Origin of the sequence: Shewanella sp. SNU WT4, assembly GCF_006494715.1 — a bacterium.
Lineage (GTDB): Bacteria > Pseudomonadota > Gammaproteobacteria > Enterobacterales > Shewanellaceae > Shewanella.
In genome coordinates, this window is the sequence record NZ_CP041151.1 from 230,685 (window position 1) to 346,027 (window position 115,343).

Annotated in this window: 91 protein-coding genes, 2 tRNA genes, 11 rRNA genes and 2 pseudogenes (2 of these 106 cut by a window edge); 43 read left to right on the forward strand and 63 right to left on the reverse strand. The window is 46.3% G+C overall.

The genetic code is table 11. The features are described 5' to 3' along the window. The 6 genes from FJQ87_RS00950 to FJQ87_RS00975 all read right to left on the reverse strand — a co-directional run. Positions 1–2,072 carry the 5' portion of a molybdopterin-dependent oxidoreductase gene (locus tag FJQ87_RS00950; protein ID WP_140930098.1) on the reverse strand. Its footprint begins 775 nt before the window's first position, so 2,072 of the gene's 2,847 nt are visible here — the first part of the coding sequence; its start codon is at positions 2,070–2,072; the stop codon falls past the left edge of the window. A 63-nt stretch (positions 2,073–2,135) separates the two neighbouring features. Next, positions 2,136–2,327 carry a formate dehydrogenase gene (locus FJQ87_RS00955; protein ID WP_140930099.1) on the reverse strand — a complete coding sequence of 64 codons (192 nt, stop codon included), beginning with the start codon at positions 2,325–2,327 and terminating at the stop codon, positions 2,136–2,138. A gap of 124 nt (positions 2,328–2,451) precedes the next feature. Beyond that, a complete protein-coding gene (locus FJQ87_RS00960) occupies positions 2,452–3,117 on the reverse strand; it encodes a molecular chaperone TorD family protein (RefSeq protein WP_140930100.1) in 666 nt (221 codons plus the stop codon). A gap of 9 nt (positions 3,118–3,126) precedes the next feature. Further along, on the reverse strand, positions 3,127–4,740 hold the full coding sequence (locus FJQ87_RS00965; protein WP_140933928.1) for a 4Fe-4S binding protein: 1,614 nt from the start codon (positions 4,738–4,740) through the stop codon (positions 3,127–3,129). Positions 4,741–4,926: 186 nt separating this feature from the next. Next, complete coding sequence (locus FJQ87_RS00970; protein ID WP_140930101.1) at positions 4,927–5,589, reverse strand: DUF3306 domain-containing protein; 663 nt, start codon at positions 5,587–5,589, stop codon at positions 4,927–4,929. Further along, positions 5,586–6,041, reverse strand: a complete 456-nt coding sequence (locus tag FJQ87_RS00975) for a DUF3305 domain-containing protein (RefSeq protein ID WP_140930102.1) — start codon at positions 6,039–6,041, stop codon at positions 5,586–5,588. Before FJQ87_RS00975 ends, FJQ87_RS00970 begins: the two co-directional genes overlap by 4 nt. Before the next feature lie 305 nt (positions 6,042–6,346). On the opposite strand from FJQ87_RS00975, the gene FJQ87_RS00980 reads away from it, so the two are divergent. Both FJQ87_RS00980 and FJQ87_RS00985 read left to right on the forward strand, forming a co-directional pair. Further along, positions 6,347–7,189, forward strand: coding sequence for a formate dehydrogenase accessory sulfurtransferase FdhD (locus FJQ87_RS00980; protein WP_140930103.1), 843 nt, complete (start codon positions 6,347–6,349; stop codon positions 7,187–7,189). Next, the gene (locus FJQ87_RS00985; protein ID WP_140930104.1) at positions 7,186–8,091 is read left to right on the forward strand and encodes a helix-turn-helix transcriptional regulator; all 906 of its coding nucleotides are present in this window, start codon (positions 7,186–7,188) and stop codon (positions 8,089–8,091) included. The genes FJQ87_RS00980 and FJQ87_RS00985 overlap by 4 nt, the downstream gene beginning before the upstream one ends. Before the next feature lie 66 nt (positions 8,092–8,157). Here the strand turns inward: FJQ87_RS00985 and rlmF are convergent, their stop codons facing one another. Continuing rightward, on the reverse strand, positions 8,158–9,168 hold the full coding sequence (gene rlmF, locus FJQ87_RS00990; protein ID WP_140930105.1) for a 23S rRNA (adenine(1618)-N(6))-methyltransferase RlmF: 1,011 nt from the start codon (positions 9,166–9,168) through the stop codon (positions 8,158–8,160). 36 nt (positions 9,169–9,204) lie between these two features. Further along, positions 9,205–9,609 carry a flagellar basal body-associated protein FliL gene (locus FJQ87_RS00995; RefSeq protein WP_140933930.1) on the reverse strand — a complete coding sequence of 135 codons (405 nt, stop codon included), beginning with the start codon at positions 9,607–9,609 and terminating at the stop codon, positions 9,205–9,207. 106 nt (positions 9,610–9,715) lie between these two features. On the opposite strand from FJQ87_RS00995, the gene FJQ87_RS01000 reads away from it, so the two are divergent. Continuing rightward, the gene (locus tag FJQ87_RS01000; protein WP_140930106.1) at positions 9,716–10,264 is read left to right on the forward strand and encodes a chorismate lyase; all 549 of its coding nucleotides are present in this window, start codon (positions 9,716–9,718) and stop codon (positions 10,262–10,264) included. A gap of 27 nt (positions 10,265–10,291) precedes the next feature. Here FJQ87_RS01000 and FJQ87_RS01005 read toward each other — a convergent pair whose 3' ends face one another. After that, positions 10,292–10,885 carry a YhgN family NAAT transporter gene (locus FJQ87_RS01005; protein ID WP_140930107.1) on the reverse strand — a complete coding sequence of 198 codons (594 nt, stop codon included), beginning with the start codon at positions 10,883–10,885 and terminating at the stop codon, positions 10,292–10,294. 196 nt (positions 10,886–11,081) lie between these two features. Here FJQ87_RS01005 and FJQ87_RS01010 point away from each other — a divergent pair, with 196 nt between their 5' ends. Beyond that, positions 11,082–12,617 (forward strand): metal transporter, encoded by a 1,536-nt coding sequence (locus tag FJQ87_RS01010; protein ID WP_140930108.1) that lies wholly within the window; start codon positions 11,082–11,084, stop codon positions 12,615–12,617. 55 nt (positions 12,618–12,672) lie between these two features. Then, a complete protein-coding gene (locus FJQ87_RS01015) occupies positions 12,673–13,434 on the forward strand; it encodes an NRDE family protein (protein ID WP_140930109.1) in 762 nt (253 codons plus the stop codon). Here FJQ87_RS01015 and FJQ87_RS01020 read toward each other — a convergent pair. Beyond that, the gene (locus tag FJQ87_RS01020) at positions 13,409–13,831 is read right to left on the reverse strand and encodes an SgcJ/EcaC family oxidoreductase (RefSeq protein ID WP_140930110.1); all 423 of its coding nucleotides are present in this window, start codon (positions 13,829–13,831) and stop codon (positions 13,409–13,411) included. The two genes, FJQ87_RS01015 and FJQ87_RS01020, sit on opposite strands and share 26 nt — an antisense overlap. A 245-nt stretch (positions 13,832–14,076) precedes the next feature. Between FJQ87_RS01020 and FJQ87_RS01025 the strand changes: the two genes are divergently transcribed. From FJQ87_RS01025 to FJQ87_RS18785, 3 genes are all read left to right on the forward strand, one after another. Then, positions 14,077–14,628, forward strand: coding sequence for a lysophospholipid acyltransferase family protein (locus tag FJQ87_RS01025; protein WP_140930111.1), 552 nt, complete (start codon positions 14,077–14,079; stop codon positions 14,626–14,628). 80 nt (positions 14,629–14,708) lie between these two features. Further along, a complete protein-coding gene (locus FJQ87_RS01030; protein WP_140930112.1) occupies positions 14,709–15,092 on the forward strand; it encodes a RidA family protein in 384 nt (127 codons plus the stop codon). 201 nt (positions 15,093–15,293) lie between these two features. Then, positions 15,294–15,623 (forward strand): hypothetical protein, encoded by a 330-nt coding sequence (locus FJQ87_RS18785; protein ID WP_240778789.1) that lies wholly within the window; start codon positions 15,294–15,296, stop codon positions 15,621–15,623. 3 nt (positions 15,624–15,626) lie between these two features. Here the strand turns inward: FJQ87_RS18785 and FJQ87_RS01040 are convergent, their stop codons facing one another. Beyond that, positions 15,627–16,829 carry an IS256-like element ISSod4 family transposase gene (locus FJQ87_RS01040; RefSeq protein WP_140930113.1) on the reverse strand — a complete coding sequence of 401 codons (1,203 nt, stop codon included), beginning with the start codon at positions 16,827–16,829 and terminating at the stop codon, positions 15,627–15,629. Between the two features lie 181 nt (positions 16,830–17,010). Between FJQ87_RS01040 and tnpB (FJQ87_RS01050) the strand changes: the two genes are divergently transcribed. Both tnpB (FJQ87_RS01050) and FJQ87_RS01055 read left to right on the forward strand, forming a co-directional pair. After that, on the forward strand, positions 17,011–17,361 hold the full coding sequence (gene tnpB / locus FJQ87_RS01050; protein ID WP_140930114.1) for an IS66 family insertion sequence element accessory protein TnpB: 351 nt from the start codon (positions 17,011–17,013) through the stop codon (positions 17,359–17,361). 80 nt (positions 17,362–17,441) lie between these two features. Continuing rightward, complete coding sequence (locus FJQ87_RS01055; RefSeq protein WP_140930115.1) at positions 17,442–18,944, forward strand: IS66 family transposase; 1,503 nt, start codon at positions 17,442–17,444, stop codon at positions 18,942–18,944. A gap of 134 nt (positions 18,945–19,078) precedes the next feature. Here FJQ87_RS01055 and rrf (FJQ87_RS01060) read toward each other — a convergent pair. From rrf (FJQ87_RS01060) to FJQ87_RS01070, 3 genes are all read right to left on the reverse strand, one after another. After that, positions 19,079–19,194, reverse strand: a 5S ribosomal RNA gene (rrf, locus tag FJQ87_RS01060). Between the two features lie 102 nt (positions 19,195–19,296). Continuing rightward, a 23S ribosomal RNA gene (locus tag FJQ87_RS01065) occupies positions 19,297–22,188 on the reverse strand. 300 nt (positions 22,189–22,488) lie between these two features. Continuing rightward, positions 22,489–24,034: ribosomal RNA gene (locus FJQ87_RS01070) — 16S ribosomal RNA — on the reverse strand. Positions 24,035–24,889: 855 nt separating this feature from the next. Here FJQ87_RS01070 and FJQ87_RS01075 point away from each other — a divergent pair. From FJQ87_RS01075 to FJQ87_RS01095, 4 genes and pseudogenes are all read left to right on the forward strand, one after another. Then, positions 24,890–25,234, forward strand: a complete 345-nt coding sequence (locus tag FJQ87_RS01075; protein WP_168195117.1) for an IS66 family insertion sequence element accessory protein TnpB — start codon at positions 24,890–24,892, stop codon at positions 25,232–25,234. Positions 25,235–25,236: 2 nt separating this feature from the next. Beyond that, positions 25,237–25,581: pseudogene (tnpB, locus tag FJQ87_RS01080) on the forward strand (IS66 family insertion sequence element accessory protein TnpB). Positions 25,582–25,661: 80 nt separating this feature from the next. Next, on the forward strand, positions 25,662–27,143 hold the full coding sequence (locus FJQ87_RS01090; protein ID WP_140930119.1) for an IS66 family transposase: 1,482 nt from the start codon (positions 25,662–25,664) through the stop codon (positions 27,141–27,143). Between the two features lie 178 nt (positions 27,144–27,321). Further along, positions 27,322–28,300, forward strand: a protein-coding gene (locus FJQ87_RS01095; RefSeq protein ID WP_168195118.1) for an IS630 family transposase whose coding sequence is annotated in 2 segments (ribosomal slippage) — positions 27,322–27,735 and positions 27,737–28,300 — 978 coding nt in all. Because the reading frame shifts where the segments join, the coding sequence is not laid out codon by codon here. A 213-nt stretch (positions 28,301–28,513) separates the two neighbouring features. On the opposite strand, the gene FJQ87_RS01100 is transcribed toward FJQ87_RS01095, so the two are convergent. The 4 genes from FJQ87_RS01100 to FJQ87_RS01115 form a co-directional block, all read right to left on the reverse strand. Continuing rightward, a tRNA-Asp gene (locus tag FJQ87_RS01100) sits at positions 28,514–28,590 on the reverse strand. An 89-nt stretch (positions 28,591–28,679) separates the two neighbouring features. Next, positions 28,680–28,795: ribosomal RNA gene (gene rrf, locus FJQ87_RS01105) — 5S ribosomal RNA — on the reverse strand. Between the two features lie 102 nt (positions 28,796–28,897). Beyond that, positions 28,898–31,789, reverse strand: a 23S ribosomal RNA gene (locus FJQ87_RS01110). A 300-nt stretch (positions 31,790–32,089) separates the two neighbouring features. After that, a 16S ribosomal RNA gene (locus tag FJQ87_RS01115) occupies positions 32,090–33,636 on the reverse strand. An 855-nt stretch (positions 33,637–34,491) separates the two neighbouring features. Between FJQ87_RS01115 and FJQ87_RS01120 the strand changes: the two genes are divergently transcribed. From FJQ87_RS01120 to FJQ87_RS01140, 4 genes and pseudogenes are all read left to right on the forward strand, one after another. After that, positions 34,492–34,836 (forward strand): IS66 family insertion sequence element accessory protein TnpB, encoded by a 345-nt coding sequence (locus tag FJQ87_RS01120; protein ID WP_168195117.1) that lies wholly within the window; start codon positions 34,492–34,494, stop codon positions 34,834–34,836. A 2-nt stretch (positions 34,837–34,838) separates the two neighbouring features. Beyond that, positions 34,839–35,183: pseudogene (gene tnpB, locus FJQ87_RS01125) on the forward strand (IS66 family insertion sequence element accessory protein TnpB). 80 nt (positions 35,184–35,263) lie between these two features. After that, on the forward strand, positions 35,264–36,745 hold the full coding sequence (locus tag FJQ87_RS01135) for an IS66 family transposase (RefSeq protein WP_140930119.1): 1,482 nt from the start codon (positions 35,264–35,266) through the stop codon (positions 36,743–36,745). A gap of 178 nt (positions 36,746–36,923) precedes the next feature. Continuing rightward, positions 36,924–37,902, forward strand: a protein-coding gene (locus FJQ87_RS01140) for an IS630 family transposase (RefSeq protein ID WP_168195118.1) whose coding sequence is annotated in 2 segments (ribosomal slippage) — positions 36,924–37,337 and positions 37,339–37,902 — 978 coding nt in all. Because the reading frame shifts where the segments join, the coding sequence is not laid out codon by codon here. Positions 37,903–38,115: 213 nt separating this feature from the next. Here FJQ87_RS01140 and FJQ87_RS01145 read toward each other — a convergent pair. From FJQ87_RS01145 to ccoG, 5 genes are all read right to left on the reverse strand, one after another. Next, positions 38,116–38,192, reverse strand: a tRNA-Asp gene (locus FJQ87_RS01145). Between the two features lie 89 nt (positions 38,193–38,281). Beyond that, a 5S ribosomal RNA gene (gene rrf, locus FJQ87_RS01150) occupies positions 38,282–38,397 on the reverse strand. A 102-nt stretch (positions 38,398–38,499) separates the two neighbouring features. Continuing rightward, positions 38,500–41,392: ribosomal RNA gene (locus tag FJQ87_RS01155) — 23S ribosomal RNA — on the reverse strand. Positions 41,393–41,692: 300 nt separating this feature from the next. Continuing rightward, positions 41,693–43,239 (reverse strand): 16S ribosomal RNA (locus FJQ87_RS01160). A 524-nt stretch (positions 43,240–43,763) separates the two neighbouring features. Then, a complete protein-coding gene (gene ccoG, locus FJQ87_RS01165; protein ID WP_140930121.1) occupies positions 43,764–45,191 on the reverse strand; it encodes a cytochrome c oxidase accessory protein CcoG in 1,428 nt (475 codons plus the stop codon). Positions 45,192–45,281: 90 nt separating this feature from the next. Between ccoG and FJQ87_RS01170 the strand changes: the two genes are divergently transcribed. The 4 genes from FJQ87_RS01170 to FJQ87_RS01185 all read left to right on the forward strand — a co-directional run bounded on the left by FJQ87_RS01170 (position 45,282) and on the right by FJQ87_RS01185 (position 47,719). After that, entirely contained in the window at positions 45,282–45,632 is a 351-nt protein-coding gene (locus FJQ87_RS01170) for a hypothetical protein (protein ID WP_140930122.1), read from the forward strand. 112 nt (positions 45,633–45,744) lie between these two features. Further along, the gene (locus tag FJQ87_RS01175; RefSeq protein WP_140933932.1) at positions 45,745–46,659 is read left to right on the forward strand and encodes a 1,4-dihydroxy-2-naphthoyl-CoA synthase; all 915 of its coding nucleotides are present in this window, start codon (positions 45,745–45,747) and stop codon (positions 46,657–46,659) included. Positions 46,660–46,836: 177 nt separating this feature from the next. After that, positions 46,837–47,049, forward strand: coding sequence for a DUF2061 domain-containing protein (locus tag FJQ87_RS01180; protein WP_140930123.1), 213 nt, complete (start codon positions 46,837–46,839; stop codon positions 47,047–47,049). Between the two features lie 130 nt (positions 47,050–47,179). Continuing rightward, the gene (locus FJQ87_RS01185) at positions 47,180–47,719 is read left to right on the forward strand and encodes a protein tyrosine phosphatase family protein (RefSeq protein ID WP_140930124.1); all 540 of its coding nucleotides are present in this window, start codon (positions 47,180–47,182) and stop codon (positions 47,717–47,719) included. Positions 47,720–47,761: 42 nt separating this feature from the next. Here FJQ87_RS01185 and glmS read toward each other — a convergent pair whose 3' ends face one another. The 23 genes from glmS to rpmH form a co-directional block, all read right to left on the reverse strand. Then, entirely contained in the window at positions 47,762–49,591 is a 1,830-nt protein-coding gene (gene glmS, locus FJQ87_RS01190) for a glutamine--fructose-6-phosphate transaminase (isomerizing) (RefSeq protein WP_140930125.1), read from the reverse strand. Between the two features lie 47 nt (positions 49,592–49,638). Continuing rightward, positions 49,639–50,409, reverse strand: coding sequence for a DeoR family transcriptional regulator (locus tag FJQ87_RS01195; RefSeq protein ID WP_140930126.1), 771 nt, complete (start codon positions 50,407–50,409; stop codon positions 49,639–49,641). Positions 50,410–50,589: 180 nt separating this feature from the next. Continuing rightward, positions 50,590–52,707: a TonB-dependent receptor gene (locus FJQ87_RS01200; protein ID WP_140930127.1), complete on the reverse strand. Its 2,118-nt coding sequence runs from the start codon at positions 52,705–52,707 to the stop codon at positions 50,590–50,592. A 215-nt stretch (positions 52,708–52,922) separates the two neighbouring features. After that, positions 52,923–54,290 (reverse strand): bifunctional UDP-N-acetylglucosamine diphosphorylase/glucosamine-1-phosphate N-acetyltransferase GlmU, encoded by a 1,368-nt coding sequence (glmU, locus tag FJQ87_RS01205; protein WP_140930128.1) that lies wholly within the window; start codon positions 54,288–54,290, stop codon positions 52,923–52,925. Positions 54,291–54,451: 161 nt separating this feature from the next. Further along, positions 54,452–54,880 (reverse strand): F0F1 ATP synthase subunit epsilon, encoded by a 429-nt coding sequence (locus FJQ87_RS01210; RefSeq protein ID WP_140930129.1) that lies wholly within the window; start codon positions 54,878–54,880, stop codon positions 54,452–54,454. Between the two features lie 37 nt (positions 54,881–54,917). Continuing rightward, on the reverse strand, positions 54,918–56,306 hold the full coding sequence (gene atpD / locus FJQ87_RS01215) for a F0F1 ATP synthase subunit beta (protein ID WP_140930130.1): 1,389 nt from the start codon (positions 56,304–56,306) through the stop codon (positions 54,918–54,920). 35 nt (positions 56,307–56,341) lie between these two features. Continuing rightward, the gene (gene atpG / locus FJQ87_RS01220; RefSeq protein ID WP_140930131.1) at positions 56,342–57,202 is read right to left on the reverse strand and encodes a F0F1 ATP synthase subunit gamma; all 861 of its coding nucleotides are present in this window, start codon (positions 57,200–57,202) and stop codon (positions 56,342–56,344) included. A 50-nt stretch (positions 57,203–57,252) separates the two neighbouring features. After that, a complete protein-coding gene (atpA, locus tag FJQ87_RS01225; protein WP_140930132.1) occupies positions 57,253–58,794 on the reverse strand; it encodes a F0F1 ATP synthase subunit alpha in 1,542 nt (513 codons plus the stop codon). A gap of 14 nt (positions 58,795–58,808) precedes the next feature. Further along, positions 58,809–59,342: a F0F1 ATP synthase subunit delta gene (atpH, locus tag FJQ87_RS01230; protein ID WP_140930133.1), complete on the reverse strand. Its 534-nt coding sequence runs from the start codon at positions 59,340–59,342 to the stop codon at positions 58,809–58,811. A 15-nt stretch (positions 59,343–59,357) separates the two neighbouring features. Beyond that, positions 59,358–59,828, reverse strand: coding sequence for a F0F1 ATP synthase subunit B (atpF, locus tag FJQ87_RS01235; protein WP_140930134.1), 471 nt, complete (start codon positions 59,826–59,828; stop codon positions 59,358–59,360). Between the two features lie 38 nt (positions 59,829–59,866). Beyond that, on the reverse strand, positions 59,867–60,118 hold the full coding sequence (atpE, locus tag FJQ87_RS01240) for a F0F1 ATP synthase subunit C (RefSeq protein ID WP_011761755.1): 252 nt from the start codon (positions 60,116–60,118) through the stop codon (positions 59,867–59,869). A 65-nt stretch (positions 60,119–60,183) separates the two neighbouring features. Next, complete coding sequence (atpB, locus tag FJQ87_RS01245) at positions 60,184–61,020, reverse strand: F0F1 ATP synthase subunit A (RefSeq protein ID WP_140930135.1); 837 nt, start codon at positions 61,018–61,020, stop codon at positions 60,184–60,186. Positions 61,021–61,032: 12 nt separating this feature from the next. Then, the gene (locus FJQ87_RS01250) at positions 61,033–61,416 is read right to left on the reverse strand and encodes a F0F1 ATP synthase subunit I (RefSeq protein WP_140930136.1); all 384 of its coding nucleotides are present in this window, start codon (positions 61,414–61,416) and stop codon (positions 61,033–61,035) included. Between the two features lie 225 nt (positions 61,417–61,641). Beyond that, positions 61,642–62,544, reverse strand: coding sequence for a ParB/RepB/Spo0J family partition protein (locus FJQ87_RS01255; protein ID WP_140930137.1), 903 nt, complete (start codon positions 62,542–62,544; stop codon positions 61,642–61,644). Positions 62,545–62,553: 9 nt separating this feature from the next. Then, the gene (locus FJQ87_RS01260; RefSeq protein WP_140930138.1) at positions 62,554–63,336 is read right to left on the reverse strand and encodes a ParA family protein; all 783 of its coding nucleotides are present in this window, start codon (positions 63,334–63,336) and stop codon (positions 62,554–62,556) included. 136 nt (positions 63,337–63,472) lie between these two features. Further along, complete coding sequence (rsmG, locus tag FJQ87_RS01265) at positions 63,473–64,090, reverse strand: 16S rRNA (guanine(527)-N(7))-methyltransferase RsmG (protein ID WP_140930139.1); 618 nt, start codon at positions 64,088–64,090, stop codon at positions 63,473–63,475. Between the two features lie 106 nt (positions 64,091–64,196). Beyond that, positions 64,197–66,086 carry a tRNA uridine-5-carboxymethylaminomethyl(34) synthesis enzyme MnmG gene (gene mnmG / locus FJQ87_RS01270; protein WP_140930140.1) on the reverse strand — a complete coding sequence of 630 codons (1,890 nt, stop codon included), beginning with the start codon at positions 66,084–66,086 and terminating at the stop codon, positions 64,197–64,199. Between the two features lie 445 nt (positions 66,087–66,531). Further along, entirely contained in the window at positions 66,532–66,972 is a 441-nt protein-coding gene (gene mioC, locus FJQ87_RS01275) for an FMN-binding protein MioC (RefSeq protein ID WP_140930141.1), read from the reverse strand. A 214-nt stretch (positions 66,973–67,186) separates the two neighbouring features. After that, complete coding sequence (gene mnmE, locus FJQ87_RS01280; protein WP_140930142.1) at positions 67,187–68,548, reverse strand: tRNA uridine-5-carboxymethylaminomethyl(34) synthesis GTPase MnmE; 1,362 nt, start codon at positions 68,546–68,548, stop codon at positions 67,187–67,189. 74 nt (positions 68,549–68,622) lie between these two features. Continuing rightward, the gene (gene yidC / locus FJQ87_RS01285; protein ID WP_140930143.1) at positions 68,623–70,245 is read right to left on the reverse strand and encodes a membrane protein insertase YidC; all 1,623 of its coding nucleotides are present in this window, start codon (positions 70,243–70,245) and stop codon (positions 68,623–68,625) included. Positions 70,246–70,249: 4 nt separating this feature from the next. Continuing rightward, positions 70,250–70,504: a membrane protein insertion efficiency factor YidD gene (yidD, locus tag FJQ87_RS01290; protein WP_140930144.1), complete on the reverse strand. Its 255-nt coding sequence runs from the start codon at positions 70,502–70,504 to the stop codon at positions 70,250–70,252. Next, positions 70,471–70,827 (reverse strand): ribonuclease P protein component, encoded by a 357-nt coding sequence (rnpA, locus tag FJQ87_RS01295; protein WP_140930145.1) that lies wholly within the window; start codon positions 70,825–70,827, stop codon positions 70,471–70,473. Before rnpA ends, yidD begins: the two co-directional genes overlap by 34 nt. Before the next feature lie 15 nt (positions 70,828–70,842). Further along, on the reverse strand, positions 70,843–70,980 hold the full coding sequence (gene rpmH, locus FJQ87_RS01300) for a 50S ribosomal protein L34 (RefSeq protein ID WP_006083827.1): 138 nt from the start codon (positions 70,978–70,980) through the stop codon (positions 70,843–70,845). A 444-nt stretch (positions 70,981–71,424) separates the two neighbouring features. Between rpmH and dnaA the strand changes: the two genes are divergently transcribed. The 6 genes from dnaA (at position 71,425) to FJQ87_RS01330 (ending at position 80,136) form a co-directional block, all read left to right on the forward strand. Continuing rightward, positions 71,425–72,807: a chromosomal replication initiator protein DnaA gene (gene dnaA / locus FJQ87_RS01305; protein WP_140930146.1), complete on the forward strand. Its 1,383-nt coding sequence runs from the start codon at positions 71,425–71,427 to the stop codon at positions 72,805–72,807. A 20-nt stretch (positions 72,808–72,827) separates the two neighbouring features. Then, positions 72,828–73,928, forward strand: a complete 1,101-nt coding sequence (gene dnaN, locus FJQ87_RS01310) for a DNA polymerase III subunit beta (RefSeq protein ID WP_140930147.1) — start codon at positions 72,828–72,830, stop codon at positions 73,926–73,928. Between the two features lie 30 nt (positions 73,929–73,958). Beyond that, on the forward strand, positions 73,959–75,062 hold the full coding sequence (recF, locus tag FJQ87_RS01315) for a DNA replication/repair protein RecF (RefSeq protein WP_140933934.1): 1,104 nt from the start codon (positions 73,959–73,961) through the stop codon (positions 75,060–75,062). A gap of 1 nt (position 75,063) precedes the next feature. Next, on the forward strand, positions 75,064–77,481 hold the full coding sequence (gene gyrB, locus FJQ87_RS01320; RefSeq protein WP_140930148.1) for a DNA topoisomerase (ATP-hydrolyzing) subunit B: 2,418 nt from the start codon (positions 75,064–75,066) through the stop codon (positions 77,479–77,481). A gap of 125 nt (positions 77,482–77,606) precedes the next feature. After that, complete coding sequence (locus FJQ87_RS01325) at positions 77,607–78,680, forward strand: HDOD domain-containing protein (protein ID WP_240778790.1); 1,074 nt, start codon at positions 77,607–77,609, stop codon at positions 78,678–78,680. A gap of 136 nt (positions 78,681–78,816) precedes the next feature. Then, positions 78,817–80,136 (forward strand): IS4 family transposase, encoded by a 1,320-nt coding sequence (locus FJQ87_RS01330; protein ID WP_140930149.1) that lies wholly within the window; start codon positions 78,817–78,819, stop codon positions 80,134–80,136. An 87-nt stretch (positions 80,137–80,223) separates the two neighbouring features. Here the strand turns inward: FJQ87_RS01330 and glyS are convergent, their stop codons facing one another. Together glyS and glyQ are read right to left on the reverse strand one after the other, a co-directional pair. Next, positions 80,224–82,293 (reverse strand): glycine--tRNA ligase subunit beta, encoded by a 2,070-nt coding sequence (glyS, locus tag FJQ87_RS01335; protein WP_140930150.1) that lies wholly within the window; start codon positions 82,291–82,293, stop codon positions 80,224–80,226. A gap of 10 nt (positions 82,294–82,303) precedes the next feature. Beyond that, positions 82,304–83,209: a glycine--tRNA ligase subunit alpha gene (gene glyQ / locus FJQ87_RS01340; protein ID WP_140930151.1), complete on the reverse strand. Its 906-nt coding sequence runs from the start codon at positions 83,207–83,209 to the stop codon at positions 82,304–82,306. Positions 83,210–83,322: 113 nt separating this feature from the next. On the opposite strand from glyQ, the gene FJQ87_RS01345 reads away from it, so the two are divergent. Next, positions 83,323–83,907: a DNA-3-methyladenine glycosylase I gene (locus FJQ87_RS01345; RefSeq protein ID WP_140930152.1), complete on the forward strand. Its 585-nt coding sequence runs from the start codon at positions 83,323–83,325 to the stop codon at positions 83,905–83,907. Positions 83,908–83,957: 50 nt separating this feature from the next. Here FJQ87_RS01345 and FJQ87_RS01350 read toward each other — a convergent pair whose 3' ends face one another. The 6 genes from FJQ87_RS01350 to fadB form a co-directional block, all read right to left on the reverse strand. Continuing rightward, positions 83,958–87,125, reverse strand: a complete 3,168-nt coding sequence (locus FJQ87_RS01350) for an amidohydrolase family protein (protein WP_140930153.1) — start codon at positions 87,123–87,125, stop codon at positions 83,958–83,960. A gap of 128 nt (positions 87,126–87,253) precedes the next feature. After that, a complete protein-coding gene (locus tag FJQ87_RS01355) occupies positions 87,254–87,691 on the reverse strand; it encodes an MOSC domain-containing protein (RefSeq protein ID WP_140930154.1) in 438 nt (145 codons plus the stop codon). A 1-nt stretch (position 87,692) separates the two neighbouring features. Next, positions 87,693–87,938 (reverse strand): sulfurtransferase TusA, encoded by a 246-nt coding sequence (gene tusA / locus FJQ87_RS01360; protein WP_140930155.1) that lies wholly within the window; start codon positions 87,936–87,938, stop codon positions 87,693–87,695. A 424-nt stretch (positions 87,939–88,362) separates the two neighbouring features. Further along, on the reverse strand, positions 88,363–89,379 hold the full coding sequence (locus tag FJQ87_RS01365; RefSeq protein ID WP_140930156.1) for an IS110 family transposase: 1,017 nt from the start codon (positions 89,377–89,379) through the stop codon (positions 88,363–88,365). Between the two features lie 103 nt (positions 89,380–89,482). Then, positions 89,483–90,646 (reverse strand): acetyl-CoA C-acyltransferase FadA, encoded by a 1,164-nt coding sequence (gene fadA, locus FJQ87_RS01370; RefSeq protein WP_140930157.1) that lies wholly within the window; start codon positions 90,644–90,646, stop codon positions 89,483–89,485. A 22-nt stretch (positions 90,647–90,668) separates the two neighbouring features. Beyond that, entirely contained in the window at positions 90,669–92,819 is a 2,151-nt protein-coding gene (gene fadB, locus FJQ87_RS01375; RefSeq protein ID WP_140930158.1) for a fatty acid oxidation complex subunit alpha FadB, read from the reverse strand. A gap of 265 nt (positions 92,820–93,084) precedes the next feature. Between fadB and pepQ the strand changes: the two genes are divergently transcribed. The 3 genes from pepQ to FJQ87_RS01390 all read left to right on the forward strand — a co-directional run bounded on the left by pepQ (position 93,085) and on the right by FJQ87_RS01390 (position 96,561). Continuing rightward, positions 93,085–94,401: a Xaa-Pro dipeptidase gene (pepQ, locus tag FJQ87_RS01380; protein ID WP_140930159.1), complete on the forward strand. Its 1,317-nt coding sequence runs from the start codon at positions 93,085–93,087 to the stop codon at positions 94,399–94,401. Continuing rightward, a complete protein-coding gene (locus FJQ87_RS01385; protein WP_140930160.1) occupies positions 94,394–95,020 on the forward strand; it encodes a YigZ family protein in 627 nt (208 codons plus the stop codon). The genes pepQ and FJQ87_RS01385 overlap by 8 nt, the downstream gene beginning before the upstream one ends. 83 nt (positions 95,021–95,103) lie before the next feature. Beyond that, positions 95,104–96,561, forward strand: coding sequence for a TrkH family potassium uptake protein (locus FJQ87_RS01390; protein ID WP_140930161.1), 1,458 nt, complete (start codon positions 95,104–95,106; stop codon positions 96,559–96,561). A 24-nt stretch (positions 96,562–96,585) separates the two neighbouring features. Here the strand turns inward: FJQ87_RS01390 and FJQ87_RS01395 are convergent, their stop codons facing one another. Continuing rightward, positions 96,586–96,897 (reverse strand): metalloregulator ArsR/SmtB family transcription factor, encoded by a 312-nt coding sequence (locus tag FJQ87_RS01395; RefSeq protein ID WP_140930162.1) that lies wholly within the window; start codon positions 96,895–96,897, stop codon positions 96,586–96,588. A 160-nt stretch (positions 96,898–97,057) separates the two neighbouring features. On the opposite strand from FJQ87_RS01395, the gene hemG reads away from it, so the two are divergent. Continuing rightward, positions 97,058–97,597, forward strand: coding sequence for a menaquinone-dependent protoporphyrinogen IX dehydrogenase (gene hemG, locus FJQ87_RS01400; protein WP_140930163.1), 540 nt, complete (start codon positions 97,058–97,060; stop codon positions 97,595–97,597). 18 nt (positions 97,598–97,615) lie between these two features. On the opposite strand, the gene FJQ87_RS01405 is transcribed toward hemG, so the two are convergent. The 5 genes from FJQ87_RS01405 to def are packed head-to-tail and all read right to left on the reverse strand — an operon-like array spanning position 97,616 to position 103,264. Further along, positions 97,616–99,058 (reverse strand): TrkH family potassium uptake protein, encoded by a 1,443-nt coding sequence (locus FJQ87_RS01405; RefSeq protein ID WP_140930164.1) that lies wholly within the window; start codon positions 99,056–99,058, stop codon positions 97,616–97,618. 15 nt (positions 99,059–99,073) lie between these two features. Continuing rightward, complete coding sequence (trkA, locus tag FJQ87_RS01410) at positions 99,074–100,483, reverse strand: Trk system potassium transporter TrkA (RefSeq protein WP_140930165.1); 1,410 nt, start codon at positions 100,481–100,483, stop codon at positions 99,074–99,076. A 15-nt stretch (positions 100,484–100,498) separates the two neighbouring features. Then, a complete protein-coding gene (rsmB, locus tag FJQ87_RS01415) occupies positions 100,499–101,779 on the reverse strand; it encodes a 16S rRNA (cytosine(967)-C(5))-methyltransferase RsmB (RefSeq protein WP_140933938.1) in 1,281 nt (426 codons plus the stop codon). After that, a complete protein-coding gene (gene fmt / locus FJQ87_RS01420; RefSeq protein WP_140930166.1) occupies positions 101,779–102,738 on the reverse strand; it encodes a methionyl-tRNA formyltransferase in 960 nt (319 codons plus the stop codon). Before fmt ends, rsmB begins: the two co-directional genes overlap by 1 nt. Positions 102,739–102,754: 16 nt before the next feature. After that, a complete protein-coding gene (gene def, locus FJQ87_RS01425) occupies positions 102,755–103,264 on the reverse strand; it encodes a peptide deformylase (RefSeq protein WP_140930167.1) in 510 nt (169 codons plus the stop codon). 136 nt (positions 103,265–103,400) lie between these two features. Between def and FJQ87_RS01430 the strand changes: the two genes are divergently transcribed. The 6 genes from FJQ87_RS01430 (at position 103,401) to hemF (ending at position 108,564) form a co-directional block, all read left to right on the forward strand. Further along, positions 103,401–104,492: a LysM domain-containing protein gene (locus tag FJQ87_RS01430; RefSeq protein WP_140930168.1), complete on the forward strand. Its 1,092-nt coding sequence runs from the start codon at positions 103,401–103,403 to the stop codon at positions 104,490–104,492. An 86-nt stretch (positions 104,493–104,578) separates the two neighbouring features. After that, entirely contained in the window at positions 104,579–105,595 is a 1,017-nt protein-coding gene (gene dprA / locus FJQ87_RS01435; RefSeq protein ID WP_140933940.1) for a DNA-processing protein DprA, read from the forward strand. A gap of 2 nt (positions 105,596–105,597) precedes the next feature. Further along, positions 105,598–106,068: a DUF494 family protein gene (locus FJQ87_RS01440; RefSeq protein ID WP_140930169.1), complete on the forward strand. Its 471-nt coding sequence runs from the start codon at positions 105,598–105,600 to the stop codon at positions 106,066–106,068. 302 nt (positions 106,069–106,370) lie between these two features. After that, positions 106,371–106,934 (forward strand): topoisomerase DNA-binding C4 zinc finger domain-containing protein, encoded by a 564-nt coding sequence (locus tag FJQ87_RS01445; RefSeq protein WP_140930170.1) that lies wholly within the window; start codon positions 106,371–106,373, stop codon positions 106,932–106,934. A gap of 147 nt (positions 106,935–107,081) precedes the next feature. Continuing rightward, positions 107,082–107,645: an L-threonylcarbamoyladenylate synthase gene (locus FJQ87_RS01450; protein ID WP_140933942.1), complete on the forward strand. Its 564-nt coding sequence runs from the start codon at positions 107,082–107,084 to the stop codon at positions 107,643–107,645. 4 nt (positions 107,646–107,649) lie between these two features. Then, the gene (gene hemF / locus FJQ87_RS01455; RefSeq protein WP_140930171.1) at positions 107,650–108,564 is read left to right on the forward strand and encodes an oxygen-dependent coproporphyrinogen oxidase; all 915 of its coding nucleotides are present in this window, start codon (positions 107,650–107,652) and stop codon (positions 108,562–108,564) included. 52 nt (positions 108,565–108,616) lie between these two features. On the opposite strand, the gene FJQ87_RS01460 is transcribed toward hemF, so the two are convergent. Further along, the gene (locus tag FJQ87_RS01460) at positions 108,617–109,054 is read right to left on the reverse strand and encodes a group II truncated hemoglobin (RefSeq protein ID WP_140930172.1); all 438 of its coding nucleotides are present in this window, start codon (positions 109,052–109,054) and stop codon (positions 108,617–108,619) included. Positions 109,055–109,182: 128 nt separating this feature from the next. On the opposite strand from FJQ87_RS01460, the gene aroE reads away from it, so the two are divergent. After that, positions 109,183–110,016: a shikimate dehydrogenase gene (gene aroE / locus FJQ87_RS01465; RefSeq protein WP_140930173.1), complete on the forward strand. Its 834-nt coding sequence runs from the start codon at positions 109,183–109,185 to the stop codon at positions 110,014–110,016. After that, positions 110,013–110,273 (forward strand): DUF1488 family protein, encoded by a 261-nt coding sequence (locus FJQ87_RS01470; protein ID WP_168195119.1) that lies wholly within the window; start codon positions 110,013–110,015, stop codon positions 110,271–110,273. The genes aroE and FJQ87_RS01470 overlap by 4 nt, the downstream gene beginning before the upstream one ends. A 53-nt stretch (positions 110,274–110,326) precedes the next feature. On the opposite strand, the gene FJQ87_RS01475 is transcribed toward FJQ87_RS01470, so the two are convergent. Both FJQ87_RS01475 and FJQ87_RS01480 read right to left on the reverse strand, forming a co-directional pair. Continuing rightward, complete coding sequence (locus FJQ87_RS01475; protein ID WP_140930175.1) at positions 110,327–111,529, reverse strand: IS256-like element ISSod4 family transposase; 1,203 nt, start codon at positions 111,527–111,529, stop codon at positions 110,327–110,329. Between the two features lie 189 nt (positions 111,530–111,718). After that, on the reverse strand, positions 111,719–112,255 hold the full coding sequence (locus FJQ87_RS01480) for a gamma carbonic anhydrase family protein (protein WP_140930176.1): 537 nt from the start codon (positions 112,253–112,255) through the stop codon (positions 111,719–111,721). Between the two features lie 514 nt (positions 112,256–112,769). Here FJQ87_RS01480 and FJQ87_RS01485 point away from each other — a divergent pair. Both FJQ87_RS01485 and FJQ87_RS01490 read left to right on the forward strand, forming a co-directional pair. Next, positions 112,770–114,316 (forward strand): 16S ribosomal RNA (locus tag FJQ87_RS01485). 299 nt (positions 114,317–114,615) lie between these two features. Further along, positions 114,616–115,343 (forward strand): 23S ribosomal RNA (locus FJQ87_RS01490); it runs 2,164 nt beyond the window's last position.

The following is a 115,343-nucleotide window of genomic DNA, read 5'->3' on the forward strand; positions in this document are numbered from 1 at the left end:
CAAGAGTCAACCGCCAAGATACTTTTGCCCTCATGCTCAACCCCAAAGCGCGCCCTAAAGGTTCCGCCACCATTACGCACTTCTAGATCGGTGCGATATAAAATCTGGGTGCCTGGGTGCTTCATCTCAGGCGTGCCCCAACATGGCCAAGGCAAACCATAGGTTTCTCCAGCACATGGGCCACCAGCGGCTTGCAGACTATCCGCGCTAAATTCGCCCCAGTTTTCTTGATGTAACTTCAAACGTTCTGGGCTTTGGCCGGTATAGCCTATGGTCCACATGCCGCGGTTAAACTCGCGGGTAATGTCTTCAACTAACGGCTCGCTGCCATTGACCTTAATGTTTTTAAACATTTGGGCATCTATGCCCCAATGCTTGGCCAGCAAATAGATGATTTCATGATCGGGTTTACATTCAAACAAGGGCTCAATGACCTTAGAGCGCCATTGGATCGAGCGGTTAGTGGCTGAAACTGAGCCATAGGTTTCAAACTGAGTGGCCGCGGGCAACAAATACACGCCATCACTGCGCTCAGGCATGACCCCTGCCATAGTAGGAAATGGGTCAACTACGACCACCATATCCATAGCATCTAGTGCTTTACGGACGGTGGGCCCACGGGTTTCAGTATTTACTGACTGCCCCCAGAAAAATGCCATACGAATATTGTCGCGCTGGGCAATTTTATCTTTGGGTTCAAGCACCCCATCTTGCCAACGGGAACACGGAATACCGGTTGAGTGCATTGGCTCTTGGCCGAGATAAGTGCCTTGATCAAAGCGGCTCTTCATCCACGCATACTCAAGCCCCCATACGGCGCCCCAGTGCTCCCACGCACCTGAGGTTAAGCCGTAGTAGCCCGGTAAATTATCAAACAATAAGCCAAAATCGGTGGCGCCTTGCACATTGTCGTGGCCACGGAAAATATTAGTGCCACCGCCAGGCACCCCCATGTTACCTAAGGCCAACTGCAAGATGCAGTAAGCGCGGGTATTGGAGTTGCCCATATGATGCTGAGTCCCGCCCATACACCAGACTATGGTGCCGGGGCGATAATCGGCCAGAATTTTTGCCACTCTAAACATCTGCTCTTTAGTGACACCCGCGATATTTTCGACCACATCCGGCGGGAATTTTTTCACTTCGTCACGAATTAACTCCATGCCGTACACACGCTCTTCTACAAACTGCTTATCTTCCCAGCCATTTTCAAAAATGTGCCATAACAAGCCGTAAATAAAAGGAATATCAGTACCCGGGCGAATATGAACATATTCATCACTCTTGGCCGCGGTATGGGTAAAGCGAGGATCCACCACTATGATTTTGGCGCCGCGCTCTTTACCAATCAAAATATGCTGCATGGCCACAGGGTGCGCTTCACAAGGATTGGCGCCCACAAAGATCATGCTCTTAGCATTACGCATGTCATTGATTGAGTTGCTTTGCGCGCCATAGCCCCAAGTGTTGGCCACACCAGCCACTGTGGTTGAGTGACAAATTCGCGCTGAATGGTCGACGTTATTTGTGCCCCACAAGGCCGCTAATTTGCGATAGAGATAGGCTTGCTCATTAGAGAATTTGGCGCTGCCCATAAAGAAAATGGAATCTGGCCCGGATTGCTCACGAATTTCGAGGGCTTTATTGCCGACCTCATTAATCGCTTGCTCCCAGCTAATGCGCTTCCACTTACCACCTTCTTTTTTCATGGGGTATTTAAGACGACGATCGCCATGGCCAACTTCACGCACAGCAGCGCCTTTGGCACAATGACCACCGGAATTAAAGGGGTGATCGAAGGCGGGTTCTTGATCTGTCCACACGCCATTTTGCACATGAGCATAAATGCCACAGCCAACGGCGCAGTGAGTACAAATGGTTTTTTTAACTTCGATAGGGGTATCGTGGGGGATAAATTCGGCATGAGCTTTGCGCATCATGGCCGTGCCAAGCATGGAAGCGGCGGCTATGCCACCTGCGGATAATCCGGCAGTTTTAAGAAACTGACGGCGATTTAGGCCTAAGCCTGATTTGGGCAAGCTGACCTTATCTGATGTGCGTGTTAGTCGCATCACACATCCTCCTCTAATTGTTGACGCCTAAGCGCCTATCCGAAACCGTTTTATACTGCTGCGTTAACGCAAACTGGCATAGTAGGCACGAATATGGGGGGTTTCTCGGTAACCTTCACCTTTAACTACTGCAGGGGTGACGTCGTTTGATTCAGCTGCTACCGGTGCTATTACTATCACCGCTGCGCTCGCTACTGTGCCGACCGTTAAGGCTTTTAAGGCCTCCCGACGACTCATGGCTGCTTGCTGTTTCATGGCCTCTCCTATTAACACAAGGGCATATGCCCGGCTTACGGAGGCATCCTTGCCTCCTTAATTCACTGTCTACTTTCCTATTACCGCTTGGGCGGCAGACAGTCCCGATAAGGGCTAATCGCCCTTAATTCACCTTAATCTCTTCCACTGCCGCTGTTTCCATATCGGAATTTCCAGGACAATTCACTGGAATATCTAGGCTTAATTGTTCAAATTCAGCCGCTTCTAATACAAAGAAGGCTTTGGCCAATTGTGCCACTGTTACATAAAACGCTGCACTTGGCGCTGCGGCTAAGGTATCGCAAAAACGATTAACCCAGCTGCCCATATGGCGCTGATAGAAAGCCAGTTGACGATAGCTTGGCATCTCTAAAATCAAGGTAGCCATCACTTCACATAAGGCGGCGACGTGATCTTCTGGCTCTTTGACGTTTTCTTCACGCTCAAAACCTAATTGCTTTAAGTCATTGCGCAGTAAGGCTAATGGCTTATCCATCAGCGAGCCTGTCATAAACCAGCTACCGTAAGGCAGCACTTCACCGCGGCCAACACCTAAGAAGACGTCAAAGTATTCATCTTCTAACTGGGTCGCATTAAATTGCGCGGCGGCCAGTTTCAGCGCTAACCAGGCGCGGGTCATGTCATTGTCATCATTCGCTTCAATATCAAGCTCAGCTAAAAAGTCTAATAACTCTTGGCTAGGTTGGCGGCGAAGCAGGGCCGCAAGCAACTGATAAATATCGGCTCGCAACTGATCGTTTTCACTTACTTCTCTTACTTGGTCGGTCATATTTGCACTCTATCTCAGTTGCTTTTCTGGATCTTGAAGTATGTCTTCAAACATATCTTTAACGCGGCAATCACCGCACATTTTTAAGCGTTCAATATTGGCGCTAAAGGCACTGTGGGCCCCGACCATATCGAGCATGCGATGCACCATAGACTGGGTTGCAAACGCACTGCCACAGCGGATACATTCAAATGGCGCTTCTTCTTTAATAGTTTTAAGCGTCTGACGACTGTCACTATTAAAGTTGATTTGCGCCGTTAAGCTAATGGCATTTTCAGGACAGGCCGCTTCACACAAGCCGCACTGCACGCAATCTTGCTCAGTAAAGCGCAAGGCTGGCATGTCACCGCCATCACGCAGCGCCTGAGTTGGACAAATAGCCACACAAGACACACACAAGGTGCACTTTTCAAGATTAACATTCACTTGGCCAAACGGAATATTAGCCATAGGCACAATAGACACTACTGCGCCCGCTTGTGTATTAAGGTGATCGATAGCTGTATATAGCACGCTACGTTTAGACGCTGCGGCAATTTGGGTTGGCGCGATAACCGGCCATAAATTGCTGATAGCCAGCTGCGAATCAAGCTCGGCAATGGCAGCATCATGAATTAAGCTGATGCGTTCTGGTTGTCCCATTTCACTTAAGATGCGATTAGCTAAGCCCAATTCACCATTCAGCATTTGGGTTAAGGTTGGCGCTGTAGTATCGGTTTGCATGATCAACACTTGGCGCGCACCAAAGGCTAACGCCGCAAACCAATGCTCCATCGAAGCGACTGTGATTTCTTCTAAAGCCACAGGCAATACATCACCCGCTAATTGCTGCTGCAATTGCTCGGCGGCGACATTGCTGTCATGGAATAAAATCACCGGGGCTACGCTGGCTTCATCACTAAAGCGCGCAATCAGCTTTTGCAGATAAGTTAATAACGACTGCGGATTAGGTAAGTCATAACTAATGGCGCCAGTTGGGCACGCATTGGTACAACTACCGGCGCCATGACACAGGTATGGGTCAATAGTGATCAACTTGTCTTGGCTGCTGATAGCATCTGCCGGACAGAAGTTAAGGCACAAGTTACAACCATTGATGCCATTGCGGTTATGAGCGCAAATATCGCTATTAACCTTAACGTATCTAGGTTTATCAAACTCACCGACTAACTCAGGAATATCGCTAAGCGCGGCGGCTAACTTGGCTTCGTCATACCCCACATGAAAATAGCCTGGCGGCAACATTTCTAGGTTCAAATTTGGGGTGTGGCTTAAATCTAAAATCATATCAAAGTGTGGCTTGCGAATGGCCACCACACTTAATGGTGCTAAGGTTTCGCCTTGCTCAACCGTCACCTGAAATTGACCTAAAAAGCCTTTAATATCGACAATTTTATTATAAAAACATTCGACATTAACTGCTGAGTTCATCACTTTTTCAAGATGAGCATCATCCTGACTGGTAATAGCATCAGTCGCTAAAATGACTAAGCTCGCCATTTGTGGCAGCTTAGCCGCTGCTAGGCGAGCTAAATCTTCTGGCCCAAGAATAAGCACATTACCTTGGGTGGTATAGCTCACTGTCGGAGGGATCAAATTCTGCAGAATTTGGGTGTTCGCCATGACACGCTGGCGAATATTTTTCAGCTCCAGTGGATGTTGTTTATTGTTCACATTGCATTCCTGAACATGACCCTGTTAATGACTTTGCGTGTGTGTTCCATTTTATATTGTTGAATTTCCATAAGAGTTCTACAAATACACACAGCAAGAGCCATACCAGAGTGGAGGCCTTTATAATTCACTAAACTAACCCAAAGTAACAGGTTGAGTTTCATCGATTGATTCGGTTGCCACTTTTTGATCATTTGCCACTAATGGCTCTGGCAAATTGTCTACATTGTCATCGTGACTATTAAGCATGACATCTGGCGCGGCTTCATCTTGCGCACTATCACTATCCACCACATCCATGACGTGATGATCGTTGATCTGGCTAGTGTGCTCAGCTACTTGTGCGGCTTGTTGCGCCTCTTTTTCGGCTAACTCTTTTTGCTCTCTTTCAATCACTCGCTTAAATACTTTATTGACTAGTTCAGCCGACACTTCAGCGCTTAATTTAGGCTGATTGCTGTAATCCAATGCATATTCAAGTAAGCCATCAATTTCATTAAAGTGAGGCTGTTTCCATAAGGCTCTTAACGCCGCTTTTTTCGCTAATGGGTCAACATTGTCGCCCATAAAGCTGGCAAAGCTGCCGCCCACTTCAATTTTTTCAGGGTCGGGCAAGGGCTGTGGAGCCTCAGCTTCTGTAGGCTCTGCGTCCGCGGGCAAGTCATCGCTGATTTGCGCTGATGATTCCTCTGTTGCCTGCTGCTCTAGCAAGGCTTTCGCTTCATCTTCCTTGGCTTCTGCAGCAACCTGTTGGCGACGTAAGTGCCAACGGCTGAGTAATCCGTTGCCAGATGTCATCGACTTCTCCCTTGCTGGGCTTGTTCTTTACGGCGGTTAACGTGTTTACGTCTGTGCGCACTGATTTCCACTTCGCCATGGCGAGTAATAAAGGCTTCTAACCAGCAGGCTACCGCATCAGGCATAGCCATGCTCAGTACTGGGGTATCACCCTCTAAGCAACCCGCTGCGACATTTTGGTCAGCAGACACCACGGCTGGCACCCAAGTGCCATCTTCTAATTCATCGCAGACGATAAATAACGTTGGATTTTCCATATCCAGATTGAGGCGATAACTGGCGCGCTCATCTAAAAACAGCTCTAACGCCACGGTTTTAAAGCCTGCAGGGGTATTTTCATCCCCAGGTAATACTTGATCTAATTCCCATTGGATCGAGGTCCAGCGTCCCACTTGCTTCTCTACTTTTTTCAGAGAAACGTGCATAGGCCAAATACTTTCAGAATGTTGCATTATGACTCCGAATCTTAATCCTGCTTAAATCAGGAAGGATGTCGTTTACTAAGCGGATCGTGCTCGCTCAAGGGCTAAACCGCAACAAGCAATTTTAATGCCATAGCTACATTCAGAGAGTTCTTTGAGCTGGATCATTAATTGCCGCGTTCCATAGGGACAAATTGTCCAATTATCGCCTTAAGTAGGGACATAATCACCACTGCGACTAAGTAAAGTGAGATCTTTACCGCAAAATATAGCGTTTTTAATTTTAGGTACGATCCTTGCAAGGTAAGGCGTAGAATTTAGCGAGACCAGAATCAATGATAACTCCAACATCAAAAATTGCTTTTATTAAAACTCAAGCCGAAGTGCCTATGACCATAGCGGTCACCGCAGTCAACGAAAAGGGCGAAGTTCAGGATAAATTCATCGCCTGTGAACGGCCATTAACCATTTATCTAAATTGGCGCCCGATAGTGACCTTAATGACCTTAGGCGCCAGACCTGAGGCACTAGTGCTAGGTTATTTGAAAAACCAAGGGTTTATTTCAGATCTTAGCCAACTGAAATCTGTGATTGTCGACTGGGATACTAACTCTGCCGCGGTAGTTACTGATGAGCAAGATGCTGATATAGAACAAAAACTAAGTGAAAAAACCGTGACTACCGGTTGTGGTCAAGGCACTGTATTTGGCGGCTTTATGCAAGGCGTAGAAGATATTGTGCTGCCAACCCCAAGCCTGAAACAAAGCACCTTGTACGCGCTACTCAATAACATTAACGACTATAACGAAACCTACAAGAATGCAGGCGCGGTCCATGGTTGCGGTTTATGTGAAGATGCCACTATCACAGCCTTCGTGGAAGACATTGGTCGCCACAATGCAGTCGATACCTTGGCGGGCGACATGTGGCTAGCACAAGACACTGGCAGTAATAAGATTTTCTACACCACAGGCCGTCTGACCTCAGAGATGGTGATTAAAGTGGCCAAAATGGGCATACCGGTATTGTTATCTCGTAGCGGTGTTACCCAAATGGGCTTAGAGCTAGCGCAAAAGCTTGGTATTACTATGGTGGCGCGCGCTAAAGGCCGTCACTTCTTAGTGTACAACGGCGCTGAAACCATAGCATTCGACGCCAAGCCAGAGGCCAAAGCATGACCGACAGCAGTGATCAGATTTACATGAGCGCTCGCCAAGTCGCTGACTATTTAGATTTAAATGAAAAGAAAGTCTATTCCATGGCTAATGACCGCATTTTGCCAGCGACTAAAATCACGGGTAAATGGTTATTCCCTAAGATTTTGATTGATAGATGGATTATGGACTCCTGCCATAATGGCATGCTCACCGACCGCATGCTGATCACTGGCAGTGATGACCCGTTATTGTCCATGACAGTCGCCCGCATGATGGCCGAAATTGGTAGCCGCGAGTTAATCAGCTATAGCTCCACAGGTTCGCGCCTAGGTTTAGATTTGCTGTCTAAAGGCTATGCCGATGTCTGTACCTTACATTGGGGCTCAATTGAAGAGCGCAACATTCGCCACCCCGCCTTACTTAAAGGTTATGCCAATCATCAGCAATGGGTCATGGTGCATGGTTATCAGCGCCGCCAAGGCTTACTGTTAAGACCAGATTTACATCACCTTGGCCAACAGCAGCAACAATTGGCCTCGCAGCCATTACGTTGGGTGAGTCGCCAAGGCGGCGCTGGTAGTCAGCAACATTTGGAGCATTGGTTACTGACCCAAGGCAAGCAACTCTCAGAAATCAATCAAGTGGTGACGGCTTATAGTGAGCGCGAGCTAGCAGGTTATATTGCTCGGGGAGACGCCGATGTTGGTTTTGGTTGTGAAGCTGTTGCCAACGAAAGCGGCCTGATTTTCATTCCAATTTTGCATGAATCCTTTGATTTTGTCATGCCGCAAAACATCTATTTCAGACGCCAATTACAGCATTTGTTTAAGCTACTCACGAGCGCTGAATCAAGACAAATGGCAGCGTTATTGGGGGGATACGATCTCTCAAATACTGGCAGCTTAATTTGGAGCGCGACCTAAATAAAAACAGGCCATTGATCTAATGGCCTGTTTTAGTTTTCATCTAATCGCTTATATACCTAAGCCTTATATGCCAAAGCTGGGCGCCATGCCAAATTTTGGCTGCTGCGCTTTAAGCTTTAACCATTGCTTGCGATTGGCCGCGGGTAAATAACTCCAGGCCAATACGCGCGTAAGTTTATTGCCTTGCTGCATCTCAATGACTTTCACTTCATCGGCGCCTAATTGAGTTAATAACTTACGGCACGGCGCAAGATTTTCGCCCTTAGAGACTAAAGACGTAAACCATAAACATTGATGGCTGAACTCACGGCTTTCGTTAATCATGTTAGTTAAAAAGCCTAACTCGCCGCCTTGACACCATAACTCATTGGCTTGACCGCCAAAGTTAAGCTTAGGCTCGGCCGCTTGTCCTTTAGCTAAACCAAGATTATTCACTTTACGAGTAGCCGCTTGAGTAGCGGCTTGCGCTGATTCGTGAAATGGCGGATTGCACAGGGTAATGTCAAACAGTTCGCCCGCTTGAATAATCCCTTTAAAAATCGCACTTGGGTTAGATTGCAGTCGCAATTGCAGCGCACTAGTTAACAAAGGATTAGCCTTGATGATGGCCGCAACATTATCTAATGAAGCCTGAGCGATATCCGATGCCACAAACTGCCAGCCGTAACTGCTATGGCCAAGTAACGGGTAGACACCATTAGCGCCAGTGCCGATATCAAGCAGCTTAATGGCCTTGCCTGTGATTGGCTTATTATTGATGAGCAGTAAGTCCGCAATATGGTGAATGTAATCCACCCGCCCAGGTATAGGTGGGCACAAGGCGCCTGCGGGTATGCTCCAGCCTTTAATGCCATAATCGGCCAGTAATATGGCGCTATTTAAGCTTTTAACGGCATCTGGGTTGGCAAAATCAATGGAAACTCGGCCATAGCCGTTATCTCGGGAAAAGCTAGATAAGCTCGGAAGAGCAAGACAAAGCCGTTCAAAATCATAACCTTTGTTATGAATATTGCGTGGGTGCAAACCGACTTTGTCGAGCGGCGCTGGGATTTTTTTCGTGTGTTTAAATGCCATATTGACCAATCTAAGACTGATCTACGTCAACACAGATCAATCATATAAATAACGGGTAAAGAGTAAATTGACGACCGATGCCTGACCAGTTTCCTTGGTCAATAGCTCATTGACGGTATCGTAACACTCACGCCGGATCTCTTCACGCCCGGTCAGCGATTTAATTTTTTCTTCGGTTTGATTTCCAATAATTTCAATAATAGCGCTGCGCAGCAAAGGATCGTGACGCTCTAATGCGGCTAAATCAGCCGAATTTTTTACCATCAACTCAATGGTAATGCGCACAAAACCTAACTTATTACCTTTGCTTAGATAATTGGTGACTATTTCAGGCTCAAAGCCGTAATAACCAAAATCGTCTTTAACTTCTTCTTCCGCCGCCATCGCGCTTGTCCCAATAACAGTTGCAAGTATTATCATCATTGCCATTAGTATCTTCATGATAAACATCGATTCCTTAATTAATCTCAGCTGACAAGCTTTGCTATGTGTCGATTTTAGGTCATGGTAAACTGCAGAAGATAGTCATTATTGTGATGAGTTTTCCATGCCCATGACCGACCTTTGCTTTCCTAATGGTGAATCAATTCAATGGTTTTCGCCAGATAAACCCAACAAATTACCAGAAGGTCTTATGGCTCAATGGTTAGTCGATAAGGGAAGCTTAACTGCTAGGCTCAAAAATTGCTGTCAGCAATTCGATGTAAAATTGATAGCGGCAACTCAAACACCATCAAGCCTGTGGATCCGTGAAGTCTTGCTCTGTCTTGATGGTATTCCTTGGATATTCGCCCATACCGAAATTCCCGATGCCTTAATGCACCACCCGCTAAGCCAACTGGCAACCTTAGGTAATCGCCCATTGGGTGAGCAATTGTTTGCCGGCAACTTTACCGCGGGCGCCATTGAAATCGCCAGTTTTAACGGTCAAAAGGCGTTAGCGCGCCTACCTATGGCTATGGTAGCCACAGGCGAAGAGCCGCTTTGGGGGCGCCGCCGTTATTTTCATTTAGGCGATCAATCATTAGTGGTTAGTGAAATCTTTTTGCCCAAAGCGCGCGCCGCCATTGAAGCGAGTGCTAGTGTTCAAAGTTAAGCAGCCAAACAAGTGAGCCTTAAGCGATTAGCCTTGAGTTGCTAGGTAACTGCCGACGCCATCAAGGAACATTTGCACTGATAGCATTACCAGCACCATACCCATTAATCGCTCCATAGCCGTTAGGCCTTTCTCACCAAGCACGCGCGTAAATACCTGATGGAACATTAAGATCACCGCACTCAGCGCCCATGCAGAAGTCAGTGCTACAGTCCAATCGACCATACGATGCGGATCGGTATGCGCTAATAAAATCAGCGCCGCTAAAATAGAAGGGCCTGCCATTAACGGAATGGCCATAGGGACAATAAATGGCTCTTCGCCAGCCGCCAGCCCTGTTACCCCGCCAGGCTGGGGGAAAATCATTTTAATTGCGATAAGAAACAAAATAATCCCGCCGGCAATACTTACCGACTCAGAACGCAGATTTAAGAAATTGAGAATGGACTCGCCAGCGAATAAGAACATCATCATGATCACCAGCGATATTAATAGCTCGCGCACTAATACTCGTCGGCGTTTTTTGGGTTCTATATGGCGCAATATTGACGCGAATATGGGTAGGTTTCCCAGAGGATCCATAATCAAAAACAGCATGACAGCAGCCGACCAAGTTTCCATACAGGCACATCGCTATAGATCAAGAAGATACTGCAGGCATTCTATAACAATCTAGCCACAGGTCTATAGAAATCACTGTTAATACAACGACATTCTCTTACATTTATCATGCCATAAAATTAACAATACTATCTCTGCTGAAATCAATGACAACTGTTATAATGACCGACTTATCTAGCCAACCCCTCTTGAGATTATGCTGTATTTAGTTGCGAGTTGCTTAGCCTTACTATTGGGCCCCTTATTTTATCGTTATTTCACTTCGGGTAGTGGTTTACACAAGGGCCTAGATGGTTTCATTTTTGTCTCATTAGGTGGCTTAGTTCTTATCCACATTTTGCCAGAACTGTTAGAGCACGGTGGGCTGTTGGCGCTGGTGTTTGTGTTCTTAGGCGTGTGGGGACCCACCGCCAGCGAAAAGCTATTTCATCGCTGGTCAACCATGACTCATAACCTCACCTTAATCTTAGGTATCGGCGGGTTATTACTGCACACCATAACCGATGGCAGCGCTATGGTACTGTCGCAGCAAGAGGGTGCTTCGCCCTTATTAGCCCTCGGGGTCGTGCTGCACCGCTTACCTGTAGGCTTAGCTATCTGGTGGCTGTTAAAGCCACAAGTGGGTACACGTTGGGCGAGCGCTGTGCTTGCCGCCATGATGGCACTGACAGCCTTTGGCTACTTTGCCAGTGGCCCGCTTATCCAACATTTAAGCTTAAATAATACCGTTTATTTACAAGCCTTTGTCACCGGTTCTATCTTGCATGTGGTTATGCATCAGCCCCACGGGCAATCAGGCCATGACACCAAAGGCAAGTATGAATATCAAGCCGGTATTGGCAGTTTGCTTGGTGTAGGGTTACTCATTCTGCTGTTGAGCTTAGATTCAGGCGCCCACAGCGGTCATCATCATGATCACAGCACAGAGCAATTAATCGAATGGCTGACTAGCATAGCGCCGGGATTATTGCTGGCCTACGCCGCCGCTAGCCTTAGGTTTGTGTTTGGCATTCGCCCTAATACTCATAAGCTCAACAGCTTATGGCTGCAACGCTTAGCGGGCCCAGAGGCACTGCTAGTGACCTTATTCCTGCTTGGCCCTAAGATGATGTTGCTACAAGGTGCAGGGCTGCTGGTGATTGGCGCTATGCTGAGTTATTGGAAAATAACCCCAGTTCAGCCCCATCAACACATACCACATCAGTCAATTCAGTTTGGTTTTGTCCACTTAGTTGACCGCTCTGCGCCTTGGATTATCTTCTGCTTAATCCTCGCCAATTTAGTGGGCCATCCATCTGTGCCCCTTAATCATCCGTTATTACAACTCGCAGTATTGGCGATAGTGTTTCTGCCAAGTCGTTTTTGTAACTTGGCAGGCGCCGTACTTGCGGTTGCGCTTGCCAACAGCGGCTGGAGTAATACCGCCGTACTATTTGCCTTAATCGCCGCCCCAATAGCTAACAAAGCGCAATTGATGGACTTAACTTGGGCGCAAAGATCACTGTTAGTCGCCGCTATGGCAGCTACCTTATTCATAGGTTCAAGCTTAGAAATTAGTTGGCAGCCATGGTTAGTCTTGCCTGAAAGCGTTAACTACATGGCCTTAGGTATGCTGGCATTATTGTTTGCTGGTAGCTTATTGCGTGTGGGGCCAAGAGGGGTAATGAAACGCTTAATGCTTGATAAAGTAAAAATTAGTCATCACCACGATGGCCATGATCACCATCATTGACATCAAGTTGATAAGCATACAGGCTAACTTAAGTTAACTAACGAGATTAGCCTGTATGTGTATTTTGTTTTTGGCCATCGCTGCCCACCCTAGCTATCCACTGATAGTTTGTGCGAATCGCGATGAGTTTCATCATAGAGCCACCCAACCCTTGCATCGCTGGCAGCAACCGTCTGGCATTCTCGCGGGTAAGGATTTACAAGCCGGTGGCACTTGGCTTGGTATCAATCAGCGAGGGCATTTTGCAGCCCTCACCAACCTGAGAGCGCCAGCATCTGAGCAGCAAAATCGCCTGTCACGAGGAGAATTAGTACTTAAGGCGCTCACTACAGAAAATATCAGCCCTTGGCTAAGCAAACATGCCCGCAGTTACAACCCGTTTAATCTAATTTACCAGCAAGATAATGAGTACTATTGCTTTAATAGCTTGCTCGGCATAAGTCAAAAACTCGCCCCAGGTTTTCATGCCATTAGTAATGGCGCCATGGATGATGAATGGCCGAAGATGGCAACTGGTCGAAATGCCTTAGAAGCCCTAATAACTACTTCACCTACACTCACCCATCAGCAGTTAGAGCCACTACTGCGCGACCAAAGTCGCCCAGAGGATGCGCAGCTTCCTGATACCGGCGTGAGTAAAGAGTGGGAGCGTTTGCTGTCAGCCATCTTCATCACCAGTCCAGACTATGGCACTCGCAGCGCAAGCGTTCTAATTAAAGACAACTATGGTAACTGCGCCCTTAGCGAAACTCGATTTAACAACAAGGGCAAGATACTTGGCACTGAGCTCGTTAATCTGAAGAATGATCATGGGTAATTACCCATTTACCATCCATCTTTTCTATCAACAAGGTAAACACGCCAGAGGGCGCATCTTTGACTCGCTTTAGCTGCCAGCGGCCAACCACTAATGCCGAGTAATTACTGAGCATGCGGATTTCTTTGACGGTAAAACTTAACTTACCCAAAGATTGTGCGTTAGGGTAATTGCGCTTATAGGCAGCTAAAATCTCCTGCCAGCCATAATTAAACTTACCAGCGGACACAAAGCGCAGCTTAGGGTTATTCCAATAACCTTGCATATAAGCATCGAGATCCCCTTGATTCCACGCTTGTTCTTGTGCCCTGATCACAGTCATTATGTCATCGGTAGGTACCGCCTGTAGCGGCAGCGACATGATTAGCAACATCAATAAATAGCAGTGGCGTAGCATTGAATTTCTCCCTTTACTCAATTACCTCCACTATACCCAAGTGAGACACAGATGCTAATTTCAATCATAATTTTGCGTCACGCACCGAGTTAACGGCAATAAAAGCGAATATCCTTAATAATAAATCAAGGTCATCAAGTGCTTGTCCATAAAAGCTAAACCTAGCTATTGCGGCGCTGTGATATGCTAATAATTGCTTTACTAGTTAATCCCATTACCTTTTTTAGCACTAATAGTGAGTCACTATGGTTTATCAATTTTGCCGCTGGTTAATGAAAATCTCAGGTTGGAGTTTTGAAGGCGCGCCGCCCGCCATCAATCAGTACATTATGATTGTTGGCCCCCATACCAGTAATTGGGATTTTATTATTGGAGTTATCGCTAGAGGCGCGCTCAACACTAAGATTAACTTTCTAGGTAAGCATCAATTATTTATACCGCCTTGGGGATGGTTTTTTAAAGCAATTGGCGGCAGTCCAGTCGATAGAAGAAAAAACAATAATCTGGTGGATTCGGCGGCGCAGTTATTCGCAAACCATCCGCACTATAAATTAGCACTAGCACCAGAGGGTACTCGTAGCCCAGTGACTCGTTGGAAAACGGGCTTTTATCATATAGCCACCAAAGCCAAGGTTCCTATTGTTGCTGTTGGCCTTGATTTTAGTCGCAAAAAAATTGTTATTGCCGCGCCACTCATGCCAAGTGACAATCAAGCGCAGGATATCAATCAATTATTAGATTTCTTTCGCACCATTCACGGCCGTAAACCTAAGCTCATTCCAAAATATACGGATTAATAGCCGCACCTGCTCGAAGCTTGAATCGATTATGTTTACAATAGATGTCACTAATGTAAGGCTCACTCTTAGGAAATCTCATGAAAATTGTTATAAATACTGCAAGCGCACCTGCCGCCATCGGTCCTTATTCTCAAGGTATGGCGTTCGACAACTTAGTATTTACCTCTGGCCAAATTCCTTTAGATCCAGCCACTATGGAATTTGTTCCAGGCGGCATTAAAGAGCAATCACAGCAATCACTAACAAACCTTAAGGCTGTGTTAGAGCAAGCGGGTGCGGGTTTAGATACTGTTATTAAAACTACCTGTTTCTTAGCTGATATGGCCGATTTTGCGGCATTTAACGAAGTGTACACTGAGTTCTTTGGCACTCAAGCCGCTCCAGCGCGCTCATGCATTCAAGCCGCACGCTTACCAAAAGATGCCTTAGTGGAAGTGGAAGCCATTGCTTTCATTCGATAAGTAACAGTAAGCACCAACAAAAGGTCACTCATGGTGACCTTTTTATTACCCGTAAATCGAATCCAAAAAGCCCTTCTAAGCTATTGTTCAGCAGCCCCTCAGTTATACCCCAAATAAATGTGACCGTCTAGCTAACCACACCTCGCATCGTTAATCTGATTATTTGAAAATATCTGCTCATTGATAAATTTGGAGCAGGTGATGACAACTCACAAAACAAGTCAGCAGTGGCGACAGTTACTTTTACAACGCAATACTTTTAGTGGCACTAATGTTGAATTCTGCCAACATCATAATGTCTCGATTACCACTTATTATAAACAGCGCGCTTTACTGGTTAAGCAACAGCAGCAACATCAACAGCAACAGCAACAGCAACAGCAACAGCAACAGCAACAGCAACAGCAACAGCAACAGCAACAGCAACATCTAATCGTGCCAGCGCAAACGTCTAACGCCACTCAATCTCGCTTTATACAACTAAAACAAACCACGACTGAAGAGGGCGTTCAAAATTCTGTGTCAGGCTAATTTTTAAATTTCTAGCACGCTATCTAAACGCCCTTCAAAATAAATCGCTAACTGAGATAAACAAAGGCTCCAATTGTGGATTGGCATGGTCCATTTATCTGAGGCGTTTAATATGCCTGCATAAAGTAGCTTCAACAAGCTATTTTCATTAGGAAAAGCACCTTTGGTTTTGGTGAGCTTTCTAAATTGGCGATGTACCGCCTCAACGGCATTGGTCGTGTAAATCACTTTCCTGATATGTTCTGGGTACCTAAAATAATGGGACAAATTATGCCATTTGCGACGCCAAGGGTTGATTACCAGCGGATAAGCATCACCCCATTTGGCCTCCAGTTCGTCCAATGCCATCTCTGCGGCTTCTTTACTCACGGCTCGATACACAGGCTTTAAATCAGCCATAAACGCTTTCTGATGTTTTGAGGCGACATACTTCATTGAGTTGCGGATCTGGTGGATAACACATAGCTGTGTTTCCGTATTAGGGAAGATACTGGCTATCGCCTCAGGGAAACCGGTCAAGCCGTCAACACAGGCGATAAGAATATCTTTTACACCACGATTATTAAGATCGGTCAGTACGGATAGCCAGTAATTAGCGCCTTCATTTTCGGATAAATGAAGCCCTAAAATTTCCTTTTTTCCTTTCATATTAAGCGCTAACAATGTGTAAACGGCTTTACTGACGTAACGCCCATCCTCTTTGACTTTATAATGTATCGCATCAAGCCAAACGATAGGATAATGGCTATCTAATGGGCGCTGTTGCCACGCTTTAAGTTCGGGGATGAGTTTATCAGTGATAGCACTGACTGTTGCGTTAGATACATTGATCCCATACATATCTTCAACATGTTGATTAATATCGCGATAGCTCATACCTATACTGAACATCGATAACACTTTACGTTCGATTTCATCGGTTAGCGTAGTTTGATTTTTCTTAATCAACTGAGGTTCAAAAGTGCCATTGCGGTCTCTAGGGGTGTCTAACTCAAAGTTACCGGACGGATGCTTAATGGTCTTAGGGGTTTTGCCATTTTTACGATTAGGCAGAGGATCATGCGCTAAATGCTGCTCAAGCTCAGCCTGGAGAGCCGCTTCAGTGAGTTGCTTGATCAGTGGACCAAGAATGCTGTCTTTACCTGTGAGGCTTTTACCTGACTGCAGATCTTTAAGGGCTTGTTCGAAGTTAAAAGGTTGGGTCATGTGTCATTCCTGTTTTTGAATATTTTACTGAAATGACACAGAATTATGAACACTACCCGACTGAAGTCTGCACGCAAACTCATCAACACCCAGTGCTGTTTGATACCCGAACTGGCCAACTCACTCTTTCAGCGGATTTAGCAACAACGGTTATAGTTACCATCATTAAGGGGCTAATGGCATGAGGATGTTTGTTGATGTGCCTTCCGTCTATTTATGTGCCGATGCTGTCGATTTTCGTAAATCGATTAATGGATTAGCCGCCTTAGTCGAAGCCGAGCTTGAACTACCGGTGCTCAGTGGTGCGCTATTTGTATTTTGTAATAAAGGCCGTGACAAACTCAAATTACTTTATTGGGATAACACTGGCTTTGCGCTGTGGTATAAGCGATTAGATAAGCATAAGTTCAAATGGCCCAAACTCATATCACCCACCATGACATTAACCGAGCAGCAATTACACTGGTTATTAGGGGGTTATGATGTCATTGGCCACAGTAAAATTGATGTGACGGGTAAGCAACTACTTTAATATTTGCGATCAATTGATGATCATCAAAACAAGGTCAATTAGCACTACAAAGCCTTTCGATATGCCTTAACATAGGCGTCATGAAAAATGAACTCGCCCTTAAACAGCGTATTGCTGAGCTTGAAAAGCTGCTCGAAAATGAGCGTCAATTATCTCTACAAAAAGATGCACTCATCGCAGCTTTAGAAGAGCGCTGGCGCTTGGCTCAACAAAAACAATTCGGCAAAAGTGCTGAAGGCTTTGTTGGGCAAGGCGAGTTATTCAATGAAGTGGAAGAGATTGTTGAAGCCGTTGAGGCCGAGCAACAAACCATTAGCTATACCCGCAAAAAGCCTGTGCGTAAGCCACTGCCAAAAGACTTACCTCGCGAGCAAGTTATCCATGATATCACCGATAAGACCTGTGATTGCTGTGGCGGTGAGTTACATAAAATGGGCGAGGATAAATCAGAAAAGCTTGAGTTTATTCCAGCCCAAATCAAAGTGATTGAGCACATTAGGCCTAAATACGCTTGCCGCCACTGTGATAAATCCTCGACTCAAACGCCGATTAAACAAGCCTCAATGCCAGCGATGCCAATCAATAAAGGCATTGCTACAAGCAGTTTACTCAGTCAGCTTATCACCAGTAAATATCAATACGGGTTACCGCTTTATCGCCAGGAAGCGATGTTTAAGCAATATGGCATTGAGCTCAGTCGCCAGACAATGAGCAGCTGGATAGACAAATCAGCCACCCTCTTCGCACCATTAGTTGAACGGCTTAAAACAGCGTTGTTAAAACAGCCCACGTTGTTTGCTGATGAAACGCCATTAAAAGTGGTGAAATCCGATAAAGTAAACAGCTACATGTGGGTCTATTGCTCAGGTCGAGATTCACCAGCTCCGAATAATCCTATCCCTAATATTGTGCTTTACGACTTCCATAACAGTCGGGCTGCCGCCTGCGTGGTCAATTATCTTGATGGATATCAAGGCTACTTGCACGTAGATGGATATCAAGCTTATGAAAAAACACAGGCAACCTTAGTGGGATGCTGGGCTCATGCTAGGCGTAAATTTATTGAAGCAAAAAAGCTGCAAGGTAAAAACAAAACCGGCAAAGCGGATATGGTATTAAGCCTTATCCAAAAACTGTACGGTGTAGAGTCACGCATCAAAGATAAAACTACAGATGAAAAGTACATTGCCAGACAAGAGGCTAGCCTGCCTATCCTAGGCAAGCTAAAAGCATGGCTTGAGCAAAACCAGCCCAATTTAGTGGGTAATACCAAACTGATGGAGGCAGCTAATTACCTGGCTAATCAATGGCACAAACTCATTCGTTATGTTGATGATGGCAGATTGAGTATTGATAACAATCGTGCAGAGCGAGCCGTAAAACCGTTTGTGATTGGCCGAAAAAATTGGTTATTCAGTCAGACAGCTAATGGGGCTAATGCCAGTGCCACGCTTTACAGCATAGTAGAAACGGCCAAGGTCAATGGCTTAGTACCATTTGATTACATCATGGCCTGTCTTAATGAACTGTGCCAACCAGCACCGGATATCGACAGCCTGTTACCATGGAATTTTAAAAGATAGGTGTAGTTGCCCAGACGCTTACTTTAGTTCAATTGGTATCAGACGTTATGAGTGTAAGCTAATCAAAAATCTAAACGAAAAAAGCCCGTTGCGTGAGCAACGGGCTTTATCGACTCTCTTGCGAGAAATTAGGCGCCTGGAGATGACCTACTCTCGCATGGGGAAACCCCACACTACCATCGGCGCGACTGCGTTTCACTTCTGAGTTCGGAATGGGATCAGGTGGTGCCACAGTGCTATGGTCTCCAGACAAATTTGGAAATTCAGAAAGCTAATTATTGAGTACTCAATCTTCAATCAAGTATTTTTCGATTCTTTATCAGGCTTGTTCAGTAAAACCCATCTGGGTTGTATGGTTAAGCCTCTCGGGTCATTAGTACAAGTTAGCTCAACGCCTCACAACGCTTACACACCTTGCCTATCAACGTCCTAGTCTCGGACGGCCCTTCAGAGGACTTATAGTCCTAGGGATGACTCATCTTGGGGCTCGCTTCCCGCTTAGATGCTTTCAGCGGTTATCGATTCCGAACGTAGCTACCGGGCAATGCCATTGGCATGACAACCCGAACACCAGCGGTTCGTCCACTCCGGTCCTCTCGTACTAGGAGCAGCTCCCCTCAATCATCCAACGCCCACGGCAGATAGGGACCGAACTGTCTCACGACGTTCTGAACCCAGCTCGCGTACCACTTTAAATGGCGAACAGCCATACCCTTGGGACCGACTTCAGCCCCAGGATGTGATGAGCCGACATCGAGGTGCCAAACACCGCCGTCGATATGAACTCTTGGGCGGTATCAGCCTGTTATCCCCGGAGTACCTTTTATCCGTTGAGCGATGGCCCTTCCATTCAGAACCACCGGATCACTATGACCTACTTTCGTACCTGCTCGACGTGTCTGTCTCGCAGTTAAGCTGGCTTATGCCATTGCACTAACCGTACGATGTCCGACCGTACTTAGCCAACCTTCGTGCTCCTCCGTTACTCTTTGGGAGGAGACCGCCCCAGTCAAACTACCCACCAGGCACTGTCCCTAATCCCGATAAGGGACCTAGGTTAGAACATCAAAACTACAAGGGTGGTATTTCAAGGACGACTCCACACAAACTAGCGTTCATGCTTCAAAGTCTCCCACCTATCCTACACATGTAGGTTCAATGTTCAGTGCCAAGCTATAGTAAAGGTTCACGGGGTCTTTCCGTCTAGCCGCGGGTATACGGCATCTTCACCGCAATTTCAACTTCACTGAGTCTCGGCTGGAGACAGCGTGGCCATCATTACGCCATTCGTGCAGGTCGGAACTTACCCGACAAGGAATTTCGCTACCTTAGGACCGTTATAGTTACGGCCGCCGTTTACCGGGGCTTCGATCATGAGCTTCTCCGAAGATAACCCAATCAATTAACCTTCCGGCACCGGGCAGGCGTCACACCGTATACTTCATCTTGCGATTTTGCACAGTGCTGTGTTTTTGATAAACAGTTGCAGCCACCTGGTATCTGCGACTCCCGCTAGCTTAGAGAGCAGGTCTCATCACCGGCAGGAGCGTACCTTCTCCCGAAGTTACGGTACCATTTTGCCTAGTTCCTTCAGCCGAGTTCTCTCAAGCGCCTTGGTATTCTCTACCCGACCACCTGTGTCGGTTTGGGGTACGATTCCTGCTAACCTGAAGCTTAGAAGATTTTCCTGGAAGCATGGCATCAACTACTTCAGTCCCTTAGGACCTCGTCATCAGCTCTCAGCGTAAGTATTCCCGGATTTGCCTAAGAATACCGCCTACTACCTTAAACGCGGACTACCAACGCCGCGCTAGCCTAGCCTTCTCCGTCTCTCCATCGCAGTTAGCACAAGTACGGGAATATTAACCCGTTTCCCATCGACTACGCCTTTCGGCCTCGCCTTAGGGGTCGACTCACCCTGCCCCGATTAACGTTGGACAGGAACCCTTGGTCTTCCGGCGAGGGGGTTTTTCACCCCTTTATCGTTACTCATGTCAGCATTCGCACTTCTGATACCTCCAGCGTGGGTTACCCCTTCACCTTCAACGGCTTACAGAACGCTCCTCTACCGCGCATCTCTAATGAAATGCACCCGTAGCTTCGGTGACTAGCTTAGCCCCGTTACATCTTCCGCGCAGGCCGACTCGACTAGTGAGCTATTACGCTTTCTTTAAATGATGGCTGCTTCTAAGCCAACATCCTAGCTGTCTAAGCCTTCCCACATCGTTTCCCACTTAGCTAGTACTTTGGGACCTTAGCTGACGGTCTGGGTTGTTTCCCTTTTGACAACGGACGTTAGCACCCGCTGTCTGTCTCCCGCATAGTACTCATTGGTATTCGGAGTTTGCAAAGGGTTGGTAAGTCGGGATGACCCCCTAGCCTTAACAGTGCTCTACCCCCAATGGTATTCGTGCGAGGCGCTACCTAAATAGCTTTCGAGGAGAACCAGATATCTCCCGGTTTGATTGGCCTTTCACCCCCAGCCACAAGTCATCCGCTAATTTTTCAACATTAGTCGGTTCGGTCCTCCAGTTGATGTTACTCAACCTTCAACCTGCCCATGGCTAGATCACCGGGTTTCGGGTCTACACCTAGCAACTAAACGCGCAGTTAACACTCGGTTTCCCTACGGCTCCGCTATTCGCTTAACCTCGCTACTAAATGTAAGTCGCTGACCCATTATACAAAAGGTACGCAGTCACGGTCTCAAGAACCGCTCCCACTGCTTGTACGTATACGGTTTCAGGTTCTATTTCACTCCCCTCACAGGGGTTCTTTTCGCCTTTCCCTCACGGTACTGGTTCACTATCGGTCAGTCAGGAGTATTTAGCCTTGGAGGATGGTCCCCCCATGTTCAGACAACATATCACGTGTGCCGCCTTACTCGTTTTCATCTAAGGTTAGTTTTCATGTACGGGACTATCACCCTGTACCGTTGGACTTTCCAGACCATTCCACTAACACCCCCTAGACTTAAGGGCTAATCCCCGTTCGCTCGCCGCTACTTAGGGAATCTCGGTTGATTTCTTTTCCTCTGGGTACTTAGATGTTTCAGTTCCCCAGGTTCGCCTCATACAGCTATGTATTCACTGTATGATGACCACTTATGTGGCCGGGTTTCCCCATTCGGACATCGTTAGCTCAAATGCTTGTTACTAGCTCGCCAACGCTTTTCGCAAGTTACTACGTCCTTCATCGCCTCTGACTGCCAAGGCATCCACCGTATACGCTTAGTCACTTAACCATACAACCCAAATGAGTTTCACTTGAGCGTATTGCAACTAGCTGGTTTTTACTGTCTCTTGCTTTCGCAAAAGAACGCCTTGATTTACTTCATTTCTGAAGTTAAAGAATATCCAAAACACTTGATTAAAGTATTTTGAGAACTCAATTTTGTATCACCTAATGCTTGCGCACTAAGTTCTACTATCAGCTTTCCAAATTTTTAAAGAACGACATCCCTTCAAAGGAAGGTAATGTTTTGCTCGTCAACAAGACAAGGCAATCTGTGTGAACACTCAACAGTAATTCTAAATCGCATAGGTAAGGAGGTGATCCAGCCCCAGGTTCCCCTAGGGCTACCTTGTTACGACTTCACCCCAGTCATGAACCACACCGTGGTAAACGCCCTCCCCGAAGGGTTAAGCTATCTACTTCTGGTGCAGCCCACTCCCATGGTGTGACGGGCGGTGTGTACAAGGCCCGGGAACGTATTCACCGTGGCATTCTGATCCACGATTACTAGCGATTCCGACTTCATGGAGTCGAGTTGCAGACTCCAATCCGGACTACGATCGGCTTTGTGAGATTAGCTCCACCTCGCGGCTTTGCAACCCTCTGTACCGACCATTGTAGCACGTGTGTAGCCCTACTCGTAAGGGCCATGATGACTTGACGTCGTCCCCACCTTCCTCCGGTTTATCACCGGCAGTCTCCCTAGAGTTCCCACCATTACGTGCTGGCAAATAAGGATAAGGGTTGCGCTCGTTGCGGGACTTAACCCAACATTTCACAACACGAGCTGACGACAGCCATGCAGCACCTGTCTCAGAGTTCCCGAAGGCACTAAGCTATCTCTAGCGAATTCTCTGGATGTCAAGAGTAGGTAAGGTTCTTCGCGTTGCATCGAATTAAACCACATGCTCCACCGCTTGTGCGGGCCCCCGTCAATTCATTTGAGTTTTAACCTTGCGGCCGTACTCCCCAGGCGGTCTACTTAATGCGTTAGCTTGAGAGCCCAGTGTTCAAGACACCAAACTCCGAGTAGACATCGTTTACGGCGTGGACTACCAGGGTATCTAATCCTGTTTGCTCCCCACGCTTTCGTGCATGAGCGTCAGTCTTTGTCCAGGGGGCCGCCTTCGCCACCGGTATTCCTTCAGATCTCTACGCATTTCACCGCTACACCTGAAATTCTACCCCCCTCTACAAGACTCTAGTTTGCCAGTTCAAAATGCAATTCCCAGGTTGAGCCCGGGGCTTTCACATCTCGCTTAACAAACCGCCTGCGCACGCTTTACGCCCAGTAATTCCGATTAACGCTCGGACCCTCCGTATTACCGCGGCTGCTGGCACGGAGTTAGCCGGTCCTTCTTCTGTAGGTAACGTCACAGCTAACGGGTATTAACCGTCAACCTTTCCTCCCTACTGAAAGTGCTTTACAACCCGAAGGCCTTCTTCACACACGCGGCATGGCTGCATCAGGGTTTCCCCCATTGTGCAATATTCCCCACTGCTGCCTCCCGTAGGAGTCTGGGCCGTGTCTCAGTCCCAGTGTGGCTGATCATCCTCTCAGAACAGCTAGGGATCGTCGCCTAGGTGAGCCTTTACCTCACCTACTAGCTAATCCCACCTGGGCTTATCCATCAGCGCAAGGACCCGAAGGCTCCCCTGCTTTCCCCCGTAGGGCGTATGCGGTATTAGCAGTCGTTTCCAACTGTTATCCCCACCAATGGGCAAATTCCCAGGCATTACTCACCCGTCCGCCGCTCGCCGGCAAAGTAACAAGTTACTTCCCGCTGCCGCTCGACTTGCATGTGTTAGGCCTGCCGCCAGCGTTCAATCTGAGCCATGATCAAACTCTTCAATTAAAGTTTTGTTCGGACCCAAAGGTCCTGCTCAATGAATTCTGTCGATTCGATGATAAATCATCAAATTTGCATGTTATGCGGACATCTTCGTTGAAGTCTCTTGCGAGACGTGTTAAATCGTTGTCGATTTATCAACTACTGTGAATGTCCACACAGATTTGCTTGTCTTCTACTTGTTAAAGAACGTTGCCGCTACGGGCTAGGGATGCGTATTTTACGCATAAACCTGAGTGGGTCAAGCCCTTATTTCAGGCTTGGATCCAAGCGGTTAAACTTTCGCCTAACACCCTTAATCACTCATGGTTAACTTACTTCGCAAGTTCCATCCTGACTCAGTATCGTTGCTTTACAGCGCCGTTGTCCGTGTCAGTGGGTCGCATTATAGGGCGCTGCCACAATTGCACAAGTGCTAACTGGGTCACTCACGACTGACTGCTCGTTTAGCCATCTATATGGATAAAAATGACACATCCTGAGCTTTTATGACGTGGATTTCACTAAGTCGTATGGCACTAGCACCACCGAAACAGAGTGCCGGATAGTCGATAATTACCAGCCACTTCATATTGATAACTACCACCCGATAATGGGTCATAGAGTTAGGTGCGGCGGCTTTTTATCACGATTGGGGATATGCATGCACAGTAAGAAACATCAGCGCGGAGTCAATGGAGCAGAACGGCTGATGTTCAACAGCTCAAGATGGAAGCCAAGATTTTTAAAATGAGTCTATTTGCAAAAGCTCGTCAGGCTTTCTATCTAATCATTACGCTGTGACCGTCTAGCGAACCACACCTCGCATCGATGTTCTGATTGTCTAAAAATACCTGCTCAATGATAAATTTGGAGCAGGTGATGAAAACATACAAAACAGCGGCACAGTGGCTAGGGTTACTTCAGCAGCGCAGCAATTTCAAAGGCACTAATGTTGAATTCTGCCAACATCATAATGTCTCGATTACCACTTATTATAAACAGCGCGCTTTACTGGGTAAGCAACAGTATCAGCCAAGCGTGTCAGAGCAAACATCTCACGCTACTCAATCACGCTTTATACAACTAAAACAAACCACCACTGAAGTCTGCACGCAAACTCATCAACACCCAGTGCTGTTTAATACGCGAACTGGCCAACTCACTCTTTCAGCGGATTTAGCAACAATAGATATCCTTACCATCATTAAGGGGCTAATGGTATGAAGATGTTTGTTGATGTGCCTTCCGTCTATTTATGTGCCGATGCTGTCGATTTTCGTAAATCAATTAACGGGTTGGCGGCTTTAGTCGAAGCAGAGCTAGAGCTGTCCGTCCTTAATGGTGCACTATTTGTGTTTTGCAATAAAGGCCACGATAAACTCAAATGACTTTATTGGGATAACACTGGCTTTGCGCTGTGGTATAAGCGATTAGATAAGCATAAGTTCAAATGGCCCAAACTCATATCACCCACAATGACATTATCCGAGCAGCAATTACACTGGTTATTAGGGGGTTATGATGTCATTGGCCACAGTAAAATTGATGTGACGGGTAAGCAACTACGTTAATATTTGCGATCAATTGATGATCATCAAAACAAGGTCAATTAGCACTACAAAGCCTTTCGATATGCCTTAACATAGGCGTCATGAAAAATGAACTCGCCCTTAAACAGCGCATTGCTGAACTTGAAAAACTGTTAGCGCAGAAGGATGCACTCATCGCAGCCTTGGAAGAGCGCTGGCGCCTCGCTCAACAAAAACAATTCGGCAAAAGTGCTGAAGGCTTTGTTGGGCAAGGCGAGTTATTCAATGAAGTAGAAGAGATTGTTGAAGCCGTTGAGGCCGAGCAACAATCCATTAGCTATACCCGTAAAAAGCCTGTGCGTAAGCCACTGCCAAAAGACTTACCCCGTGAGCAGGTTATCCACGATATCACCGATAAGACCTGTGATTGCTGTGGCAGTGAGTTACATAAAATGGGCGAGGATAAATCAGAAAAGCTTGAGTTTATTCCAGCCCAAATCAAAGTGATTGAGTACATTAGGGCTAAATACGCTTGCCGCCATTGTGATAAATCCTCAACTCAAACGCCGATTAAACAAGCCTCAATGCCAGCGATGCCAATCAATAAAGGCATTGCTACAAGCAGTTTACTCAGTCAGCTTATCACCAGTAAATATCAATACGGGTTACCGCTTTATCGCCAGGAAGCGATGTTTAAGCAATATGGCATTGAGCTCAGTCGCCAGACAATGAGCAGCTGGATAGACAAATCAGCCACACTCTTCGCACCATTAGTTGAACGGCTTAAAACAGCGTTGTTAAAACAGCCCACGTTGTTTGCGGATGAAACGCCATTAAAAGTGGTGAAATCCGATAAAGTGAACAGCTACATGTGGGTCTATTGCTCAGGTCGAGATTCACCAGCCCCGAATAATCCTATCCCTAATATTGTGCTTTACGACTTCCATAACAGTCGGGCTGCCGCCTGCGTGGTCAATTATCTTGATGGATATCAAGGCTACTTGCACGTAGATGGTTATCAAGCTTATGAAAACACACAGGCAACCTTAGTGGGATGCTGGGCTCATGCTAGGCGTAAATTTATTGAAGCAAAAAAGCTGCAAGGCAAAAACAAAACCGGCAAAGCGGATATGGTATTAAGCCTTATCCAAAAACTGTACGGTGTAGAGTCACACATCAAAGATAAAACTACAGATGAAAAGTACATTGCCAGACAAGAGGCTAGCCTGCCTATCCTAGGCAAGCTAAAAGCATGGCTTGAGCAAAACCAGCCCAATTTAGTGGGTAATACCAAACTGATGGAGGCAGCTAATTACCTGGCTAATCAATGGCACAAACTCATTCGTTATGTTGATGATGGCAGATTGAGTATTGATAACAATCGTGCAGAGCGAGCAGTAAAACCGTTTGTGATTGGCCGAAAAAATTGGTTATTCAGTCAGACAGCTAATGGGGCTAATGCCAGTGCCACGCTTTACAGCATAGTAGAAACGGCCAAAGTCAATGGCTTAGTACCATTTGATTACATCATGGCCTGTCTTAATGAACTGTGCCAACCAGCACCGGATATCGACAGCCTGTTACCATGGAATTTTAAAAGATAGGTGTAGTTGCCCAGACGCTTACATTCGTTTGAGCTAAAGTGGCGCGAAGTAATGCCTCATACCAATCCGTACTAAATTGTGATCTAATACACTCATCATTTTCAACTCATTCTATTCTGTGAAAAATTACACCTCTGTTGAACTCGTTAGATTATCAAAGTCAGAAAAAGACGCCCGCATGCGTATTCGCATTTTGGCTGTTTCTTGCTTCTTGGAATGTCACAATCGTGCTCAAGTTGCTCGGCAACTCAAGGTTAGTCGTCGCAGTGTCAATGAATGGGTTAAAAAGTACTTAGATTCTGGCATTGATGGTTTGAAAGCCAATATGAGATCGACAAATGCGAGTAAACTTAGCGAACAGCAAAAGCGGACTCTTTATCAATATATAGACGATTTAAGTCGCTCAGAATTAGGTGGACGATTAACGGGCGTCGATATTCAATCCTATATAGAACAGCAGTTTGGTATCCATTACCATCTAAACCATGTATATAAAATATTGAAAAGTATAGGTTTAAGCTGGATTACCAGTCGTTCTAAGCACCCCAAACAATCCTTAGAAGCTCAAGCTGAATTTAAAAAAACTCATTTCTAAAACGATCGCAACGATCCCTGTTTATATTTCTTTAGATAGTGTCGATATTTGGTTTCAAGATGAAGCGCGATTTGGTCAGCAGAATACAACGACCAAACTGTGGGCAACAAAAGGCTCTCGCCCCAGAGCGGTAAAGCAGCAACAATTTGAATATGCTTATCTGTTTGGGGCTGTTTGCCCATCAACGGGGGCAACTGAAGCGTTGGTCACTCCCTTTGTTAACCGGGAGGCGATGAGGCAACACTTGAAGCAAATTTCAGAAGCAACCCACTCGGATAGGTATGCTCTTGTTATCATCGATGGCGCGGGGTGGCATACAGACGATATAGCCAAAGACTTTGATAATTTATCAGTTCTCAAATTACCTCCCTATTCTCCAGAGCTAAATCCAATAGAGCAGGTATGGCAATGGCTAAGACAACACTGTTTAGCCAATAGATGTTTTGAAGGCTATAACGATATCGTTGAGCAGTGTTGCAGTGCTTGGAATACATTTATTCAGTGCAAGGACAGAGTAAAAAGTTTGTGTACAAGAGACTGGGCCAAAGTGGGCAATATTTAATGCGGATTGGTATCATAAAAGCTAAAATGCCACAACGAAAAAAGCCTCAGCATTGCTGCTGAGGCTTTTATTTTAATGTTGATGGGTGAATATCGCCTAGCGATGAGCTTATGAGCACGAAGCTGGGGCGAACAGGACAGCCCCGCTAAATCACAGCATCAAATTTCAGATACGAAAAAGCCCTAACATTACTGTTAGGGCTTATCGAAATTTTGGCGGAGCGGACGGGACTCGAACCCGCGACCCCCGGCGTGACAGGCCGGTATTCTAACCAACTGAACTACCGCTCCTTTAGTGATGGCTTGCGCTTCTCACTAAATTCTTTTTGCGTCGCTAACGTGTCAGCGTTAGGAGACGTGCTTTTGCAAGCAAATTAGGCGCCTGGAGATGACCTACTCTCGCATGGGGAAACCCCACACTACCATCGGCGCGACTGCGTTTCACTTCTGAGTTCGGAATGGGATCAGGTGGTGCCACAGTGCTATGGTCTCCAGACAAATTTGGAAATTCAGAAAGCTAATTATTGAGTACTCAATCTTCAATCAAGTATTTTTCGATTCTTTATCAGGCTTGTTCAGTAAAACCCATCTGGGTTGTATGGTTAAGCCTCTCGGGTCATTAGTACAAGTTAGCTCAACGCCTCACAACGCTTACACACCTTGCCTATCAACGTCCTAGTCTCGGACGGCCCTTCAGAGGACTTATAGTCCTAGGGATGACTCATCTTGGGGCTCGCTTCCCGCTTAGATGCTTTCAGCGGTTATCGATTCCGAACGTAGCTACCGGGCAATGCCATTGGCATGACAACCCGAACACCAGCGGTTCGTCCACTCCGGTCCTCTCGTACTAGGAGCAGCTCCCCTCAATCATCCAACGCCCACGGCAGATAGGGACCGAACTGTCTCACGACGTTCTGAACCCAGCTCGCGTACCACTTTAAATGGCGAACAGCCATACCCTTGGGACCGACTTCAGCCCCAGGATGTGATGAGCCGACATCGAGGTGCCAAACACCGCCGTCGATATGAACTCTTGGGCGGTATCAGCCTGTTATCCCCGGAGTACCTTTTATCCGTTGAGCGATGGCCCTTCCATTCAGAACCACCGGATCACTATGACCTACTTTCGTACCTGCTCGACGTGTCTGTCTCGCAGTTAAGCTGGCTTATGCCATTGCACTAACCGTACGATGTCCGACCGTACTTAGCCAACCTTCGTGCTCCTCCGTTACTCTTTGGGAGGAGACCGCCCCAGTCAAACTACCCACCAGGCACTGTCCCTAATCCCGATAAGGGACCTAGGTTAGAACATCAAAACTACAAGGGTGGTATTTCAAGGACGACTCCACACAAACTAGCGTTCATGCTTCAAAGTCTCCCACCTATCCTACACATGTAGGTTCAATGTTCAGTGCCAAGCTATAGTAAAGGTTCACGGGGTCTTTCCGTCTAGCCGCGGGTATACGGCATCTTCACCGCAATTTCAACTTCACTGAGTCTCGGCTGGAGACAGCGTGGCCATCATTACGCCATTCGTGCAGGTCGGAACTTACCCGACAAGGAATTTCGCTACCTTAGGACCGTTATAGTTACGGCCGCCGTTTACCGGGGCTTCGATCATGAGCTTCTCCGAAGATAACCCAATCAATTAACCTTCCGGCACCGGGCAGGCGTCACACCGTATACTTCATCTTGCGATTTTGCACAGTGCTGTGTTTTTGATAAACAGTTGCAGCCACCTGGTATCTGCGACTCCCGCTAGCTTAGAGAGCAGGTCTCATCACCGGCAGGAGCGTACCTTCTCCCGAAGTTACGGTACCATTTTGCCTAGTTCCTTCAGCCGAGTTCTCTCAAGCGCCTTGGTATTCTCTACCCGACCACCTGTGTCGGTTTGGGGTACGATTCCTGCTAACCTGAAGCTTAGAAGATTTTCCTGGAAGCATGGCATCAACTACTTCAGTCCCTTAGGACCTCGTCATCAGCTCTCAGCGTAAGTATTCCCGGATTTGCCTAAGAATACCGCCTACTACCTTAAACGCGGACTACCAACGCCGCGCTAGCCTAGCCTTCTCCGTCTCTCCATCGCAGTTAGCACAAGTACGGGAATATTAACCCGTTTCCCATCGACTACGCCTTTCGGCCTCGCCTTAGGGGTCGACTCACCCTGCCCCGATTAACGTTGGACAGGAACCCTTGGTCTTCCGGCGAGGGGTTTTTCACCCCCTTTATCGTTACTCATGTCAGCATTCGCACTTCTGATACCTCCAGCGTGGGTTACCCCTTCACCTTCAACGGCTTACAGAACGCTCCTCTACCGCGCATCTCTAATGAAATGCACCCGTAGCTTCGGTGACTAGCTTAGCCCCGTTACATCTTCCGCGCAGGCCGACTCGACTAGTGAGCTATTACGCTTTCTTTAAATGATGGCTGCTTCTAAGCCAACATCCTAGCTGTCTAAGCCTTCCCACATCGTTTCCCACTTAGCTAGTACTTTGGGACCTTAGCTGACGGTCTGGGTTGTTTCCCTTTTGACAACGGACGTTAGCACCCGCTGTCTGTCTCCCGCATAGTACTCATTGGTATTCGGAGTTTGCAAAGGGTTGGTAAGTCGGGATGACCCCCTAGCCTTAACAGTGCTCTACCCCCAATGGTATTCGTGCGAGGCGCTACCTAAATAGCTTTCGAGGAGAACCAGATATCTCCCGGTTTGATTGGCCTTTCACCCCCAGCCACAAGTCATCCGCTAATTTTTCAACATTAGTCGGTTCGGTCCTCCAGTTGATGTTACTCAACCTTCAACCTGCCCATGGCTAGATCACCGGGTTTCGGGTCTACACCTAGCAACTAAACGCGCAGTTAACACTCGGTTTCCCTACGGCTCCGCTATTCGCTTAACCTCGCTACTAAATGTAAGTCGCTGACCCATTATACAAAAGGTACGCAGTCACGGTCTCAAGAACCGCTCCCACTGCTTGTACGTATACGGTTTCAGGTTCTATTTCACTCCCCTCACAGGGGTTCTTTTCGCCTTTCCCTCACGGTACTGGTTCACTATCGGTCAGTCAGGAGTATTTAGCCTTGGAGGATGGTCCCCCCATGTTCAGACAACATATCACGTGTGCCGCCTTACTCGTTTTCATCTAAGGTTAGTTTTCATGTACGGGACTATCACCCTGTACCGTTGGACTTTCCAGACCATTCCACTAACACCCCCTAGACTTAAGGGCTAATCCCCGTTCGCTCGCCGCTACTTAGGGAATCTCGGTTGATTTCTTTTCCTCTGGGTACTTAGATGTTTCAGTTCCCCAGGTTCGCCTCATACAGCTATGTATTCACTGTATGATGACCACTTATGTGGCCGGGTTTCCCCATTCGGACATCGTTAGCTCAAATGCTTGTTACTAGCTCGCCAACGCTTTTCGCAAGTTACTACGTCCTTCATCGCCTCTGACTGCCAAGGCATCCACCGTATACGCTTAGTCACTTAACCATACAACCCAAATGAGTTTCACTTGAGCGTATTGCAACTAGCTGGTTTTTACTGTCTCTTGCTTTCGCAAAAGAACGCCTTGATTTACTTCATTTCTGAAGTTAAAGAATATCCAAAACACTTGATTAAAGTATTTTGAGAACTCAATTTTGTATCACCTAATGCTTGCGCACTAAGTTCTACTATCAGCTTTCCAAATTTTTAAAGAACGACATCCCTTCAAAGGAAGGTAATGTTTTGCTCGTCAACAAGACAAGGCAATCTGTGTGAACACTCAACAGTAATTCTAAATCGCATAGGTAAGGAGGTGATCCAGCCCCAGGTTCCCCTAGGGCTACCTTGTTACGACTTCACCCCAGTCATGAACCACACCGTGGTAAACGCCCTCCCCGAAGGGTTAAGCTATCTACTTCTGGTGCAGCCCACTCCCATGGTGTGACGGGCGGTGTGTACAAGGCCCGGGAACGTATTCACCGTGGCATTCTGATCCACGATTACTAGCGATTCCGACTTCATGGAGTCGAGTTGCAGACTCCAATCCGGACTACGATCGGCTTTGTGAGATTAGCTCCACCTCGCGGCTTTGCAACCCTCTGTACCGACCATTGTAGCACGTGTGTAGCCCTACTCGTAAGGGCCATGATGACTTGACGTCGTCCCCACCTTCCTCCGGTTTATCACCGGCAGTCTCCCTAGAGTTCCCACCATTACGTGCTGGCAAATAAGGATAAGGGTTGCGCTCGTTGCGGGACTTAACCCAACATTTCACAACACGAGCTGACGACAGCCATGCAGCACCTGTCTCAGAGTTCCCGAAGGCACTAAGCTATCTCTAGCGAATTCTCTGGATGTCAAGAGTAGGTAAGGTTCTTCGCGTTGCATCGAATTAAACCACATGCTCCACCGCTTGTGCGGGCCCCCGTCAATTCATTTGAGTTTTAACCTTGCGGCCGTACTCCCCAGGCGGTCTACTTAATGCGTTAGCTTGAGAGCCCAGTGTTCAAGACACCAAACTCCGAGTAGACATCGTTTACGGCGTGGACTACCAGGGTATCTAATCCTGTTTGCTCCCCACGCTTTCGTGCATGAGCGTCAGTCTTTGTCCAGGGGGCCGCCTTCGCCACCGGTATTCCTTCAGATCTCTACGCATTTCACCGCTACACCTGAAATTCTACCCCCCTCTACAAGACTCTAGTTTGCCAGTTCAAAATGCAATTCCCAGGTTGAGCCCGGGGCTTTCACATCTCGCTTAACAAACCGCCTGCGCACGCTTTACGCCCAGTAATTCCGATTAACGCTCGGACCCTCCGTATTACCGCGGCTGCTGGCACGGAGTTAGCCGGTCCTTCTTCTGTAGGTAACGTCACAGCTAACGGGTATTAACCGTCAACCTTTCCTCCCTACTGAAAGTGCTTTACAACCCGAAGGCCTTCTTCACACACGCGGCATGGCTGCATCAGGGTTTCCCCCATTGTGCAATATTCCCCACTGCTGCCTCCCGTAGGAGTCTGGGCCGTGTCTCAGTCCCAGTGTGGCTGATCATCCTCTCAGAACAGCTAGGGATCGTCGCCTAGGTGAGCCTTTACCTCACCTACTAGCTAATCCCACCTGGGCTTATCCATCAGCGCAAGGACCCGAAGGCTCCCCTGCTTTCCCCCGTAGGGCGTATGCGGTATTAGCAGTCGTTTCCAACTGTTATCCCCCACCAATGGGCAAATTCCCAGGCATTACTCACCCGTCCGCCGCTCGCCGGCAAAGTAACAAGTTACTTCCCGCTGCCGCTCGACTTGCATGTGTTAGGCCTGCCGCCAGCGTTCAATCTGAGCCATGATCAAACTCTTCAATTAAAGTTTTGTTCGGACCCAAAGGTCCTGCTCAATGAATTCTGTCGATTCGATGATAAATCATCAAATTTGCATGTTATGCGGACATCTTCGTTGAAGTCTCTTGCGAGACGTGTTAAATCGTTGTCGATTTATCAACTACTGTGAATGTCCACACAGATTTGCTTGTCTTCTACTTGTTAAAGAACGTTGCCGCTACGGGCTAGGGATGCGTATTTTACGCATAAACCTGAGTGGGTCAAGCCCTTATTTCAGGCTTGGATCCAAGCGGTTAAACTTTCGCCTAACACCCTTAATCACTCATGGTTAACTTACTTCGCAAGTTCCATCCTGACTCAGTATCGTTGCTTTACAGCGCCGTTGTCCGTGTCAGTGGGTCGCATTATAGGGCGCTGCCACAATTGCACAAGTGCTAACTGGGTCACTCACGACTGACTGCTCGTTTAGCCATCTATATGGATAAAAATGACACATCCTGAGCTTTTATGACGTGGATTTCACTAAGTCGTATGGCACTAGCACCACCGAAACAGAGTGCCGGATAGTCGATAATTACCAGCCACTTCATATTGATAACTACCACCCGATAATGGGTCATAGAGTTAGGTGCGGCGGCTTTTTATCACGATTGGGGATATGCATGCACAGTAAGAAACATCAGCGCGGAGTCAATGGAGCAGAACGGCTGATGTTCAACAGCTCAAGATGGAAGCCAAGATTTTTAAAATGAGTCTATTTGCAAAAGCTCGTCAGGCTTTCTATCTAATCATTACGCTGTGACCGTCTAGCGAACCACACCTCGCATCGATGTTCTGATTGTCTAAAAATACCTGCTCAATGATAAATTTGGAGCAGGTGATGAAAACATACAAAACAGCGGCACAGTGGCTAGGGTTACTTCAGCAGCGCAGCAATTTCAAAGGCACTAATGTTGAATTCTGCCAACATCATAATGTCTCGATTACCACTTATTATAAACAGCGCGCTTTACTGGGTAAGCAACAGTATCAGCCAAGCGTGTCAGAGCAAACATCTCACGCTACTCAATCACGCTTTATACAACTAAAACAAACCACCACTGAAGTCTGCACGCAAACTCATCAACACCCAGTGCTGTTTAATACGCGAACTGGCCAACTCACTCTTTCAGCGGATTTAGCAACAATAGATATCCTTACCATCATTAAGGGGCTAATGGTATGAAGATGTTTGTTGATGTGCCTTCCGTCTATTTATGTGCCGATGCTGTCGATTTTCGTAAATCAATTAACGGGTTGGCGGCTTTAGTCGAAGCAGAGCTAGAGCTGTCCGTCCTTAATGGTGCACTATTTGTGTTTTGCAATAAAGGCCACGATAAACTCAAATGACTTTATTGGGATAACACTGGCTTTGCGCTGTGGTATAAGCGATTAGATAAGCATAAGTTCAAATGGCCCAAACTCATATCACCCACAATGACATTATCCGAGCAGCAATTACACTGGTTATTAGGGGGTTATGATGTCATTGGCCACAGTAAAATTGATGTGACGGGTAAGCAACTACGTTAATATTTGCGATCAATTGATGATCATCAAAACAAGGTCAATTAGCACTACAAAGCCTTTCGATATGCCTTAACATAGGCGTCATGAAAAATGAACTCGCCCTTAAACAGCGCATTGCTGAACTTGAAAAACTGTTAGCGCAGAAGGATGCACTCATCGCAGCCTTGGAAGAGCGCTGGCGCCTCGCTCAACAAAAACAATTCGGCAAAAGTGCTGAAGGCTTTGTTGGGCAAGGCGAGTTATTCAATGAAGTAGAAGAGATTGTTGAAGCCGTTGAGGCCGAGCAACAATCCATTAGCTATACCCGTAAAAAGCCTGTGCGTAAGCCACTGCCAAAAGACTTACCCCGTGAGCAGGTTATCCACGATATCACCGATAAGACCTGTGATTGCTGTGGCAGTGAGTTACATAAAATGGGCGAGGATAAATCAGAAAAGCTTGAGTTTATTCCAGCCCAAATCAAAGTGATTGAGTACATTAGGGCTAAATACGCTTGCCGCCATTGTGATAAATCCTCAACTCAAACGCCGATTAAACAAGCCTCAATGCCAGCGATGCCAATCAATAAAGGCATTGCTACAAGCAGTTTACTCAGTCAGCTTATCACCAGTAAATATCAATACGGGTTACCGCTTTATCGCCAGGAAGCGATGTTTAAGCAATATGGCATTGAGCTCAGTCGCCAGACAATGAGCAGCTGGATAGACAAATCAGCCACACTCTTCGCACCATTAGTTGAACGGCTTAAAACAGCGTTGTTAAAACAGCCCACGTTGTTTGCGGATGAAACGCCATTAAAAGTGGTGAAATCCGATAAAGTGAACAGCTACATGTGGGTCTATTGCTCAGGTCGAGATTCACCAGCCCCGAATAATCCTATCCCTAATATTGTGCTTTACGACTTCCATAACAGTCGGGCTGCCGCCTGCGTGGTCAATTATCTTGATGGATATCAAGGCTACTTGCACGTAGATGGTTATCAAGCTTATGAAAACACACAGGCAACCTTAGTGGGATGCTGGGCTCATGCTAGGCGTAAATTTATTGAAGCAAAAAAGCTGCAAGGCAAAAACAAAACCGGCAAAGCGGATATGGTATTAAGCCTTATCCAAAAACTGTACGGTGTAGAGTCACACATCAAAGATAAAACTACAGATGAAAAGTACATTGCCAGACAAGAGGCTAGCCTGCCTATCCTAGGCAAGCTAAAAGCATGGCTTGAGCAAAACCAGCCCAATTTAGTGGGTAATACCAAACTGATGGAGGCAGCTAATTACCTGGCTAATCAATGGCACAAACTCATTCGTTATGTTGATGATGGCAGATTGAGTATTGATAACAATCGTGCAGAGCGAGCAGTAAAACCGTTTGTGATTGGCCGAAAAAATTGGTTATTCAGTCAGACAGCTAATGGGGCTAATGCCAGTGCCACGCTTTACAGCATAGTAGAAACGGCCAAAGTCAATGGCTTAGTACCATTTGATTACATCATGGCCTGTCTTAATGAACTGTGCCAACCAGCACCGGATATCGACAGCCTGTTACCATGGAATTTTAAAAGATAGGTGTAGTTGCCCAGACGCTTACATTCGTTTGAGCTAAAGTGGCGCGAAGTAATGCCTCATACCAATCCGTACTAAATTGTGATCTAATACACTCATCATTTTCAACTCATTCTATTCTGTGAAAAATTACACCTCTGTTGAACTCGTTAGATTATCAAAGTCAGAAAAAGACGCCCGCATGCGTATTCGCATTTTGGCTGTTTCTTGCTTCTTGGAATGTCACAATCGTGCTCAAGTTGCTCGGCAACTCAAGGTTAGTCGTCGCAGTGTCAATGAATGGGTTAAAAAGTACTTAGATTCTGGCATTGATGGTTTGAAAGCCAATATGAGATCGACAAATGCGAGTAAACTTAGCGAACAGCAAAAGCGGACTCTTTATCAATATATAGACGATTTAAGTCGCTCAGAATTAGGTGGACGATTAACGGGCGTCGATATTCAATCCTATATAGAACAGCAGTTTGGTATCCATTACCATCTAAACCATGTATATAAAATATTGAAAAGTATAGGTTTAAGCTGGATTACCAGTCGTTCTAAGCACCCCAAACAATCCTTAGAAGCTCAAGCTGAATTTAAAAAAACTCATTTCTAAAACGATCGCAACGATCCCTGTTTATATTTCTTTAGATAGTGTCGATATTTGGTTTCAAGATGAAGCGCGATTTGGTCAGCAGAATACAACGACCAAACTGTGGGCAACAAAAGGCTCTCGCCCCAGAGCGGTAAAGCAGCAACAATTTGAATATGCTTATCTGTTTGGGGCTGTTTGCCCATCAACGGGGGCAACTGAAGCGTTGGTCACTCCCTTTGTTAACCGGGAGGCGATGAGGCAACACTTGAAGCAAATTTCAGAAGCAACCCACTCGGATAGGTATGCTCTTGTTATCATCGATGGCGCGGGGTGGCATACAGACGATATAGCCAAAGACTTTGATAATTTATCAGTTCTCAAATTACCTCCCTATTCTCCAGAGCTAAATCCAATAGAGCAGGTATGGCAATGGCTAAGACAACACTGTTTAGCCAATAGATGTTTTGAAGGCTATAACGATATCGTTGAGCAGTGTTGCAGTGCTTGGAATACATTTATTCAGTGCAAGGACAGAGTAAAAAGTTTGTGTACAAGAGACTGGGCCAAAGTGGGCAATATTTAATGCGGATTGGTATCATAAAAGCTAAAATGCCACAACGAAAAAAGCCTCAGCATTGCTGCTGAGGCTTTTATTTTAATGTTGATGGGTGAATATCGCCTAGCGATGAGCTTATGAGCACGAAGCTGGGGCGAACAGGACAGCCCCGCTAAATCACAGCATCAAATTTCAGATACGAAAAAGCCCTAACATTACTGTTAGGGCTTATCGAAATTTTGGCGGAGCGGACGGGACTCGAACCCGCGACCCCCGGCGTGACAGGCCGGTATTCTAACCAACTGAACTACCGCTCCTTTAGTGATGGCTTGCGCTTCTCACTAAATTCTTTTTGCGTCGCTAACGTGTCAGCGTTAGGAGACGTGCTTTTGCAAGCAAATTAGGCGCCTGGAGATGACCTACTCTCGCATGGGGAAACCCCACACTACCATCGGCGCGACTGCGTTTCACTTCTGAGTTCGGAATGGGATCAGGTGGTGCCACAGTGCTATGGTCTCCAGACAAATTTGGAAATTCAGAAAGCTAATTATTGAGTACTCAATCTTCAATCAAGTATTTTTCGATTCTTTATCAGGCTTGTTCAGTAAAACCCATCTGGGTTGTATGGTTAAGCCTCTCGGGTCATTAGTACAAGTTAGCTCAACGCCTCACAACGCTTACACACCTTGCCTATCAACGTCCTAGTCTCGGACGGCCCTTCAGAGGACTTATAGTCCTAGGGATGACTCATCTTGGGGCTCGCTTCCCGCTTAGATGCTTTCAGCGGTTATCGATTCCGAACGTAGCTACCGGGCAATGCCATTGGCATGACAACCCGAACACCAGCGGTTCGTCCACTCCGGTCCTCTCGTACTAGGAGCAGCTCCCCTCAATCATCCAACGCCCACGGCAGATAGGGACCGAACTGTCTCACGACGTTCTGAACCCAGCTCGCGTACCACTTTAAATGGCGAACAGCCATACCCTTGGGACCGACTTCAGCCCCAGGATGTGATGAGCCGACATCGAGGTGCCAAACACCGCCGTCGATATGAACTCTTGGGCGGTATCAGCCTGTTATCCCCGGAGTACCTTTTATCCGTTGAGCGATGGCCCTTCCATTCAGAACCACCGGATCACTATGACCTACTTTCGTACCTGCTCGACGTGTCTGTCTCGCAGTTAAGCTGGCTTATGCCATTGCACTAACCGTACGATGTCCGACCGTACTTAGCCAACCTTCGTGCTCCTCCGTTACTCTTTGGGAGGAGACCGCCCCAGTCAAACTACCCACCAGGCACTGTCCCTAATCCCGATAAGGGACCTAGGTTAGAACATCAAAACTACAAGGGTGGTATTTCAAGGACGACTCCACACAAACTAGCGTTCATGCTTCAAAGTCTCCCACCTATCCTACACATGTAGGTTCAATGTTCAGTGCCAAGCTATAGTAAAGGTTCACGGGGTCTTTCCGTCTAGCCGCGGGTATACGGCATCTTCACCGCAATTTCAACTTCACTGAGTCTCGGCTGGAGACAGCGTGGCCATCATTACGCCATTCGTGCAGGTCGGAACTTACCCGACAAGGAATTTCGCTACCTTAGGACCGTTATAGTTACGGCCGCCGTTTACCGGGGCTTCGATCATGAGCTTCTCCGAAGATAACCCAATCAATTAACCTTCCGGCACCGGGCAGGCGTCACACCGTATACTTCATCTTGCGATTTTGCACAGTGCTGTGTTTTTGATAAACAGTTGCAGCCACCTGGTATCTGCGACTCCCGCTAGCTTAGAGAGCAAGTCTCATCACCGGCAGGAGCGTACCTTCTCCCGAAGTTACGGTACCATTTTGCCTAGTTCCTTCAGCCGAGTTCTCTCAAGCGCCTTGGTATTCTCTACCCGACCACCTGTGTCGGTTTGGGGTACGATTCCTGCTAACCTGAAGCTTAGAAGATTTTCCTGGAAGCATGGCATCAACTACTTCAGTCCCGTAGGACCTCGTCATCAGCTCTCAGCGTATGTATTCCCGGATTTGCCTAAGAATACCGCCTACCACCTTAAACGCGGACTACCAACGCCGCGCTAGCCTAGCCTTCTCCGTCTCTCCATCGCAGTTAGCACAAGTACGGGAATATTAACCCGTTTCCCATCGACTACGCCTTTCGGCCTCGCCTTAGGGGTCGACTCACCCTGCCCCGATTAACGTTGGACAGGAACCCTTGGTCTTCCGGCGAGGGGGTTTTTCACCCCCTTTATCGTTACTCATGTCAGCATTCGCACTTCTGATACCTCCAGCGTGGGTTACCCCTTCACCTTCAACGGCTTACAGAACGCTCCTCTACCGCGCATCTCTAATGAAATGCACCCGTAGCTTCGGTGACTAGCTTAGCCCCGTTACATCTTCCGCGCAGGCCGACTCGACTAGTGAGCTATTACGCTTTCTTTAAATGATGGCTGCTTCTAAGCCAACATCCTAGCTGTCTAAGCCTTCCCACATCGTTTCCCACTTAGCTAGTACTTTGGGACCTTAGCTGACGGTCTGGGTTGTTTCCCTTTTGACAACGGACGTTAGCACCCGCTGTCTGTCTCCCGCATAGTACTCATTGGTATTCGGAGTTTGCAAAGGGTTGGTAAGTCGGGATGACCCCCTAGCCTTAACAGTGCTCTACCCCCAATGGTATTCGTGCGAGGCGCTACCTAAATAGCTTTCGAGGAGAACCAGATATCTCCCGGTTTGATTGGCCTTTCACCCCCAGCCACAAGTCATCCGCTAATTTTTCAACATTAGTCGGTTCGGTCCTCCAGTTGATGTTACTCAACCTTCAACCTGCCCATGGCTAGATCACCGGGTTTCGGGTCTACACCTAGCAACTAAACGCGCAGTTAACACTCGGTTTCCCTACGGCTCCGCTATTCGCTTAACCTCGCTACTAAATGTAAGTCGCTGACCCATTATACAAAAGGTACGCAGTCACGGTCTCAAGAACCGCTCCCACTGCTTGTACGTATACGGTTTCAGGTTCTATTTCACTCCCCTCACAGGGGTTCTTTTCGCCTTTCCCTCACGGTACTGGTTCACTATCGGTCAGTCAGGAGTATTTAGCCTTGGAGGATGGTCCCCCCATGTTCAGACAACATATCACGTGTGCCGCCTTACTCGTTTTCATCTAAGGTTAGTTTTCATGTACGGGACTATCACCCTGTACCGTTGGACTTTCCAGACCATTCCACTAACACCCCCTAGACTTAAGGGCTAATCCCCGTTCGCTCGCCGCTACTTAGGGAATCTCGGTTGATTTCTTTTCCTCTGGGTACTTAGATGTTTCAGTTCCCCAGGTTCGCCTCATACAGCTATGTATTCACTGTATGATGACCACTTATGTGGCCGGGTTTCCCCATTCGGACATCGTTAGCTCAAATGCTTGTTACTAGCTCGCCAACGCTTTTCGCAAGTTACTACGTCCTTCATCGCCTCTGACTGCCAAGGCATCCACCGTATACGCTTAGTCACTTAACCATACAACCCAAATGAGTTTCACTTGAGCGTATTGCAACTAGCTGGTTTTTACTGTCTCTTGCTTTCGCAAAAGAACGCCTTGATTTACTTCATTTCTGAAGTTAAAGAATATCCAAAACACTTGATTAAAGTATTTTGAGAACTCAATTTTGTATCACTTAATGCTCGCGCACTAAGTTCTACTATCAGCTTTCCAAATTTTTAAAGAACGACATCCCTTCAAAGGAAGGTAATGTTTTGCTCGTCAACAAGACAAGGCAATCTGTGTGAACACTCAACAGTAATTCTAAATCGCATAGGTAAGGAGGTGATCCAGCCCCAGGTTCCCCTAGGGCTACCTTGTTACGACTTCACCCCAGTCATGAACCACACCGTGGTAAACGCCCTCCCCGAAAGGTTAAGCTATCTACTTCTGGTGCAGCCCACTCCCATGGTGTGACGGGCGGTGTGTACAAGGCCCGGGAACGTATTCACCGTGGCATTCTGATCCACGATTACTAGCGATTCCGACTTCATGGAGTCGAGTTGCAGACTCCAATCCGGACTACGATCGGCTTTGTGAGATTAGCTCCACCTCGCGGCTTTGCAACCCTCTGTACCGACCATTGTAGCACGTGTGTAGCCCTACTCGTAAGGGCCATGATGACTTGACGTCGTCCCCACCTTCCTCCGGTTTATCACCGGCAGTCTCCCTAGAGTTCCCACCATTACGTGCTGGCAAATAAGGATAAGGGTTGCGCTCGTTGCGGGACTTAACCCAACATTTCACAACACGAGCTGACGACAGCCATGCAGCACCTGTCTCAGAGTTCCCGAAGGCACTAAGCTATCTCTAGCGAATTCTCTGGATGTCAAGAGTAGGTAAGGTTCTTCGCGTTGCATCGAATTAAACCACATGCTCCACCGCTTGTGCGGGCCCCCGTCAATTCATTTGAGTTTTAACCTTGCGGCCGTACTCCCCAGGCGGTCTACTTAATGCGTTAGCTTGAGAGCCCAGTGTTCAAGACACCAAACTCCGAGTAGACATCGTTTACGGCGTGGACTACCAGGGTATCTAATCCTGTTTGCTCCCCACGCTTTCGTGCATGAGCGTCAGTCTTTGTCCAGGGGGCCGCCTTCGCCACCGGTATTCCTTCAGATCTCTACGCATTTCACCGCTACACCTGAAATTCTACCCCCCTCTACATGACTCTAGTTTGCCAGTTCAAAATGCAATTCCCAGGTTGAGCCCGGGGCTTTCACATCTCGCTTAACAAACCGCCTGCGCACGCTTTACGCCCAGTAATTCCGATTAACGCTCGGACCCTCCGTATTACCGCGGCTGCTGGCACGGAGTTAGCCGGTCCTTCTTCTGTAGGTAACGTCACAGCTAACGGGTATTAACCGTCAACCTTTCCTCCCTACTGAAAGTGCTTTACAACCCGAAGGCCTTCTTCACACACGCGGCATGGCTGCATCAGGGTTTCCCCCATTGTGCAATATTCCCCACTGCTGCCTCCCGTAGGAGTCTGGGCCGTGTCTCAGTCCCAGTGTGGCTGATCATCCTCTCAGAACAGCTAGGGATCGTCGCCTAGGTGAGCCTTTACCTCACCTACTAGCTAATCCCACCTGGGCTTATCCATCAGCGCAAGGACCCGAAGGCTCCCCTGCTTTCCCCCGTAGGGCGTATGCGGTATTAGCAGTCGTTTCCAACTGTTATCCCCCACCAATGGGCAAATTCCCAGGCATTACTCACCCGTCCGCCGCTCGCCGGCAAAGTAACAAGTTACTTCCCGCTGCCGCTCGACTTGCATGTGTTAGGCCTGCCGCCAGCGTTCAATCTGAGCCATGATCAAACTCTTCAATTAAAGTTTTGTTCGGACCCGAAAGTCCTGCTCAATGAATTCTGTCGATTCGATGATAAATCACCGAATTTGCATATTATGCGGACATCGTTCGTTGAAGTCTCTTGCGAGACGTGTTAAATCGTTGTCGATTTATCAACTACTGTGAATGTCCACACAGATTTGCTTGTCTTCTACTTGTTAAAGAACGTTGCCGCGATGGGCTAGGGATGCGTATTTTACGCATAAACCTGAGTGGGTCAAGCCCTTATTTCAGGCCTGGATCCAAGCGATTAAACTTTCGCCTAACACCCTTAATCACTCATGGTTAACTTGCTTCGCAAGTTCCATCCTGACTCAGTATCGTTGCCTTACAGCGCCGTTGTCCGTGTCAGTGGGGTGGATTATAGGGCGCTGACCCAATTGCGCAAGCGCTAATTGGGCCAGCCACGACTGACTGCTCATTTAGCCATCCATATGGATAAAAAGGACGCAAATACGTCCTTTTTATGAGTGGCATAACGATTCAAACCTGTTTAACCACGGCCTTAGTTACTAAAGAAGCGTGACTCTTGCTCGGCTACGACTTGCTTACCGTCTATGTCGGTTAGTACTTGAATCGAGATTTTAGTGATTGGCCGGTTAAGATTAATAGGATCCATCTCAATACTAATAGGTAGTACTAACACTTCGCCGCCTTGGGACTTAACTTCTTTAGGCCCTAACCACTGATAATCCTCTAAACCTTCCACCTTAAATTGGTGAATATGAGCCTCCTCTGTCTTATTGAGGATTTTTAAGGTGTAGGTATTTTCAATCATACCGTCAAGATTTGTGCGATATAGAGTATTTCTATCGCGGATGACATCTACCCGCATTGGCGCAATGCTGGCCGTGGCATAAGTGAGTAGTAGTATCATCACCACCAGTACGGCGCCGTAGCCCAGTAACTTTGGACGCAATACCTGCTCTTGTTTGCCTTCTAGCTTATTCTCAGTGGTGTAACTAATCAGTCCTTTAGCGTAACCCATGCGGTCCATGGTTTGATCGCAAGCATCAATACAGGCGCCGCAGTTAATACACTCGTATTGCAAACCATTGCGAATATCGATACCCGTTGGGCAAACCTGTACACATAAGTCACAGTCGATACAGTCACCTAAGCCTTGCTCTTTATGATCGGCTTTTCTCGATCTTGGTCCACGAGTTTCGCCGCGCGCGGCATCGTAACCCACTATATAGGTATTCTTGTCAAACATAGCCGATTGGAAGCGCGCATACGGGCACATGTGCACACACATGATTTCACGCATCCAGCCGGCGTTGCCATAAGTTGCCAGGGTAAAGAACATCACCCAGAAATAGATGCCACCACTAGCGTTAAGGCTAAAAAAATCACTGTAGAGTTCTGAAGTAGGAACGAAATACGATACGAAAGTCATGGCTGTCAGCCAAGACACTAATATCCATGCCAGATGCTTAGCGCTCTTACGCCATACCTTATTAAATGACCATGGCATTTCATCAAGCTTGATCCGCTTATTGCGGGCTCCTTCTATTTTTTCTTCAAACCAGATAAAAATAAAAGTCCACATGGTTTGCGGGCAGGTATAACCGCACCATACTCGCCCTAAATAGGTGGTGATAAAAAATAAGCCAAACGCGGCAATCATCAAGACAGCAGCAAGTAGGGTTAAATCTTGCGGCCAAATGGTTAAACCAAAAATATGAAACTTTTGTTCGCCGAGGTTAAACCACACGGCTTGCCGGTTTCCCCAAGGTATCCAAGGCAGTAATAAGAAGAATGCCATAGCCACCCAGCCCATGCGGCGTCGAAGTTGAGTCCAGACGCCTTGAACGGCACGGACATAAATGCGATTGCTTGGATTAAACCGGTCGGCTTTGTTGGCATCAGGCTGATGGATCTTGATACGTTCCGCCTTAGAAAAATCCTTATTCCCCGATCCTGACGTCATAATTCAATGCCTTACTGCGTTGGTTTATTTTAAGTTTCTGCTTTATTATACCCATCATTGTAATGGTTATTCACCTAGTTGGGCTAAAAGATGAAGGGATGGATTATAATCGGCACGGTTGGTGCGGCCTTGTATTACACAGCTACTACCACCACTTTGCTTGATACGCCGATCACAGCCGGCAAATCAGTGCTGCAAGGTTGGCATAGCAAAATCCAATCCTTAACCGGCACTAAGATAATCAAAGCTGATACGGCCTTTTCATCCCTGAAGCAGCAGGTTGAAGGACGCTTATCCAGTCATGAGCTGAAGCAACTTGATACCATCACTGTTAGCCCAGAATCCATCGCCCAATTTTCCGAGCAATATTGCCAATCAACTCGTGTAGCGCACCCAGTTATCAGCGTTGATAATGTACGCTTTATCTGCGACCGCCTATAACCTGTCGTTGGTGGCAGCAAACGCGCCACCATTAATACTTACTTTGGCAAAAGTTGATCTTATCGGCCACTGCACCTAGCCTTTGGCCATTATTCACCACAGGACATACATGATGACCCACGCTGCTACTGATAAGGTATCTGATATTTTCGACCCATTACTTTGGGACAAAGTTGAAGGTTTTACGTTTGAAGATATTACCTACCATAGAGCCAAAGCTCATGGCACAGTGAGAATTGCCATTGATCGCCCTGATTGTCTTAATGCATTTCGTCCAAAAACCGTTGATGAACTCTATATTGCCTTAGATCATGCTCGTCAGTGGTCTGATGTTGGCTGCGTACTATTAACGGGTAATGGGCCATCGGCTAAAGGTCAGTGGTCGTTCTCATCGGGCGGCGATCAACGCATTCGCGGTAAAGATGGTTATAAGTACGAAGGCGCAGAGGCTGGTACTGCCGATGTGGCGCGTATGGGACGTTTACACATTTTAGAAGTGCAGCGACTTATTCGCTTTATGCCAAAAGTAGTGATTGCTGTGGTTCCTGGTTGGGCTGTTGGCGGCGGTCACAGCTTACATGTGGTGTGTGATTTAACCTTAGCCTCAAAAGAGCATGCCATCTTTAAGCAAACTGATCCTGATGTTGCCAGCTTTGACTCTGGCTATGGCAGTGCTTACTTAGCCAAGATGATAGGTCAAAAACGCGCGCGCGAAATATTCTTTTGCGGCTTCAACTACAGCGCCGATGAAGCTTTTGATATGGGTATGGTTAACCGCTCAGTGGCACACGCCGATTTAGAAACTGAAGCGCTGCACTGGGCCAAAGAAATCAATTCAAAATCGCCAACCGCAATGCGTATGCTCAAATATGGCTTTAACTTGCCTGATGATGGCTTAGTCGGTCAGCAATTGTTTGCCGGTGAAGCAACGCGCTTAGCCTATGCCTCTGAAGAAGCGAAAGAGGGCCGTGATGCCTTCTTAGAAAAACGCGATCAAGACTTCTCTAAGTTCCCTTGGCATTATTAATCACGATAATAACTGAGTTTACATTTTGCTATTAAGCCGCCTCAGGGCGGCTTTTTTATGAGTAATAGTCAAAGCAATAAGAAACCGATAGCCACAATCGAAACAAACTTATATACGCAGCAGTTGATAATGATTATCATTTGATTATTGAGTGTCACTTTGATTGGGGTAATGAGTATGCGGAAAACGATTAGCTTTGCCATTTTACATTTTAGCGTCGCTTTTAGCGTGACTTACTTGCTCACTGGCAGCGTTATCTTAGGCGGCGCGATTGCCTTACTAGAACCTGCCGTAAATACAGTGGTATTTTATTTTCATGAAAGAGTCTGGAAAAGAATTGAGCAAAAACAGCAGCAAGCTGCCGCTCAAACTAAGCTAATGCTGGTGTAAACCTTAAACTTTATTCAATTTGAATGGATAGCATAAAAAACTAGAGCTGGCTCACCATTATGATATTGGCCATTGAACCATAATGCTTGCAGGCACCTCTAACCAATAACTTATTGTTATTCAATCAATCATGAAAAAACTATTGCTCGCATCTATGCTAATTTTTACGCCACTCACCGAAGCAAGTGCCTTGCCAGAGGCTTTGCAAAACATTGCCGCAGTGCAAAAAGCCGATGCGCGGGTTATTACTTCTGGCCTGCCAACGCCAGCGGAATTTGATTCACTCGCGCGTTCAGGGGTAAATGTCGTTATTAATTTAATGCCAGATAGCAGCAATGACAGTTATCACAACGAGGCGCAATTAGTCCAAGCGGCAGGTATGGAATACGTTTATATTCCCGTTGATTGGCAACATCCGACCATTGATGATGTAAACCGCTTCTTTGCGGCCATGCTGAACCATCAAAACCAAGATATTCTAATTCACTGCAAAGCTAACTATCGCGCCTCGGCTTTTTATTACCTTTATGAAGTGACCCAGCTTGGCAAAAACCCACAAGCAAGCATGCAGCATACTATGGCGCCGTGGGGAGATATTGAGCGCAGCTTGCAGCAATATCCGCAGTGGCAGCAATTGATTAATCAGGTATTGGCGCAGTACGACCAATAAAAAAGGCGCTACTGGAGCGCCTTTAGGGAAAACCGTGAATGATTACTCAACGGTAACCGATTTGGCCAAGTTTCTTGGCTGGTCAACGTCCGTGCCCTTAATCAAGGCCACGTGGTATGACAGTAATTGCAGTGGAATAGTGTAAATCAGTGGCGCCATAAAGGCATCACAATGAGGCACAGGGATCACCTTCATAGTGTCATCCGACTCAAACTCAGCATCAACATCAGCAAACACATACATTAAGCCGCCGCGCGCACGCACTTCCTCAACGTTAGATTTAAGCTTTTCTAACAACTCATTGTTAGGCGCCACCACAATCACCGGCATGTCAGCATCGATTAAGGCTAAAGGGCCGTGCTTCAATTCACCAGAGGCATAAGCTTCAGCGTGAATATACGAAATCTCTTTAAGCTTTAACGCGCCTTCCATAGCAATCGGGTATTGATCGCCGCGCCCTAAGAATAAGGCATTATTTTTATCTGCAAAATCTACCGCTAATGCAGCAATGGCATCATCCAATCCTAATGCTTGTTCCACTTTAGCTGGCATAGATAACAAACTTTGGGTGATATCGGCTTGCATTTGCAGCGACATACCGTTGTGACGACCAATGGCGGCAGTCAGCATCAATAAACCCGCTAACTGCACAGTAAAGGCTTTGGTTGAAGCCACACCAATTTCGGCGCCAGCCTTCATCATGTAAGCCATGTCAGATTCACGCACCAATGATGAACCTGGCGAGTTACAAATGGTCAGCGTCGCTTTATAACCCATTTCTTTAGCTAAACGTAACGCCGCCAAGGTATCTGCGGTTTCACCAGATTGTGAAATAGTCACTAACAAGCTGTTTGGGAATAAGTGCGACTTGCGATAACGAAACTCTGATGCGATTTCGACATTACAAGATACCCCAGCCCAATCTTCTAACCAGTAACGCGCAGCCATACCTGAGTGATAACTGGTGCCACAGGCAATAATTTGCACGTGCTTAATGTCTTTTAAAAACTCACCCGCATTGGCACCAAAGGCAGTATCTAACACTTGCTTGTTAGCTATGCGGCCTTCAATAGTGCGTGATAACGCTAATGGCTGCTCATAAATTTCTTTGAGCATATAGTGGCGATATTCACCTTTATCGCCAGCATCATGGGTGACTTCAGATTCTTTGATTTCACGCTTAACTGGCGCGCCATTAACATCAAAAATAGCTACCTGACGACGGGTCACTTCAGCCACATCGCCTTCTTCTAAAAACGCGAATGAGCGCGTCACAGGTAATAAGGCTAATTGATCTGAGGCGACAAAGTTTTCACCTAAGCCAAAACCTATCACTAATGGGCTACCAGAGCGCGCAACCACTAAACGCTCGTTATCGCGTCTATCCATAACCACTGTGCCGTAAGCGCCTTGCAGTTGCTTAACTGTGGCTTGCACCGCAGCCAGTAAGCTCGCGTGGGTTTTTAATTCATGGTGCACTAAGTGGCAGATAACTTCAGTGTCAGTGTCAGAGGTAAACACATAACCTAAGCCTTTAAGCATGTCGCGCAGCTTGTTATGGTTTTCGATAATACCGTTATGCACCACGGCAATATCATCACTGGATACATGAGGGTGGGCATTACGCTCACTTGGCTCGCCATGGGTTGCCCAGCGAGTATGGGCAATACCTGTGCCGCCTGCTAATGGATGCTTATCTAACGCAGCTGTCAGTTCCTGAACCTTGCCGACGCGGCGGGTACGGTTTAGCTCGCCATTATGAATAACGGCGACACCCGCCGAATCATAACCGCGGTATTCTAAACGGCGTAAGCCCTCAACCAAGATTTCAGCAACATCCCTTTGCGCCACGGCGCCAACGATTCCACACATAGTTCACCTGTTATTTCAAAGATAAATGGGTAGTGTTTAACACTAAGTTATTCTTGATAAGGGGCAAGAATAACTTCAACCCCTTGTTGACGGATGGCAGCAGCAGCTTCTAGCGGCAATCTGTCATCCGTGACTAATTTATTAACCGTGCTCCACGGCAATTCCAAATTAGGAATACGGCGCCCAAGCTTGTGCGATTCGAGCATGACCACAACTTCACGAGATACTTCTGCCATCACCTTGCTTAAGCCTGTGAGTTCATTAAACGTAGTGGTTCCTCGGGCTAAATCCAAACCATCGGCGCCAATAAACAATTGATCGAAGTTATATGAACGTAGCACTTGTTCGGCGATACGACCTTGAAATGATTCAGAATGCGGATCCCAAGTGCCGCCGGTCATCAATAAGGTCGGCTCGAACTCGAGATCATGAATGGCATTGGCAAGCAGCAAGGAGTTAGTCATCACCACTAGGCCGCGCTTATCGTTCAAATGCGAAATAATGCCTATGGTCGTGCTGCCAGAATCAATAATGATGCGATTGTGATCATCAATCAGCTTGGCCGCAGTGGCTGCGATACTGAGTTTATTGGCCGACAGCAGTTTATAAGAGCCTTGGGTAATATCTTGAGGCACCGCCACCGCGCCACCATAACGACGAAACAACAGACCGTTTTTCTCTAATGCGGTCAAATCTTTACGAATAGTCACCACAGAGGTTTCAAATAAGAGGGATAGCTCATCAACACTGACTTCCCCTTGCTCATTTAACAGGTTAAGTATGCCGTGCCGTCGCTGCTGGGTGTTTCGTTTAGTCATTTATCTTTCGAGTTAAGTTTCGTTTCGAAAGTTAATTATATACAAATGAAAGAAGTTTGCCAGTAACCAAGACGATATTGCTGATAAAAAACTCATTTTTTGATGAGTAGTACGCGATGCACTAAATCACAGCCATAAAAAAAGCAGCCGTTTGGCTGCTTTGTGAGTGTAATAATTTGCTTAGAACTTAGCTTCAACCGCCAACGCTAGGCTGCGGCCAGCGCCTATGCTCACGTCTTGATAGCTACCGCCATCGAGATATTCTTTATCAAAGAGGTTTTTGATATTCATGCGCAGATTAACTTCCGTGCCTTGAATGTCCCACGCATAGGCAGCGCCTAAGTCAAAGCGGACAAAACCATCTTTAGTAATAGTATTGCTGGTATTGGCAAAACGCTCACCCACATACACAGCGCCAAAGTTCAGGGCTAAATCATCATTCACTTCATAACGAGTCCAGATATTGGCTGACCACTGCGGAGCATCAATCGGCGTTTTGCCATCAAGTTGCTTGCTATCACCTGTGCCAGTTTTATATTTAGCATCTAAGTACATCATAGAACTGGTGATAAACCAGCTGTCACTCATCTGGCCCTGCGCACCCAACTCAAAGCCGCGGTGATGTTGCTCACCATCTTGGTTAGTTATGTACTTGTCACCTGCTGGCGTTTCTTGATCAAAAATCTGTTTAACCACTTTATTGTCAACGTTAATATCAAACACTGCTGCCGTCAGTAATAAGCTGCTGTTAAACAGTTCCCACTTAGTACCCAATTCATATTGTGTGCCATATTCAGGCTTAAGATCTAACTGGTCATTGACGTCGAACTCATCATTCACCATGCCTTGCGGCGTGAAACTTTTTGAGTAGTTAACATAAATGCTGCCGTGATCAGTTGGCGCGTACACTAAACCCACTTTTGGCGATAAAGCATAGCTGTTATTGCCTTGGCCTTCTTTTTTCTGCTCGTCGTAACGCACACCAGCTAACACTTTCCATTCTTCCGTCAAACTCATCAGATCTTGGACGTAGAAACCATAGTGGTAATACTCAGAGGTTGATTTAGCTTTAGTAGCATTTAAGTAGTTAACATCGGGAGCCACTATTTGCCCAGGCATGACAGTGGCAGATTCGCCGCCATCATAAAACTGCTGATAGTAATAATTTAGATAATTACCACCAATCAATAACTGATGCTCGATGCTGCCAGTATCAAAGTCAGCCAAGAAATCTACATAAGCCGTCTTATGCTGCCAATTATCATGGCGATCGAAAGGTTTAACTGTATAACCATTTTCAAATGGGTTTTCAGTATAGGTAGGTGATGAGCCTAAACGTTGACGCTCAAATTTCTGATGGTTATATCCCGTCTTCACTTTGAGGTTATCAGAGAGCTGCCAGCTAATATCTGCGCCTAAGTTAGTGACATTGTTGTCAGTGAAAGTCCAAGGCATTTCCCAGATGTCTTTACGGTCACCAATAATCTCGCCTTGGCTGTTTAACCAAGCACCTGAATCTATGTTGGTTTTGTCAGAAGTATTATCGTATTTCACCGATAATGTCAGATCATCGGTCACATCAAAATCTAAGGCAACGAAACCTAACAGGCGATCACGCTCTTGATGCTCGCCGTTAAAGTATTCACGCCAGTATTGAGTGTCTTGTTTTACTAACACAGTGCGATAACGCACGGTTTGATCTTCATTGACGGCGCCGCCGGCATCTAACTGAAAACGAGTTGAACCTTGATCGTCAGTATCAAACCCTAAGTTAAACAAGCTATCGTAGGTCGGCTTTTTGGTAACCATGTTAACTAAGCCGCCAGGACCAGACTGGCCATAGAGCATAGACGATGGGCCTTTAAGCACTTCAACTTGCTCAAGGGTTTCAATGGGCTGCACGTAATGCGACCAGTGCTGCTGACCATTTACTAGGAAACCAGAACCAGAATCCAATTCAAAACCACGAATAGCGAATACTTGGCGGTTCCATTTTTCGCTGCCAGAAGTGACAGATGAGTCATTGCTCAGCACTTCACCTAAGTTAGTGGCAAGCTGCTCATCGGTGACGAAATCAGGGATCACGGTAACTGACTGTGGGGTATCAATTAATGCAATATCACCGCGCATAGCACCACTAGCATTGCCGGCTTTATAGTTATTGAATTGCTGAGCAACAACACTGATACGCTCAATGTTAGCCGTTGCAACGACTTGAGCATTACCCTCGTCAGCTACAGCATTAACACTTAATAAGCTCATGATTGCCAAACTAATTGATGATCTTCTGGTGTTCATTACTATCCCCACAGCACGACATTGTACTTTATGTCGCAAAGCCTAAATGAGAATCTATATCATTCACACTCTTTTTTACATATTTATGGTAATAATTGAACTAGATCACTTATTTAAGGGGCTAGCTCTGCTGTAAAAACTTTTAATTAAGCTCAGAAATAAAAAAAGCACCTCTATGGTGCTTTTAATCAGTGTCACATTTAAGTGAATTAAGCTTACTTGGCTTGCTTTTGTGGGCGCTGCCAGCCACAAAAATGCTTTTGCTTAACGCGGGTGATCACTAACTCATTAGCGCCCACATCACGAGTGATAGTAGAACCTGCGCCTAAGGTCGCGCCTTTGCCAATAGTGACTGGGGCAACTAATTGAGTGTCACTGCCAACAAACACATCATCTTCAATCACAGTTAAGTGCTTGTTAGCGCCATCATAGTTACAAGTAATAGTGCCAGCACCTATGTTTACGCCGCTACCAACCTGCGCATCGCCTATATAGGTCAAGTGACCAGCTTTCGAGCCTTCGCCCAATACTGCATTTTTAATTTCAACGAAATTACCGACGTGGGCGTCACGCTTAAGCACAGCGCCCGGACGTAAACGTGCAAATGGGCCGGCGTTAGCCGCTTCTTCTAAACTGGCGCCATCCACTAAGGTGTAAGGCTTAATCTCAGCGTTATCGGCAATAGTACAATCTTTTAAAATCGCGCCAGCGCCAATAGTGACATTGTTACCTAACACTACTTTGCCTTCAAAGATGACATTAATATCGATCATCACATCCATACCGACGGTCACTTCACCGCGGATATCAATGCGACTTGGATCGCGTAAATTGGCGCCTTCTAGCATTAATTTCTCGGCGGCACGTGCTTGATAAGCACGCTCTAACTGAGCTAATTGCACGCGATTGTTAGCGCCTTCCACTTCAATGGCCAGTGGCGGCTGCGCGGTAGTAATCTCTACGCCATCACGTTTTGCCATAGCAACGATATCAGTTAAGTAATATTCACCTTGGGCATTGTTTGACGACAACTGACCTAACCACGCCTTCAATTGCTTGCCGGGGGCTGCCATGATGCCACTGTTGATTTCTTTAATTTGAAGCTGGGCAATGCTCGCATCTTTTTGCTCAACAATACCGATGACATTGCCAGCGCTATCGCGCTCAATGCGGCCATAGCCAGTAGAATCGAGAAGAGTCACAGTCAAAATGGCAAGGCCATCGGCAGCGCGAGACGCCAGTAAGGCTTCTAACGTAGAGGCTTGAATTAACGGCACATCGCCATAAAGAATTAAGACGGTATCATCATCTTGAATATTGGCGTTAGCCTGCGCTACTGCATGGCCAGTGCCTAACTGTTCGGCTTGCTCAACCCAGTTAAGGTCTTGCTCACCTAAGCGCGCTTGCAATTTATCGGCGCCATAACCGTAGACTAAGTTAATCTTGTCGGCGTTAAGCTCGCGAGCGGTATCTATCACATGCTGCACCATAGGCTTGTGCGCGACTGAGTGCAGTACTTTAGGTAAATCAGAACGCATGCGGGTGCCTTTACCGGCAGCGAGAATAACGACATTGAGCGACATGTTAGCTTCCTTTTCAATTTGCTGGCGCCATTGTAGCCAAAAGCCATACAAAAATCAGCGGCCTGAACCCACAATCCCTATGGGTCTTTAAGATTGGCATGATTATTATGGCCAGTAACAAAAAAGGCGCCCCGAAGGACGCCTTTTAACTAACCTAAACCTTAACGGTGCAGGCCTTTCTTGATGGTTTCAACCACACGCAATTGAGCGACGGCTTGCGCCAATTCAATCGCGGCAGCAGCATAATTGAAATCAGCTCCAGCATTAGCCATATCGGCTTCTGCGCGGCGCTTGGCTTCTAAAGCCGCTGCTTCATCAATGTCTTTGGCACGCAAAACCACATCAGCCAACACAGAAATTGAACTAGGTTGCACTTCCAGAATACCACCTGAAAGATAAAACACTTCTTCATTGCCGTTTTGCTTGACGATGCGCGCCATGCCAGGCTTGATCTTAGTCAACAGAGGTGAGTGACCGTGCATAATGCCCAGTTCACCTTCAGCACCACTTATCTGCAGGCTTTCAACCCGACCGGAAAAGATGCTGCTTTCTGCACTAACGATATCAAGCTGTACTGTAATGCTTGCCATCGGGGTTCTCCTTAAAACACTAAGCAATGATGCTTAGTTATTTTTTGTTAGCTCGCTCGATAACTTCATCGATTGAACCAGCCATGTAGAACGCCTGCTCTGGAATGTGATCAAATTCACCTGCCAGAATACCTTTAAAGCCACGAATAGTGTCTTTCAGGGCAACGTACTTACCTGGAGAACCGGTAAAGACTTCAGCAACGAAGAACGGCTGTGACAAGAAACGCTCGATTTTACGGGCGCGGGCCACAGAGGTTTTATCTTCGTCAGACAATTCGTCCATACCTAAGATAGCAATAATATCTTTCAGCTCTTTATAACGCTGCAGCACGGTTTGTACGCCGTTAGCAGTGTCATAGTGCTCTTGGCCAACAACCAGAGGATCTAACTGACGAGAGGTAGAATCCAATGGGTCAACCGCTGGGTAAATACCCAGAGAAGCAATTTGGCGTGACAATACAACTGTCGCATCCAAGTGAGCAAAAGTGGTTGCTGGTGACGGGTCAGTTAAGTCGTCCGCAGGTACGTATACCGCCTGAACAGAGGTAATAGACCCTGTCTTGGTTGAAGTAATACGCTCTTGCAGAACACCCATCTCTTCAGCCAATGTTGGCTGGTAACCTACCGCTGACGGCATACGGCCTAACAGTGCAGATACTTCAGTACCGGCCAAGGTATAACGGTAGATGTTGTCTACGAACAACAGTACGTCTTTACCTTCGTCACGGAACTTCTCGGCCATAGTCAAACCAGTCAACGCTACGCGCAGACGGTTTCCTGGTGGCTCGTTCATCTGACCATAAACCATGGCTACTTTGTCTAATACGCCAGAATCTTTCATCTCGTAGTAGAAGTCGTTTCCTTCACGGGTACGCTCACCTACACCAGCGAATACTGACAGACCAGAGTGGGCCTTAGCGATGTTGTTAATCAGTTCCATCATGTTAACTGTTTTACCAACACCCGCACCACCGAACAAACCGATTTTACCACCCTTAGCGAATGGACAAACAAGGTCAATAACCTTGATACCAGTCTCTAACAGTTCAGTCGTGTTCGATTGTTCTTCATATGAAGGCGCCGCACGGTGAATCACATAACGCTCTTCTTCACCAATAGGACCCGCTTCATCAATAGGCTCACCCAGAACGTTCATAATACGGCCCAGGGTAGCAACCCCTACCGGAACGTTAATAGCAGAACCTGTATTTGCGACTTCAAGACCACGACGCAGACCATCAGAAGAACCCATGGCGATAGTACGAACTACACCACCACCCAGCTGTTGCTGAACTTCCAGCACCAAACCGTGACAGACACCTTCGCCTGTGATCTTCAGAGCGTCATATACTTGAGGTACGGCAACTTGTGGAAATTCTACGTCCACAACCGCGCCAATTACTTGGACAACAGTACCTGTGCTCATGATTAATCCTCTAAAACTTGTATTCGTTACCTAACCTAAACCGCTGAGGCACCTGACACAATTTCCGACAGTTCCTGCGTAATCGCAGCCTGACGGGCCTTGTTGTACACCAACTTCAAGTCATTGATAAGTTCGCCAGCATTGTCGGTTGCCGCCTTCATTGCCACCATACGGGCAGCCTGTTCAGACGCAATGTTTTCAACAACACCTTGATACACCTGAGATTCTACGTAACGAACCAAAAGCTCTTCTAACAGTTCTTTTGGATCCGGCTCGTAAATATAATCCCAGTGATGTGACTTACTATCATCATCGGATTTAGGTAAAGGCAGCAGCTGTTCGATCACGGGTGTCTGCGCCATGGTGTTCACAAACTTGTTGAATACCACGTACAGACGATCCAGTTTGCCTTCGTTGTAAGCTTCTAGCATGACTTTCACAGTACCGATCAAGTCACTCAATTTAGGTGCATCACCTAAACCTGAGGCTTGAGCCGATAATGGGCCGCCGAAGCTTTTGAAAAACTGCACACTACGAGCACCAATGGCACAAAATTCAACTTCTGCGCCTTGCTCTCTCCAGCTTTTCACGTCTGCCACAACCTTTTTAAAGAGGTTGACGTTCAGACCACCACAAAGACCACGGTCGGTGGCTACTACTATGTAACCTACTCGCTTAGCCTCTCGCACCTCTAAATAGGGGTGTTTATATTCAAGAGAACCTTGCGCGACGTGACCGATCACCTTACGCATATTCTCCGCATAAGGACGGCTAGCAGCCATGCGCTCTTGTGCTCTGCGCATCTTACTGGCTGCCACCATTTCCATAGCGGACGTGATCTTCTGAGTGTTTTGTACACTCGCGATCTTGGTTTTAATCTCTTTAGCGCCGGCCATCTCTACTCTCCAATCTGGACCTTGAGGTGTCTACGACACCTCGATGTTTTTTACCAGGTTTGGGTTTTCACGAACTTGTCCAGGCCAGCCTTCAGTTCACCTTCGATATCAGCGTTATAATCGCCAGACTCGTTAATGGTGTTCATCAACTGTGCATGTTCCGTGTTCATGAAAGAGAGCAGAGCCGCTTCGAAGCTACCGATCTTATTCAGCGCAACGGCCTTCAGGTAACCTTTTTCAGCTGCGAAAATAGACACAGCCTGATCAGCTACGCTCATAGGCGCATATTGCTTTTGCTTCATCAGTTCGGTAACACGCTCACCGTGCTCTAATTGAGCGCGAGTTGCATCGTCAAGATCAGATGCAAACTGTGAGAACGCAGCCAGCTCTCGATACTGTGCCAGTGCGGTACGAATACCACCGGACAGTTTCTTGATGATCTTAGTCTGAGCCGCACCACCAACACGAGATACCGAAATACCTGGGTTAACCGCTGGACGTAAGCCAGAGTTAAATAAGTCGGTTTCAAGGAAAATCTGACCGTCGGTAATAGAAATTACGTTGGTCGGTACGAACGCAGAAACGTCACCCGCTTGGGTTTCAATGATTGGCAGAGCGGTTAACGAACCTGTCTTACCTTTCACTGCACCTTTAGTGAACTTCTCTACATACTCTTCGTTAACGCGTGAAGCACGTTCAAGCAAACGAGAGTGTAGATAGAATACGTCACCTGGGTAAGCTTCACGTCCTGGTGGACGCTTAAGCAGCAAAGAGATTTGACGGTATGCCACAGCCTGCTTTGACAGGTCATCGTATACGATCAGTGCATCTTCACCACGATCACGGAAGTATTCACCCATAGAACAGCCAGAGTATGGTGCCAAGAACTGCAGAGCTGCAGCTTCAGAGGCGGTAGCCACAACCACGATAGTGTTGGCTAATGCACCATGCTCTTCAAGTTTGCGTACTACGTTGGCGATGGTAGAAGCTTTCTGACCAATGGCTACGTACACACACTTGATACCAGAATCTTTCTGGTTGATCACGGCATCAATCGCCATCGCTGTTTTACCAGTCTGACGGTCACCAATGATCAATTCACGTTGACCACGACCAATAGGGATCATGGCATCAACGGCTTTATAACCAGTTTGAATTGGTTGTGATACTGACTTACGCTCAATAACACCAGGAGCAATCACTTCAACAGGCGAGAAACCATCGTTATCGATTGGTCCTTTACCGTCGATTGGAGCACCCAGAGTGTTAACCACGCGACCCAGCAAACCACGGCCAACTGGAACTTCCAGAATACGACCAGTGGTCTTAACTTTTACGCCCTCAGCTAAATCAGCATAAGGACCCATTACTACGGCACCGACAGAATCACGTTCTAAGTTCAACGCGATAGCATAACGGTTACCTGGCAGTTCGATCATTTCGCCTTGCATTACATCGGCTAAGCCGTGAATGCGAATGATGCCGTCACTTACTGCAACAATAGTACCTTCGTTGCGAGCTTCACTAACGACGTCGAACTGCTCGATCCGCTGCTTAATCAGATCGCTGATTTCAGTGGAATTCAGTTGCATGCTCAAACTCCCAATTACGACTGTAGGCTATCAGCAAGACGAGATAATTTACCTCGAACCGACCCATCAATGACGAGGTCTCCTGCCTTAATAATTGCACCAGCGATTAAGCCAGCATCGACACTACAGTTCAGCTTAACTTTGCGTGTGAGACGTTTCTCCAACGAGATACTAATCTGCTGTACTTGCTCGTCACTGAGTTCAGTTGCTGAAACCACTTCGGCCTCAACAATTTTTTCCCAGTCGTTGCGGAACTCAACAAACAGTTGAGCGACAGCAGGCAGAACCTCGAGGCGACCGTTTTCAGCCATTACCTTGATCAGGTTTTGTCCTTGTGTATCCATCTGCTCGCCACACACACTGATAAACAGTTGTGCGAGTTGAGCACTGGCCATTGAGCCAGAAAGCAATGGACGCATAGTGTCGTTTTCACTCACTAGTGCAGCAAAATCAAGCATTTCTGCCCATTTTTCCACGGCTTGATGTTCTACAGCAAAGTCAAAAGCTGCCTTAGCATAAGGGCGAGCAATGGTGGTTAACTCAGCCATAACTCCACTCCCTTATCAAATTTCAGCAACAAGTTTATTAACTATGTCGCTATGGGCGGCTTGATCGATCGAACGCTCAAGGATTCTCTCTGCGCCGAGAACGGCCAGAGAGGCAACCTGCTTACGCAGATCTTCTTTCACGCGATTACGTTCAGCTTCAATTTCTGCTTTACCCTGAGCGATGATTCTTGCACGCTCAGTGTCTGCTTCAGCTTTGGCTTCTTCAACAATTTGATTTTTGCGCTTGTTAGCAGCATCAATAATTTCGTTGGCAGTAGCTTTAGCTTCTTTAAGTTGGTCAGTTGCTTTCGCCTGAGCCAACTCCAGGTCTTTTGCCGCGCGGTCCGCAGAAGCGATACCATCAGCAATCCTTTTTTGGCGTTCTTCGATGGCATGCATCAAAGGTGGCCAAACATACTTCATGCAGAACCACACGAAGAGAATAAAGGCGACCGTCTGACCGATTAGGGTAGCGTTGATATTCACAACAGCCTCCTATTTAGAGTTAAGACAGAAGCGTTTTTTTACAGCATTGCACCCAGAGGGTTAGTGAACAGCATATACAATGCAATACCTACGCCGATCATTGTTACAGCGTCGAGCAGGCCAGCTACGATGAACATTTTAACTTGTAGCATTGGGGCCATTTCAGGTTGACGCGCAGCGCCTTCCAAGAACTTGCCGCCCAAAAGACCGAAACCGATAGCGGTACCAAGGGCACCCATACCAATCAGCAGAGCAACAGCAATTGCAGTAAAGCCCAGAATCGTTTCCATCTGTATCTCCAGTTCTAAATCTTTAATTTAGTGATGATTTAGTTTAAAAATTTCTTCAGCAACCCTTAATGATCTTCATGCGCCATGCTTAAGTAAACAATGGTTAGCATCATGAAGATAAACGCTTGCAGTGTGATAACCAAAATATGGAAAATCAACCAACCCAGCTGGAGTGTTACCCCAAGGGCGGAGATTGCCAAATTGGCACCATACATCAGCGCAATAAGGATGAAGATCAACTCACCCGCGTACAAGTTACCGAATAATCGCAGTGCCAAAGAAATTGGCTTAGCAATTAAAGTAACTGTCTCCAGCAGGAGGTTGACGGGTATCATTGCCCAATGGTTAAAGGGCTGTAATGTCAGTTCTTTCACGAACCCTGATATACCCTTGACCTTAATGCTGTAATAAATAATCAGCACAAATACACCTAACGCCATAGATAGCGTGATGTTCAGGTCCGCTGTAGGTACCACTTTCATGTAGTCAACCCCAACAAGCTCTGCAGCTTTAGGGAGCCAATCTACTGGCACCATATCCATGAAGTTCATCATGAATACCCAGCCAAAAATGGTCAGCGCGAGAGGAGCAATCAGAGGGTTTTTGCCGTGGAAGGTTTCTTTAACACTGCTATCAACAAATTCAACGACCATTTCGACAAAACACTGAAGTTTGCCAGGTACGCCAGTTGTCGCTTTTTTAGCAACGCTGCGGAAAAGCCCCAAGAACAGGACACCCAGACCAACCGAAAAGAGCAACGAATCAATATGCCATGTCCAGAAGCCCGCCTCACTACATGCAGAGTTGAATGCTAACCCGTTATCGGTAGCACACACTTGCAAGTTGGTAAGGTGATGCTGGATATAGCCCTGCGGTGTTAACGCTTCACCAGTTGCAGCCATGATTCATCCCACTTAACTTTGCTTGAAGTATAAAGGTGCAGCCCAATGTACCGTCAATGCGATAGCGTAAGTCACAAACAATGGCATAAACTCCACGTCCATGTACAAAAATGCTAGCGAAAACAATACTATGGTCAACAGCATCTTTACCGCTTCCCCCAAGTAGAAAGATTTTATAACCTTGTCTGCTGAACTTGCTCCCGAATGAGAGAAAGCGAGGGTTGCGAATACAAAATTAGGGAGCACAGCGATTAATGTCCCAGCTAATGCCGACACACCAAAGCGAACTCCCCACATTCCAGAGAAGATAATTGTTACAACTCCAGCAACAAACACTTGCATCAGGACTAACCGATAGGCTGACCCGCGCCCGCGTCGTGCCAAAATTTTACTCAATTTTCATTCTCCACTTTCTGTCTTAATGTTTTTATGACCGAGCATGTTAAATAACATCGACAGCCATGCTACAAAAAGCCTGCGAAAGTATACCTTTTCAAGGACTCTTTGCAATGATGAGATTATGAAAAAAAAGACTTTTAACGTGATGGATGCTCAAATATATAAAATTCATACTTTAACAATTGTCACAAAATTACATATAAAACTGTTAACGTTAATTTTTTAATGAATTTTATTCAAAATGCCGTCTAATTCAGCGAGATTTTGATAATTTATTACAATTTTACCCTGTCCTTTATTATTGTGACTAATTGCAACTTTAGCGCCCAATCGCTCAATTAACTGGCTCTCTAATCGGCTTACATCGGGATCTTTAATGTTTATTTCAGCAACTTTAGGGGGATTATTTGTTTTAGTGACTAAGTTTTCGGTTTCGCGCACCGTAAGCCCTTTACTAATCACTAATTTAGCTAGCTCAGTTTGAGTTTCACCCGAGACGCCAAGTAAGGCGCGGGCGTGCCCCATATCTAAGTCACCATTTTCAAGCATCAGCTTAACCGCTTCATTGAGGCCGTTTAAACGCAGCAAGTTAGTGACTGTCGTGCGTGACTTGCCCACAGATTCGGCAACTTGTTGATGAGTTAGCTTAAATTCTTTAATTAAGCGGTCCAATGCTATGGCTTCTTCCATGGCATTTAGGTCTTCACGCTGAATGTTTTCAATCAGTGCTATGACTATGGCCGATTCATCGGCCACATTTTTAATGAGACACGGCACTTTATCTAGCTTGGCAAGGCCAGCTGCGCGCCAGCGCCGCTCACCCGCCATGATCTCATAGCGGTTTTGGCCAATTTGGCGCACTACTATCGGCTGAATAATACCTTGAGTCTTAATTGAGCTCGCAAGCTCTTCTAGCGCCTCGGCCGACATGTCTTTACGGGGCTGATATTTTCCTGGCTGAAGTAAATCAAGATCGAGATGACGCAACACATCATCAGTAGCTATGGCATCCTGATGATGTGTTGTTTCGATAACAGTATCATGGTGAATTTTCTGATTGGCAGCGTGACTGGTACTCAGTAATGCATCCAAGCCTTTACCCAGCCCGCGTTTCTTAATGGTCATAATCTTCCTTTATGCTTTTTCAGCTAACTGTTCCGCACGTCGAATAATTTCACCGGCCAGTGCAAGATAGGCTTTAGCGCCAGCGCTGGTCTTGTCGTAATACATAGCTGGCGCGCCAAAACTTGGCGCTTCGGCTAAACGGATATTACGCGGGATAACTGTGCGGTAAACTTTATCACCGAAGTGTTGTTTGAGCTGATCTGATACGTCATTGGCTAAGCGATTGCGAGGATCATACATAGTGCGCAGTATGCCTTCGATATAGAGCCCAGGGTTCACCATGGCGCCGAGTTTACCTATGGTATCAATCAGAGCCGTTAAGCCCTCTAAGGCATAATACTCGCATTGCATCGGCACTAGCACTGAGTCGGCAGCCGACATGGCATTAACGGTCAGCATATTGAGTGAAGGAGGGCAATCGATGAAAATAAAGTCGTATTGATCGCGAATTGGCGCCAAGGCATTGCGTAAGCGCACTTCTCGGGCAAAAAACTGAATGAGCTTAATTTCAGCGGCGGTGACATCACCATTACCGGCAATCAAATCATATTTGCCCGCAGTATTACGGATCACTATTTCTTCAAACGGCTTTTCTTCGACCAATAATTCATAGGCTGTATTATCAAGATCATACTTGTCGATACCGCTGCCCATAGTGGCATTTCCTTGCGGATCCAGATCGACCACCAAAACTTTACGCTTAGTGGCGGCGAGTGATGCAGCTAAATTCACGCATGTAGTTGTTTTTCCTACGCCACCCTTCTGGTTGGCCACGGCTATAATTTTCGCCACTTTGTCACCCTGTCTGTCAGACTCAAATTAACGAAATATCACACATTTTTTTAGATAATGCATGAGTTATCAAAGCGGTAATGAATAAATTGTGGGATGTCCGCCTCGATGCCAAGCAGACAATTCCAATATCAGACTATTGTTTGATGAGTTTGAGCAAATGTCGTTGCTCGTTCAAATCTGGTAGCACTAGCTCAATAGTATCAATCAACTTAAAACCTGCTGGAATCGATGCCATTTCCTGCTCATTTAGCTGACCTTTCAAGGCATAAAAACAGCCATTGTCTGTCGGTAAATGATGACACCAAGTGAGCATATCCGTCACTGAGGCAAAGGCACGACTGAGCACACCATCAAACTTTTGTTCAGGATCAAAGGCTTCAACACGACTTTCGATGGAAGTGATGTTAGTTAATCCAAGTTCAAAGGCCACTTGTTTTTGAAAACGAATGCGCTTACCTAAGCTATCAAGTAAAAAGAACTGCTTATCTGGATTAATAATGGCTAACGGGATCCCCGGCAGCCCAGGGCCAGTACCTACATCAATAAAGCGCTCACCTTCTAAATAGGGCGATACCACTAAGCTGTCCATGATATGGCGAATAAGCATTTGCTTAGGATCACGCACCGAAGTGAGGTTATAAGCCTTGTTCCATTTATCCAACATACCAACAAAATTAAGCAGTTGCTCTTGTTGTTTCGGAGTTACATCTAAGCCGGTTTGGGCTAAATAGGTCGTGAGTAGAGCCTGCACTCGACACCTCAAAAAATAAGTGGGTATTCTGAGCACTATTATGCGGCTCAGGATAAAAGAAGGGAAGCCTAAGCTTCCCTTGAATAATACTAGTAAGCCGTTTGTACTAAGCTGATTTACGCAATAAACCGCGCTTTTTCAGATGCACTAATAAAATTGAAATGGCCGCGGGAGTGATCCCTGAAATCCGTGAGGCTTGGCCTATGGTTTCTGGCTTATGGGTGTTGAGTTTGGCAATTACTTCATTGGATAACCCAGGTACTTCATGGTAATCCAAGGTTAACGGTAAGCCGGTATTCTCATTACGCATAGCTTTCGCAATTTCATCTTGCTGGCGCTGAATGTAGCCTGAATATTTTACCTGAATTTGCACTTGCTCTGCGGCCCTTGGGTCGCTAATGGCAGGGCCAAAACCTTCAACTTTCATTAGCTTGTCATAATCAAGTTCAGGTCTTTTCAGCAAATCTTCAAAGGTTGCTTCACGGGTAATTGGCGTATTCAAGTGTGGATTCAACGCTTCTACCAAAGGCGAATTTGCATGGATCCACTGACCACGTAAACGTTGTAATTCAGTTTCAATCGCTTCGCGCTTGGTATTGAATTTAGCCCAACGGTCATCATCAATCAGACCTAACTCACGACCTTTTTCGGTTAAGCGTAAATCAGCGTTATCTTCACGCAGCAACAAACGGTATTCGGCGCGGCTAGTAAACATGCGGTACGGTTCTTTGGTACCTAAAGTTGATAAGTCATCAACTAACACCCCTAAATACGCTTCATCGCGACGTGGTGCCCACGCATCTTTTTCTTGCACGAATAACGAGGCGTTCATACCGGCTAACAAACCTTGGGCACCCGCTTCTTCATAGCCAGTAGTACCATTGATTTGTCCTGCAAAGAATAAACCTTTGATCGCTTTCGTTTCTAATGAGTTTTTCAGATCTCTTGGATCGAAATAATCATATTCAATAGCGTAACCAGGACGAATGATCTCAGCATTTTCCATGCCTTTGATCGAACGCACCAAGTTGATCTGCACATCAAAAGGTAAGCTAGTAGAAATACCGTTAGGGTAAATTTCTGTGGTGGTTAAACCTTCTGGCTCAATAAAAATTTGATGTGAGTTTTTATCAGAGAAACGATGAATTTTATCTTCAATGCTTGGGCAATAACGTGGGCCAATGCCTTCAATCACGCCTGAATACATAGGACTACGATCTAAGCCACCGCGAATAATGTCATGGGTTTGCTCATTGGTATGAGTCACATAGCATGATACCTGGCGTGGATGTTGCTCAACATTGCCAACGAACGACATCACAGGTAATGGGTCATCACCTTTCTGCTCAGTCATTTGAGCAAAATCAATGGTATTGGCATCAATTCTTGGTGGTGTACCTGTCTTTAAGCGACCAACTCGAATCGGTAATTCACGTAAACGATTGGCTAAGGCGATGGAAGGTGGATCGCCAGCACGACCACCGCTGTAATTCTCTAAACCAATATGAATTTTACCGCCGAGGAAAGTACCTGCAGTTAACACCACACTCTTGGCAGCGAACGCTAAACCCATCTGGGTGACGACACCAACCACTTGATCGTTTTCAACCACAAGATCGTCTACGCCTTGTTGGAAAATACGCAGGTTTGGCTGGTTCTGTAAAATATTTAAGATCGCATGTTTATACAAAGCGCGATCAGCTTGAGCTCTAGTCGCTCGTACTGCTGGGCCCTTACTTGAATTTAAGGTCCTAAATTGAATGCCGGCTAAGTCGGTGGCTATTGCCATTGCGCCGCCTAAGGCATCAATTTCTTTAACCAAATGGCCTTTACCTATGCCACCAATGGCTGGGTTGCAAGACATTTGTCCAAGAGTATCAACGTTATGGGTCAGCAACAGGGTTTTTGAGCCCATTCTGGCAGCAGCCAATGCGGCTTCAGTTCCGGCATGACCACCACCTACAACAATTACATCAAACCGTTCATGAAAATGCATAAAACTGCCTTTTGATATTAAAGATCGAAACTTTACGAGTTGGCTATTTTAGCATTTGTCTGTGCCAAGGTGAATGATCTATTTGCATTGAAAGATCTCAAGGTGATCGGCTTAATAGATCTTAAGATCTTTATATAGATCTCTTATTATGTCTTATTATTAGGATCGCCATTTTCTGTGGGTAAGCCTATAACGTCTTAAAATTCATTAGCTTGCGGCATTCTGATCCTGTGATCTACCGGGGATCTATTAGCAAATAAGGTGGGGATAGATCGCTACTTTATCCACAGGTACGATCTTTAACCAAGCAGGAGTGTGAATAGTACATGAGTTGATCAGAGAAAAATAATAGCTTATCCACAGATTTATCCTTTTGGAACGTAATTTGTGGATAAGCTAGATCTAAATTGTGGGTAGATCTGGTTTTATTGATCTTATGATCGGTTTAGATGCGGTTGATCCATTGCTTAAGCCAATGAATAGCGGCATCTTCCGGGATCGTTTGCTGTTTAATGTCGATTTGGATCTTGTCCACAATTTCCGTGGCGCCTAAAAATGATAACTCTGAAACTAAGCTTTCCGGCCCCTGACAAAAAGTGTCGTAGTTGGAGTCGCCGATGGCACACAAAGCAAAAGTGAGCTCAGCAAGCGAGGGTTGTAAGAGGCGTAATTGCTTTAATAACGGCTGTAAATTGTCTGGTAAATCACCTGCGCCATGGGTAGATGACACGATAATCCATAGGGATTTTGGATCTAAATCGGTTAATTCTGGCGCTAAATGTAAGGTGATTTCATGGCCCAAATCACTCAATAATGGCAGCATTTCATCAGCTACATATTCAGTGCCACCTAAAGTAGTACCGACAATAATTTCAATTTTACTCATGATTTTTCCTAACTGGGGACCTGTAGTCCTAAATGATGGGGCTATAGTAACTGATTGCTTAGTATGGCTTCTAGCAAGCTGACAGGGCTTATTAGCCTATAAATTGACTATTTTATGCTGATACTTGATAGATAGCAGGTCAAAAAGAGGTGAGTTTTTAGCTGAAGTTGGCTTATTGGGCATAAAAAAAGGAGCCTGTAGGCTCCTTTAATCGTTATTTGCCGATACAGAATGAACTAAATATCTTGCCTAACAGGTCATCTGAAGTGAATTGGCCCGTAATTTCTGATAATGCTTGCTGCGTCATGCGCAGTTCTTCTGCTAACAATTCACCCGCCTCGTAAACTTCTAGCTGCTCTTTACCTATTTGTAAGTGCTCAGCGGCGAGGGCTAGCGCTTCTAAATGGCGTCGGCGAGCAATAAAACCGCCTTCAAGGTTGCTTTGGTATCCCATCAAACTTTTTAAATGTTGCTTGAGTTCCTCTACACCTAGGCCTGTTTTCGCTGAAATTCGATAGACGCTGTGGCCTTGCTCTTCAGTGCAATCTAACGATTCGCCGGTGAGATCGGCTTTATTACGTATCACAGTAATGCCTAAACCCGCAGGCAGGCGATCGATAAAATCTGGCCAGATATAGTGTGGATCGACGGCGCTAGTCGTGGTGCCATCCACCATAAACAGCACTCGATCAGCACTTTTTATTTCATTCCAGGCGCGCTCAATACCAATTTGTTCAACGGTATCTGTGGTATCACGCAGGCCTGCGGTATCGATAATATGCAAAGGCATACCATCTAAATGTATGTGTTCACGCAATACATCGCGCGTAGTACCGGCAATTTCGGTCACAATGGCTGATTCTTTACCGGCTAAGGCATTCAATAAGCTTGATTTACCAGCATTGGGGCGACCAGCGATAACCACTTTCATGCCTTCGCGAATAATTGCGCCTTGTTTTGCGCTCGCTTGCACAACATCTAGTTTATCTATGATGCGATATAGGGCGCTGGCAATTTTGCCATCAGACAGAAAATCCACTTCTTCATCGGGGAAATCAATGGCAGCTTCGACATAGAGGCGTAAATTGGTCACTTGCTCGACTAAAGTGTGTACTTCTTTTGAGAATTCGCCTTGCAGTGATTGCAGCGCACTTTTGGCTGCTTGTTCACTGGTGGCATCAATCAAATCGGCAATGGCTTCAGCTTGAGTTAAATCGAGCTTATCATTCATAAAGGCTTGTTCGCTGAACTCACCTGGGCGAGCAATACGAATACCGGTAATTTCCAGTACGCGTTTTATCAGCATATCGAGAACGATTTGACCGCCATGACCTTGCAGTTCAAGAACATCTTCACCGGTAAATGAGTTTGGGCCTTTAAAGAATAAGGCAATACCTTGGTCAATCACATGACCATTGGCCGCTTTAAAATCACAGTAATCAGCATAGCGAGTCTTAGGTAAGTGACCGAGCACTTCCATGGCGGCAGATGCTGCTAATTTTCCCGAAATGCGGATGATGCCCACACCGCCACGACCGGGGGCGGTAGCCTGTGCCACGATAGTTTCTGTTGTCACGCGTGTTACCCATTTCAAATAAAAGAAAACAAAAAGGCGGCAATAAGCCGCCTTTTTTTGGTTTAGCTATCGGCTTATTTTAAGCCTTTTTTCTCGAGGTTGGCATAAATAATCTTCTGCTGGATAATAGCAACTAAGTTACCTACTAACCAGTACAGAACCAGACCTGCTGGGAACCACAAGAAGAATACGGTAAATACCACAGGCATCCACTGCATCATTTTAACTTGCATAGGGTCCATGGTAGGTGCAATAGGTTGCATCTTCTGCATGTACCACATAGACGCGCCCATCAGCAGCGGCAGAATGTAGAATGGGTCTTGAACCGACAGGTCATGGATCCATAAAACAAACGGTGCGTGACGTAATTCAACGCTTTCTAACAATACCCAGTACAAGGCAATGAAGATTGGCATCTGTAACAAGATAGGTAAACAGCCACCCATAGGGTTAACTTTTTCTTTCTTGTACAGTTCCATCATGGCCTGACCCATCTTTTGACGGTCATCACCAAAGCGTTCTTTCAGTTCAGCCAGTTTTGGCTGCAGGTTACGCATCTTAGCCATAGACACATATTGTGCCTTGGTTAATGGATAGAGTAAGCCACGAACTGTCAGAGTAATTAAGATAATGGCCACACCCCAGTTACCAACGATTGACTGGAAGAACATCAATAATTTGTAAATTGGAACGGCTAACCACCACAAGAAACCATAATCTACCACTAGGTTCAGCGTTGGTGAGATGGCAGATAATTGCTCTTGGTATTTAGGACCCACATAGAATTGAGCGGCCAAATTTACCGTGGTGTCAGGCGCAATATTCTGCACTTGGCTACGGAAGCCAATGTTGGCCATACCGCCACTAACACTGGTAAATAGGGTATTTTGCTCAGTGGCTTGTGGAACCCAAGCGGATACAAAATAGTGCTGCAACATAGCGGCCCAGCCACCTTGGGTGACGGTATCTAAGTTGCTTTTACTCATATCTTCAAATGAGTACTTTTCATAACGCTCTTTAGCGGTAGAGAAAGCGGCGCCACGATAAGTTGGCATCATCATGCTAGATTCACTAGCCTTGACGGTTTGCTTAATCTGACCGTACATCTGAACTTGTAATGGCTCAGCAGTGGTGTTTTTGATGCGGTAATCAACACCAATATCGAATTTACCTTGGTGGAAAGTAAATACTTTAGTGTAAGTCACACCATCAGCAGCAGTAAAAGTTAAAGGAACTTCCAGTGTCGTTTCACCCGCAGCCATAGCGTAATCTTGCTTGGTAGCAGTAAAATGAGCACGGCCTTTAATGCTATCAATACCATTGGTACCGATTAATCCACTTTGGGCAATGTAGGTATAAGCTGGAGTTTGCTCAAGTAATACAAAAGGCTGATCTTTGTTTTGTTCTAGCTTGTGGGCTACTAACGCCGCATAAACTATATCACCACCTACTGGATTGATTTTCACATCCAACTGGTCGGTTTTAACACTGATCAAGTCTTTTGAAGCCGCTGTATGAAGCGCAGGAACACTAGCATCTGATGACGGAACATCAGAATTATGGTCTGCAGTAGCGGTTTGAGAAGCTACAGTCGTGTGTATCGGCGCTTGAGGCGCGTTGTCAGTCTGCCATTGTTGCCACAGCAGGAAGCTGACAACCAGCAAACCGATTAGCAATATATTACGTTGAGATTCCATAACCTTATTTATTGCACCTGTCGTTTTTGGGGGGGACGGGATCACTACCGCCGGGATGTAAAGGGTGACATTTTAATATGCGTTTGAGAGCAAACCAACTCCCTTTTACTGATCCGTGAGTTTGAATTGCTTCTATCGCGTAATGTGAGCAAGAGGGAGTGAAACGACATCGAGGACCCAGTAAAGGGCTGATGAAGATTTGATAACCACGAATGAACGTGGTTGCTAGCCATTGAATCGGCGAGAGAGTTTTCGCCATAGCTTTTCTATCAAACAATGTAATTCTGCATTATCCATCGCTAAGCAACCGTGACGAACCAAAACCACGATATCAGCATCAGGGATTTGATCTTGATGTAAACGGAAACTTTCCCTAATGACTCTTTTGATGCGATTACGTTGATTAGCATGTTTAACTTGGCGTTTAGGCACAGTTAATCCAAGGCGAGGGTGTTCCTGACCATTAGAAATTGCAAGCAAGGTAATATCAGCAGAAGATGCTTTAAGGGGATTGTTGAATACAGATTTAAATTGCGCGGGAGTTAACAAGCGTAACTCCCGCGTAAAGGTATAGCTAGTCACCTAGTTATCTACTTATTAAGCAGATAAACGAGCGCGACCTTTCGCACGACGACGTGCAAGCACCTTACGGCCGCCTACAGTAGCCATACGAGCGCGGAAGCCGTGAGAACGCTTGCGCTTCAGGTTGCTAGGTTGAAAAGTACGTTTACTCATGATGGCAATCCGTCTTTGTTTAGTTAATGTGCCTTAGCGTCAAAATGAGACTAAGGTGGAAAAAGAGGCCGAATTGTAATCACTTTATTAGGGGCAGTCAACAGAAAGCCCTAATGAAACTGAAATACTCTTCAACTTGGTTAATCAAGATCCTGCCCAGATACACCAGAAAATGTGGATAAGTCTGTGAAGTACCACTACATCTGGTGTTTGTTGATTAATTAAATTAGATCTTACGCCACTAAAATAGATCGGCTAAGATCCCTTTATAAAGCGGCAGTTTGCTGAATTTCGCACATATTTGATCGCATTAGATCTTGACTGATCATGCCTTTTTGGATCCAATTTCTTAGTTGGGGATAAATATATTTAAAGGATAGCGATCAGCGTGATCTCCCTATAGAATACCTATCCTTTCGGTTGGTCTTTTTGGGGATAAGTTCAGTGGCGGTTTCACTTTGGCAACAATGTATCGGACGACTGCAAGACGAGCTGTCTGCTCAACAATTCAGTATGTGGATAAGACCGTTGCAGGCCGAAATGGATGGCGAGACACTGGTGCTTTATGCGCCCAATCGTTTCGTGCTCGATTGGGTTCGTGATAAATATATCAATATTATTAATCAATTCTTTATTGAACAACTAGGTAGTAATGCTCCTAAGTTGCGTTTTGATATAGGTAGTCGCCCATCAGCCAAGCCGGTTGCTGCGCCAGCGCCAGTAAGAACGGCAGGTCCAGCTATGGTTCGCCCACAAGTGGCAACAGGTTTTCAAAGCCAGCGCGAACCAGTATCTAATATTAATCATCGCAGTAACATCAATCCGACTTACCAATTTGACAATTTTGTTGAAGGTAAATCGAACCAACTCGGCAAAGCGGCTGCATTACAAGTAGCTGAAAATCCAGGTGGTGCTTATAACCCATTATTTCTTTATGGCGGCACGGGCTTAGGTAAAACTCACCTGTTGCATGCTGTTGGCAATGGCATTATTAAAAATAATCCCAATGCGAAAGTGGTTTATATGCATTCAGAGCGCTTTGTTCAAGATATGGTGAAAGCGCTGCAAAATAATGCCATTGAAGAATTTAAGCGTTATTACCGTAGTGTAGATGCGCTTTTTATCGATGATATTCAGTTTTTTGCTAACAAAGATCGCTCGCAAGAAGAGTTTTTCCACACTTTCAATGCGTTATTAGAAGGTAACCATCAAGTCATCTTAACCTCAGATCGTTATCCTAAAGAAATTGATGGCGTTGAAGACAGATTAAAATCACGTTTTGGCTGGGGCTTAACGGTAGCTATCGAGCCACCGGAATTAGAAACCCGAGTAGCAATATTAATGCGCAAGGCGCAAGAAAGCGGCATTAATCTGCCAGATGAAGTGGCTTTCTTCATTGCTAAGCGTTTACGTTCAAACGTGCGAGAACTTGAAGGCGCGCTCAACCGCGTGATTGCTAATGCCAATTTTACTGGCAGACCGATCACCATTGATTTTGTGCGTGAAGCACTGCGCGATTTATTAGCTCTGCAAGAAAAACTGGTCACTATTGATAATATTCAAAAAACCGTGGCAGAGTATTACAAGATAAAAATGGCTGACATGCTATCAAAGCGTCGCTCACGTAGTGTGGCTCGTCCGCGCCAAGTGGCCATGGCATTATCGAAAGAATTAACCAACCAAAGTTTGCCTGAAATTGGCGATGCTTTTGGTGGGCGTGATCATACTACTGTGCTACATGCTTGTCGTAAAATCGCGCAATTGCGCGAAGAAAGTCATGACATTAAAGAAGATTATGCGAACTTGATTAGAACTTTATCTTCCTAAAAGGCAGGGAACCGCAAACCATGAAATTTTCAATTGATAGGGATGCCCTTTTAAAGCCGTTACAACTTGTGAGTGGGGCTGTCGAGAGACGCCATAATTTACCTATTTTAGCCAACCTATTGGTAGAGGTAAGTGGTCACTCACTCAAGTTGACTGGTACGGATCTTGAAGTTGAATTAGTGGGTCAAGCTCAGCTTCATGGCGATATCGTCGAAGGGCAAACGACAGTTCCTGCTAAAAAGTTACTGGATATCGTTAAATCCTTACCAGAACAAACAGAAATTAAAGTCGAGCAGCAAGACAATAAGTGGTTACTACGTTGTGGCCGCAGTCGTTTTTCATTAGCGACCTTGCCAGCGCAAGAATATCCAAATGTTGATGCTTTTCAGGCGGATACTGAATTAACTCTTAAGCAAGGTACGCTTAAATCTCTGATTGATGCCACGCAATTTTCTATGGCTAATCAGGATGTTCGTTATTATCTGAACGGTTTGTTACTTGAAACTGAAGGCAATATGTTGAGAGCTATTGCGACTGATGGTCATAGATTGGCGTTAAGTCATCGCACCACGGAAGCTAATTTGCCTGAAAGACAAGTGATTGTACCGCGCAAAGGCGTGATGGAATTAGCGCGTTTGATGGATGGTGACGATCAAGATATTACTTTGGCGATTGGTGAAAATGCCATTCGCGCGACCACGGCTAATGCGGTGTTCACCAGTAAGTTAGTGGATGGTCGTTTCCCTGATTATCGCCGCGTACTGCCTAAGGGCGGTGATAAAATCGTGATCGCCAGTCGTCATCATTTAAAGCAAGCGTTAACCCGGGCATCAATATTGTCCAATGAAAAATTTCGCGGTGTGCGCATTCAGTTAGAGCCAGGTTTGATGAAAATTACGGCGAATAACCCTGAGCAAGAAGAAGCGGAAGAAATCATTGATATTGATTACCAGGGACAAGCGTTGGAAATTGGTTTTAACGTCAGTTATTTATTAGATGTTCTCAATAACCTTAAAAATGAAGATGTACGTATTACTCTGATTGACGGTAACTCAAGTGCTTTACTTGAAAATTACCAAGATCAAGATTCTATGTATGTTGTCATGCCAATGCGTTTGTAGGAGATTGTGGCAGAGTTCTCTGCCATTTTTATGAGCATTTCACGCTTAACTATAGAATCCTTTCGCAATCTATCTTCAGCCCAATTGTCCCCCGGCACTGGGCTGAATTTGATCTATGGCCCCAACGGCAGCGGTAAGACCAGTATTCTTGAGGCCATTTATTTTTTGGGGATGGGGCGCTCTTTTCGCAGCCACATCAGTCAACGAGTCATACAGCGCGACGCCGAGCAGCTAACCTTATTTGCTCAGTTGCAACATGAACAAAGCGGCCAAGCAGGCAAGGTCGGCTTTAGAAAGCACAGAAACGGCGATACTGAGGTCAAAATTGATGGCGCTCGGGTCAAGCGTTTATCTGTGTTAGCCGAATCCCTACCCATACAGGTCATTACACCCGAAAGCTTTTCCCTGCTGTTTGAAGGTCCACAGTCGCGGCGGCAGTTTATTGATTGGGGTACCTTTCATGCCGACCCGCATTTTTATCCTGCTTGGGTCAATGTTAGACGCATCATGAAGCAGCGTAATCAGTTATTACGAGACGGTGCTAGCTATCAGCAAATTCAGTATTGGGATAAGGAGTTAGTTCGTTATGCTGAGCCTGTTACTGAGGCAAGAAAACGGTATGTGGACTCGTTAAATGAGCGACTAAAGGGTATAATCGAGGAGTTTTTACCCCAGGTAGAACTAAAGATTTCTTTTACACGCGGATGGGATAGTAAAACTGATTTAAATCAGTTGCTTGAACAGCAATATCAGCGTGATCTGGGAATGGGGCATACGGTAAGTGGTCCACATAAAGCGGACTTGAGATTGCGGGTAGAAAATTTACCGGCACAAGACGCTTTATCCCGTGGGCAGCTGAAGTTATTGGTATGTGCCTTACGTATTGCCCAAGGCCGTTTATTAAGGCAACAAACTGGCAAAAACAGTATTTATTTAGTCGATGATCTGCCTTCAGAGCTAGATGCTCAGCACCGACAATTACTGCTAAAACAATTGACCGATACGGGCGCACAAATTTTTGTGACCGCTATTGAACCTGCAGCCATTGTCGATTGCTTACACATAGCACCGAGTAAGGTGTTCCATGTGGAACAGGGGCTGGTAACGCAAATTGAACACACGATGAGAGAATAATATGTCAGAGAATAGTTACGATTCTTCGAGTATTAAGGTCCTTAAGGGCCTTGATGCGGTACGTAAAAGACCTGGGATGTATATCGGTGATACCGACGATGGTTCAGGTCTGCATCATATGGTGTTCGAAGTGGTCGATAACTCAATCGACGAAGCTTTGGCTGGCCATTGTCACGATATTACCATCAGAATTCACACCGACGGTTCTGTGTCGGTGCAAGATGATGGTCGTGGTATTCCGGTAGCTATCCACCCAGAAGAAGGTGTTTCGGCGGCTGAAGTTATTATGACGGTACTGCACGCTGGCGGTAAGTTTGATGATAACTCTTATAAAGTGTCTGGTGGCTTACACGGCGTTGGTGTTTCAGTAGTAAACGCCTTGTCTGAAAAGCTGCAGATGACCATTCGCCGAGATGGCAAGGTCTATGAGCAGTTTTATACCCACGGTGTGCCTGATGCGCCAATCAAAGAGATTGGTCAAGCAAGCAAAACCGGTACTACGATTCGTTTTTGGCCAAGCCATGAGACTTTTACTGATACCTTGTATCACTATGAGATCTTAGCTAAACGCGTACGTGAGTTGTCATTCTTGAACTCAGGCGTTGGCATCCGTTTAATGGATGACCGTGATGCTAAAAATGAATTTTTCCAGTATGAAGGCGGTATTAGCGCATTTGTTGATTACTTAAATCGCAACAAGACGCCAGTCAACAAAGATGTGTTCCATTTTACTCAAGAGCGTGACGACGGCATTACCGTTGAAGTGGCTATGCAGTGGAATGATGGTTTCCAAGAAAACATTTTTTGTTTCACCAACAACATCCCACAGCGCGATGGCGGTACTCACTTAGCGGGTTTCCGTAGTGCCTTGACTCGTAACCTTAACACTTATATGGAGCGTGAAGGCTTCAATAAGAAAGGTAAGACTAACGCGACTGGCGATGATGCTCGTGAAGGTTTGACCGCGGTTATTTCGGTTAAAGTACCAGATCCTAAATTCAGCTCGCAAACTAAAGATAAATTAGTATCGAGTGAAGTTAAGACCGCGGTTGAGCAGACCATGGGTGAAAAACTCAATGATTATCTGCTGGAAAACCCAGGCGATGCTCGATTAATTGTTGGCAAGATCATTGATGCTGCGCGTGCTCGTGAAGCAGCCCGTAAAGCCCGTGAAATGACTCGTCGTAAAGGCGCGTTAGATTTAGGTGGTTTACCGGGTAAGTTAGCCGATTGCCAAGAAAAAGATCCTGGTTTATCTGAAATTTACATAGTGGAAGGTGACTCGGCCGGCGGCAGCGCCAAACAAGGCCGAAATCGTAAAAACCAAGCTATTTTGCCGCTTAAGGGTAAGATCTTAAACGTTGAAAAAGCGCGTTTTGATAAGATGTTATCTTCACAAGAAGTGGCGACACTGATCACTGCCTTAGGTTGTGGTATTGGCCGCGATGAATATAACCCAGATAAAACTCGTTATCACAACATCATCATCATGACGGATGCTGACGTCGACGGCTCGCACATTCGTACCTTGCTGTTGACCTTCTTCTTCCGTCAAATGCCGGAACTGATTGAGCGTGGTTATATTTATATTGCCCAGCCGCCTTTATATAAAGTGAAACGCGGTAAGCAAGAGCAGTATCTGAAAGATGAAGCGGCCAGAACTCAGTATCTGACCACGCAAGCGTTAGATGGCGCCACCTTATACTCAGCACCAGGCATTCCTGGCATGAGCGGTGGCCCATTAGAGCGCTTAGTGAATCAGTTCCGTGAAGTTGAAGCCATGATTGAGCGTCTGTCTTTACGTTATCCACGGATTGTGACTGAACGCATGCTGTATCACCCAGAAGTCACGACTGAAATGCTGTTAGATGAAGGTTTGATGACAGCTTGGTGTGATTCGTTAATTGCTGACTTACGTGAGCGTGAAAACACCGGCGTGCTGTATTCAGCGCAAGCGATGTTTGACCCTGAGCGTCAGCAGTATTTACCGCAAATCACCATTCGTAAGCATGGTATAGATACTCATTACTTGCTGGGTCATGACTTCTTTAGTTCTGCTGATTACCAGCGTATGGTGCGTCTGGCATCTGAATTAGAAGGTCTGGTCGAAGCTAATGGTTATGTACAGCGCGGCGAACGTACTAAGCAAGTGGCTAGCTTCGCAGAAGCACTTGAATGGTTGATGCAAGAAGCTCAGCGCGGTTTATATATCCAGCGCTATAAAGGACTGGGTGAGATGAACCCAGAGCAATTGTGGGAAACCACTATGGATCCTGAGCAGCGCCGTATGTTGCAAGTGACCATTGATGATGCCGTTGGCGCCGATCAATTGTTTACTACCTTAATGGGCGACAATGTTGAACCAAGACGTGAGTTTATTGAAGCTAACGCCTTGAACGTGGCTAACCTAGACGTCTAGTGCTCTAAGTTAGTTAACATTAAACGCGACGCTTGAGTCGCGTTTTTTTTACCAAATTTCGACTAAAATTAATCAGGTAAAGGGGATTGAGAGTCAGTTATATTGCTAATAGCCAAGGTGGCACCGTGAGAAAATTATTTGGCAAAATTTTTAATTTTAGAGATGACGTTGAAGTCAGTATCTCTAAACCTGCTTCCCAAGCGACTATGGCGGGAGAGCAAGCAATAGCCGCTGTGAGTGCGGCTAAGCCCATCCACAAATCATCCCAAGTGACGCCTGTAGAATCTAAATTAATCAATAGTATTGATTCATCCGCCATGTTTTATAGCTTGTTGTTTCAAGTAAATTCCGAAGACAGTGGCGGGGTTGCTAATAATCTCGAGAAAAAAGTCATAGAAAATGTGGCTAAGGCATTAAGCGACCCAGAACAAATCGCTGCTAAAGTCTTAAAACTTTCCAGTCGAGTGATAGAGATTGATAAGCAGCTAGCTAATCCTGAATGCGATGTGCAGGCGATTTTAAAGCTATTGCAGCAAGACCCTATGATTAGCATCGAAGTGCTAAAACTCTGTAATTCACCCGCGTTTAGGCGCGGCACTAAAGACGTCACTAATCTTCAGCAAGCGTTAGTATCTTTAGGGCGCGACCAAATTCGCCGCTTTGTCACCTCAAGCATGGTGAAAGACATTATTGATATTAAGCCTATTTACTACCGCCGCTTTGGCGCGCAAATTTGGCACCATTCATTACAAGTGGCATTTTTGGCGGGAGAAATGGCCACAGATGATGCCGATACTGTATTTTTAATGGGCTTATTGCATGACGTTGGCAAGATAGCCATTTTTAAAATTTTATTGGATCAATTTGTAGTGGCTGAGGTTGGTGAGCAGCCAAGATCGCACTTATTTAGACAAGCCATGACGAGTCGCAGCTTAGTGCTGAGTGCTAGTTTGATGAAATGTTGGCGTTTACCGCCTATTTATTGTGAACAATTAGAAAGGCTTGCGAATGTTAACTATCGCCCCGATGGCGGCTTAGCGGCGGTGATATGGCGCGCCAATGCCATTAGTGAACTCTCAATGCTGTATCAAGCCAAACGCTTGGATGAAGAACAGTTACCTTTGCATTTACAACGTATCGACTTATCGTTAGAAGACTTTTTAGAGCTTCACGAAAAATTAGTGACTCTTGAGAATTAATAGTTACCTCTTACATAAACACAAGCAAGATACAAAAAGACCAGTCATAGGACTTAATGCCGATCGTTTTAAGTAGTTGAACGATCTTTCAAGGGCTTCATAATCAGCCGCAACCTAAGTTGCAGCTGATTTTTTTATGTCTGAATTTTCTAAAGAGCTACTCGTTACCGCTGAATTTTTCCAAGCGCAAGATATTGATGTATTCGCCAAACATGTTCCCATGGATTGGGTGGCTGAGGCTGTGCAACAAACTGGCAGGGCCTCGCTTCGAACCCGCCGTTTCCCTGCAGAGCAAGCTGTTTGGTTGGTTCTAGGCATTGGTTTGATGCGTAACCGCTCGATTCAGCAAGTCTGTGATACGCTCTCACTGGCATTTCCCGACTCCAAGGGGGAGCTCCCGCCACTGGCGACCAGTAGTATCATCAAAGCCAAAGAAAAGTTGGGTTCAGAGCCCATGCGTTATCTGTTCAAAACAACCGCTGCACAGTGGGAAACACAGTGCGAATTTGATGAGATAGCGGGATTGAAATTGCTCAGTGTTGATGGGACGTATTTTAAGACGCATAACACTGAAGAAAACCATCACTTTGGCTTTGCACAAAGCACGGCTTCTTTTCCCTCTGTGCTGGCGGTCACCTTAATGTCTACTCGTAGCCACTTACTTTCTGATGCGGCTTTCGGGCCTGTTACCCACAGTGAAATTCACTATGCACAGCAATTGGTTGGCTCAGCTCCCGAGAATTCGCTCACGTTGTTTGACCGTGGGTTTATGTCTGCCGAATTGCTCATCAGCTGGCAAGAAAGCGGTGCAAACACCCATTGGTTAACCCCGATAAAGTCTAAGACCCGCTATCAAATTATCGAGTCATTCTCAGAGTATGACCATCTGGTTGAGATGCCGGTATCACCCCAAGCTAAACAGCAAGCGCCTTATCTGGGGGAGAGCTGGCAAGCCCGCCTTATTCTTATTCCGTCACCCAAAGGTGATATCAAAGGGTTTATCACGTCCTGCCTATGCCCCAACAGCTATCCAGTGAACGATTTACTCAAGGTGTATTGGCAGCGATGGGAGATAGAGAGGGGTTATAGTGAGCTAAAGCAATATCAACTGGAAAATAAACCAGTCCTGCGCAGTAAGAAGAAGGATGGGGTGTATCAAGAATTATGGGGGATCTTAACGACCTACAATATTGTTCGGCTAGAGATGGCCGCAATGGCAGTGCAGCATAAAGTTGAGCCACAGAGGATAAGTTTCATTAATGCCCTGTTTTTAATACAGGATGAGTTTGGTTGGAGTGACAGAGGGAGTCCGGGAGCGATCCCACAGCACTTAAAACGACTGAGGGAAAATGGCAAAAGGTTGATTTTACCCCCAAAGAGGAAGCGGCCCAGCTACCCGCGTGTGGTGCTAAAGAAAACAGTGAAATATCCAAGTAAAAATGCCACTCGCTCTTAAGCGAGTGGCATTAGTCATAGGACTGGTCTTTTGTTTATTAACATAGATAGTCAACGAATACAGATGACTATGAATGCGGTCTAGTGATTATTGCAGCAACGAAATATCAGCAACATGCCAGAACTGCTGGCGCAATTGGCCTAGCAATGCCAAACGGTTGTGACGCAAGGCTAAATCATCGGCCATGACCATTACCGCTTCAAAGAAGTTATCTACGTCGCTGCGTAATCCAGCCAGCAGAATCAAAGCTTGCTGGTAATCACCGCGTGCGAATAATGGATCTAATTGCGGCTGTAACTTGTTTAAGTGCGCAGCAAGTTCGATTTCTTCTTTGGCCGTTAATAACTGGCTATCAATGGCTGTTGGTAATTCACCTTCAACCTTGGCCAGAATATTACTCACGCGCTTATTAGCCGCGGCTAATGCCATAGCAGCATCTAAGCTTCTAAAGTGAGCCACGGCTTGAATACGGGCATCAAAATCCGCTGGGCGAGTAGGGCGACGAGCCAGTACCGCTAAGATAACGTCAACGCCTATGCCTTTATCTTGATACCAAGCACGAAAACGCGCCATTAAGAACTCAAGCACATCTTCATTCGCATTGGCATTAGTTAAGGTTTCGCCGTGTAAGCGAATACCTTCAGCAATTAAATCCACTAAGTCTAATGGCAGCTTGTTTTCAACGATAATTCTCAGTACACCGATAGCGGCGCGGCGCAGCGCGAATGGGTCAGCCGCACCTTTTGGCGCTTGGCCAATGCCGAAAATACCGGTTAAGGTATCAAGCTTTTCAGCTAAAGCAACGGCGCACGATACACCTGAGCTTGGCACAGTATCACCTGAGAACTTAGGCTTATATTGCTCATCCAATGCCACGGCAACGGCTTCAGTTTCGCCATCTAAACGGGCGTAATGCATGCCCATGGTGCCTTGGGTATCAGTAAATTCCATCACCATGTTGGTCATCAAATCTGCTTTTGATAACAGACCGGCGCGAGCAGCATCTTGTGGATTGGCATCAATCTGAGTCGCTATGAAGGCGGCGAGGGCTGAAATGCGCTCAACACGGGCTTTCAAGGTACCTAATTGCTGCTGGAATACCACAGTCTCAAGGCTAGTTAAGCGAGACGCTAAGCTGTGCTTTTTATCGGTATTGAAGAAGAATTCGGCATCGGCAAGGCGAGGGCGAACGACTTTTTCATTACCAGCAATGATTTGGCTTGGATCTTTAGACTCAATGTTAGTTACAAAGATAAAGTTCGGCAGTAACTTGCCGGCCTTATCAAACACTGGGAAGTATTTCTGATCGCCTTTCATGGTGTAAACCAAGGCTTCAGCCGGCACGTCTAAGAATTTTTCTTCAAAGTGCGCAGTTAATACTACTGGCCATTCAACCAGTGAAGATACTTCTTCAAGTAAGCTTTCTTCGATATCAGCCACGCCGCCAATATCTGCAGCTGCTTGCTCGGCATCATTCTTGATGATAGCCATACGCGCAAAGTAATCCGCCATGACCTTACCGCGCTCAAGCAATAAGCTTAAGTAGTTATCGGCATGATCTAATTCAAAGCTAGCTTCGCCCATAAAGCGGTGGCCGCGAATAGTGCGAGCGGCTTGAATGCCCAGCAATTCACCGGCAACTAACTTATCACCCAGCAGCATAGTAATAGTGTGCACCGGACGGATAAACTGCGTCTTGTTGTTACCCCAGCGCATTGGCTTTGGAATTGGCAACTTATCGAGTGCCTTTTGCGCCATGGCTGGAATTAAATCCATAGTGGCCGCGCCAGTAATGTTGGCGTAGTGAACTAACCATTCACCTTTATCTGTGACTAAACGCTCAGCTTGTTCAACGCTGATGCCGTTACCACGAGCCCAACCTTGCGCAGCTTTAGTCGCATTACCTTCGGCATCAAAGGCTGAAGATACGGCAGGGCCGCGTTTTTCAACGACTTTGTCAGCTTGTGCTAGTGCTAAACCATTCACCTTAATGGCTAAACGGCGAGGCGCTGCATACCAATTGGCATCGCTAAATTGCAGATCGGCCTTGGTTAATTCGTCAGTGAAGTTAGCCAATAAAGATTCAGCTAAGGTTCGCAGTGACTTTGGCGGCAACTCTTCGGTGCCGATTTCAATCAGCAAATTTTCAAAATTCATGGCGATACCTCTACTTACACATAGGGAAGCCAAGGGCTTCACGGGCCTGATAATAGGCTTCGGCCACTGCTTTGGCCATGGTACGAACTCGCAGAATATAACGCTGACGCTCAGTAACAGAGATGGCGTGGCGAGCATCTAATAAATTGAAGGCGTGTGAAGCTTTCATCACTTGCTCGTAAGCTGGTAATGGCAGCGGCTTTTCCAGTGACAATAAATGCATACACATTTTTTCGCACTGATCGAATACGGTAAATTGGAATTCAACATCGGCGTGTTCAAAGTTATAAGTTGATTGCTCAACTTCATTTTGATGGAACACGTCACCGTAGCTGATCTTACCTAATGGACCGTCAGCCCATACCAGATCGTAAACGCTGTCTACGCCTTGGATATACATGGCTAAGCGTTCTAAACCGTAAGTGATTTCACCGGTAACTGGAGTGCATTCAATACCACCCACTTGCTGGAAGTAAGTGAACTGTGTCACTTCCATACCGTTAAGCCATACTTCCCAGCCCAAGCCCCAGGCACCTAAGGTTGGTGATTCCCAGTTATCTTCCACAAAGCGGATATCATGGATTTGCGTGTCTATACCTAACGCCTGCAAAGAACCTAAATACAGTTCTTGGATATTATCTGGCGATGGTTTCAGCATGACTTGGAATTGATAGTAATGTTGAAGACGATTCGGGTTTTCACCATAGCGACCGTCGGTTGGACGACGTGATGGTTGCACATAAGCGCTATTAATTGGTTCTGGGCCCAGCGAGCGCAGGAACGTCATAGGATGAAAGGTGCCGGCACCTACTTCCATATCCAGCGGCTGAATAATGGCACAACCTTGTTGTGCCCAATATTCCTGAAGGGTCAGGATAAACCCCTGAAAGGTTTTTACGTCATGTTTGCTAGTCATATCCACTGCTTCGGGCTGTCATAGAAAATGGTTTAAATTATACCTTGTCGTAATAGTCTTATGTAGGCTAATTTTTAACGTATTTACCCTGTTAGTGTCAGTTAAGGAAATTCATGTCACAAATTACCACCACTTGCCCTTGGGTAACTAACGATCCCCTCTATCAGCAATATCACAATAAGGTGTGGGGGCGACCGGTTTATGATGACCGAGAGTTATTCGCCAAACTGTGTTTAGATGGTCAGCAGGCTGGTTTATCATGGTTAACCATTTTAAAACGCCAAGCTAACTACGAGGAGCTTTTCTTTGATTTTAATCCACAAGAAATTGCCTTAATGACGCAAGACGACGTTGAGCGTTTGCTGTTAGATACTCGCATTATTCGCAATCGCGCCAAAATTAATAGCATCATTGGCAACGCCAAAGCTTACCTTGCTTATAGCCAAAACGGAGCCAATAGCTTTTCACAATTGCTCTGGTCGTTTGTGGGTGGTCAACCTGTGATCAATCATTTTAATGTTATGGCTGAGGTGCCGGCACAAACTCCTGAGTCGCAAGCCATGTCGAAGGCTTTAAAAAAATTAGGCTTTAACTTTGTTGGCCCCACTATCTGTTATGCCTTTATGCAGGCCGTCGGTATGGTGAACGATCATCTAACGTCTTGTCCTTGCTATCTTGAATCGAGTGCAAAAAAATAGGGTGTTTCACGTGAAACACCCTAAAGTATTATCGATTCGTTATTGCAGTCTTATTCAAAGAAGAAGGTTTGCTTTTGCCTTTGCTGACCATTGAGCTCATTCATAGTGGCCGCATCAAATAGCGCGCCATTAACCATGGTATAGGCTACTTTATCGGAATCACGGATATTAATAAGTGGATTACCATCGATGACGATAAGGTCAGCCAGTTTACCTGGGGTGATTGAACCTAATTGTTCATCCATGCCAAAGTGAATGGCTGGGTTGATGGTTGCGGTTTTTAATGCTTCTAGCGGCGACATGCCGCCTTGGGCAAACATCCAAATTTCCCAATGAGCGCCTAAGCTTTCTCTTTGGCCATGAGCACCTATGTTGGATTTAATACCAAGCTTACCAACTTCGTTAGCCATTTTAGCGACATTAAAGTGATTGTAATGTTCATCAGGCGCTGTGGTTCTACGCATGGCTCTTGGCTGTAAGATGTAGTCAGGCACGAATTTTGACAGGCGAGGGTGCGCCCAAACATCCGTTTTATCGTACCAATAATTCTCACCAGCAATGCCGCCATAAGCCACTACTAAGGTTGGGGTATAACCCACTTTAGTTTGACTCCAAAACTGTTTGATATCGTCATAAAGAACAGCTGCGGGGAGCGAGTGTTCAATCCCAGTATGACCATCAGCTATCATGGTTAGGTTATGCTGCAACAAGCTGCCACCTTCTGGCACAACCATCATCTCTAATTCTCTGGCAGCAGCTATGACTTGTTGCCTCTGATTACGCCTTGGTTGATTATAGCTTTTTACGCTAAAGGCACCGACTTTTTTAAGGCGTTCTAAGTGAAACTTAGCATCATCAAGCGAGTCAATGTGCGAGGTATAGCCAGGACCATGGGCGCCATAAAGTATGGTGCCAGTACTGAATATTCTTGGTCCCACAATATTGCCTGCTTTTTGTTGCTCGCTGGCGGCAAAGATTTCGGTAGTGTCGTTAGATGGATCATGAATTGCCGTGACACCTAAGGCTAAACTCGCAAAGTTGCCCCAGTTTTGCTGCGGGATAATTTCATTTTCACCTTGAGCGCCATGGGCGTGGGCATCAAATATCCCCGGCATAATAGTTTTACCCGCGATATCTATGATCTTGGCATCGGCTGGAATAGTGACTTGTTGCTGCGAACCGACGGCGACTATCTTGTTATCTGTGACTATCACAACGCCATTTTCAATGACTTGATCTTGCTCCATGGTAATCACTTGGCCACCCACAAAGGCAAGAGTTCCACGTGGAACGTAGGACTCTTGGTTAAAGCCAATGTTAGTGACCTTAGCGGCTTGTTTGGATTTAACTTTGTTAGTGGTTGGATAGCTTTGATCTATATCCACCTGATATAGCTCAGGCCCTAAGGTCCAATACAGTTGCTGATTATCTTGGCGCCAACTAATGCTCTCGCCAGCGCGGCTACTTAGCTGGGTGACTGGTAAATTTTTAGCTTCTGGGCCTATTTCGACAGTCTCACCATGTTTGGCAAACGGCGTTATAAAAACTTTAAAGCGTTCGGCAAAGGCTAAGTGCTCACCATTAGGGGATATTCTAAATTCGGTGGCAAGCTTACTGGTGTAGTGCACGCGCTTGTCATGGCCGCTTACGGTGACCGATGAAAACTGCGGTGTTTCACCGGCATCCATAAAGTAAACTCTGCCATTATCAGCGCCGAACTGGGGTTGATAGCCTTGATCATCGAGCTTAGTTTTTTGTTTGGAGTTAAGATTAAGTGCGTATAGCCCAGGCTCTTGTGACCAAGTGGTCGGCGTTATATAGCCGCCCTTAACTTGGCGATACACTAAGGTTTCACCATTGGGTGACAAGGTCGGCTCAACATATTTGCCGGGCTTATCGGTTAGGGTGGTGATTTTACGGCTGGCTAATTCAAGCCTATGCAAGGCGCCTTGCTCTTTATCATCCCAAGTAGCAAATACAATGGATTTACCATCGCGCGCCCACTGCGGGAATAATTCATTGGCATTGTTTGTAAGCTTTGTCAGGCGCTCAACCTTGCCGTTAGGTAATGATTTTAGCCATAACTTGCCTAAAGCTTCATAGACAACGGTTTTGCCATCGGAGGAAACTTGCGCCATTCGCAGCATTTTTACTGAAAAGTCGACAATATCTATATCTTGCGTAAAGCGCACCGCAGGTTGCACACTCAGTTCGGTATCTATGCTAAAAGGAATGACCTTAGCAGATTTATCATTGAGGCTTAATTCGCGAATTTTGCCTTTAGCCCAAAAGCGAATGGCCTGATTATCAGGGCGCCAACTCATGTGCGGGTAAACACCATGAATCGCCCAAGTTTCTTGCATGTCACGGTCAAGATCAGAATACAGTTTATCGATTTTTCCAGACTCTAAATCTAACAAATACAAGGTCGACTGAAAGCCATCGCGGCGAATGAAAGCAAGCTTAGTGCCATCAGGGCTTGGAGTCGGTCTGATGGCGCCGCCAGTGCCTTGCAACAGAATATCTATATCACCTGTGTCACGGTCATAACGCTTGATGGTATATATGCCTTGCACTGAGTCTTTAGAGTAATGGAAGGTTTTACCTGGGGTGTCATCTTGGCTGAAGTAAATGTAGCGGCCATCGGGTGAAAAGGCGGGTTCACCTAAATCCTTTTGATCGTTTGGCCGTTCAGTGAGTTTAATGCCTTCACCGCCTGCAACGTGATACATCCATACTTCGCCTGCGCCTAAACTTCTTTCGGCGGTAAAGTGTTTACGGGCAACGAGATACTGAGAATCCGGACTCCATGCTGGGCTATTGAGTAATCTAAACGTTTCTTTAGTCACTGGGCGCGGTTTAGTGCCGTCGCTATTCATCACCCAAATATTATCGGCGCCATCTTCATCTGAAGTAAAAGCTATGTATTTGCCATCAGGGCTATAGACAGGTTGCATCTGCCACGCGATGCCACTGGCTAATACTTCAGCCTCTCCGCCGGCAACTGGAATTCGGTAAATATCCCCTAATAAATCAAACACTATGTATTGATTATCTGGACTACTGCTGACGTTCATCCAAGTGCCTTCAGAGACCTTAATATCAATTTGCTGCAGCGGCGCCTTGGCTGGGGCGTTGACTTGCCATTCTGGTGGTGATTCGGCGTGTAGGTTAAAGGCGAGCGCTAAGGCTAGCGGGGTTAACAGGAACTTTTTCATGACCACTCCATTGCTACGTTTTTGTTATTTGACACTAACTTTACGTTATTGCCATTTTTTAGCAACATAGGTTTTGGCCACAAAAAAAGCACCCTAAGGTGCTTAATGGGTTAGCTAACGGTAAAACACTAAAGGACAGCTATGGTATCAAACAGGGTTATAGGCCCAGACGTGACAACCTTGCATGTGACGCCGCCACGCCAGTCGGGGGTTAACGCATTTTGTAGGCCATCAGCTTGTTTTTCTATTTTTGTGCAAGGCGCAGTTTCACCTGTAATCAGTAATGCTACTTGTTCACCGATAATGATTTGCTTACCGACATCTGCGGCACTGAATTCATAACCTGAGATTAAAAGGTTGGCGCGGCGTGTTTGCCACTCTAAATCATTATCAAGTTCATCACAGGCAGCTTGCCACTGCTCTTGAGATAATACTGTTACTTGGCGCTTTCCTGGCTTACCAAACACATCATCAGCAACGCCTTTTTCTAAGCTGATATCAGCGTTAGTTAGGCACAGCATAGGCCCAGATTTTTTCTGTTTATAAGCGATACCGACAAGCTGCATATTAACTTCCTTTTTGAATGAGATAACGATAGGGCGAGCCATCAGTGTCGCTGGCTAATAAGGTGTGATCCATAAATTGGCAGAAACTTGGAATGTCACGCGTGGTCGCTGGATCATCGGCGAGGATCAATAAAGTCTCGCCAGCCGCCATTTGTCTGACAGTTTTACGAACCATCATGACAGGCTCTGGGCAGCGCAGCCCTTGGGTATCGAGTTGGTGTTGGGCAAGTTCAAAAGGGTTCGACATAAGGGCAATATCCACGAAAAAATTAGGATAATGTTACTCTCGGCCAGTGTGAATGCCAAGGTTGAAACACTAATTAGTCTAAAACTTGGACTGTTGTCCTTAATGGTTTCACGTGAAACATGTCGAATGACTCAAGATAGTTTGCTGATAAGTGGTCACAGCTTTAAGGCTCTGCGTCGTGATTAAGTGGCAATAAAAATGTATGGTCCGCCTCGTTATTGCAAATGATATTTTCGATAACGAGGTTGGTTTGCGCTAATGTATTCGGAGTCTTCATTAGGTGCTACCACCCGCTCCACGATGAGTTCCGCGCTAGATTGTCCTCAAAAAGCCCAAAGCATACTGCGTTGCTGTTTTTTATGTCAGGTCTTCAATCTAGTGGTCTGACCGTTCTGCCATCTTTTTTATCATCTGCAAACTCGGCTTAAACTCTTACTTCAAATGCTTGCTTGGTCGATAACACTGACCACGCTATCCGCACTAACTTATTCGCCAAAGCGACAACCGCTACGTTAAATGGCTTTCTGGCTCTTAACTCCAAAATCCATTCACCAAAAACAGCGACTGCAACCTCTGGCCTTGATAAAATCGACCGTGCACCATGGATGAATAACGTCCTCAACGCTTTGTTGCCGCGCTTACTTATCCCCAAAAGCGTGGTTTTGCCGCCAGTTGAGTATTGATGTGGGACAAGCCCTATCCAGGCGGCTAACTGTCGTCCATTTTTAAAGTGACCCACATCGGAGATATCCGCTAAACACTGACTCGCTGTTAAATTTCCCACACCTGGGATAGATTTAAGCAGTTGAGCATCTTCATTTTGCTCGACAAGCTGTTTCAGCTTGTTATCTTGACCTGCAATACGCTCATTAAGCTGTAAATAGTATTCGTGATGCTCAATCAACTCCTGCATTAACATCTGAGGAATAGATTCTTTACTATAAGCAAGCCATTGAAATAGGCTCTTCATCTTGCTATGCCCTTTAGGGAAGCTCATACCAAATTCAAGCAAGATAGCTCCAATACGGGACATGCACGCGGTACGCTCTTTTACGTAACTAGAACGAATACGTTGGATCACTGAGATAACCTGAGCAGTTTCAGTTTTAACACCAACAAAGCGCATCGATGGGCGTGTTGATGCTTCCGCTATTGCATCAGCATCGATGTAATCATTTTTATTAGTTTTAACGTAAGGTTTAACGTACTGCGGAGGAATGAGTTTAACTTCGTGCCCAAAAGACTGGCACTTTCGAGCGAGCCAATGTGAGCCACCACATGACTCCATAGCTATGATTGTTGCGGGTATTTGAGCTAAAAACTCAATAAGTTTTGCGCGAGATAAATGCTTTCGAAATTGCTCTCGACCGCTATAGTCATGAGCAACAAGATGAAAAGAAGATTTGCCTAAATCGATCCCAATTACTTTAATAGTAGACATGATGGTTCGCCTCTTTGTTTGCCTAACCCTAAGCTTAGCTTAGGGGTGAGGCGGACCATCTAATTAAGCCGGAGATAGACTCCGGCTTATTATTTAATAAAATTTATACCCGCTCGAATACTGTCGCTATGCCTTGGCCTAAGCCAATACACATGGTCGCTAAACCAAACTTAGCATCTTTATGTTCCATCAGATTAATCAGAGTGGTGGATATTCGCGCGCCAGAGCAACCTAATGGATGACCTAAAGCAATTGCGCCGCCATTAAGGTTAATTTTTTCATCGACCAAGTCCAGCAAACCTAAGTCTTTAACGCAAGGTAGCGACTGCGCCGCAAACGCTTCGTTAAGCTCAATCACGTCCATATCTTGAATGGTTAAGCCGGCGCGAGCTAATGCCTTTTGGGTGGCTGGTACTGGGCCGTAACCCATGATAGCGGCATCACAACCAGCCACTGCCATAGCGCGAATACGGGCGCGAATTGGTAAGCCTAAGGCGCGCGCTTTGGATCCTTCCATGACTAACATAGCGCTGGCGCCATCAGACAAGGCTGAAGACGTACCTGCAGTGACTGTGCCATTTACAGGATCAAAGGCTGGGCGTAACGCCGCCAGAGATTCAAGGGAGGTTTCTGGGCGAATCACTTCATCAAATAGCACTTTTATCAAAGCGCCTTGAGCGTCATGGCCTTCGATACCATAAATTTCGTTAGCAAATCGGCCTTCAATGGTGGCTGCATGAGCGCGTTGATGCGAGCGCACCGCAAACTCATCTTGCATCTGACGACTAATGCCGTGCATCCGGCCTAGCATCTCTGCGGTTAAGCCCATCATGCCGGAGGCTTTAGCAACGTTATTGGCAAGGCCTGGGTGAAAGTCAACGCCATGGCTCATAGGTACGTGTCCCATGTGCTCAACGCCGCCAACAATAAAGGTGTCGCCCATGCCAGTCATAATGGCGCGAGCAGCTTGATGAATGGCTTCCATGGATGAACCACATAAGCGGTTGATAGTGACAGCGCCAGCGGTTTTGGGCACGCCAGCCAAGAGTGAGGCGTTACGCGCGATATTAAAACCTTGCTCTAAGGTTTGTTGCACGCAGCCCCAAATCACATCTTCAATAGTATTAGGGTCAAGCTGCGGATTACGTAGCAACAAGCCTTCCATTAATTCGGCTGACAGAGTTTCGGCGCGCACATTACGAAATACCCCAGCCTTAGAGCGGCCCATAGGAGTGCGAATACAGTCGACGATAACAGCATGTTTCATGATTAAATTCCCTTACCCTAAATTATGCTTGGTAGTAACGTGCATTATTGGCTGCCATGTCACGCATGGTCGCTGTCACTTGGTAGAGTCCGCCTAAATGGGCAAACTTATCAGCCAAGGCCACAAAGTTGGCAACCCCCATGGTATCTAAATAGCGGAACACGCCACCGCGAAATGGTGGGAAGCCTAAGCCAAAGACTAAGCCCATATCAGCTTCAGCTGGGCTGGCAACTATGCCTTCTTCAAGGCAGCGTACGGTTTCGATAATCATAGGGATCATAGTGCGGGCAATAATGGTATCAGCATCAAATGCTTTAACTTCGCCATAAGCTTGCTTGAGTAAATCAACACTAACAGGATCAATAGTTTTGGCGAGCTTACCCTTGGCATCTAGTGCGTATTGATAGAAGCCTTTACCATTTTTCTGACCATATCTTTGATTGGCAAACATGATGTTGATGGCATCGTTATCTGGTGTTGCCATGCGATCAGGAAAGCCTTCAGCCATCACAGCCTGAGCGTGATGGCCAGTATCTAGGCCGACCACATCCAATAAGTACGCCGGACCCATAGGCCAGCCAAATTGTTTTTCCATGACTTTATCGATAGCGCTAAAGTCGCCGCCATCGGCTAACAAGCCATTAAAGCCAGCAAAATAAGGAAAGAGCACGCGGTTAACAAAAAAGCCTGGACAATCATTGACGACAATCGGGGTTTTACCCATCTTGCTGGCATAGGCCACTACTGTGGCTATGGTTTCATCTGTGGTTTTGTCACCGCGAATGACTTCCACTAACGGCATTTTATGCACGGGATTAAAGAAGTGCATACCGCAGAAACGGCTCGCATCTTTAACGCTCTTAGCTAACAAATTAATGGAAATGGTTGAAGTGTTAGAGGTAATCACAGTCTGTGCGCCCACATGCTGCTCAACTTCGGCCAGCACTTGCGCTTTAACCTTAGGATTTTCGACCACGGCTTCAACTATGATATCGGCGTGGGCTAAGGCTGAATAATCTAAGCTTGGGGTAATGTTATTAAGTACCTTAGCCATTTTTTCAGGGGTTGAACGGCCACGCTGAATTTGACCTGTTAGTAGCTTTGATGCTTCATTTAAGCCGAGCTCTAATGCCGGTACTGCGATGTCTTTCATCACAATCGGCGTGCCTTTGCTGGCACTTTGATAAGCAATGCCGCCGCCCATAATACCGGCGCCTAATACGGCCGCTTGCTTAATGGGTAGCGCAATTTTGCTGGCTTTCTTGGCTTTACCTTTAACAACTTGCTCGTTTAAGAAGATACCAATAAGCGCGGTAGCCACATCAGTTTTAGCCAAAGTCACAAAAGCTTGGTGTTCTACTTTTAAGGCCTGAGTTCTATCAAATTTTGCCGCGGCTTCAACCACATTGACCGCCGCCATTGGCGCTGGGTAATGTTTACCTGCAACCCCAAACACCATAGCTTTAGCGGTTGAAAAAGACATCATGGCTTCGAGTTTTGGTAAGGCTAAAGGTTGCTGTTTGCGTTGTCTGCGCGCTTGCCAATCAATTTGTTCAGCAATGGCAGACTTGAGCATTTGTATGGCCGATGTGAATAACGCTTCAGGTTTTACCACGGCATCGATGGCGCCGACGGCAAGCGCGGCATCTGCTCTGTTATCTTTACCTGTAGTAATCCATTCCAATGCATTATCAGCACCAATAATACGCGGTAAGCGCACTGTGCCACCAAAGCCAGGAATAATGCCAAGCTTAGTTTCAGGTAAACCAATGAGGGCATTGGTATCGGCAATGCGTAAGTCCGCCGCTAAAATAGTTTCACAACCACCACCAAGTGCATAACCATTAATGGCTGCAATGGTAGGGAAAGGTAAATCTTCTAGCTTGTTGAACACCTTGTTTGCTTCTTCAAGCCATTGCAAAAGCTGTGCGTCATCTTGGGCAAACAGACCTAAAAACTCAGCGATATCAGCGCCAACAATGAAGGCTTCTTTAGCAGAGCTCAGGATTAATCCTGCAATCGCCGGCTTGGCCGCAATAGCGTCCAGTGCTTCATTAAAGGCGAGGAGTGTGGCTCTATCGAATTTATTCACTGAGCCTTGGGCGTTAAAGCATAAGTGAGCGATATTGCCGTCGATGAGGTCAACTTGGATCATGGGACTTTGGTAAATCATTGCACGCTTCCTTTTCGCTAAACCTGTTCTAATGATGAGTTAGGCTTGGATTTTGCTGCACACAGTGAGCAAGTGGACTAGCCAGCAAACTTGTAACTCGATGTTGGCTTAATGTTATTCAGTGTGCGGCTAAATGAAAAATAATTCAACATCCAATTTAAACGGGCGTTTAACAGTTGTTGCTGATGGTGAGGATCTTAGGCTGTGATAAACTTAAACACAGGATAGGATGTAAATAGTATGGCAACTGAGTGAGAGATTAATAATGAATTCAGAACATTACCAAAATCATATTAAAGCATTAAATCATCGAGCTCAGGACATACTGGCCAAAGAAGGGCTGCAAGGCTTAGTGATCCACTCAGGTCAGCCGCGACGCCAATTTTTAGATGATATGGATTACCCGTTTAAAGTGAATCCGCACTTTAAAGCTTGGGTGCCTGTCATTAATAATCCCAACTCGTGGTTGATTATTAATGGCGTAGATAAACCCGTGTTGGTGTTTTATTGCCCAGTGGACTTTTGGCATAAAGTTAATGAAGTGCCAACGGATGAATGGACTCAGAGTATTGATATTAAAGTGCTCACCAAAGTGGATGCTATCGCTGAGCTACTGCCTAATAATATTCAGGACTGGGCTTATATAGGCGAGCATATTGATGTTGCCGATGCGCTGGGTTTTAGCCATAAAAATCCTAATGCGGTAATGAATTATCTGCATTACCACCGCTCAGTAAAAACGCCTTATGAACTTGATTGTTTGCGCGCGGCCAATCAATTAGCGGTACAAGGCCACCATGCTGCCAAATCAGCCTTTTTTGATGGCGGCAGTGAATATGCAATTCAGCAAGCTTACTTGCAAGCTTTAGGGCAAAGCGAAAATGATATGCCTTATGGCAATATTATTGCGCTTAACCGCAATTGCGCGATTTTGCACTACACAGATTTAGCTTATCGCGCGCCGAATAAAAGTTTGTCATTTTTGATTGATGCTGGCGCGCAAATTAATGGCTATGCCGCTGACATTACCCGCACTTACTCATTTGATCACAATGATTTTTTTAATCTGATTCAGGCCATGGATAAACTGCAAGCTAAGGTCATGGCCGCAATGAAGGTAGGGGTGCGTTATCTTGATTTACACTTGATGACCCATAGGTTGTTGGCACAAGTGCTAATCGATCATCATATCGCTATGGGGGATATTGATACCTTGATTGATCTAGGGGTTACCCGCACCTTTTTTCCCCATGGACTTGGCCATATGCTTGGGTTACAGGTACATGATGTTGCTGGTTTTATGCATGATGAGCGCGGCACTCATGTTGCGGCGCCTGCGAGTGACCCGTTTTTACGCTGCACCCGTACGTTAGAGCTCAATCAAGTGTTAACCGTTGAGCCGGGTCTGTATTTTATCGATAGTTTATTGGCGCAGTTAGCAACCACTGCAGCTAAGCATCATGTAAACTGGGCGCAAGTGGCAGCGTTTAAGCCTTATGGCGGCATACGCATAGAAGACAACGTCATTATCCAACCTTTTGGCGTTGAGAACATGACGCGGGAGTCTGGATTAATTGATTGAGTCGTATTATGTACCCATAGAAGAGGTACGTTTTGAAGAAGAGATAAAGCAAAGCCGCTTTATCTCTTTTGTTTTTCCGGTCAACAACGCCGATGACTTTAGCCAAAAATTGGCAGATATTCGTAAAAGCTGGCCCAATGCTTGTCATTATTGTTATGCCGCTCGATTTGGCGCGCCTGATAATGACGTATTAATTAAATCTAGCGATGATGGCGAGCCTGCAGGTAGTGCAGGGCGACCCATGCTGGCGTTATTAAGCGGTAGTCAATTAGGGGAAGTCGGCACTATTGTGGTGCGCTATTATGGCGGTACTAAGCTTGGTGTTGGCGGGTTAGTGCGCGCTTACACGGCTGGGGTGCGTCAGTGTTTGCTGGATGTGCCAAAGCGCGAAAAACAATTACGATACCCAGCCTCACTAAACTGTGCGTACAATGAGCTTAATGATATCGACTATTTATTAAATAAATTTGATGCGGTGATTATCGATAAGCAATTTGGCGCGACTATCGAATTAACCTTTGAAATTAGTCTCAGCCAGTGGCCATTATTAATGGCTGCAGTGGTGAGTCAATTTCAAGGGCGCTTACGTTTAATAGCGCTAAGCCCGCGATTACAATAATCTCAGTATTATGTCTATTCAGGTAGTTATGCCAGAATAACCCTTAACTGAATAAGCCTTATCGAGGCAAGTACAAAAAAATCATGCAATATAGAACAATAACAAGAATAACCGGCCTACTCATTGGCCTATTTTCTATCACTATGCTGCCACCTGCTATGGTGGCGGTTTGGTATAAAGATGGCGGTGGTGCCACGTTTATTCAGTCTTTTTTTCTGAGTTTGTTGATGGGTTTTATTCTTTGGTATCCCAACCGTCAATTTAAGACTGAGCTGCGCACCCGTGAAGGTTTTCTCATTGTGGTGTTATTTTGGGGGGTACTGGGTTCCATAGGTGCTTTACCTTTTATTTTGTCACCTCAGCCAGATTTAAGTATTACCGATAGTTTCTTTGAATCCTTTTCGGCGCTGACGACCACAGGTGCGACGGTTATTGTCGGCTTAGATAACTTACCTAAAGCGATATTATTTTATCGTCATCTACTGCAGTGGTTGGGTGGTATGGGGATCATTGTGCTCGCGGTCGCGATTTTACCTGTGCTGGGTATTGGCGGCATGCAGCTCTATCGCGCTGAAATTCCAGGCCCAGTTAAAGACAGTAAGATGACGCCGAGGATTGCCGAAACCGCTAAAGCGCTCTGGTATATTTATTTGCTGCTTACCATTGCTTGCGCCTTAGCTTACTGGGCTGCAGGCATGACCTTGTTTGATGCCGTGTGTCACTCATTCTCAACCATAGCCATTGGCGGGTTTTCTACCCACGATGCCAGCATGGGTTACTTTAATAGCCCAGTCATTAATTTGATTTGTGTGTTCTTTTTACTGGTTGCGGCAATTAACTTTAGTGTGCATTTTGCGGCGTTTTCGCGGCGCGGCATTAACTTTAAAGTGTATTTCCGCGATACCGAATTTAAAGTGCTCATTGCTATTCAGCTGATCTTAACTGCTATTTGTTTTGTGACTTTATATCAAAGCGGTATTTATGATTCAGCAGAACAAACCTTAGATTATGCCTTGTTCCAAGCGGTATCTATTTCTACTACCGCAGGCTTTGGTACTGAAAGTTTCCATTTATGGCCGCTGTTTTTACCTATGCTGCTAATCTTTTCTAGTTTTATTGGTGGCTGTGGCGGTTCGACTGCCGGTGGCATGAAAGTCATGCGAATGATTTTATTATTGCTGCAAGGCTCAAGGGAGCTTAAACGTTTAGTTCATCCCAAGGCGCTTTATTCGATTCGCTTAGGCAATACCGCTTTGCCCGATCGGGTCATTGATGCGGTGTGGGGATTCTTCTCGGCTTACACCTTAGTCTTTGTGGTGTGTATGCTGCTGCTGATGGGCTTAGGCTTAGATAACATCACGGCTTTTAGTGCGACAGCCGCCTGCTTAAATAACTTGGGCCCAGGTCTTGGGGAAGTGGCGAGCAATTATGCCAGTATTTCTGATAGCGCTAAGTGGGTGCTAGTGGTTGCCATGATGTTTGGCCGACTGGAAGTGTTTACCTTGTTGGTGTTATTTACGCCGACCTTTTGGCGTAACTAGCGCGTTTATTGAAAAGCAGTTTTGTTAGTGTTGACTGCAAAACTGCTTATACATGATGGCGATAACTTCCCGTACCTTGTCGTTTTTCAGGCGGTAATAAACAACTTGTGAGCTTTTGCGGCAGTCCACTAATTGCTCTTTTCTTAATACGGCCAAGTGCTGCGACAGCGCCGATTGGCTCAAGGGAATATGCTCATTCATCTCGTTGACGCAGTATTCATTGTCCAGCAATTGGCACAAAATCATTAAGCGATAAGGGTTAGCTATCGCTTTTAGCCATTTAGCGGCTTGCTCGGCATTATTGACCATAGCCGTTTTATCGATAATTTTTTCCATGTCTCATTGGCCCTCGGCTAGTTCATTAGTTTATTCTAATTGCTTCGCTGACTTATTGCTACGCTTGCCGGGTGTGATGAAGTTGGATTATTGCGGCCTAAGCACATGACACTGTGGCTGAATATTGCCACAATCAGCAAAACTTTAGACAAGGAATGACATGGCTTCAGTATTAGTGTTGTATTTTACTCGGGGTGGGCATACGGCCAAGATAGCTAATGCCATTGCCGCCAGACTCACTAGCCAAGGGCATCACTGCGACTGCTTTAACATTAATGGCTTAACTCAACGCATTGACTGGGATAAGTATGATCTGGTGAATTTTGGCGCCTGCGTGCTTTATGGCACTTATGATAAGTCGGTATTTACGTTTATTGAGCAGCACCAAACGCAATTAGCGGCTGTGGCTAATAGTTTTTTTTGTGTCAACGTGGTGGCACGTAAACCTGAAAAACGCATTCCTGAGAACAATAAATACCTCCAGAAGTTTTTAGCCTTATCGCCGTGGCAACCACAAGATGTGAAGATTATTGCGGGTAAAGTGGATTATCCTTCATGGCCTTGGCTCGACAGCCTTGCCATTCGTTTTATCATGAAGATGACTGACGGCCCAACCGATCCTAAAGCAGTGATTGATTACACCGACTGGCAAGATGTCGACAAGTATGCCGACTCTCTGCTAAGTCTCATTAAGCGCTAAAAGGCCGGTGTTTTCGCCCTAGTATTTCCAAAAACTAGGGTGAAACAGCACGGCTATCGTTAATATTTCAAGCCGCCCAAGTAGCATGCCCGCCGCTAATGCCCACTTAGCGACATCGGGTAGGCTCGCAAAATTGCCTGCCGGACCAATAGTGCTACCAAGCCCAGGCCCTACGTTAGCCACTGCAGTAATAGCGCCAGTAAAGCTAGTCACAGGATCAAGGCCGGTGAGTACTAAGATCACCGACAACACTACTATTACCCCGAAGAAGAGTAAGAAAAACGTGATGATGGAGCGCACAATATCATCGGATATCGGCCGGCGATTATAGCGCTGCCTAAAGGCGCCGCTGGGGTGGATTTGCTGCTTTAATTGCTCGCGCATTATGGCGCCAGCAATTTGAAATCTAAAGATTTTGATACCACCGGATGTTGAGCCCGAGCAACTACCAGAAAACAGCAAGAACAAGAAAATAATATTGGCGAGCGCTCCCCACTGGGTGTAATCCGTTAAGCCAAAGCCTGTGGTTGTGACGACTGAGACTACGTTAAAGCTAGTGAGGCGAATGGCGTCCATAAAGGTGAACTTATCTTGCGCCCATAACCATAGCGCAAGGCATAAAGACACTAAGACAACAAACTTAAAGAAACCTATGACCTGGGCGTCACGCCAAACCATCAGGCTTTTTTGCCTAAGGCTTTGCATAAACATCAATAAGGGTAAGCCGCCAGCGAACATAAAAATGGTGCCAACCCAATGGGCTGAGTCACTAAAGTTGGCCATGGATTTATCAGAGGTTGAATAGCCGCCAGTGGATAGAGTGGTCATGGCATGATTAGTGGCATCAAACCAACTCATACCTGCCCAGCGATAACTAAGAGCGCATAGCAAGGTAAGGAGGATATACACGCAGAACAAGTGCTTGGCCATGCTCTGGGTGCGCGGCACGGTTTTATCGCTCCAGTCTGATGACTCAGTTCTAAAGAGGCGCATGCCGCCGACGTTAAGAAACGGCAAGACAGCCACCGCCATCACAATAAAGCCTATTCCGCCTAGCCATTGCAATAATGACCGCCAAATCAAGATGCTATGAGCCATTGAATCTAAGTTCGACAATACCGTTGAGCCTGTGGTGGTAATGCCTGACATGGTTTCAAAGAAGGCGTCGGTATAATTGATACCGTGATAGAGGGTAAAAGGCAGGGCGGCAAATAGACTCACCACTATCCAAGTGAGGCTAGTGAGTAAAAACATATCGCGAATATTAAGTTGTAGCTGCTTACGTTCGCCGCCGCGTAAACATAAAGAGGCCACTACACCTGTCGTTAGTACAGACACGATAAACGCCCCTAAGGTTTCTTCGCCATAAATTAACGAGAAAATTAGGGGGATCATCATAAAGCCCGCCATCATGGAGAGAAAAACTCCCAAGATGAACGTCAGCGGCCGCAGATTGAGCATGGGCATTACCAAGGTTTAAAAGAAAAAGGCACTCGGTTGGAACAGCTTCTCAACTTCACCGATAAATTTCTTATTCACGAGAAATAAGATGACATGGTCACCTTGTTCGATGACAGTGCGATCGTGAGCCATTAAGACTTCATCATCACGCACTATGGCGCCAATGGTGGTGCCCGGCGGTAATTTAATATCTCCCACTTTTTTGCCAACCACCCGTGAAGTATTTTCATCGCCATGGGCAATGGCTTCAATAGCTTCGGCGGCGCCACGTCTTAAGGAGTAGACGTTACAAATATCACCTTGACGAATATGGGTCAGCAGGGCTGAAATCGTGGCTTGTTGCGGTGAAATGGCGATATCAATATTGGCTTCTTGGACGATATCAACATAGGCTTCGCGCTGGATAAGCACCATGACTTTTTTGGCGCCCATGCGTTTAGCCAGTAAGGCTGACATTATGTTGACTTCATCATCATTGGTGACCGCAATAAACACATCGGTTTGATCGATATGCTCTTCTAGCAGTAACTCTTGATCTGAGGCGTCGCCACAAAAAACAGTCGTGTTTTCAAGCTTTTCAGATAAGACTTCAGCACGTAGGGCATTGTGCTCAATTAATTTAACTGAATGGCTGCGCTCAAGTTTCTTGGCGAGTCCGAGGCCAATATTACCACCACCGGCAATCATGATATTGCGATAGGAGTTGTCGAGCTTTTGCATTTCACTCATCACGGCGCGAATGTGGCGACTATCGGCCACAAAGAAGACTTCGTCATCCGCTTCAATGATGGTGGAGCCGCGCGGCATGATAGCTTTGCCTTGACGGAAAATCGCTGCCACTCGGGTATCAATATTGGGCATATGTTCGCGCAGCGCCGATAGTGCATTACCGACTAACGGGCCGCCATAATAAGCACGCACCGCCACTAAGCTGACCTTGCCTTCAGCAAACTCCATTACCTGTAAAGCCCCAGGGTAGGCGACTAAACGCTGAATGTAAGCAGTCACTAATTGCTCTGGCGCTATCAGCTCATCAATGACAAAACCACCGCGCGGGCGGCTATCGGCATTCTTAGTTTCACTATTGATAAACAGCTTTTCTTGTAGATTAAGATAAGCCTCAGAGCGAATGCGCGCGATTTTAGTTGGTGTGCCAAATAAGGTGAAGGCCATTTGGCAGGCGGCCATATTGCATTCATCACTATTAGTTACGGCAATCAACATGTCCGCATCTTCAGCGCCCGCTTCTTTTAAAACATCAGGGTGAGCGCCATGACCGACAACGACACGTAAATCGAACTTATCTTGCAACATTCTTAAGCGGTCGCGATTACTGTCGACTATGGTGATGTCATTGTTTTCATCAACTAAGTTTTCAGCTAAGGTGCCGCCTACTTGGCCTGCGCCTAAGATAATAATTTTCATGTCGTTGCCTGCTGGTTATTGTGCGGATTTATGCAGTAAGGCGTAATAGAAACCGTCCATTGCTTGGGTTCCTGGCAAAATTTGCCAACCCGTTTCCGCTGGTGCTTGCTGTGCGATTGGCACTAGTGTGGCATCTTTTGTGCGCTCAAGAAAGGCTTGTATTTGCAGGGCATTTTCTTGGGGCAAGATAGAACAAGTGGCATAAAGCAATTGGCCACCCGGCTGTAACCACTGCCAGCAGTGATCCAAAATCTGGCGCTGCAGCTCAGCTAACTCTTCAATATCTTGTGATTTTCGCAGCCATTTAATATCTGGGTGGCGACGGATAACTCCAGTTGCAGAGCAGGGCGCGTCTAGCAAAATACGATCAAACTTATTGCCCTGCCACCAAGAGTCAATATTGGCAGCATCACCATGAATTATCTCAGCCGTAAACTGTAAACGCTGCATATTTTCTTTTACGCGCTGCAGGCGATTTTCATCAAAATCAACCGCTACCAGTTGGCAGTCAGCTTGCTCTAAAATATGACAGCTTTTACCGCCAGGGGCTGCGCAAGCATCTAAAATCAGCTCGCCATCTTTGGGGGCTAATAAAGTCGCTGCCCACTGCGCCGCGCCATCTTGCACTGATACCGCGCCATCAAAAAATCCTGGCAATATGCCGACATCTTTAGGGCTTTCAAGCAAGATAGAATCTGGGCTAGAACCTGCGCTAGCCGCAATATCCGCTTGCGCTAATAAGGCTAAATACTCATCTCGAGTTTGATGATTGCGATTGTTGCGTAACCACATAGGCGGGCGCTGATGGCTTTGCTCTATGACGTGTTGCCAATCATCGGGATAGGCTTGCTGCAGTCTTTTAATGATCCACGCTGGGGTATTAAATTTTAAGGTGTCATTGCTAGTGCTAAGTTCTGTAGCATTGCGCTGAATGGTGCGTAATACGCCATTGATGACTTTTACCATGCCTTCAAACTTAAGCTGACGGCATGCTTCAGCGGTTTCAGAAATAGCGGCATGGGGCGGAATACGTGTGAAATACAGCTGATAGCAGCCCACTAACAATAACTGATAAATGATCCGCTGCTTGCCTTTAAAAGGCTTACTTAAACAGTCACTCACGCATTTATCTAACTGCGGCAGCGCTCGCATTACCCCGTAGCAAATCTCGGCTAATAAGGCTTTATCTTTGCCATTAGTAAGATGTTGCTGTTGATTGGGCAAAGCCACTGAAAGGGATAATCCTTTCTCCAGTACATCAAATAAGGCTTTAGCGGCCAGCGCGCGTAAGTTCATCATGCGTTTGGTTCCTGCGTTAGTTGGCTGCCAGGGACAAACCATTCTGAGCGTGAGTTAAGAATATCGGCAAAAGCGAGTGGCTTTTTACCTGGTAATTGCAAAGTAGTCAGCACTATCACGCCATCAGTGGTAGCGATTTCAAGCCCAGCTTTAGTCGCGGCTAATACGGTGCCTGGCGCTTCGGTGCATTGTGTGGCTTTGACTTCGGCTTGCCATACCTTGATGGTTTGGCCTTGTAATTCAAAGTAACTGACTGGCCATGGGTTAAAGGCGCGAACTTCTCGCCACAGATTAACCGCAGGCTTATGCCAGTCTAACTGAGCTTCTTCTTTGGATAATTTCTCTGCATAGTTAGCCAGTGACTCATCTTGCTTAATGGCGGTAATGCTGCCATCGCTTAAGCCAGTTAAGGTTTGCAATAAAGCCTCAGGCCCTTGCGCCGCGAGCTTTTCATATAAGCTTGCTGAGGTATCGCTATCTTCAATCGGCAGATAAGTTTTTAACAGCATGTCGCCAGTATCTAAGCCCACATCCATTTGCATAATGGTGACGCCCGTTTCACTGTCGCCCGCCCATAATGCGCGCTGAATTGGCGCCGCGCCGCGCCAGCGTGGCAGCAGTGAACCGTGGACGTTGATGCAACCCATGGCCGGCATATCGAGCACGACTTTCGGCAAGATTAAGCCGTAAGCGACTACGACCATGAGGTCGGCATTTAACGCAGCTAACTCTTGTTGCGCTGGCTCTTGTCGCAGCGAACTTGGCTGATAGACCTCAATATTGTGCGCTTGCGCCAGTGCTTTTACTGGGCTTGGAGTTAATTTTTTACCGCGGCCAGCTGGGCGATCAGGCTGGGTATACACAGCAATCACATTATGGTGCGAGTCAATTAAGGCCTGTAAGTGGCGAGCGGCAAAATCCGGGGTACCGGCAAAAATAATATTAAGTGGCTTCAAGTGCTGTCCTTTTATTTCAATCTTGGGTCTGTTGTTTGGCGGCTTTTTCGAGTTTTTGTCGAATGCGCTGACGTTTAAGCGGCGACAAATAATCTACAAACAACTTACCTTGAAGGTGATCCATCTCATGTTGAATGCAGATGGCAAAGAGTTCGTCGGCATCGACACTAAAGGTCTCACCGAATCTGTCTTGCGCTGTAATTGTGACTCGCTCGGCGCGGTCAACCTTGGCATAAATACCAGGGACAGACAGGCAGCCCTCTTCATTGCCGTAATTACCACACTGGTTTGACAGTACAGGATTAATAAACACCTTAGGGCGCTCAACTTCATCTTGTAAATCCATGACTATCAATTGTTGATGACAATCCACTTGAGTCGCAGCCAGACCTATGCCCTTTTGGTGGTACATGGTTTCAAACATGCTATCAATTTGCTGTTGCAGTGGCTCACCAAAGTCAGTAACCGCTTTAGCTATGGTGCGCAACCTTTCATCAGGAAAACGTAATACATTGAGTAAAGCCATAGGTAAACTCTTAACAAGTATGTCAAAATTAAACCAGTTGGTTATACTGGCAGCTAGTATGGAATTAATTTTAATCCTTCAGGGCAAGCAATAATAGTAAAAGCTTGTTGATGGACTTAAGAACAAGGATGGCTCGATGAAACGATTGCTGCTTTCTTTATCATTATTGCTAAGTGCAGCCTCGGTGAATGGTGATGTCATCACCCTAAAACCTGGTCATCCTGAGGCGTATGTCGTCGCTAAAGGCGATACGCTTTGGGATATTTCGGCGCATTTCCTGCAAGACCCTTGGCGCTGGCCAACACTCTGGGGCGCCAACCCGCAAATTGCTAACCCGCATCTTATTTATCCTGGTGATCAACTGACCTTAGTCTTTATTGATGGCGAACCCAGATTAGTCAAAAAGCCCATGTTATCTAAGCAAGCGCAGGGACGAATTGAGCCCAAGGGCGGCGCCATTCCTGCGGTTAATTTAGCGCTTATTCGTCCTTATTTAATTCATAATCGTGTGGTTGGCGCCGATTGGTTTGCCAAGCAACCTATGCTCATGGCTGGCGAAAGCCCATCACTTAATCATATCGCGGGTGAAGTCGTCTTTATCGATGCCGTGCTAGAAACCGGTGCCAAGATTGGTTTATATGAACCTGGGCGGCGCTTTGTACGCCAGCAAGATGGTAGTCAGTTAGGTCAAGAAGTGATTTTAACGGCGACAGCTCGAGTGATTGAGTCAGGCGAGATTTCAAAAGTTGAATTACTCACTAGTTTTCGTGAAGCAAGGCCTGGTAATCGCATCATAACTCTTGAAGATGATGCCTTGTTATCGGCGCAATTTATGCCAAAAGCCGCCACAGTGAAAGATGCTAAAGTGCTAGCTTCGGCCATTAATATTCTTGAAATGGGTAAGCTTGATGTTGCTTATATTGACCGCGGCCAAGTGGATGGCGTAACCACGGGCGATGTGTTTGCTATTACCCGTACGGGCGATAAAGTCGTGATGGGTAAAGATGGCATACCTGTGCCGAGTACCGATAGAACCACTTACGATAGGTTTATGGCGCTGATGTCAGATGATAGAACTCGCCAAATGCCCGCCACTTACCATGGCAATATGTTGGTGTTTAAAACATTTGAGAACACCAGTTTAGGCCTCATCATGGTTAATGAACAGCCGGTGCGGATTGATGACAATCTCATCATTCCTGAGCAAGTTTCTGTGTTGCGGGAATAATTATTGCGACATCAGTGCCTGATGCATTAGTTGTTGCTGCGATATCTGGTCTCGGGCTGACCAAGGTTCAACAACTGTTAGAGCGAATGACGCTGCCAGAATTACGGCAGCGTTTATTGTCGGATATCGACTCTTTGGGCCTAAGTGCCCAAACTGTATCGAAAGTGGCTTATCACGAGCAGAAAGTTGAGCAAGCCCTTGTGTGGCAGAGCCAAGATAAGTCCCATCACATTATTGGTTTTGATCATCCTAACTACCCACCGCTGTTAAAAACTATTTCAAATCCGCCCATGGTGTTATTTGCCATAGGTGATATTAATCAGTTGCTGCAACCGAGTTTAGCCATAGTTGGCAGTCGCCAAGCCTCATTAGCAGGTAAAGCCTTGACCTATGATTTGTGCTGCCAATTGGCTCAGCAAGGGCTTTCAATTGTCAGTGGTATGGCGGCAGGCATTGATGGGGTTGCGCATCAGGCCGCGTTAGCTGTACAAGGCAATACAGTGGCCGTGCTGGGTACTGGGGTTGATGTGGTGTATCCCAGACGGCATTTGAGCTTATATCAAACGCTTAAAGCTAATGCTTGTGTGATTAGCGAGTTTTGGCCGCAAACCCAAGCCTATGCCACTAATTTCCCGCGGCGTAATCGGATTATCTCTGGCATGAGCCTTGGGGTGGTGGCTACTGAGGCGCGGATTAAAAGTGGCTCCTTAGTGACCGCTAAGCTTGCGTTAGAGCAGGGACGTGATGTGTTTGCCGTGCCAGGTAATGTGGCCAGTGGCGATCACGAAGGTTGCCACTATTTAATCCAACAAGGCGCTAAACTGGTGCAGAATGCGGCCGATATTGTTGATGAGTTACACAGTTTATGTGGTCTCCATGTGCAAGAAGTGCGAAAATTCGCGCCAACGCTTACCACTGAATGCTGCCAGTTGCCATTTGCTTCGCTGTTAGCTAGTGTAAAATATGAAGCAACATCAATCGATGAGGTCATTGAACATAGTGGTAAATCCGTGGATCTAGTATTAGAGCAATTGCTTGAACTTGAGTTGCAAGGGTGGGTTGCTGCGGTACCCGGTGGTTATGTCAGACTTAAGAGGAACTAGTTATGTTCGATATCCTCATGTATTTATTCGAGAACTACGTTCACAGTGAAGTAGATCTCACTGTGGATGAAGATGAGCTGACACAAGAGCTAACCCGTGCCGGTTTTCATCAAGCCGATATCCTTAAAGCCCTCACTTGGCTTGAGCGATTAGGTGAGTTGCAAGAGGGCGACAAGCCCTATTTATGCAACCATAAGCAAACGTCGTTTCGCATTTATACCGATGCAGAAATGGCCAAGATAGATGTTGAATGTCGTGGCTTTATTTTGTTTTTAGAGCAAATCCAAGTATTGAATGTTGAAACCCGTGAAATGGTGATTGATAGGGTTATGGCACTGGATGAGACTGTGATGGTGCTTGATGATTTAAAATGGGTCATCCTCATGGTGCTATTTAATGTACCTGGCTATGAATCTGCCTACGAGCAAATGGAAGATCTGATCTTTGAAGAGCCTGTGGGCATGCTGCACTAGCCTGCGAAGCTGATTGTCTTGGTAGTCATGACCACCAAATAAATCGTCATTGTGTAAATATCAAGATATCAGGGCGCCAGCGAGACTCATTAACATCGCGCTGGCGCCCTTTGTTTTGCCCCGCTTGTTACTGGCGCTAAGTTTGAGTTGTTACTCACAGCCGTTTTACTCGCATCAAACTTAGGTTTAACCCATTCCACTTTGCGTGCTAAGGCCGTAGCCTAGTTAACCCTTAGATTTAGCGGTATCCACATCTAGGGCTTGCAGGTAAAATGATCAGTCATTTTATGTTGTGAGGCACTATGTCTAAGATTGATCAGCAATTATTTACGGCGCATGAGCATGCGTTGGAAAAGGCATATGAGCAGTGCCCTGTCTGCGGCTCTGAGTTATCGGTACGTCACAGCAAACATGGCGGCTTTATCGGTTGCAATAATTACCCCAATTGCGATTACACTCGGCCGTTAGTTCAGCATGAAAGCATAGAAACCCAAGTGATTGAGGGCTCGCAATGCCCTGATTGCGGCCATGAACTCGCGGTTAAATCTGGCCGTTTTGGCATTTTTATTGGCTGCACCCAATATCCTATCTGCCAACATATCGAAAAAACGGCGGCAGATAATCATGACCCGATTAGTTGCCCGCAATGCCAGCAAGGTAACTTAGAGCAAAGAACTAGCCGCTACGGCAAGAGTTTTTATGCGTGCAATCATTATCCTAAGTGTAAATTTCTGGTGAATTACCCTCCGGTTGCTAAGGCCTGTCCAAGTTGCGGCTTTGGTATTTTACTTGAGCGCAAAGGCGCAGGCGGTAATCGCCTCGAATGCCCGAATAAACCCTGCAAATATAAATGTGCCGTTGACTAAGCGGCGACTCATCCATGAGTTGCAGCGCCATTAGCCATAGGTATAATTTCGCCACTGCGATTGCGGGGTAAGTACAGCGCCAGTGATTGAGCGCGGTTTTTGAAAGACAACGAATTCAACATTCATTTGATGGAAGGTATGTACGGCATGAAGCAAATTCACCCCTCGGGATCAGCGTCACTTTTACTGCAAGGTGGGGTTGTCGCCTATCCAACAGAAGCCGTGTATGGTCTTGGCTGCGATCCAGATAACGAGCGCGCCGTGCAAAGAATTTTAGCGATTAAACAAAGGCCGTGGCAGAAGGGGCTAATTTTGGTGGCAGCCAATTTGGAGCAGTTACGCGCTTATGTCGATTTTTCAAAGCTCACGGCTGAGCAGCTCGCATTTGCCACTAGCCACTGGCCGGGACCGTTTACCTTTATCATGCCAACCTTAACGACGACATCCAGCTTGCTGCGGGGCGAATTTAGCTCAATCGCCGTGCGCATTTCGGCGCATCCTGTGGTGCAAAGTTTATGTCTGGAATTAGGTAAACCACTGGTTTCTACCAGCGCTAATTTAGCGGGTGAAGCGCCTGTGGTATTAGCTGATGACATAGTTAATCAGTTTGATGGACAGATAGATGCGCTGATCTTAGGCGAATTAGGGGGCTCACTGCAGCCGTCAACTATTATGGATGCCATTTCTGGCCAAGTGCTTCGACAGGGATAAATCAATGACAGCGCCAAATATTCAAGCCGTAAAAGCGTTTTTACTAAGTCTGCAGCAGCAGATTTGCCAAGGACTCGAGCAATTAGATGGTCAGGCGCAGTTTATGGCTGACTCATGGCAGCGCGCCGAAGGCGGTGGTGGCTCAAGCCGAGTATTAACGGATGGCGCTGTGTTTGAGCAAGCCGGCGTTAATTTCTCGCATGTTACAGGCGCGGCCATGCCGGCATCGGCCACAGCTCATAGACCTGAGCTTGCTGGTCGCAGCTTTGAAGCCATGGGCGTATCTCTGGTCATTCATCCACGCAATCCCTATATTCCAACCACTCATGCCAATGTGCGCTTTTTTATCGCCACTAAGGCTGATGCTGAGCCAGTATGGTGGTTTGGTGGTGGCTTTGATTTAACGCCGTATTATCCCTTTTTAGATGACGTAATTGAATGGCATCAAGCCGCTAAGACTATTTGCGATCCCTTTGGCGCTGAGACTTATACAAAATATAAGACTTGGTGTGATGAGTATTTTTACTTGCCTCATAGACAAGAGACTCGTGGCGTTGGCGGTTTGTTCTTTGACGATCTTAACCAAGACGGCTTTGATGACAGCTTTGCTTTCATGCAAGCCGTCGGTAACGGCTTTTTACCTGCCTATGCCAGCTTAGTTGAGCGCCGTAAACATACTCCTTATGGCGAGGCGCAGCGCGACTTCCAACTTTACCGCCGTGGGCGTTATGTTGAATTTAATCTAGTTTATGATCGCGGCACCCTCTTTGGCTTGCAAACAGGCGGTCGCACTGAGTCGATTCTCATGTCTATGCCACCGTTAGTGCGCTGGCAATATAACTATCAGCCAGCAGAGGGCAGCCCTGAGGCTGAGCTTTATCGTGATTTTTTAACGCCGAGAAATTGGCTTAATCTGTAGCGCTTGTCCGTGTGGGGTTCAAGCGCTACAGAGTTATTGCTAAGGCTTAGAGTTACTGATTCACCATGTTGGCGGCAAGCTCGCTGATTGCTTGGTAAATGGCGACTTGATGGGCGGTTTCTTTAACTTGAGTGCTGAGCGCTTTATCCATGCACAGTAGCCACTGATCTTTAAGCTCAGTCGTGACGGCAAAAGGCATGTGGCGAGCACGCAGCGCCGGATGCCCATGCTTTTGCTCAAACAGTGCCGGGCCGCCTAACCAGCCACTTAAAAATTCAAACAGCTTTTGTTGTGACTCGGCAATGGGCGCTCTATGCATGGCCAGTAGCGCTTGGGTGTCTGGGTTGGTTTGCATTTCTTGGTAAAAGGCACTGGCGATATTGGCAATAGTGTCGGCGCCGCCAATCAAATCATAAGCATTAGATTGTTGCGCTTGGCGCGCAGTAGGCGCTACAGGCACGGGCTTAAACAGCTTAGTGAGCCACTTCATGGTATTACTGTATCCTTTATCTGCTAAAGTCGTGATTAACTAACGTCTTGCCATCCGCTGATGGTATGGATTGCGCCTTTTCTGCCTCTAGGTAAACTAAGACGCTAGATAATTGCTAAGGGGTTTTAATGACTGATAAATATGCGCTATTTGGCAAACCAGTGAGTCAAAGTCGCTCGCCATTTATTCATAGCTGTTTTGCGGCCCAATTTAATCAAGTAATCGATTATCAAGCAATTCTGATTGCCGCAGACAGCGATTTCTTGGCGGACGTTCAAGCTTTTGCTCGTGCTGGCGGCCAAGGCGCTAATGTTACCGCGCCTTATAAAGAGATGGCCTATCAAATTTGCAGGCAATTATCTCCTGCTGCCGCACTCGCTGGCGCCGTTAATACCTTACTCTTTTTATCCGATGGCAGCATCAGTGGCGATAACACCGATGGGATTGGTTTAGTGCGAGATTTAGAGCGCATTACCTCGCTTAACGGTAAGCGAGTCTTACTCATAGGTGCTGGCGGCGCCGCGCGCGGTTGTATCTTACCTTTACTCGAGTCAGGAATTAACGCGCTTACTTTGACTAATCGCACTTTGCATAAAGCGCGGCACTTGTGTGAGCTGTTTGCGGCTCATGTTCCGGCTGAAGTATCGCTAACGAGTCATGCATTGGCAGAGTTAGCGAATGATTACGACATCATTATCAATTCAACGTCAGCAGGTTTAGGTGGTGAGTTGCCCGCCCTCGATGCGCGCGTGGTAAAGGGAAGTCTCTGTTATGACATGGTGTACGGCGCAGGCTTAACCTTGTTTAACCAGTGGGCATTTACTGCGGGTGCTAAACAAGTACATGATGGCCTTGGCATGTTAGTGGGTCAGGCCGCGGTTAGTTTTCAATTATGGCGCAAGCAAACGCCAGATATAGAGCCTGTATTAACTCAGCTAAGGCTGCAATTGGAGCAAGCATGAATCAAGCAATTATTTTTACTGATCTACAGCAATGGCAGGCGCAGCTGCAAGTGATGGTATTGCCAGTGCAAATCAATGGCACCACGCTTGATTGCCACATTGGCCTTGGCTATCTATTGGCGGGGCAAGCTATGACTCAAGATGTTGAGCTAATTAATGCCGCGTTTGATGCTAAGCGTTTTGATATTGAAGATGAGTTAGAGCAAATCATTGAAGCACTAGGGGGCGAGATAGATGCCCCCATATGTTTAGAGTAATACTTTTATTTAGAGGCTTAGAGGGCGTTCAAAATTCTGTGTCAGGCTAATTTTTAAATTTCTAGCACGCTATCTAAACGCCCTTCAAAATAAATCGCTAACTGAGATAAACAAAGGCTCCAATTGTGGATTGGCATGGTCCATTTATCTGAGGCGTTTAATATGCCTGCATAAAGTAGCTTCAACAAGCTATTTTCATTAGGAAAAGCACCTTTGGTTTTGGTGAGCTTTCTAAATTGGCGATGTACCGCCTCAACGGCATTGGTCGTGTAAATCACTTTCCTGATATGTTCTGGGTACCTAAAATAATGGGACAAATTATGCCATTTGCGACGCCAAGAGTTGATTACCAGCGGATAAGCATCACCCCATTTGGCCTCCAGTTCGTCTAATGCCATCTCTGCGGCTTCTTTACTCACGGCTCGATACACAGGCTTTAAATCAGCCATAAACGCTTTCTGATGTTTTGAGGCGACATACTTCATTGAGTTGCGGATCTGGTGGATAACACATAGCTGTGTTTCCGTATTAGGGAAGATACTGGCTATCGCCTCAGGGAAACCGGTCAAGCCGTCAACACAGGCGATAAGAATATCTTTTACACCACGATTATTAAGATCGGTCAGTACTGATAGCCAGTAATTAGCGCCTTCATTTTCGGATAAATGAAGCCCTAAAATTTCCTTTTTTCCTTTCATATTAAGCGCTAACAATGTGTAAACGGCTTTACTGACGTAACGCCCATCCTCTTTGACTTTATAATGTATCGCATCAAGCCAAACGATAGGATAATGGCTATCTAATGGGCGCTGTTGCCACGCTTTAAGTTCGGGGATGAGTTTATCAGTGATAGCACTGACGGTTGCGTTAGACACATTGATCCCATACATATCTTCAACATGTTGATTAATATCGCGATAGCTCATACCTATACTGAACATCGATAACACTTTACGTTCGATTTCATCGGTTAGCGTAGTTTGATTTTTCTTAATAAACTGAGGTTCAAAAGTGCCATTGCGGTCTCTAGGGGTGTCTAACTCAAAGTTACCGGACGGATGCTTAATGGTCTTAGGGTTTTTGCCATTTTTACGATTAGGCAGAGGATCATGCGCTAAATGCTGCTCAAGCTCAGCCTGGAGAGCCGCTTCAGTGAGTTGCTTGATCAGTGGACCAAGAATGCTGTCTTTACCTGTGAGGCTTTTACCTGACTGCAGATCTTTAAGGGCTTGTTCGAAGTTAAAAGGTTGGGTCATGTGTCATTCCTGTTTTTGAATATTTTACTGAAATGACACAGAATTATGAACACTACCGAGGCTTATATTCAGAGCGACACTCATTCAAATTGAAACTAATTCAAAGTTAAACTAATTCAAAGTTAAACTAATTCAAAGTAAAAATCAGAGCGGCCTATATATAGCTAGCTTTTACAAAGACGAGCTTTACTAAGGATTCATATACTCGTTTTTTAGACGCACATAATTATCCGCCGATTGCGCTAAAAATTGCATTTCACTGTCTTTGAGGGGTCTAGCTGCTTGCGCTGGACTACCTACATATAAAAAACCCGATTTCAGCGTCTTGTTTGGTGGCACTAAGGCGCCAGCGGCGAGCATGACATCATCTTCAATAATGACACCATCCAAAATAATCGCGCCCATGCCAACTAAAATCCGATTACCTAAGGTGCAGCCATGCAGCATGGCCTTATGACCTATGGTGACATCATCGCCAATGATTAGCGGAAAACCATCGGGGTTATGCTCAGATTTACGAGTGACATGCAAAACACTGCCATCTTGAACGTTCGAGCGCTTGCCGATGCGGATATGATTGACGTCACCGCGAGCAGCAACCAAAGGCCAAATGCTGGCATCATCGTCCAAACGTATGTCACCGACTAATACAGCGCTACTATCTATATACACAGAATCAGAGAAATGCGGGCTAACACCTTTATAAGGGCGCAAATGGTTCATCAAAAACTCTCATTACCAGCCAAAAGACCAGTATAAAGCTAAAAAAAGCAGCAGTCAGGTGGATTTGTAAGCGAACGAATTGAAATGGCTGCTTTTAGTCATATTAGCGCTTGCGCAATTGGGTCAGCGCCCTATAATGCGACCCACTGACACGGACAACGGCGCTGTAAAGCAACGATACTGAGTCAGGATGGAACTTGCGAAGTAAGTTAACCATGAGTGATTAAGGGTGTTAGGCGAAAGTTTAACCGCTTGGATCCAAGCCTGAAATAAGGGCTTGACCCACTCAGGTTTATGCGTAAAATACGCATCCCTAGCCCGTAGCGGCAACGTTCTTTAACAAGTAGAAGACAAGCAAATCTGTGTGGACATTCACAGTAGTTGATAAATCGACAACGATATAACACGTCTCGCAAGAGACTTCAACGAACGATGTCCGCATAACATGCAAATTTGATGATTTATCATCGAATCGACAGAATTCATTGAGCAGGACCTTTGGGTCCGAACAAAACTTTAATTGAAGAGTTTGATCATGGCTCAGATTGAACGCTGGCGGCAGGCCTAACACATGCAAGTCGAGCGGCAGCGGGAAGTAACTTGTTACTTTGCCGGCGAGCGGCGGACGGGTGAGTAATGCCTGGGAATTTGCCCATTGGTGGGGGATAACAGTTGGAAACGACTGCTAATACCGCATACGCCCTACGGGGGAAAGCAGGGGAGCCTTCGGGTCCTTGCGCTGATGGATAAGCCCAGGTGGGATTAGCTAGTAGGTGAGGTAAAGGCTCACCTAGGCGACGATCCCTAGCTGTTCTGAGAGGATGATCAGCCACACTGGGACTGAGACACGGCCCAGACTCCTACGGGAGGCAGCAGTGGGGAATATTGCACAATGGGGGAAACCCTGATGCAGCCATGCCGCGTGTGTGAAGAAGGCCTTCGGGTTGTAAAGCACTTTCAGTAGGGAGGAAAGGTTGACGGTTAATACCCGTTAGCTGTGACGTTACCTACAGAAGAAGGACCGGCTAACTCCGTGCCAGCAGCCGCGGTAATACGGAGGGTCCGAGCGTTAATCGGAATTACTGGGCGTAAAGCGTGCGCAGGCGGTTTGTTAAGCGAGATGTGAAAGCCCCGGGCTCAACCTGGGAATTGCATTTTGAACTGGCAAACTAGAGTCTTGTAGAGGGGGGTAGAATTTCAGGTGTAGCGGTGAAATGCGTAGAGATCTGAAGGAATACCGGTGGCGAAGGCGGCCCCCTGGACAAAGACTGACGCTCATGCACGAAAGCGTGGGGAGCAAACAGGATTAGATACCCTGGTAGTCCACGCCGTAAACGATGTCTACTCGGAGTTTGGTGTCTTGAACACTGGGCTCTCAAGCTAACGCATTAAGTAGACCGCCTGGGGAGTACGGCCGCAAGGTTAAAACTCAAATGAATTGACGGGGGCCCGCACAAGCGGTGGAGCATGTGGTTTAATTCGATGCAACGCGAAGAACCTTACCTACTCTTGACATCCAGAGAATTCGCTAGAGATAGCTTAGTGCCTTCGGGAACTCTGAGACAGGTGCTGCATGGCTGTCGTCAGCTCGTGTTGTGAAATGTTGGGTTAAGTCCCGCAACGAGCGCAACCCTTATCCTTATTTGCCAGCACGTAATGGTGGGAACTCTAGGGAGACTGCCGGTGATAAACCGGAGGAAGGTGGGGACGACGTCAAGTCATCATGGCCCTTACGAGTAGGGCTACACACGTGCTACAATGGTCGGTACAGAGGGTTGCAAAGCCGCGAGGTGGAGCTAATCTCACAAAGCCGATCGTAGTCCGGATTGGAGTCTGCAACTCGACTCCATGAAGTCGGAATCGCTAGTAATCGTGGATCAGAATGCCACGGTGAATACGTTCCCGGGCCTTGTACACACCGCCCGTCACACCATGGGAGTGGGCTGCACCAGAAGTAGATAGCTTAACCCTTCGGGGAGGGCGTTTACCACGGTGTGGTTCATGACTGGGGTGAAGTCGTAACAAGGTAGCCCTAGGGGAACCTGGGGCTGGATCACCTCCTTACCTATGCGATTTAGAATTACTGTTGAGTGTTCACACAGATTGCCTTGTCTTGTTGACGAGCAAAACATTACCTTCCTTTGAAGGGATGTCGTTCTTTAAAAATTTGGAAAGCTGATAGTAGAACTTAGTGCGCGAGCATTAGGTGATACAAAATTGAGTTCTCAAAATACTTTAATCAAGTGTTTTAGATATTCTTTAACTTCAGAAATGAAGTAAATCAAGGCGTTCTTTTGCGAAAGCAAGAGACAGTAAAACCAGCTAGTTGCAATAAGCTCAAGTGAAACTCATTTGGGTTGTATGGTTAAGTGACTAAGCGTATACGGTGGATGCCTTGGCAGTCAGAGGCGATGAAGGACGTAGTAACTTGCGAAAAGCGTTGGCGAGCTAGTAACAAGCATTTGAGCTAACGATGTCCGAATGGGGAAACCCGGCCACATAAGTGGTCATCATACAGTGAATACATAGCTGTATGAGGCGAACCTGGGGAACTGAAACATCTAAGTACCCAGAGGAAAAGAAATCAACCGAGATTCCCTAAGTAGCGGCGAGCGAACGGGGATTAGCCCTTAAGTCTAGGGGGTGTTAGTGGAATGGTCTGGAAAGTCCAACGGTACAGGGTGATAGTCCCGTACATGAAAACTAACCTTAGATGAAAACGAGTAAGGCGGCACACGTGATATGTTGTCTGAACATGGGGGGACCATCCTCCAAGGCTAAATACTCCTGACTGACCGATAGTGAACCAGTACCGTGAGGGAAAGGCGAAAAGAACCCCTGTGAGGGGAGTGAAATAGAACCTGAAACCGTATACGTACAAGCAGTGGGAGCGGTTCTTGAGACCGTGACTGCGTACCTTTTGTATAATGGGTCAGCGACTTACATTTAGTAGCGAGGTTAAGCGAATAGCGGAGCCGTAGGGAAACCGAGTGTTAACTGCGCGTTTAGTTGCTAGGTGTAGACCCGAAACCCGGTGATCTAGCCATGGGCAGGTTGAAGGTTGAGTAACATCAACTGGAGGACCGAACCG

Bases quoted from the DNA above. Each gene is read 5' to 3' on its own strand.
- hemG (WP_140930163.1), top strand. From the start codon at position 97,058: ATGGCTTCAGTATTAGTGTTGTATTTTACTCGGGGTGGGCATACGGCC.
- tusA (WP_140930155.1), bottom strand. From the start codon at position 87,938: ATGTCGAACCCTTTTGAACTTGCCCAACACCAACTCGATACCCAAGGG.
- FJQ87_RS01450 (WP_140933942.1), top strand. From the start codon at position 107,082: ATGAAGCAAATTCACCCCTCGGGATCAGCGTCACTTTTACTGCAAGGT.
- glmS (WP_140930125.1), bottom strand. From the start codon at position 49,591: ATGTGTGGAATCGTTGGCGCCGTGGCGCAAAGGGATGTTGCTGAAATC.
- FJQ87_RS01200 (WP_140930127.1), bottom strand. From the start codon at position 52,707: ATGAACACCAGAAGATCATCAATTAGTTTGGCAATCATGAGCTTATTA.
- FJQ87_RS01440 (WP_140930169.1), top strand. From the start codon at position 105,598: ATGTTCGATATCCTCATGTATTTATTCGAGAACTACGTTCACAGTGAA.
- glyS (WP_140930150.1), bottom strand. From the start codon at position 82,293: ATGAATTTTGAAAATTTGCTGATTGAAATCGGCACCGAAGAGTTGCCG.
- FJQ87_RS01180 (WP_140930123.1), top strand. From the start codon at position 46,837: ATGCGGAAAACGATTAGCTTTGCCATTTTACATTTTAGCGTCGCTTTT.
- FJQ87_RS01020 (WP_140930110.1), bottom strand. From the start codon at position 13,831: ATGCTACGCCACTGCTATTTATTGATGTTGCTAATCATGTCGCTGCCG.
- atpB (WP_140930135.1), bottom strand. From the start codon at position 61,020: ATGGCTGCAACTGGTGAAGCGTTAACACCGCAGGGCTATATCCAGCAT.
- FJQ87_RS01075 (WP_168195117.1), top strand. From the start codon at position 24,890: ATGAAAACATACAAAACAGCGGCACAGTGGCTAGGGTTACTTCAGCAG.
- FJQ87_RS00965 (WP_140933928.1), bottom strand. From the start codon at position 4,740: ATGGCGAACACCCAAATTCTGCAGAATTTGATCCCTCCGACAGTGAGC.
- FJQ87_RS01345 (WP_140930152.1), top strand. From the start codon at position 83,323: ATGTCACAAATTACCACCACTTGCCCTTGGGTAACTAACGATCCCCTC.
- atpD (WP_140930130.1), bottom strand. From the start codon at position 56,306: ATGAGCACAGGTACTGTTGTCCAAGTAATTGGCGCGGTTGTGGACGTA.
- ccoG (WP_140930121.1), bottom strand. From the start codon at position 45,191: ATGACGTCAGGATCGGGGAATAAGGATTTTTCTAAGGCGGAACGTATC.
- rlmF (WP_140930105.1), bottom strand. From the start codon at position 9,168: ATGGCATTTAAACACACGAAAAAAATCCCAGCGCCGCTCGACAAAGTC.
- FJQ87_RS18785 (WP_240778789.1), top strand. From the start codon at position 15,294: ATGACAACTCACAAAACAAGTCAGCAGTGGCGACAGTTACTTTTACAA.
- atpE (WP_011761755.1), bottom strand. From the start codon at position 60,118: ATGGAAACGATTCTGGGCTTTACTGCAATTGCTGTTGCTCTGCTGATT.
- FJQ87_RS00970 (WP_140930101.1), bottom strand. From the start codon at position 5,589: ATGACATCTGGCAACGGATTACTCAGCCGTTGGCACTTACGTCGCCAA.
- fadB (WP_140930158.1), bottom strand. From the start codon at position 92,819: ATGATTTACCAAAGTCCCATGATCCAAGTTGACCTCATCGACGGCAAT.
- FJQ87_RS01365 (WP_140930156.1), bottom strand. From the start codon at position 89,379: ATGTCTACTATTAAAGTAATTGGGATCGATTTAGGCAAATCTTCTTTT.
- rsmB (WP_140933938.1), bottom strand. From the start codon at position 101,779: ATGAACTTACGCGCGCTGGCCGCTAAAGCCTTATTTGATGTACTGGAG.
- FJQ87_RS01255 (WP_140930137.1), bottom strand. From the start codon at position 62,544: ATGACCATTAAGAAACGCGGGCTGGGTAAAGGCTTGGATGCATTACTG.
- FJQ87_RS01430 (WP_140930168.1), top strand. From the start codon at position 103,401: ATGAAACGATTGCTGCTTTCTTTATCATTATTGCTAAGTGCAGCCTCG.
- atpH (WP_140930133.1), bottom strand. From the start codon at position 59,342: ATGGCTGAGTTAACCACCATTGCTCGCCCTTATGCTAAGGCAGCTTTT.
- FJQ87_RS01015 (WP_140930109.1), top strand. From the start codon at position 12,673: ATGTGTATTTTGTTTTTGGCCATCGCTGCCCACCCTAGCTATCCACTG.
- aroE (WP_140930173.1), top strand. From the start codon at position 109,183: ATGACTGATAAATATGCGCTATTTGGCAAACCAGTGAGTCAAAGTCGC.
- yidC (WP_140930143.1), bottom strand. From the start codon at position 70,245: ATGGAATCTCAACGTAATATATTGCTAATCGGTTTGCTGGTTGTCAGC.
- FJQ87_RS01330 (WP_140930149.1), top strand. From the start codon at position 78,817: ATGTCTGAATTTTCTAAAGAGCTACTCGTTACCGCTGAATTTTTCCAA.
- FJQ87_RS01475 (WP_140930175.1), bottom strand. From the start codon at position 111,529: ATGACCCAACCTTTTAACTTCGAACAAGCCCTTAAAGATCTGCAGTCA.
- FJQ87_RS01090 (WP_140930119.1), top strand. From the start codon at position 25,662: ATGAAAAATGAACTCGCCCTTAAACAGCGCATTGCTGAACTTGAAAAA.
- glmU (WP_140930128.1), bottom strand. From the start codon at position 54,290: ATGTCGCTCAATGTCGTTATTCTCGCTGCCGGTAAAGGCACCCGCATG.
- atpA (WP_140930132.1), bottom strand. From the start codon at position 58,794: ATGCAACTGAATTCCACTGAAATCAGCGATCTGATTAAGCAGCGGATC.
- FJQ87_RS01170 (WP_140930122.1), top strand. From the start codon at position 45,282: ATGAAGGGATGGATTATAATCGGCACGGTTGGTGCGGCCTTGTATTAC.
- atpG (WP_140930131.1), bottom strand. From the start codon at position 57,202: ATGGCCGGCGCTAAAGAGATTAAAACCAAGATCGCGAGTGTACAAAAC.
- FJQ87_RS01135 (WP_140930119.1), top strand. From the start codon at position 35,264: ATGAAAAATGAACTCGCCCTTAAACAGCGCATTGCTGAACTTGAAAAA.
- fadA (WP_140930157.1), bottom strand. From the start codon at position 90,646: ATGAAACATGCTGTTATCGTCGACTGTATTCGCACTCCTATGGGCCGC.
- FJQ87_RS01405 (WP_140930164.1), bottom strand. From the start codon at position 99,058: ATGCTCAATCTGCGGCCGCTGACGTTCATCTTGGGAGTTTTTCTCTCC.
- FJQ87_RS01010 (WP_140930108.1), top strand. From the start codon at position 11,082: ATGCTGTATTTAGTTGCGAGTTGCTTAGCCTTACTATTGGGCCCCTTA.
- FJQ87_RS01040 (WP_140930113.1), bottom strand. From the start codon at position 16,829: ATGACCCAACCTTTTAACTTCGAACAAGCCCTTAAAGATCTGCAGTCA.
- mioC (WP_140930141.1), bottom strand. From the start codon at position 66,972: ATGAGTAAAATTGAAATTATTGTCGGTACTACTTTAGGTGGCACTGAA.
- FJQ87_RS01175 (WP_140933932.1), top strand. From the start codon at position 45,745: ATGACCCACGCTGCTACTGATAAGGTATCTGATATTTTCGACCCATTA.
- dnaN (WP_140930147.1), top strand. From the start codon at position 72,828: ATGAAATTTTCAATTGATAGGGATGCCCTTTTAAAGCCGTTACAACTT.
- tnpB (WP_140930114.1), top strand. From the start codon at position 17,011: ATGAGGATGTTTGTTGATGTGCCTTCCGTCTATTTATGTGCCGATGCT.
- recF (WP_140933934.1), top strand. From the start codon at position 73,959: ATGAGCATTTCACGCTTAACTATAGAATCCTTTCGCAATCTATCTTCA.
- FJQ87_RS01000 (WP_140930106.1), top strand. From the start codon at position 9,716: ATGCCCATGACCGACCTTTGCTTTCCTAATGGTGAATCAATTCAATGG.
- rpmH (WP_006083827.1), bottom strand. From the start codon at position 70,980: ATGAGTAAACGTACTTTTCAACCTAGCAACCTGAAGCGCAAGCGTTCT.
- dprA (WP_140933940.1), top strand. From the start codon at position 104,579: ATGACGCTGCCAGAATTACGGCAGCGTTTATTGTCGGATATCGACTCT.
- def (WP_140930167.1), bottom strand. From the start codon at position 103,264: ATGGCTTTACTCAATGTATTACGTTTTCCTGATGAAAGGTTGCGCACC.
- FJQ87_RS00995 (WP_140933930.1), bottom strand. From the start codon at position 9,609: ATGAAGATACTAATGGCAATGATGATAATACTTGCAACTGTTATTGGG.
- FJQ87_RS01350 (WP_140930153.1), bottom strand. From the start codon at position 87,125: ATGAAAAAGTTCCTGTTAACCCCGCTAGCCTTAGCGCTCGCCTTTAAC.
- FJQ87_RS01055 (WP_140930115.1), top strand. From the start codon at position 17,442: ATGAAAAATGAACTCGCCCTTAAACAGCGTATTGCTGAGCTTGAAAAG.
- FJQ87_RS01195 (WP_140930126.1), bottom strand. From the start codon at position 50,409: ATGACTAAACGAAACACCCAGCAGCGACGGCACGGCATACTTAACCTG.
- FJQ87_RS00980 (WP_140930103.1), top strand. From the start codon at position 6,347: ATGATAACTCCAACATCAAAAATTGCTTTTATTAAAACTCAAGCCGAA.
- FJQ87_RS01460 (WP_140930172.1), bottom strand. From the start codon at position 109,054: ATGAAGTGGCTCACTAAGCTGTTTAAGCCCGTGCCTGTAGCGCCTACT.
- FJQ87_RS01355 (WP_140930154.1), bottom strand. From the start codon at position 87,691: ATGCAGCTTGTCGGTATCGCTTATAAACAGAAAAAATCTGGGCCTATG.
- FJQ87_RS01470 (WP_168195119.1), top strand. From the start codon at position 110,013: ATGAATCAAGCAATTATTTTTACTGATCTACAGCAATGGCAGGCGCAG.
- FJQ87_RS00985 (WP_140930104.1), top strand. From the start codon at position 7,186: ATGACCGACAGCAGTGATCAGATTTACATGAGCGCTCGCCAAGTCGCT.
- FJQ87_RS00955 (WP_140930099.1), bottom strand. From the start codon at position 2,327: ATGAAACAGCAAGCAGCCATGAGTCGTCGGGAGGCCTTAAAAGCCTTA.
- FJQ87_RS01390 (WP_140930161.1), top strand. From the start codon at position 95,104: ATGCAATATAGAACAATAACAAGAATAACCGGCCTACTCATTGGCCTA.
- pepQ (WP_140930159.1), top strand. From the start codon at position 93,085: ATGAATTCAGAACATTACCAAAATCATATTAAAGCATTAAATCATCGA.
- yidD (WP_140930144.1), bottom strand. From the start codon at position 70,504: ATGGCGAAAACTCTCTCGCCGATTCAATGGCTAGCAACCACGTTCATT.
- FJQ87_RS01120 (WP_168195117.1), top strand. From the start codon at position 34,492: ATGAAAACATACAAAACAGCGGCACAGTGGCTAGGGTTACTTCAGCAG.
- FJQ87_RS00960 (WP_140930100.1), bottom strand. From the start codon at position 3,117: ATGACCGACCAAGTAAGAGAAGTAAGTGAAAACGATCAGTTGCGAGCC.
- trkA (WP_140930165.1), bottom strand. From the start codon at position 100,483: ATGAAAATTATTATCTTAGGCGCAGGCCAAGTAGGCGGCACCTTAGCT.
- glyQ (WP_140930151.1), bottom strand. From the start codon at position 83,209: ATGACTAGCAAACATGACGTAAAAACCTTTCAGGGGTTTATCCTGACC.
- hemF (WP_140930171.1), top strand. From the start codon at position 107,650: ATGACAGCGCCAAATATTCAAGCCGTAAAAGCGTTTTTACTAAGTCTG.
- FJQ87_RS01395 (WP_140930162.1), bottom strand. From the start codon at position 96,897: ATGGAAAAAATTATCGATAAAACGGCTATGGTCAATAATGCCGAGCAA.
- FJQ87_RS01210 (WP_140930129.1), bottom strand. From the start codon at position 54,880: ATGGCAAGCATTACAGTACAGCTTGATATCGTTAGTGCAGAAAGCAGC.
- FJQ87_RS01030 (WP_140930112.1), top strand. From the start codon at position 14,709: ATGAAAATTGTTATAAATACTGCAAGCGCACCTGCCGCCATCGGTCCT.
- mnmG (WP_140930140.1), bottom strand. From the start codon at position 66,086: ATGCATTTTCATGAACGGTTTGATGTAATTGTTGTAGGTGGTGGTCAT.
- gyrB (WP_140930148.1), top strand. From the start codon at position 75,064: ATGTCAGAGAATAGTTACGATTCTTCGAGTATTAAGGTCCTTAAGGGC.
- FJQ87_RS01005 (WP_140930107.1), bottom strand. From the start codon at position 10,885: ATGGAAACTTGGTCGGCTGCTGTCATGCTGTTTTTGATTATGGATCCT.
- FJQ87_RS01445 (WP_140930170.1), top strand. From the start codon at position 106,371: ATGTCTAAGATTGATCAGCAATTATTTACGGCGCATGAGCATGCGTTG.
- FJQ87_RS00975 (WP_140930102.1), bottom strand. From the start codon at position 6,041: ATGCAACATTCTGAAAGTATTTGGCCTATGCACGTTTCTCTGAAAAAA.
- FJQ87_RS01025 (WP_140930111.1), top strand. From the start codon at position 14,077: ATGGTTTATCAATTTTGCCGCTGGTTAATGAAAATCTCAGGTTGGAGT.
- FJQ87_RS01185 (WP_140930124.1), top strand. From the start codon at position 47,180: ATGAAAAAACTATTGCTCGCATCTATGCTAATTTTTACGCCACTCACC.